The 115,343-nt window shown below is 70.6% G+C and carries 83 protein-coding genes and 1 pseudogene (2 of these 84 running past the window's edge); 47 read left to right on the forward strand and 37 right to left on the reverse strand.

Annotation, left to right across the window (positions count from 1 at the left end; translation table 11 throughout):
- The 3 genes in view from AB0B64_RS39285 to AB0B64_RS39295 are tightly spaced (at most 41 nt apart) and all read left to right on the forward strand, a layout consistent with a single transcriptional unit that may run on beyond the window.
- Window positions 1-1,604 carry the 3' end of a serine/threonine-protein kinase gene (locus AB0B64_RS39285; protein WP_358184213.1) on the forward strand. 2,014 nt of this gene lie to the left of the window's left edge, so only the last 1,604 of its 3,618 coding nucleotides appear in the window; its start codon lies beyond the left edge, outside the window; its stop codon occupies window positions 1,602-1,604.
- 2 nt (window positions 1,605-1,606) lie between these two features.
- Window positions 1,607-2,599, forward strand: a complete 993-nt coding sequence (locus AB0B64_RS39290) for a hypothetical protein (RefSeq protein ID WP_358184216.1) — start codon at window positions 1,607-1,609, stop codon at window positions 2,597-2,599.
- Between the two features lie 41 nt (window positions 2,600-2,640).
- Window positions 2,641-3,432, forward strand: a complete 792-nt coding sequence (locus AB0B64_RS39295; RefSeq protein ID WP_358184219.1) for an alpha/beta hydrolase — start codon at window positions 2,641-2,643, stop codon at window positions 3,430-3,432.
- Window positions 3,433-3,491: 59 nt separating this feature from the next.
- Here AB0B64_RS39295 and AB0B64_RS39300 read toward each other — a convergent pair whose 3' ends face one another.
- The 6 genes from AB0B64_RS39300 to AB0B64_RS39325 all read right to left on the reverse strand — a co-directional run bounded on the left by AB0B64_RS39300 (window position 3,492) and on the right by AB0B64_RS39325 (window position 11,853).
- Window positions 3,492-5,798, reverse strand: a complete 2,307-nt coding sequence (locus tag AB0B64_RS39300; RefSeq protein WP_358184222.1) for a family 43 glycosylhydrolase — start codon at window positions 5,796-5,798, stop codon at window positions 3,492-3,494.
- Between the two features lie 63 nt (window positions 5,799-5,861).
- On the reverse strand, window positions 5,862-7,595 hold the full coding sequence (locus tag AB0B64_RS39305) for a beta-galactosidase family protein (RefSeq protein WP_358184225.1): 1,734 nt from the start codon (window positions 7,593-7,595) through the stop codon (window positions 5,862-5,864).
- An 8-nt stretch (window positions 7,596-7,603) separates the two neighbouring features.
- Window positions 7,604-8,470: a carbohydrate ABC transporter permease gene (locus AB0B64_RS39310; RefSeq protein ID WP_357954188.1), complete on the reverse strand. Its 867-nt coding sequence runs from the start codon at window positions 8,468-8,470 to the stop codon at window positions 7,604-7,606.
- Window positions 8,467-9,348 (reverse strand): sugar ABC transporter permease, encoded by an 882-nt coding sequence (locus AB0B64_RS39315; RefSeq protein ID WP_357954187.1) that lies wholly within the window; start codon window positions 9,346-9,348, stop codon window positions 8,467-8,469. The genes AB0B64_RS39310 and AB0B64_RS39315 overlap by 4 nt, the downstream gene beginning before the upstream one ends.
- Window positions 9,345-10,598: an extracellular solute-binding protein gene (locus tag AB0B64_RS39320; protein ID WP_358184228.1), complete on the reverse strand. Its 1,254-nt coding sequence runs from the start codon at window positions 10,596-10,598 to the stop codon at window positions 9,345-9,347. Before AB0B64_RS39320 ends, AB0B64_RS39315 begins: the two co-directional genes overlap by 4 nt.
- Window positions 10,591-11,853 carry a Gfo/Idh/MocA family oxidoreductase gene (locus tag AB0B64_RS39325; RefSeq protein WP_358184231.1) on the reverse strand — a complete coding sequence of 421 codons (1,263 nt, stop codon included), beginning with the start codon at window positions 11,851-11,853 and terminating at the stop codon, window positions 10,591-10,593. Before AB0B64_RS39325 ends, AB0B64_RS39320 begins: the two co-directional genes overlap by 8 nt.
- A 77-nt stretch (window positions 11,854-11,930) precedes the next feature.
- Here AB0B64_RS39325 and AB0B64_RS39330 point away from each other — a divergent pair, with 77 nt between their 5' ends.
- A complete protein-coding gene (locus AB0B64_RS39330) occupies window positions 11,931-13,082 on the forward strand; it encodes an ROK family transcriptional regulator (RefSeq protein ID WP_357954180.1) in 1,152 nt (383 codons plus the stop codon).
- Window positions 13,083-13,176: 94 nt separating this feature from the next.
- On the opposite strand, the gene AB0B64_RS39335 is transcribed toward AB0B64_RS39330, so the two are convergent.
- Entirely contained in the window at window positions 13,177-16,164 is a 2,988-nt protein-coding gene (locus AB0B64_RS39335; RefSeq protein ID WP_358184233.1) for a glycoside hydrolase domain-containing protein, read from the reverse strand.
- 155 nt (window positions 16,165-16,319) lie between these two features.
- Between AB0B64_RS39335 and AB0B64_RS39340 the strand changes: the two genes are divergently transcribed.
- From AB0B64_RS39340 to clpB, 7 genes are all read left to right on the forward strand, one after another.
- Complete coding sequence (locus AB0B64_RS39340) at window positions 16,320-19,028, forward strand: AAA family ATPase (RefSeq protein ID WP_358184236.1); 2,709 nt, start codon at window positions 16,320-16,322, stop codon at window positions 19,026-19,028.
- Window positions 19,029-19,170: 142 nt separating this feature from the next.
- Window positions 19,171-19,647 carry a general stress protein gene (locus tag AB0B64_RS39345; RefSeq protein WP_357954175.1) on the forward strand — a complete coding sequence of 159 codons (477 nt, stop codon included), beginning with the start codon at window positions 19,171-19,173 and terminating at the stop codon, window positions 19,645-19,647.
- Between the two features lie 43 nt (window positions 19,648-19,690).
- Window positions 19,691-21,574: a molecular chaperone DnaK gene (dnaK, locus tag AB0B64_RS39350; protein WP_358184241.1), complete on the forward strand. Its 1,884-nt coding sequence runs from the start codon at window positions 19,691-19,693 to the stop codon at window positions 21,572-21,574.
- 1 nt (window position 21,575) lies between these two features.
- Entirely contained in the window at window positions 21,576-22,244 is a 669-nt protein-coding gene (gene grpE / locus AB0B64_RS39355; RefSeq protein WP_358184244.1) for a nucleotide exchange factor GrpE, read from the forward strand.
- A complete protein-coding gene (locus AB0B64_RS39360) occupies window positions 22,244-23,167 on the forward strand; it encodes a DnaJ C-terminal domain-containing protein (RefSeq protein WP_358184247.1) in 924 nt (307 codons plus the stop codon). Before grpE ends, AB0B64_RS39360 begins: the two co-directional genes overlap by 1 nt.
- A complete protein-coding gene (locus AB0B64_RS39365; RefSeq protein ID WP_357954169.1) occupies window positions 23,164-23,457 on the forward strand; it encodes a chaperone modulator CbpM in 294 nt (97 codons plus the stop codon). Before AB0B64_RS39360 ends, AB0B64_RS39365 begins: the two co-directional genes overlap by 4 nt.
- A gap of 9 nt (window positions 23,458-23,466) precedes the next feature.
- On the forward strand, window positions 23,467-26,085 hold the full coding sequence (clpB, locus tag AB0B64_RS39370; RefSeq protein WP_358184251.1) for an ATP-dependent chaperone ClpB: 2,619 nt from the start codon (window positions 23,467-23,469) through the stop codon (window positions 26,083-26,085).
- Here the strand turns inward: clpB and ppk2 are convergent.
- Together ppk2 and AB0B64_RS39380 are read right to left on the reverse strand one after the other, a co-directional pair.
- Complete coding sequence (gene ppk2 / locus AB0B64_RS39375) at window positions 26,074-26,976, reverse strand: polyphosphate kinase 2 (RefSeq protein ID WP_357954165.1); 903 nt, start codon at window positions 26,974-26,976, stop codon at window positions 26,074-26,076. The genes clpB and ppk2 overlap by 12 nt on opposite strands.
- A gap of 120 nt (window positions 26,977-27,096) precedes the next feature.
- A complete protein-coding gene (locus AB0B64_RS39380) occupies window positions 27,097-28,059 on the reverse strand; it encodes an acyl-CoA desaturase (RefSeq protein WP_357954164.1) in 963 nt (320 codons plus the stop codon).
- A 216-nt stretch (window positions 28,060-28,275) separates the two neighbouring features.
- Between AB0B64_RS39380 and AB0B64_RS39385 the strand changes: the two genes are divergently transcribed.
- From AB0B64_RS39385 to AB0B64_RS39400, 4 genes are all read left to right on the forward strand, one after another.
- Entirely contained in the window at window positions 28,276-29,583 is a 1,308-nt protein-coding gene (locus AB0B64_RS39385) for a cytochrome P450 (RefSeq protein WP_358184254.1), read from the forward strand.
- Between the two features lie 2 nt (window positions 29,584-29,585).
- Window positions 29,586-31,208 carry a peroxidase family protein gene (locus AB0B64_RS39390; RefSeq protein ID WP_358184258.1) on the forward strand — a complete coding sequence of 541 codons (1,623 nt, stop codon included), beginning with the start codon at window positions 29,586-29,588 and terminating at the stop codon, window positions 31,206-31,208.
- On the forward strand, window positions 31,205-33,346 hold the full coding sequence (locus AB0B64_RS39395) for a hypothetical protein (protein WP_357954158.1): 2,142 nt from the start codon (window positions 31,205-31,207) through the stop codon (window positions 33,344-33,346). Before AB0B64_RS39390 ends, AB0B64_RS39395 begins: the two co-directional genes overlap by 4 nt.
- A gap of 109 nt (window positions 33,347-33,455) precedes the next feature.
- Complete coding sequence (locus tag AB0B64_RS39400) at window positions 33,456-33,695, forward strand: hypothetical protein (protein ID WP_357954156.1); 240 nt, start codon at window positions 33,456-33,458, stop codon at window positions 33,693-33,695.
- A gap of 104 nt (window positions 33,696-33,799) precedes the next feature.
- Here the strand turns inward: AB0B64_RS39400 and AB0B64_RS39405 are convergent, their stop codons facing one another.
- Window positions 33,800-34,720, reverse strand: a complete 921-nt coding sequence (locus AB0B64_RS39405; protein ID WP_358184261.1) for a LysR family transcriptional regulator — start codon at window positions 34,718-34,720, stop codon at window positions 33,800-33,802.
- 74 nt (window positions 34,721-34,794) lie between these two features.
- Here AB0B64_RS39405 and AB0B64_RS39410 point away from each other — a divergent pair, with 74 nt between their 5' ends.
- Together AB0B64_RS39410 and AB0B64_RS39415 are read left to right on the forward strand one after the other, a co-directional pair.
- Window positions 34,795-36,372, forward strand: a complete 1,578-nt coding sequence (locus AB0B64_RS39410) for an APC family permease (RefSeq protein ID WP_358184264.1) — start codon at window positions 34,795-34,797, stop codon at window positions 36,370-36,372.
- A gap of 5 nt (window positions 36,373-36,377) precedes the next feature.
- Window positions 36,378-37,514 (forward strand): aminotransferase class I/II-fold pyridoxal phosphate-dependent enzyme, encoded by a 1,137-nt coding sequence (locus AB0B64_RS39415; RefSeq protein ID WP_358184435.1) that lies wholly within the window; start codon window positions 36,378-36,380, stop codon window positions 37,512-37,514.
- 149 nt (window positions 37,515-37,663) lie between these two features.
- Here AB0B64_RS39415 and AB0B64_RS39420 read toward each other — a convergent pair whose 3' ends face one another.
- Complete coding sequence (locus AB0B64_RS39420) at window positions 37,664-39,187, reverse strand: flavin monoamine oxidase family protein (RefSeq protein ID WP_358184267.1); 1,524 nt, start codon at window positions 39,185-39,187, stop codon at window positions 37,664-37,666.
- A gap of 182 nt (window positions 39,188-39,369) precedes the next feature.
- Here AB0B64_RS39420 and AB0B64_RS39425 point away from each other — a divergent pair, with 182 nt between their 5' ends.
- Both AB0B64_RS39425 and AB0B64_RS39430 read left to right on the forward strand, forming a co-directional pair.
- Window positions 39,370-40,143, forward strand: a complete 774-nt coding sequence (locus AB0B64_RS39425; RefSeq protein WP_357954148.1) for a hypothetical protein — start codon at window positions 39,370-39,372, stop codon at window positions 40,141-40,143.
- A gap of 9 nt (window positions 40,144-40,152) precedes the next feature.
- Window positions 40,153-40,362: a hypothetical protein gene (locus AB0B64_RS39430; protein WP_357954146.1), complete on the forward strand. Its 210-nt coding sequence runs from the start codon at window positions 40,153-40,155 to the stop codon at window positions 40,360-40,362.
- Window positions 40,363-40,390: 28 nt separating this feature from the next.
- Here the strand turns inward: AB0B64_RS39430 and AB0B64_RS39435 are convergent, their stop codons facing one another.
- From AB0B64_RS39435 to AB0B64_RS39455, 5 genes are all read right to left on the reverse strand, one after another.
- Window positions 40,391-40,996: a Chromate resistance protein ChrB gene (locus AB0B64_RS39435; protein WP_357954144.1), complete on the reverse strand. Its 606-nt coding sequence runs from the start codon at window positions 40,994-40,996 to the stop codon at window positions 40,391-40,393.
- A 75-nt stretch (window positions 40,997-41,071) separates the two neighbouring features.
- Entirely contained in the window at window positions 41,072-42,064 is a 993-nt protein-coding gene (locus AB0B64_RS39440) for an NlpC/P60 family protein (protein ID WP_357954142.1), read from the reverse strand.
- Window positions 42,065-42,349: 285 nt separating this feature from the next.
- On the reverse strand, window positions 42,350-42,763 hold the full coding sequence (locus tag AB0B64_RS39445; protein WP_357954140.1) for a peptidase inhibitor family I36 protein: 414 nt from the start codon (window positions 42,761-42,763) through the stop codon (window positions 42,350-42,352).
- A 96-nt stretch (window positions 42,764-42,859) separates the two neighbouring features.
- Window positions 42,860-43,744, reverse strand: a complete 885-nt coding sequence (locus AB0B64_RS39450) for a hypothetical protein (protein ID WP_358184271.1) — start codon at window positions 43,742-43,744, stop codon at window positions 42,860-42,862.
- Between the two features lie 831 nt (window positions 43,745-44,575).
- Entirely contained in the window at window positions 44,576-46,216 is a 1,641-nt protein-coding gene (locus AB0B64_RS39455) for a protein kinase (protein WP_358184274.1), read from the reverse strand.
- Between the two features lie 183 nt (window positions 46,217-46,399).
- On the opposite strand from AB0B64_RS39455, the gene AB0B64_RS39460 reads away from it, so the two are divergent.
- The 5 genes from AB0B64_RS39460 (at window position 46,400) to AB0B64_RS39480 (ending at window position 52,178) form a co-directional block, all read left to right on the forward strand.
- On the forward strand, window positions 46,400-48,175 hold the full coding sequence (locus tag AB0B64_RS39460; RefSeq protein WP_358184277.1) for a PA14 domain-containing protein: 1,776 nt from the start codon (window positions 46,400-46,402) through the stop codon (window positions 48,173-48,175).
- Window positions 48,176-48,509: 334 nt separating this feature from the next.
- Complete coding sequence (locus tag AB0B64_RS39465) at window positions 48,510-50,186, forward strand: AMP-binding protein (RefSeq protein ID WP_358184280.1); 1,677 nt, start codon at window positions 48,510-48,512, stop codon at window positions 50,184-50,186.
- The gene (locus AB0B64_RS39470; RefSeq protein WP_358184283.1) at window positions 50,183-50,851 is read left to right on the forward strand and encodes a nitroreductase family protein; all 669 of its coding nucleotides are present in this window, start codon (window positions 50,183-50,185) and stop codon (window positions 50,849-50,851) included. Before AB0B64_RS39465 ends, AB0B64_RS39470 begins: the two co-directional genes overlap by 4 nt.
- A gap of 86 nt (window positions 50,852-50,937) precedes the next feature.
- Entirely contained in the window at window positions 50,938-51,420 is a 483-nt protein-coding gene (locus tag AB0B64_RS39475; protein WP_358184286.1) for a MarR family transcriptional regulator, read from the forward strand.
- A 104-nt stretch (window positions 51,421-51,524) separates the two neighbouring features.
- The gene (locus AB0B64_RS39480; protein ID WP_357954127.1) at window positions 51,525-52,178 is read left to right on the forward strand and encodes a DUF4142 domain-containing protein; all 654 of its coding nucleotides are present in this window, start codon (window positions 51,525-51,527) and stop codon (window positions 52,176-52,178) included.
- A 95-nt stretch (window positions 52,179-52,273) separates the two neighbouring features.
- On the opposite strand, the gene AB0B64_RS39485 is transcribed toward AB0B64_RS39480, so the two are convergent.
- Window positions 52,274-52,810: an NUDIX hydrolase family protein gene (locus AB0B64_RS39485; RefSeq protein ID WP_225296815.1), complete on the reverse strand. Its 537-nt coding sequence runs from the start codon at window positions 52,808-52,810 to the stop codon at window positions 52,274-52,276.
- Window positions 52,811-52,920: 110 nt separating this feature from the next.
- Here AB0B64_RS39485 and AB0B64_RS39490 point away from each other — a divergent pair, with 110 nt between their 5' ends.
- The gene (locus AB0B64_RS39490; protein WP_357954125.1) at window positions 52,921-53,790 is read left to right on the forward strand and encodes a phenylalanine 4-monooxygenase; all 870 of its coding nucleotides are present in this window, start codon (window positions 52,921-52,923) and stop codon (window positions 53,788-53,790) included.
- Window positions 53,791-53,805: 15 nt separating this feature from the next.
- On the opposite strand, the gene AB0B64_RS39495 is transcribed toward AB0B64_RS39490, so the two are convergent.
- The gene (locus tag AB0B64_RS39495; protein WP_357954124.1) at window positions 53,806-54,387 is read right to left on the reverse strand and encodes a TetR/AcrR family transcriptional regulator; all 582 of its coding nucleotides are present in this window, start codon (window positions 54,385-54,387) and stop codon (window positions 53,806-53,808) included.
- A 95-nt stretch (window positions 54,388-54,482) separates the two neighbouring features.
- On the opposite strand from AB0B64_RS39495, the gene AB0B64_RS39500 reads away from it, so the two are divergent.
- Window positions 54,483-55,847, forward strand: a complete 1,365-nt coding sequence (locus AB0B64_RS39500) for an MDR family MFS transporter (RefSeq protein WP_358184289.1) — start codon at window positions 54,483-54,485, stop codon at window positions 55,845-55,847.
- A 6-nt stretch (window positions 55,848-55,853) separates the two neighbouring features.
- On the opposite strand, the gene AB0B64_RS39505 is transcribed toward AB0B64_RS39500, so the two are convergent.
- The 4 genes from AB0B64_RS39505 to AB0B64_RS39520 form a co-directional block, all read right to left on the reverse strand.
- On the reverse strand, window positions 55,854-57,146 hold the full coding sequence (locus tag AB0B64_RS39505; protein WP_358184292.1) for a M1 family metallopeptidase: 1,293 nt from the start codon (window positions 57,144-57,146) through the stop codon (window positions 55,854-55,856).
- Window positions 57,113-61,075, reverse strand: coding sequence for a Pls/PosA family non-ribosomal peptide synthetase (locus tag AB0B64_RS39510; protein ID WP_358184295.1), 3,963 nt, complete (start codon window positions 61,073-61,075; stop codon window positions 57,113-57,115). The genes AB0B64_RS39505 and AB0B64_RS39510 overlap by 34 nt, the downstream gene beginning before the upstream one ends.
- A 219-nt stretch (window positions 61,076-61,294) precedes the next feature.
- Entirely contained in the window at window positions 61,295-62,455 is a 1,161-nt protein-coding gene (locus tag AB0B64_RS39515) for a cation:proton antiporter (RefSeq protein WP_357954116.1), read from the reverse strand.
- A gap of 8 nt (window positions 62,456-62,463) precedes the next feature.
- Entirely contained in the window at window positions 62,464-62,946 is a 483-nt protein-coding gene (locus AB0B64_RS39520; RefSeq protein WP_357954113.1) for a cation:proton antiporter regulatory subunit, read from the reverse strand.
- A gap of 159 nt (window positions 62,947-63,105) precedes the next feature.
- On the opposite strand from AB0B64_RS39520, the gene AB0B64_RS39525 reads away from it, so the two are divergent.
- Window positions 63,106-64,092: an aminoglycoside phosphotransferase family protein gene (locus tag AB0B64_RS39525; protein ID WP_357954111.1), complete on the forward strand. Its 987-nt coding sequence runs from the start codon at window positions 63,106-63,108 to the stop codon at window positions 64,090-64,092.
- A gap of 4 nt (window positions 64,093-64,096) precedes the next feature.
- On the opposite strand, the gene clpX is transcribed toward AB0B64_RS39525, so the two are convergent.
- Together clpX and AB0B64_RS39535 are read right to left on the reverse strand one after the other, a co-directional pair.
- Complete coding sequence (gene clpX / locus AB0B64_RS39530) at window positions 64,097-65,314, reverse strand: ATP-dependent Clp protease ATP-binding subunit ClpX (protein ID WP_357954110.1); 1,218 nt, start codon at window positions 65,312-65,314, stop codon at window positions 64,097-64,099.
- 19 nt (window positions 65,315-65,333) lie between these two features.
- Window positions 65,334-66,512, reverse strand: coding sequence for a cytochrome P450 (locus AB0B64_RS39535; protein WP_358184297.1), 1,179 nt, complete (start codon window positions 66,510-66,512; stop codon window positions 65,334-65,336).
- Between the two features lie 243 nt (window positions 66,513-66,755).
- Here AB0B64_RS39535 and AB0B64_RS39540 point away from each other — a divergent pair, with 243 nt between their 5' ends.
- The 3 genes from AB0B64_RS39540 (at window position 66,756) to AB0B64_RS39550 (ending at window position 73,916) form a co-directional block, all read left to right on the forward strand.
- On the forward strand, window positions 66,756-68,744 hold the full coding sequence (locus AB0B64_RS39540) for a translation factor GTPase family protein (RefSeq protein WP_358184438.1): 1,989 nt from the start codon (window positions 66,756-66,758) through the stop codon (window positions 68,742-68,744).
- Between the two features lie 247 nt (window positions 68,745-68,991).
- Window positions 68,992-70,872, forward strand: coding sequence for a potassium transporter TrkA (locus AB0B64_RS39545; RefSeq protein ID WP_358184300.1), 1,881 nt, complete (start codon window positions 68,992-68,994; stop codon window positions 70,870-70,872).
- 134 nt (window positions 70,873-71,006) lie between these two features.
- A complete protein-coding gene (locus AB0B64_RS39550) occupies window positions 71,007-73,916 on the forward strand; it encodes a CBM35 domain-containing protein (RefSeq protein ID WP_358184303.1) in 2,910 nt (969 codons plus the stop codon).
- On the opposite strand, the gene AB0B64_RS39555 is transcribed toward AB0B64_RS39550, so the two are convergent.
- From AB0B64_RS39555 to AB0B64_RS39580, 6 genes are all read right to left on the reverse strand, one after another.
- Window positions 73,905-74,336, reverse strand: coding sequence for a DUF1622 domain-containing protein (locus AB0B64_RS39555; protein ID WP_357954100.1), 432 nt, complete (start codon window positions 74,334-74,336; stop codon window positions 73,905-73,907). The genes AB0B64_RS39550 and AB0B64_RS39555 overlap by 12 nt on opposite strands.
- A gap of 64 nt (window positions 74,337-74,400) precedes the next feature.
- The gene (locus tag AB0B64_RS39560; RefSeq protein WP_358184306.1) at window positions 74,401-75,204 is read right to left on the reverse strand and encodes a phosphatidate cytidylyltransferase; all 804 of its coding nucleotides are present in this window, start codon (window positions 75,202-75,204) and stop codon (window positions 74,401-74,403) included.
- Window positions 75,201-76,976 carry a histidinol-phosphate aminotransferase family protein gene (locus AB0B64_RS39565; protein ID WP_358184309.1) on the reverse strand — a complete coding sequence of 592 codons (1,776 nt, stop codon included), beginning with the start codon at window positions 76,974-76,976 and terminating at the stop codon, window positions 75,201-75,203. The genes AB0B64_RS39560 and AB0B64_RS39565 overlap by 4 nt, the downstream gene beginning before the upstream one ends.
- Window positions 76,977-76,997: 21 nt before the next feature.
- A complete protein-coding gene (locus tag AB0B64_RS39570) occupies window positions 76,998-77,675 on the reverse strand; it encodes a FadR/GntR family transcriptional regulator (RefSeq protein WP_358184312.1) in 678 nt (225 codons plus the stop codon).
- A gap of 7 nt (window positions 77,676-77,682) precedes the next feature.
- Window positions 77,683-78,819, reverse strand: a complete 1,137-nt coding sequence (locus tag AB0B64_RS39575; RefSeq protein ID WP_357954092.1) for a mandelate racemase/muconate lactonizing enzyme family protein — start codon at window positions 78,817-78,819, stop codon at window positions 77,683-77,685.
- Window positions 78,820-78,866: 47 nt separating this feature from the next.
- A complete protein-coding gene (locus tag AB0B64_RS39580; protein ID WP_357954090.1) occupies window positions 78,867-79,685 on the reverse strand; it encodes an IclR family transcriptional regulator in 819 nt (272 codons plus the stop codon).
- A gap of 95 nt (window positions 79,686-79,780) precedes the next feature.
- Between AB0B64_RS39580 and AB0B64_RS39585 the strand changes: the two genes are divergently transcribed.
- The 6 genes from AB0B64_RS39585 to AB0B64_RS39610 are packed head-to-tail and all read left to right on the forward strand — an operon-like array spanning window position 79,781 to window position 85,438.
- Window positions 79,781-80,719 (forward strand): 5-dehydro-4-deoxyglucarate dehydratase, encoded by a 939-nt coding sequence (locus AB0B64_RS39585; RefSeq protein ID WP_357954088.1) that lies wholly within the window; start codon window positions 79,781-79,783, stop codon window positions 80,717-80,719.
- Window positions 80,720-80,734: 15 nt separating this feature from the next.
- Complete coding sequence (locus AB0B64_RS39590) at window positions 80,735-82,027, forward strand: glucarate dehydratase family protein (protein ID WP_358184316.1); 1,293 nt, start codon at window positions 80,735-80,737, stop codon at window positions 82,025-82,027.
- Window positions 82,028-82,049: 22 nt separating this feature from the next.
- Complete coding sequence (locus tag AB0B64_RS39595) at window positions 82,050-83,039, forward strand: tripartite tricarboxylate transporter substrate binding protein (RefSeq protein WP_358184319.1); 990 nt, start codon at window positions 82,050-82,052, stop codon at window positions 83,037-83,039.
- Window positions 83,036-83,545, forward strand: coding sequence for a tripartite tricarboxylate transporter TctB family protein (locus AB0B64_RS39600; RefSeq protein WP_357954083.1), 510 nt, complete (start codon window positions 83,036-83,038; stop codon window positions 83,543-83,545). Before AB0B64_RS39595 ends, AB0B64_RS39600 begins: the two co-directional genes overlap by 4 nt.
- Before the next feature lie 16 nt (window positions 83,546-83,561).
- Complete coding sequence (locus tag AB0B64_RS39605; RefSeq protein ID WP_357954081.1) at window positions 83,562-85,061, forward strand: tripartite tricarboxylate transporter permease; 1,500 nt, start codon at window positions 83,562-83,564, stop codon at window positions 85,059-85,061.
- Entirely contained in the window at window positions 85,058-85,438 is a 381-nt protein-coding gene (locus AB0B64_RS39610) for a universal stress protein (protein ID WP_357954079.1), read from the forward strand. Before AB0B64_RS39605 ends, AB0B64_RS39610 begins: the two co-directional genes overlap by 4 nt.
- A 129-nt stretch (window positions 85,439-85,567) precedes the next feature.
- Here the strand turns inward: AB0B64_RS39610 and AB0B64_RS39615 are convergent, their stop codons facing one another.
- Both AB0B64_RS39615 and AB0B64_RS39620 read right to left on the reverse strand, forming a co-directional pair.
- Window positions 85,568-86,881, reverse strand: coding sequence for a hypothetical protein (locus AB0B64_RS39615; RefSeq protein ID WP_357954077.1), 1,314 nt, complete (start codon window positions 86,879-86,881; stop codon window positions 85,568-85,570).
- Between the two features lie 192 nt (window positions 86,882-87,073).
- Window positions 87,074-87,397 carry a hypothetical protein gene (locus AB0B64_RS39620; protein ID WP_357954075.1) on the reverse strand — a complete coding sequence of 108 codons (324 nt, stop codon included), beginning with the start codon at window positions 87,395-87,397 and terminating at the stop codon, window positions 87,074-87,076.
- A 329-nt stretch (window positions 87,398-87,726) separates the two neighbouring features.
- On the opposite strand from AB0B64_RS39620, the gene AB0B64_RS39625 reads away from it, so the two are divergent.
- The 6 genes from AB0B64_RS39625 to AB0B64_RS39650 all read left to right on the forward strand — a co-directional run bounded on the left by AB0B64_RS39625 (window position 87,727) and on the right by AB0B64_RS39650 (window position 103,996).
- Complete coding sequence (locus AB0B64_RS39625) at window positions 87,727-88,593, forward strand: DUF4132 domain-containing protein (protein WP_358184323.1); 867 nt, start codon at window positions 87,727-87,729, stop codon at window positions 88,591-88,593.
- A 17-nt stretch (window positions 88,594-88,610) separates the two neighbouring features.
- Window positions 88,611-93,590 carry a DNA-binding protein gene (locus tag AB0B64_RS39630; protein WP_358184326.1) on the forward strand — a complete coding sequence of 1,660 codons (4,980 nt, stop codon included), beginning with the start codon at window positions 88,611-88,613 and terminating at the stop codon, window positions 93,588-93,590.
- A 38-nt stretch (window positions 93,591-93,628) separates the two neighbouring features.
- Window positions 93,629-94,765 (forward strand): AAA family ATPase, encoded by a 1,137-nt coding sequence (locus AB0B64_RS39635; protein WP_358184328.1) that lies wholly within the window; start codon window positions 93,629-93,631, stop codon window positions 94,763-94,765.
- Complete coding sequence (locus AB0B64_RS39640) at window positions 94,762-98,976, forward strand: DUF5682 family protein (protein ID WP_358184331.1); 4,215 nt, start codon at window positions 94,762-94,764, stop codon at window positions 98,974-98,976. The genes AB0B64_RS39635 and AB0B64_RS39640 overlap by 4 nt, the downstream gene beginning before the upstream one ends.
- Window positions 98,973-101,225 carry an SWIM zinc finger family protein gene (locus AB0B64_RS39645; protein WP_358184334.1) on the forward strand — a complete coding sequence of 751 codons (2,253 nt, stop codon included), beginning with the start codon at window positions 98,973-98,975 and terminating at the stop codon, window positions 101,223-101,225. The genes AB0B64_RS39640 and AB0B64_RS39645 overlap by 4 nt, the downstream gene beginning before the upstream one ends.
- 551 nt (window positions 101,226-101,776) lie before the next feature.
- Window positions 101,777-103,996 (forward strand): NADP-dependent isocitrate dehydrogenase, encoded by a 2,220-nt coding sequence (locus AB0B64_RS39650; RefSeq protein WP_357954063.1) that lies wholly within the window; start codon window positions 101,777-101,779, stop codon window positions 103,994-103,996.
- Between the two features lie 155 nt (window positions 103,997-104,151).
- On the opposite strand, the gene AB0B64_RS39655 is transcribed toward AB0B64_RS39650, so the two are convergent.
- Together AB0B64_RS39655 and AB0B64_RS39660 are read right to left on the reverse strand one after the other, a co-directional pair.
- Window positions 104,152-104,667, reverse strand: coding sequence for a pyridoxamine 5'-phosphate oxidase family protein (locus tag AB0B64_RS39655; protein ID WP_357954061.1), 516 nt, complete (start codon window positions 104,665-104,667; stop codon window positions 104,152-104,154).
- 7 nt (window positions 104,668-104,674) lie between these two features.
- The gene (locus tag AB0B64_RS39660; RefSeq protein WP_358184337.1) at window positions 104,675-106,129 is read right to left on the reverse strand and encodes an MFS transporter; all 1,455 of its coding nucleotides are present in this window, start codon (window positions 106,127-106,129) and stop codon (window positions 104,675-104,677) included.
- Window positions 106,130-106,229: 100 nt separating this feature from the next.
- Here AB0B64_RS39660 and AB0B64_RS39665 point away from each other — a divergent pair, with 100 nt between their 5' ends.
- The gene (locus AB0B64_RS39665; protein ID WP_357954057.1) at window positions 106,230-106,724 is read left to right on the forward strand and encodes a helix-turn-helix domain-containing protein; all 495 of its coding nucleotides are present in this window, start codon (window positions 106,230-106,232) and stop codon (window positions 106,722-106,724) included.
- Between the two features lie 254 nt (window positions 106,725-106,978).
- On the opposite strand, the pseudogene AB0B64_RS39670 reads toward AB0B64_RS39665, so the two are convergent.
- Both AB0B64_RS39670 and AB0B64_RS39675 read right to left on the reverse strand, forming a co-directional pair.
- Window positions 106,979-107,143, reverse strand: a pseudogene (locus AB0B64_RS39670) (ATP-binding cassette domain-containing protein); the annotation flags it as partial.
- Window positions 107,144-107,166: 23 nt separating this feature from the next.
- Entirely contained in the window at window positions 107,167-107,673 is a 507-nt protein-coding gene (locus tag AB0B64_RS39675) for a GNAT family N-acetyltransferase (RefSeq protein WP_357954055.1), read from the reverse strand.
- Between the two features lie 185 nt (window positions 107,674-107,858).
- Between AB0B64_RS39675 and AB0B64_RS39680 the strand changes: the two genes are divergently transcribed.
- From AB0B64_RS39680 to AB0B64_RS39695, 4 genes are all read left to right on the forward strand, one after another.
- A complete protein-coding gene (locus AB0B64_RS39680; RefSeq protein ID WP_357954053.1) occupies window positions 107,859-109,127 on the forward strand; it encodes a TetR family transcriptional regulator in 1,269 nt (422 codons plus the stop codon).
- Window positions 109,128-109,288: 161 nt separating this feature from the next.
- Window positions 109,289-111,109, forward strand: a complete 1,821-nt coding sequence (locus AB0B64_RS39685; RefSeq protein ID WP_358184341.1) for an NAD(P)/FAD-dependent oxidoreductase — start codon at window positions 109,289-109,291, stop codon at window positions 111,107-111,109.
- Complete coding sequence (locus AB0B64_RS39690) at window positions 111,106-112,725, forward strand: hypothetical protein (RefSeq protein WP_358184344.1); 1,620 nt, start codon at window positions 111,106-111,108, stop codon at window positions 112,723-112,725. Before AB0B64_RS39685 ends, AB0B64_RS39690 begins: the two co-directional genes overlap by 4 nt.
- On the forward strand, window positions 112,722-114,215 hold the full coding sequence (locus AB0B64_RS39695; RefSeq protein WP_357954044.1) for an MDR family MFS transporter: 1,494 nt from the start codon (window positions 112,722-112,724) through the stop codon (window positions 114,213-114,215). The genes AB0B64_RS39690 and AB0B64_RS39695 overlap by 4 nt, the downstream gene beginning before the upstream one ends.
- A 32-nt stretch (window positions 114,216-114,247) precedes the next feature.
- On the opposite strand, the gene AB0B64_RS39700 is transcribed toward AB0B64_RS39695, so the two are convergent.
- Window positions 114,248-115,343: the 3' portion of a serine/threonine-protein kinase gene (locus tag AB0B64_RS39700; protein ID WP_358184347.1), read on the reverse strand. The gene runs 2,468 nt beyond the window's last position; only the last 1,096 of its 3,564 coding nucleotides appear in the window; the start codon falls outside the window, past its right edge — the gene reads right to left on this strand; its stop codon occupies window positions 114,248-114,250.

The following is a 115,343-nucleotide window of genomic DNA, read 5'->3' on the forward strand; positions in this document are numbered from 1 at the left end:
CGGCCGAGGGCAGGGGCGAGGTCCGGGACGCCCGCACCGGCAAGCTGGTCATGGGCACGCGGGACGAGCGGGTCGACCGGATCACCCTGTCCGACGACGGCCGCTACGCCGCCGTCACCTTCACCGACTCCCGCTACGAGCTGTGGGAGCTGGGCTCGCGACGCCGGATCGGGGGAACGGGCGGCGCGGTCGCCTTCGGGCCCGGCACGGCCGCGATCGCCACAGGCGGTGAGATCCGGCTGTGGGACCTGGCCACCAGGCGGTTCCGTCCGGACTCGCTCGTCGACGGCATCACGGCCGCCTGGCTGTCCTTCAGCGCGGACGGGCGGCTGCTCATCTCGTACGACCGCACGGCCATCGCCGTCTGGGACGTCGCGACCGGCGAGCCGACCCTTCACTACCCGCTGACCGACACCTCCGGCATGCCCTCGGCCCGGCTCGACGCCGGGCACACGCGGCTCAGCTACCTGCTGGGCAGGGGCGCGGTGGCGGTGCTCGACCTCACCGCGGGCGTCCATGTGGCGGGCGCGGCGGGCGCGGCGGCGTTCGACCCCGCCGGACGGATCGCCGCGCTGCAGACACCCGGCGGCCTGGTGCTGTGGGACGTCGCCGCCGGCCGGTCACTGGGCACACTCGGCCATCGCCATCCCACCGCTGACCACGCCAAGAACACCGACGCCGCTCCCGACCATGCCGAGAACACCGACGCCCACGCCGCTGACCACGGCGAGGACGCTGACGCCGCCGCTGACCACGCCGACGACGCGGACGGCGCGTACGCCCTGGCGTTCAGTCCCGACGGCCGGACGCTGGCGGCCGGATCGGCCGGGACGACCACGGTGACCTTGTGGGACGTGGCCGGCCGGACCGAGATCGCGCGGCTGCCGGCGGGCGGCCGCCAGTACATCGACGGCCTGGCCTTCAGCCCCGGCGGACGTACCTTGGTCGTGTCCCCCGCCGAGGGCCGGGCCGAGCTGTGGGACGTCAGCGGTCACCGGCGGCTCGCGGACCTGCCGAGGGCGGGGTTCGACGCGATGGCCTTCCGGCCCGACGGCAAGACCCTGGCGATCGGCGGCAGCGACGCCGCCCTCATCGACCTCACCGCCGGGAACGTCCTGCGCGACCGGCCGTTCGGCGGCAGCGTCGACGGGGCGAGGTCGCTGGCCTATGCCCCGGACGGCGCGACGATCGCGGTCGGCTTCCGCCAGCTCGGCGTCGACCTGTGGGACGGGCTCGGCCGCCGTCAGCTGGGGCGGCTGGCGCCGGGGCGCGGCGAGTTCGACACGGTCATGGCGATCGCCTTCCAGCCGGGCGGCGCCATCCTGGCCACCGGCGGGAGCAGCGGCCGCGTCCAGCTGTGGGACGTGGCGGCCCGTACCTCTCTGGGCGATCCGTTCAAGGCGCACGCCGGCGGGGTGCTGGCCCTGGGATTCTCCGCCGACGGCCGGCAACTGCGCAGCATCGCGGCGGACGGCACCATCCACGCCATCCCCGTCGACCCCGCCCTGGCCGTGGCCCGGATCTGCGCCCGCGCGGGCGCCGACCTGAGCCCGGCCGAGTGGGCCAGGTTCATACCTGAGATCCCCTTCAGAGAGGTGTGCTGACCATGGCGACCCTGAGAACCACCCCGCGGACGATCCTGTGGAAGCTGCTGCGCGACGACGGGATCATCGAGTCGATCGACATCACACCGGCCCCGGTGATCTCCGGAGCGCCGCTGGCCGTCGAGGTCGCGACCGCCGGGGTACGCCGCCTCGACGGCCTCCTGTACGGCCCCGGCGGGGAGCGGGAGCGGCTCGCGTTCGACCACGTCGAGACCGGCGAGTTCGGCGACCTGTGGCGGGCGGAGGCCGTGGTGAAGACCGTGGGGGTCTGGCGGGCGCGGGTCGGCGCGCGCGGTTACGCCGTGGAGGACACCTTCACGGTGGCGACCGACGACCAGGCGGGCGCGGTGACGCGGATCGACGCGTTCAGCCTGGCGCCCGATCCGGTGCCCGAGGGCGACGAGCTGACCTTCACCGGGGTCCTGCGAGCAGACGACGCGAGACTCGGCGGCCGGCCGATCCTGCTGGAGTTCCGCGCCGACCAGGAGTTCGCGTGGACCGAGATCACCCGTACGGAGACGGGGGAGGACGGCGAGTTCAGGGCGGTCGTCATCGCCCAGAACTCCGGCTTCTGGCGGGCGGAGTTCCCCGGCACCGGCACGCCCGACTCCGGGAGGCCCGGCACGGGGAGGGGTCTTTCCGCCGACGCCGAGGCGCTGCGCGGCTCGCGCAGCGCCCAGCAGCACTCGGAGGTGGAGAAGAAGGGCCTCTACCAGGTATCTCACACGGTCAGCGGCCAGTCGGTCCCGAAGAACACGACCGTCCGGCACACCGGCACCGTGCAGAAGCGCGACAGCGTCAACGACCCCTGGAGCACGCTCAACAACGAGACGGCCGAGCTGTTCTTCAAGGGATCCGGCACCAACCGCAAGAGCGTCACCAAGGGCAAGGGCAGATACCTGATCAAGGCCAAGGCGGTGAGCAGCGGTGCGTGGGGGGTGAAGATCTCCAGCTCCGCGAACGAGTTCGCGGAGATCAGGGTGACCGTCAACTGAGCCCGCCCCAACCCCTGAGCGGCCTTGCGTACAGTTGATGGGTGACGTCGCTGACGCGGGCCGCGGTTGTGATCGTCGCGGTGGCGGTCCTGCTGCTCGGGCTGCTGTGGCTATTCCAGCGGCGGCTCATCTACCTGCCCGACCGGTCGCTGGTGCCGCCGGCGGGCGAGGTCATCCCGGGGGCGCGGGACGTCTCGTTCGTCACGGGTGATGGGCTGAGGCTGTCCGCCTGGTACGTTCCCGGGGTGCGGGACGTGACCGTGCTGGTCGTGGGCGGGAACGCGGGCAACAGGTGGCATCGGGCACCGCTGGCCAGGGCGCTGGCGGCGCACGGGCTACCGGTGCTGCTGATGGACTACCGAGGCTACGGTGGCAATCCGGGTAGCCCGAGCGAGGAGGGGCTGTACCTCGACGCGCTCGCGGCGCGCCGGTTTCTCGGGGACACGCGGGTGATCTACTTCGGGGAGAGCCTGGGGGCGGCGGTGGCGACGCGGTTGGCATGGGAGCACCCGCCGGTGGGGCTGGTGTTGCGCTCGCCGTTCACCGATCTGGCCGCGGCGGGGCAGGTCAACTATCCGTTCCTGCCGGTACGGCTGTTGCTGCGCGACCGGTTCCCGGTGGCGGAGCGGATCGGAGACGTGCGGACGCCGACCGTGGTCGTGTACGGGACCCGCGACACGATCGTCCCGGCGTGGCTGAGCAGGGAGGTCGTCAAGGCGGCCGGAGGACAGGTCACGACCGTCGAGGTGATGGGGGCAGGACACAACGATCCGGCCATGCTGAACGGGCACGAGCTGATCCGGGCCGTGGTGGAGCTGGCCGAGCGGGCCTAGGCAGGCAGGACCCGGTGCGGCCACATCGGCTGCACCGGATCAGCACCGGCTGAGCGGGATCAGTCGCGATAAGTCCTGACGTAGTCGAACCGGGCCACGGCACCTGACTTGTTCATCGAGACCAGCCCGATCTTGAGCCGCTCCTTGGCCGGCAGCGTCCACACGCCGTTGTAGACCCAGTGCTCGCCGTCCCTGCTGGTCGCCGCGCGCACCTCGGTCTCGCCGCGCGCGCTGTCGGCGTGGTGGGACAGCCGCAGCCACATCGTGTCAGCGGTCGGGCCGCCGAACATCGGGCCGTTGAAGACCGCGGTCGGCGGGGTGGTCGTCGGCCGCTCCCCTTCCTTGGCGAACTCGCTGAGCTGGACCACCGCCCCGTTGCCCCGCTGCAGCGGGACCACCGAGTGCACCATCTTGAAGTACCGGTCGTCATTCTCGTACAGCAGGATCCCGGCCTGCTGACCCGCTTGCGCAGGCGCGAAGTCGATCTTCGTCTCCACTGTGTAGTCGCCCTCCGGCGCTTCCCGCAGCAGCACTGACGCGGTGTTGGTGCCTTGGTACAGCTCGGCGTTCTGGGTCGGCCACGACAGCGCGCCGCCGGTCATGGTGACGCCGGCCGCCGGGCCGCGTACCCACTGCCAAGGCGAGCCGGGGACGGTGTCGCCGTCGAACTCGTCGCTGTAGGCGGGCAGCAACGGACCCGGCCGGGGGTCGGGCACCCGCTCGGTGACGGGGGTGTACAGCTTCGCGGCACCGACGTTGTCGGCATCGGCGCCGCTGCCGCGCGCGACCGCGCCGACCGAGCCGTGACGGGCCGCGGCCCTCGGCAGGCGGCGGGTCTGCTCGGCGACCGGGTCACCGAGCTGGTCGGCGCTCACCTTGACCCTCAGTTCGGGGCCGCGCAGCTCGGCCACCACGGTGTGCCAGGTGCCGAAGTCGAACCCGGCCGGCAGCGCCGTCACCGACCTGCCGCGGCTCCTGCCGCCGATCACCACGTCGGTGACCAGCGCGCGGCTGTCCCGGTCCAGCCAGGCCACGACGTTGTTCTCGCGGTTGGCATAGGCGAGGGTGAGGCCGACGGCGCCGGCGGTGAGCCGCAGATCCGCCTGCGCCCGCACGTCGGCCGTGGGGGCCTTCTTCGTGGAGACCAGGTACCCGGTGGCGCTTCCGGCGTGGCTCGCGTACCCCCGCGCGTCCTGATCGGTCCGCACCGACCAGCCACCCTCGGCCCGCCAGCCGGTCAGGGAGCCGTCGTTGAACGTGCCGCCGGCGGCGAAGGAGGTCACCGGCGCGGGCTGGGCGCCTTCGGACGGTCCGGCTCCGGCGCGTACCACCGGCCAGCCGTCGATCCAGTCCAGCCGGTCGATCAGCAGCGGGCGCTTGCTCAGGCCCGCGAGCCGCCCGCCGCCGATCGGCGGGAAATCGGGGTCGGCCGTCGAGATGCCGTGGTAGACAAGCCAGTCCTGGCCGGACAGGTCGGTCTGGAAGCCGCTGTGTCCCGGGCCGGCCCAGCGGTTGCCGTTGGCGCCGACCACGATGGCGCCCTTGCTGGTCAGGTCCATCAGGTTGACACCCTCGTCGTCCACGAACGGGCCCGACGGAGTGGTGGCCCGGCCGACCTTGACCTGGTACCCGCTGTAGGCGCCCTGGCAGCAGCCGGCGTCGGAGTAGAAGAGGTAGTAGAAGGCGTCATGCCGGACGACGTACGCGCCTTCCATCCGGCGCCCCCTGGCCACCTGGGTCGCCGGACCTTCGATGCGGGTGGCGTCGGCGTTCATCTTCGCGACGCAGATGATGTCGTAGCTTCCCCAGTACATGTACGGGGTGCCGTCGATGTCGGTGAACTGCGCCTGGTCGATGTTGCCCGTGGGGCAGGCGGTCGAGGACGGCAGCACGTCACCCGCGTCGGTCCACGGCCCGGTCGGGGTCGGTGCCGTCGCCAGTCCGAGATCACCCCCGTTGGGGGACACCGAATAGTAGAGGTAGTACTTGCCGTTGATGTACCTGACGTCCGGCGCCCACAGCCGCGCCGCGTTGTGCCAGGCGGGCTGGGTCTCCGGGGTGAAGACCTGCCCGGCGTACTCCCAGCGCACCATGTCCTTGGAACGCAGGATCGGCAAGATCCGCTCGCCGTCCTCGCCCTTGCTGTTGAACACCGGGTTCTGGGTGCCGTAGGCGTACCAGAACCCGTCCTTGCCGTGGATCATCGTCGGGTCGGGGAAGGTGTCGACCACGCCCGCCGACACCGGGTTGGCGTACGTGCTCGGCGCCTGCGCCGCCGCCGGCGGGCCGATGACCAGCCCGGACAGCAGGACGGTGAGGCCGAGGGCCCGGCTGAGCCGCGACAAACGATCATGGGGTTGGGGCATGCCGCAGAGTCTGTCGACGCCGTATTTTTCCGTCAATAAACCGGAAAAATAGGCTAGACGCGTCTAAGAGCCGTCGTACGAGGGCCGGGCGCGGATCTGCAGCAGGGTGCCCACTTGGTCCAATTCCAGGTGGATGATCTCGTTGGTGCCCGTTTCGAGCAGAGGTGCCGGGACGTACAGGGTCTGCTGGGGTCCGTGTTTCCAGTAGCGGCCCAGCAGGACGCCGTTGATCCAGACGTATCCCTTGCCCCAGCCGGGCAGTGCCAGGAACGCGTCCCCTGGCTCGGCCACCTCGAGTGTGGTGCGGAAGAACGAGAGCGGCTCGCTCGTCGTTCCCGGCTGGAACCTCAGCCGCGATATGTCCTCCAGGGGGATCGGCCGCGCGGTGAATCCGTGCACGTACTGGTGGTGGTGCAGGACACCGCCGAGGATGCCCTTGCGCTCGCCGAGCAGCGGACCGTAGTTGGTCCGTCCCATCGACTCCACGAGGATCTCCAGGGCGGCATGCCCGTCCGCGAGCAGCGCGGGGGGATCGGTGTCCCGCTCGACGATGCCCGCGAGGCGGCCGTCGACGAAGACGTGCGCGCGGTCGCGTACGTCGCGCAGGGTGAGCGGGTACGGTCCGCGCGGTCCGGGAACGGTCGCCTGGTAAAGGACCAAGCCGTGGTCCAGCTCCAGGTCCTCGAACGCCGGCGGCATCGGCGCGGTGGTCTCCGGCCGCGCGATGGCGTCCAGTGCCTCGCGCAGCCGTACCGAATGGGCGGGGCGTAGCGTGGCGGGCGGCAGCGTGGCGGGCACGGGTGGCACGTCGGGGAGCTCGTCGCTGTAGCGGGAGAGCACGTCCCGCAGCCGCCAGTACTTCTCGGTGGGCGCGCCGCGCTCGTCGATGGGCGCGTCGTAGTCGTAGGAGGTCACCGTGGGCCGCCATGGGCCGGCGCTGTCGTCCCCGGTGCGGTTGGCGCCCGCCCACGTTCCGAAAGTGGTCCCACCGTGCGCCATGTACAGGTTCACCGACGCCCCCGCGGCCAGGATCCGCTCCAGGATGTCCGCGGCGTCCCGCGGGTCGCGGGTGACGTGTTCGTGCCCCCAGTGGTCGAACCAGCCGCACCAGAACTCCATGCAGAACAGCGGGTCGCCCGGCCGGTGGGCGCGCAGTGCGGCGAAGGCCTGCTCGGGCTCGGAGCCGAAGTTCACCGTGGCCAGCACGCCGTCGATCGTGCCACCGGTCAGGTAGTGGTCGGCCGGCCCGTCGGAGGTGCACAGGGGCACTTCGATGCCGCGGCTGATCAGGCCGTCCGCCAGGTGGCGCAGGTAGGCGTGGTCGCTGCCGTAGGAGCCGTACTCGTTCTCCACCTGGACCATGATCACGTTGCCGCCGCGGGTGACCTGACGCTCGGCCACCTGCGGGATCAGCCGGTCGAAGTAGCGGTCGACGTGAGCCAGGTAGCCGGGGTCGCCGGCGCGGATGGTGCCGGTCAGCCAGCTGGGCAGCCCGCCGTTGTCCCATTCGGCGCAGATGTACGGTCCGGGGCGCACGATCGCCAGGAGACCTTCGGCCGCCGCCGCGTCGAGGAACGCGCCCAGCTCGTCCAGGCGGCGGAAGTCTCCCGGCCGCGGCTCGTGCAGGTTCCACGGTACGTAGGTCTCGACCGTGTTGAGGCCCATCGCGCGCACCATGGCCAGCCGGTGCCGCCATTGCTCGGGGTGCACGCGGAAGTAGTGCACCGCGCCCGACAGCACCCTGAACTCCGCGCCGTCCAGCCGGAATGAGCCGCCATCGACGGAGAAGGCACGCATCTCGCCGATCACCTGCTGATTCCGGCGGTCATGCCGTCGACGATGCGGCGGCCCAGCCAGAGGTAGAGCACGATCATGGGGTAGACCAGGATCACGATGCCCGCGAACATGCCGCCCCAGTCGGAGCTGTACTGCATGCTGCTGTACAGACCGAGGAGCGCGGCGGGCAGGTTGCGTTCCTCGGGGAGAGGAGCGATCAGCAGGGCCAGCAGGGTCTCGTTCCACAGGCCCATGACGTTGAGCACGAACACGGTCGTCAAGCCCGGCTTGGCCACGGGCATGATGACCTGAACGAACGCGCGGAGCGGGCCGGCGCCGTCGATCTCGGCCGCCTCCTCGATCTCGTGCGGCAGCGAGCGCATGTACCCGGTGAGCACGAACACCGCGAAGGGCACCGACAGCGCCACCTGGAAGACCAACAAGGTGATGCGGTTGTCCCACCAGCCGGTGACCCAGTCCTCCATGAAGGTGTAGACCGACAGCTTGATCACCACGATCGGCACCAGGATCGTCTGGATCGGGATGCTCAGCCCTATCGCGAAGTAGTTGATCGCGGGGCCGGCGACGCGCCGGCTTGAGCGTGCCAGCACATAGGCGGCGGGGGCGGACACCGCCACGATCAGCACGGACCCGAGAAGGGTCAGCACCACGCTGTTCATGGCCGCGGCGGAGAATTCCGCCGCCTGCCACGCCGAGCTGAAGTTGTCCCAGCGCAGGCTCTTCGGCAGGCCGAACGGATGCAGCCACACCTCGCCCGAGTCCTTCAGCGACTGGATGCCCACCCACCCGATCAGGGCGAGGTTGAAGGCCACCCAGACCCACAACGCGATCGCCGTGGCCCGGGGCAGCAGGATGTCCCCGATCAGACGTCTCATGACAGCTCCACTCGATCACGTCTGGTGATGCGCCGGGTCAGCACGATCAGTACGGCCGTCACGAGGAGCGTCATCACGCCCATGGCGGCCGCGCTTCCCAGCTCCGGCAGGCCGGCGCCCTTCACCACGATGTACTGCTGCACCGCGATCGTGCGGGCGGGGATCGGCGGCGCGGCGGCGGTTCCCGCGGTGGTGAAGGCCAGCACGATGTCGAAGATCTTCAGGCTGCCGACCACCCAGAGTACGGCGGCCACGGCGAGGACGTCCCAGGTCAACGGCAGCGTGATGTGCCGGAACTGCTCCCATTTGGTGGCCCCGATGAGCTGGGCGTCCTCGTACACATGCGTCGGGATGGCGTCGGCCGCCGACATCATCAGCGCGACGTAGAAGCCGGTGCTCGACCAGACCAGCCCGCCCACGACGCAGCGGAACACCATGTCGGGGCCGAGCCAGGGCCGCGGGTCCAGGCCGATCCACTCCAGCACGGTGTTGACCGCGCCCTCGGGGTTGAGCAGGAAGCCCACCGCCGCGCCGATCGCGATGATCGAGATGACCATCGGCAGGAAGACGACGGCCCGGATGAAGGCCCGCCCCTTGAGCTGCCTGAGCACGACCATGGCGAGGAACGTGGAGCCGAAGATCAGGACGCCGCCGACGGCCGCCATCACGAAGGTGTTGGTGAAGGCCGTGACGAAGACGTCGTTGTGCAGCAGCGCCACGTAGTTGTCCAGCCCGCGCCAGGTCATCTCCGAGCCGGGCCCCGACCATTTGGTGAAGCCGACCCAGATCCCGAACAGCGAGGGCGCGACGAACAGCAAGGTGTAGATCAGGAGCGCGGGCAGCAGAAAGGGCCAGAAGGCCCGTTCATAGGTTTTCATCCAGTCGCCAGGTGCTCGGCTGTGCTCTTCTTGCCCTCGCGGACGAACGTGGTCGCGTCGATCTTGCCGGAGAGGAGCTTGTCGCTCAGCGGCAGGAACATGTCGCCCCACCAGGTCTTGTCGGCGCCCGCGTAGTCGTAGCTCAGGTGCGTCTCCTTGGCCTCCAGCACGGCCTTCTGCACGTTGGCCATGTGCGCGGGCGCGGGCACGTCGCCGCGCGAGGAGATGTTCAGCGCCACGGTCGAGAACTGCTCCATGTACTTCTTCTGCAGCGCGAAGGCCAGGAACTTCTTGGCCGTGGCGACGTTCTTGCCCTTGGCGTTCACGCCCCAGCCGAGGGTGCCCACCTCGATGGACTTCTTGCCGCCGGTGGGGACCTGGAACGAGGCGACCTTGAAGCCGGGAGCCAGCTGGGGCTGGACCTCGCTGGCCAGCCAGGTGCCGTTGAGGTTCAGGTCGTACGTGCCCGCCGCCCAGGCGTTCTGCGCGGCGGGGAACTTGGTCGCCATGAAGTCCCGCTGGAAGTAGCCGCCCTTGGCGAGCTGTTCGACCTTCTTCGCAGCGTCGAGCACCTGAGGCTTGTCCCAGTTGGCCGGGTCCTTGGCCAGCTCGGCGAGGCTCCCGGCGCCGTTGGCGCCCACCAGCAGGCTGTAGAACCAGAAGACGTTGTAGAAGGCGATGGTGCCGTCCTGGCCGATCGGGGTGCGGCCGGCCTTCTTGGACTCGTCGAGGAAGGCGATGAACTCCTCCCAGGTCTGCGGGTTCAGCCCGGGGTGCTTGGCCGCGTCGTACCAGATGGCGGTGGAGATGATCGTGTGCGGGATGTAGGCCAGGCCGTTCTTGCCGGAGGAGGCCCGCCGTACCGGCTCGGGGAGCACGTCCTTGACCGTCTTGCCCTCGCCGGGGACCTGCGCGTTCTCCACGTCGTCCATGGGACCGATGATCTGCTGGGCGGTCAGCGTGTCGATATCGCCGGTGGTGGTGTCGAACAGGTCGGGGCCTTGGCCGGAGGCCATCTCGGCGTTGAGGTTCTCGTTGCCGGTGCGGCCGACGAACTTCACGTCGACCTTGGTGCCCGTCTCCTTGGCGAAGTCGTCGAAGATCGTCTTGATGATCTTCGACTGGGGTTCCGCCGCACCCCAGGACGAGCGGTACGACAGCGACTGCTGGGCGGGTTCGCCGCTGTTCTTCTTGCCACAGGCGGCCAGGCCGAGGGCGCCGATCAGGAGGACGGCCGTCAATTTACGCATGGTGGGGGGCCTTTTCTATCGAAACGACGGTACGGGTGTGCCGGGCCTGTTCCGCGGCCCAGACCACCCGGTGGGTGGCGAGGCTGGCTTGCGCGTTGGTCGAGACCAAGGCCGGGTCGTTGTCGCGGACGGCGGCGAAGAACGCCTTCAGCAGCGCCCCGTCACCCCCTCCGTGACCGGAGGCGGCCGAGGCGTCCGCTCCGGCGAGGGCGTCGATCACCGACACCTCATTGGTGAGGAAGTCGTGCACGCGCAGCGTCTCGCCGTCGCACTCGATCGAGCCGCGCGTGCCGAAGATCCTGGTCTTCCTGTGCTCGAGCGCGCCGAACGCGGTCACGGTGCAGGTGGCACTCGTGCCGTCGGCGAACTCCATGATCACCACCTGGCTGTCGACCACGTCGTTGTCGCAGGCGTAGACGCATCTGCCGTACGGGCCCTCGCGCAGGGCCGTGAGCACGCCCTCCTCGGTGAAGTCCCTGGTGATCGCGCCGAGCGGCCAGATGTGCCGGTTCGGATCGGCGAGGGAGTCCATGTAGAGCCGCTTGGCCGAGTAGGGGCAGGTGGATTCGACGGAGCAGTCCAGGCATCGGTCGGCGGCCTTCGCGGGCTGGTTCTCCTTGGTGAAGTGGGCCAGCTTGCCGAAGGAGGAGACCCGCTCGGGCACTTCGCCCTTGATGTGCACGAGCCAGTCAAGATCATGGCAGGCTTTGGCGAGGAGCATCGGGGCCGACTCGGCCTCGTTCCGCCAATTCCCGCGCACGAAGGAGTGTGCCTGGTGCCACCAGCCGACCTGCTCCAGGTGCTGGATGTTCATGATCTGGCCGATCCTGCCCGCGTCCAGGAGTTCCTTGAGCCTGGTGGTGTAGGGCGCGTAGCGCAGCACATGGCAGACCGCCAGGATCACGCCGTTGCGGTCGGCGGCCGCGGCGATGGCCGCGGCGTCCTCCTCCGTCGGCGCCATCGGCTTCTCCAGCAGGATGTGGTAGCCCAGATCGGCCGCGCGTACGGCGGGCTCAAGGTGCAGGCGGTCCTGCGTGGCCACGATCACCGCGTCGGCCAGCCGCTCTCCGGCCAGCAGGTCCCGCCAGTCGGCGAAGGCGCGCTCGGCCGCAATGCCGTGCTCGGCCGCGAACTCCGCCCGCCTGGCCGGGTCGGGCTCGGCGACGGCCACGACCTCGGCCCACCCGGCTTCGCGCGCCAGCCTCGCGTAACCTGCGCCGCGCAGGCCCGCTCCAATCACGGCAAGAGTGACCATTCACATCCCCTATAGTGAGACTTACTAATGAAGGATGTTTTTATTTCTGCCGCATAGCATCTGTCAAGGGGGCAAGCATGACGATCCGCGGCGGCGACACCTCGCGGCTTCGCCGGATCAATCTCGTGACGACGCTCCGCACGGTCCGGGCGCGGGGGCCGCTCGGGCTGACCGACCTCGCCAAGGAGGCCGCGCTGTCCAGGCCGACCGTGGAGGGCCTGGTCGAGGAGCTGCTGGCGGCGGGCTGGCTCAGGGAACTGCCGCCGGAGAGCGGTCAGATGGGGCGGCCGGCCAGGTTGTTCGCCTTCCACGCGACGGGCGGTCACGTGCTCGGGATCGACATCGGCTCCTACACGCTCCGGGCCAGCGTCGCCGATCTGGACGGCACGGTCGTGGCCGCGCACGACGAGCGGACCACCGCCGCCGCCGGTCGCGCCGAGCGCCTGGCCGGCCTCAGGAGGGCGATCGCGGGCGCCTTGGAGGCCGCCGGGCTGACCGCCGACAGCATCGCCGCCGTCTGCGCGGGCACCACCGGCGTGGTGACCCCCGAGGGCGTGGTGAAACTGTCGGTCGGCCTGCCCGAGTGGACCGGCCTCGATCTGGCGGGTGAGCTGCGGGCGAGCTTCGACTGCCCCGTACTGGTGGAGAACGACTGCAACCTGGCCGCGCTCGCCGAGCGTTGGCGCGGCCAGGCCCGCGACATCGACGACCTGGTGTTCGTGCTGTCCGGCGTGCGCACCGGTGCGGGCATCCTGGTGGACGGCAAGCTGCTCAAAGGAGCCAGGGGTGGCGCGGGCGAGATCGGCGCGCTGCCGCTGATCGGCTGGCACCGCGCGCCCGTCCATCTGACCGGTTTTCAGGGTCTGCCGCCCGGCACAGCGCCACAGGACGCCGCCGCCCAGGTCTTCGCCGTGGCCAGGTCCGGCGACCCGGCCGCGCGGTGGGCGGTCGATCAGTACGCGCGCGACCTGGCCGAAGGTATCGCCGCGTTGGTGCTGACCGTGGATCCCGAACTGGTGGTGATCGGCGGCGGCGTCTCGCGCTCGGGCAACGTGCTGCTTGAGCCGGTGCGCCGGCACCTGGACCCGTTCTGCCTCGAACCTCCCGTGGTGGTGATCTCCGACCTGGGGGAGCAGGCCGTGGTCCTGGGGGCGGTACGGCGCGCGCTCGATCACGTCGACGCCCGCCTCTACGACTTCGACGCTCCCCTGCCCAAGCCATCCGCTTGACGATCATCGCTCTCGCGGTGCCACAGATGGCGCCCGTCGCCTGACCAAGGCGACGGGCGCGAACCTGCTTGCTCACCGGCGTGCTGGATGGCGGCTATCTGGGCTGACCGCTCGTCGCCGAACGGATGACCGGCAGGTTGTAGAGCTCCAGCTCATAGACGGCGTACATGCTCCAGCGGGTGTAGTTCGCATCGTTGATCTTCAGGCGTAGCTTCCTGACGCCTTGCAGGTCGGGAAGATCGGCGGCCGAGTACTCCATGACTCCGTCGTCATCGTCGTGCGTCCACCGGAACGCGGCGCCCCGCACAGCGGTCGTCCAGTCGGTGCCGTTGGCCGAGACCTCGACGTCCACATCGGTCAGGCCCTGCGGAATGCCACCACGGGTCGCGACCACGAGCGTGTTGAACGCCTTCGGCTCCTTCCAGTCCAGCACGATCTCGTGCGGGAACGGATTCGCGTCGGTGTAGCCCTGCTTGGCGGCGAACATCGTGCCGTATTCGCCGTCGACCATCTTCTGCGGGCCGTATTGCACGCCGCCGTCGCCATCACGGGCGGCCGAAGCGGATACCGCCGAATAGCTTCGGGCGATGTTGGCGTCCGCCGTGTTCACCGCGCCCTTCACGAGCGTGAGCGCATAGGTTTTCGCGGTCTTGCCATCGCTTGCCAGCGTGCGGATCTCGACCTTGTTCTTGCCGTTCGCCACGTTGACGTCGACGCTCGCGCCGTTGGCGACCGGGCTGCCGTCGACGGTGATCGTGCCGCCGGCGTCGGTCAGCGTCGGGGTCAGGCCGACTGTGCTCTTGCCCTCGTTGACGAGCAGCGTGTAGTCACCGCGATATCCCTCGAAGGAGAATTCCGAGACGTTGGTGAGCTTGAGATCCTTCAATGTCGCGTCGAAGTGCCGCTGCCCAGGCGCGAGTCGCACGCGGAATCCGTCGAGCCGCACCTCTTTGTTCTCCAGGTTGGTGAGCTGGATCTGGTGCTTGCCCGGTCTCAACCCGGTCTTCTGATACGCGGTGAAGCGGTCGTACTGGACCGCCTCGTAGAGATCGAGCACCGTGGCCGGCCCACCGTCGACCGACACGGACACCTTTCCGGTCGTCGTGTTCTTCTCGAAGAACGCGTCGATACCGGTGCCCTCGAACTCGTAGGTCACCTTGTCGCCGGCGTTCTTGCCGATGTGCACGCTGCCGAGGTACGCGGACTGCCGCTGCCGGGGCGCCCAGCCGGCGGAGTAGCCGATGCCGCTGTCGGTGTTGTCGACCAGGAAGGTGTTCGGGACGTCCTGGCCCTCATAGGGGCTGGTCGGCTGGGGAATGGCGCCCACAGGCTCGCCCGCGGCCGCCCGCACGAGGTAGCCGTGCAGAGCGTCGAGATAGGCCGGGTCGAGCGTGTAGCGCCGCGGGTCCTCCGGGCTGATCGCGCTGTCGACGATCCGCTGGGCCAAGGCCGGGTCGCGCTTCTTCAGGATGTAGAGCAGCTCGTAGTCCTCAAGACCGTCGCGTTGCGCCTCGAGGCGCACGCTGCTCTTCACCGTCAAGTTGGCCTTGTCGGGATAGACGATGTAGGAGTCGCCTTTCCAGGGACCCACGTACCACGCGTTCCACGCCCAGTGCAGATGACCCTGCACGCCCTCACGCTCGAGGTCCCAGAACAGCATGCGGCCGGTCATCGTCGGCTGCGTCCAGAAGCGGTTGAGCCACGGGGGAGTGTTGACCTCGCACGTGTAGACCCACAGGTCCTGACCCGCGGCCTGTTGTGCCTTGTAGCCGGCCTTCTTGCGCTCGAACGCCGGTGTCAGCGGAACCCAGGTGTCGACATAGGGCTTGGTCTTGTCGTCGAGCAGGATGCCATCGGGATCGGCGTCCATGGTGCGGAAGTCGGCGCCGATATCGGCGTTGATCTGCTTGATCTTGCGCGCGACATAGGTCCAGAGGTTGCGCTGGGCGGCGGTGATGGGCTCGTCCTGAATGTGCTGGTACCACGTCAGGCCGTTCGTCCAGCCCTTGCTTTTGAGGTGCTGGTGCAGCGCGGTCAGATAGTTGGTCAGGAACGCGTCGGTGACCGGCAGGCTGTCCGGCAGCTTGGTGTTCCAGCTGTCGTTGGGCTTCTCGTTGTCCGGCATCTTGTTCAGCGCGTGAATGAGATGCTGGTTGGCGAAGCTGGTGATCCCGTGCCGTTTGAACGTCGCGACGTAGCGGTCGAAGTTCGTCCAGTCGATGTCGCGCGGAATCCCCTGAAGGAATTCCGACAGCTCCGTGCCGGTGGACTGCAGGAACAGGTCGGTGCGGAGCCAGACCATGTTGGTGCGATATTCGGCGAGCTTGCGGGCGAACTCGTCCATGAGGCGGAACCACGCGTCGCTGTAGGTCTCGACGCCGTAGTAGTACTTGCCGACGTCATAGGCCTGGCCGGCCGCACCGTTCCAGCTGAAGCCGTCCCAGGTGAAACCGTTCGTCATCGTCCATTGGTAGTTGGTGAACGGTGACTTGTCGATCGTGGGGACCTCGACGGCGTGCACGCTGAAGGTGATCGGGACCGGGTAGTCGCCCCGGGTCGTCTCGACCGTCGCCGTTCCTCGATAGGTGCCGGGTGCCGTGCCGCGTGGCACGAACCCGGTGACGAAGACCGGCTGAGTCTGGCCGGCCTCGACCCAGGTCTCCTGGTCGTTGGAGAGCGGATCCGGCATGGCCGACTCGGGATAGAGCAGGTTGCCCTCACGGTCGGGGAAGAACGGGTTCGCCGCGACCTTGCTGTCGTCCTTGTAGGCGACGAAGTGGTAGCTCAGGTTGGCTCCCGCGATCGGCCGCCGGCCGCCCGCGGTCAGGTTGCCGAATCGGACGCGCTTGATGCGCAGCCGTTCTTTCGCGCGTACGGCGATCTGCGCGCTCTCGTACTCACCGCGGGCGGCTACGAGGCTGATGGCGGTGTTCGGGCTCTGCGGAACCGTCGTCGTGCGATAGACGGTCTTCTGCGGACTCTCGACCCAGAGCTGTGCGGCGTTCGTGCCGGCGATGGCGGCGGGCGCGAACGGTGCGAGCAGGAAGGTCGCGCAGAGTAAGGGAAGTGCTCGGCGTAGCATGAGCACTTATCATGGGTTCTTGTGTAAGTCTGGGTCAAGAGGGTGTGCCGCCTGGGATTCCCGCGCCGGGCGGAACGTCGCCCGCGGGGAGATGCGAAAAATCTCCCCCCACATGAGGTTCGGCGTCCTCCGTCCGGATAGCCAGGAATTGGGGGATGCGAATGTGGGAACGCGATCGGGAATGGCACGGTGTCGAGAGCCTGCTGCGCACGATAGAGGGTGGCGCGGCCGGGACGCTGCTGGTGGACGGCGAACCGGGGGCAGGCCGGACCCGCCTGCTCACCGAAGCCGCCCGCGCCGCGGGCGAGCGCCACATCAGCGTGCTCCAGGGCGGCCCGGGGGAGCTGGGCGAGCTGATCCCTTGCGGAATGCTGTACCAGGCTCTCGACCTGCGCTTCGAGCCGGCCGGCGGTGATCCCGGCGACTCGCGGGCGCGTACCCTCGAACGCCTGCGATCCGGCCTCGAGGAACGGGCCACGGGACCGGTGCTGGTCGTGCTCGACGACCTGCACTGGGCGGACCCGATGACGCTGATGGTGCTGCGCGCCCTGCACCACGTGCTCGCGTCCCGGCCCATCGGCTGGCTGCTGAGCCGATCCACCGCGGTGGAACAGGGCCAGGCCGCCTTCCTGTTCGACCTCCTGGAGCGAGAAGGAGCCGCCAGGCTCGAGCTCACGCCGCTCTCGCCGGAGGCGGTCGTCGGGCTGATGACGGAGACGCTCGGGGCGCCACCCGAGCCGGCCCTGCTGGCACTGGCGGGCGGCGCCGGCGGCAACCCGCTACTGATCAGCGAGCTGCTCGCCGGGCTCCGGGACGAAGGGCGGCTGGGAGCCGGAGCCGTCCTGCCGCATGGGTACGTTCCCCACCGGCTGCGGATGGTCGTCCGCCACTGGATCGATGCCCTCAGCACGGGTGCCAGGAATCTGGTGGAGACCGTCGCCGTGCTGGGCCGGTCCTTCTCGCCGGAACAGGCCGTGTCACTGCTGGGCACCACACCGGCCGCCCTGCTTCCGCTGGTCGAGGAGTGCATGGCGGCAGGCATCCTGGCCGCCACCCCACAGGGCCTCACCTTCCGGCACGAACTGGTCAGGTTCGTGGTCGCCACGCGGGTCCCGCAACCGGTACGGCACGCGCTGCTGGACCAACTCGGCGTCCGCACCCACGCCGAACCGGCGAGCCGGCCACCGGATGTCTACGCCGGACCTTCGAGCCGGTCACTGGGAGTCTCCGGCCCCGACCTCGACCCCAGCCATGGCCCCGGCCCTGGCCGCGGCTCCGGCCACCTGGCCGCGCTCATCGACACGGCGATCGCCGGGGGGCGGCTGCAGGAGGCCGAGCGGCTGGTCGACGAGGGCCTGGCGGATCGCGACCCGGCGGACGACGCGGCCGAGCTGCGCTGCCTCCTGTCGGACATCATGTATCTGACCGGCCGGATCGAGGAAGCCCTGCGGCTGGCCGAGACGATGCTGGCCGTGCCCGATCTACCCGGCCATGTGCGCGATCGGGCGGTCCTGGTCCGGCTGTACGCCCTGACGCGCCTGCGGGATTCGGGCACGTCCGCCCGGGAGTACGCGTACGAGGTCCTGGAAGGCGGCGCCCGGCACGGTCCGGTGGCCACGGTCGCGGCCTTGGTCGCGCTCGCGGTCACCGAGTGGGAGGAGGGCCGGCTCTCCGAGGCGCTGGCGTTCGCCGAGGATGCCCGGCGGCTGGCCGTCACGGACGAGCGGCCGGCCGGGACGGACGAGTCGCCCGTGCATCGCTACGAGCCCCTGCTCGTCTCCGCCGCGCTGCTCATGGACGTCCACCGGCTCGACCAGGCCCGCGCCATCCTCCGGGAGGCCCGTGCGGACATGTCCGCCGATGGCCACCTGACCTGGACCGCGGACGCCTCCGCTCTGGAGGCCCGGGCCGAGCTCGCCGCGGGCCGTTTCGCCGACGCCGTCACCGAGGCGGAGAGAGCCCTGGACCTGGCCACCACCTTGGGCACCCCGCTGCCCGCCACGGTGGCCAACGCCGTCCTCGCCACCGTCGCGCTGCGGCGCGGCGACCTGCGCGCGGCGTCGCGGTACGTCGCGGACGGAACAGGCGGCCCACTCGACGGCCATCCACGGCACACTCTGCTGACGGCACAGGTCGCCGAGGTACGCGACGGACCGCTGAGCGCGATGACACTGCTCACGGACCTTCCCGCATCACTCGGGTGGCTGCGTTCGATGCTCGCCGTGGAACCCACGGCGGGTGCGTGGATGGTCCGCGTCGCCCTCGCCGCCGATGACCGTCCGGCGGCCGAGGCGGTCGTGGCCACTGTGGAGGCGCTCAGCAAGGGCAATCCGGAGTTCGCCGCGCTGGTCGCCTCGGCCGCGCACGCCCGCGGCCTGCTCGACGGCGACTGCGACGCCCTCGCCCAGGCCGCCGAGCGGACGGACGACGCGTGGGCGCGGGCCTCGGCCGCGGAGGACCTCGGCATGGCGCTCGTCACGGCCGGGCGGCACGAGGAAGCGGCCGGCAACCTGGATCGCGCCCTCGCGATCTACCAGGACCTCGGCTCCGTCAGGGATTCGGCGCGCGTCCGCAAACGGCTGCGCGGCATGGGCGTCCGTCACCGCCACTGGAGCTACGCCGAGCGGCCGGTCTCCGGCTGGGACAGCCTCACCGAGACCGAGCGGAACATCTCGCTGCTCGTCGCCGACGGATGGACCAACCGGCGGATCGCCGAGCAGACCTTCATCAGCGTGCACACGGTGGCCTTCCACCTGCGGCACGTCTACCGCAAGCTGCACATCAACTCCCGCATCGAGCTCGTACGCCTCATGGTGTCGCAGGGAAGGATCGAGACCGGCCCGTCCGGCGTGGCAGGAGCCTGAGCGAAACCCGCCCGGATGACCGCACAGACAGTGATGACTACCCATCTGGGGGATGTGGCGGACGGATGCCCGGAGAAGCCTCGAAAGCGTACGCACTCGCGAGCGTACGCAGAGATATCCCGCCTGAACGCGAGGAGGAGCCGTGTCTCTAGCATCCCCGGGCCCGATCACCGCGAACCGGGTCCCGGTCGCCAGTTATCCGACGTACGCCGAGGCCGAGAAGGCCGTGGACTTCCTGTCCGACCACGGGTTCCCCGTACAGGGAACGCTCATCGTAGGCGTGGGACTGCGCTCGATCGAGCGGGTGGTCTCGCGCATGACGTACCTGCGCGCCGCCGGATTGGGCGCCGCGTCCGGAGCCTGGTTCGGTGTGCTCATCGGCCTGTTCCTGGGGATCTTCTTCGCGCCCAGGCCCTCGGCCATGGTCGGCCTGCTGCTGTGGGGCCTGTTGTGGGGGCTGATCGCCGGAGCGATCTACGGCCTGATCTCGCACTCGGTGCACGGCGGCCGCCGGGACTTCGTCTCGGAGAGCGGGCTGGTAGCCGACAAGTACGACGTCCTCGTCGAATCCGAACACGTGGCCAGGGCTCAGGAACTGCTCGGCAAGACAAGCGGCTAGCAAAAGAGCGGAAAGCAAGAAAAGCGGCTAGGGGGAGCTCGCCATGGCGAAAGCAGTCGGCATCGATCTCGGTACGACCAACTCGGTGATCGCCGCCACGGAGGACGGTCAGCCCACGGTCATTCCCAACGCGGAGGGGTCCCGGACGACACCGTCGGTGGTGGCGTTCACCGACCAGGGCGAGCGGCTGGTCGGCCAGCTGGCCCGCCGGCAGGCCATACTCAACCCTAAAGGGACGATCTACTCCGCCAAGCGGTTCATCGGCCGCCGCTTCAACGAGGTCGAGAGCGAGATCCACGCGGTCTCCTTCGACGTGGTGGAGGGGTCGGACGGATCGGTACGCTTCCAGGTCGGCGACAAGCAGTACGCGCCGGAGGAGGTCTCGGCCCTCGTGCTGAGGAAGCTGGCCGCCGACGCGGCGAAGTACCTCGGCGAGAAGGTGACCGAGGCCGTCATCACCGTCCCGGCCTACTTCAACGACGCCCAGCGCCAGGCGACCAAGGACGCGGGCCGCATCGCCGGGCTGGAAGTCCTGCGGATCATCAACGAGCCGACCGCCGCCGCGCTGGCCTACGGGCTGGACAAGAAGTCCAACGAGACCGTGCTGGTCTTCGACCTGGGCGGCGGCACCTTCGACGTCAGCATCCTGGACATCGGTGAGGGGGTCGTCGAGGTACGTTCGACCTCCGGCGACGGGCACCTCGGCGGCGACGACTTCGACCGGCGGATCGTCGACCACCTGGCCGACGAGTTCCAGAAGGACCAGGGTATCGACCTGCGCCGCGACCCGCAGGCCCTGCAGCGGCTGTTCGAAGCGGCGGAGAAGGCCAAGGTCGAGCTGTCGGCGGTGACCCAGACCACGATCAGCCTGCCGTTCATCACGGCGGACGCCGCGGGGCCGAAGCACCTCAACACCACGCTCATGCGCTCCACGTTCGAGCAGATCACCGCCGACCTGGTAGAGCGCTGCGTCCATCCCGTGGAGCAGGCGATGGAGGACGCCAAGCTCAGGCCGTCGGACATCGACGAGGTGATCCTCGTCGGCGGATCGACCCGCATGCCCGCCGTGCAGAACCTCGTACGCAGGCTCACCGGCGGCAAGGACCCCAACATGACGGTGAACCCGGACGAAGTCGTGGCCATCGGCGCGGCGATCCAGGCCGGCATCCTCAAGGGCGAGGTCGAGGACGTCGTCCTGCTCGACGTCACGCCCCTCTCGCTGGGCGTCGAGACGCTCGGCGGCGTCATGACCAAGGTCATCGAACGCAACACCACGATCCCGGCCCGCCGGACCGAGACCTTCAGCACCGCCGACGACAACCAGAACGCCGTCGACATCGTGATCCTGCAAGGGGAGCGGGAACGCGCGGCCGACAACCGGGTGCTCGGGCGCTTCCGGCTGGAGAACATCCGCCCCGCGCCGCGCGGAGAGCCGCAGATCGAGGTCACCTTCGACATCGACGCCAACGGCATCCTCAACGTCACCGCCCGCGACAAGGACACCGGTGCCGAGCAGAAGATCACCATCAGCGAGAGCTCCAACCTGGACAAGCAGGACATCGAGCGGATGGTCGCCGAAGCCGAGCAGCACCGCACCGAGGACGCCCGGCTCCGGGAGGCGATCGACGCCCGCAACGAGCTGGACACGGTCGCCTACCAGGTGGAACGCCGCCTGCAGGAGCTCGGCGACGGGGTCCCCGTCCACGAGAAGGCGCGTGCGGAGCAACTCGTCCAGGACGCCCGGCAGGCGGTCAAGGAAGAGGCGCCGCTCGACCGGCTGCGCGGCCTCAGCGGCGAACTCCAGCAGGTCTACCACGGGCTCGCGGTCAGTGGGCAGGCCGTACCGCCCCAGGGCAGGACGGAGGCCGCTTCCGGCCGCGACGAGGACGTGATCGACGCCGAGTTCACCACATCCGACACGGAGTGACATGAACGGCCACGAAGACCGGACGGACCGGACGGACCAGGCCGAAGCACCGGCTCGGCAGGCACCGGGCGCGCCCGCGAAGGCGAGCGCGCCCAGGCCCACGCCCGCGAAGGCGGACGCGCCCAGGCCCACGCCCGCCGACGTGCCTGCGAAGGCGCCCGTGGAGACCTCCGCCGACGCCTCTACGGAGACCGACGCCTCCGCAGAGACTGACGCCTCCGCGGAGACTGACGCGAAGCTCGCCGAACTGGAGGACCGCTGGCTGCGTTCGGTCGCCGAACTGGACAACGTACGCAAACGCATCGCCCGCGACGCCGAACGGCTGCGGGCCGAGGAGCGGGACCGGGTGGCGGCCGAGTGGCTGCCCATCCTGGACAACCTGGAGCTCGCGCTGGGCCACGCGGCCGGTCAGAAAGGCGAGGCGCGCGCCATCGTCGAGGGGGTGCGGGCCGTACGGGACCAGGCCCTGGCGGTGCTGTCCCGCCTCGGGTACGCCCGCCACGACGAGAGCGACGTGCCCTTCGACCCGGTCCACCACGAGGCGGTGGCCACCGTAGAACGGGACGACGTCGCGCCCGGCACCGTCGTCCAGGTGGTGCGACCCGGCTATGGCGACGGCCAGCGGCAGCTGCGGCCCGCGGTGGTGGTCGTGTCGAAGAAGGCGGAGTGATGGTCGTCCGGCGGGACTTCTACGAAGTGCTGGGCGTCGACCGGAAGGCCGACCAGGACGAGATCCAGCGGGCCTACCGCAAGCTCGTACGCGCCAACCATCCCGACGTCAACAAGGATCCCGGGGCGGAGGACCGGTTCAAGGAGATCTCGGAGGCGTACTCCGTACTGTCCGATCCCCAGACGCGCCGCAGGTACGACGCGTTCGGTCCTGATTTCCGCCAGGTGCCGCCCGACGTGGACCCCGAGCAGTACGCCCGCGCCCGCGCCGGCGGCGGCCGTCAGTGGCGTCCGGCGGGGGGAGAGGGCTTCGAGGGCGGTATCGACATCGAGGACCTGCTCGGCGGCATGTTCGGCGGCCGAGGCGGGCGAGGCGCGCGCGGCTGGGGGCCGGTGCCCGGTGCCGACCAGGAGGCCGAGCTGACGCTCACGGTCGAGGAGGCGTACAAGGGCGGGCGCCGCACCATCACGCTGCCCGGCGGCCGGCGGCTGGACGTCACGATCCCCCCGGGCGTCACGAACGGCCGGCGCGTCAGGCTCGCCGGTGAGGGCGGCCACGGAAGCGGCGACGCGCCGCGGGGCGATCTCTACCTCATCGTCCGGATCGCCGACCATCCCCGTTACCGCGTCGAGGGACGCGACATCCACGCCGTTCTGCCGCTGGCGCCCTGGGAGGCCGCGCTGGGCGCCACGGTGGCCATCGACACGCCGGGCGGCGAGGCGAAGCTGAAGGTGCCGCCGGGCACCTCGTCGGGCCGCCGCCTTCGGCTGCGCGGGCGCGGCATGCCCGACCCGCGCGGTGGCGCCGGCGACTTCTTCGCCGAGGTGCGCGTCATGGTGCCGCCCCGGCTCACCGAGGAGGAGCGGCGGCTGTTCGAGCAGCTCGCCGCCGTCTCGGCCTTCGACCCGAGGGGGCGTTCATGACCTACGCACTCGTACGGCCGGCGCGCCTGGACCTGAACTCCTACGCGCGCGCCACCGGCCTGCACCCGGAGGCCGTCCGCCGGCTCGTGGCGCTCGGCCTGCTCGAACCGGTCAGGGACGCCAGGGGGGAGCTGTGCTTCCCGCCCGCCCAGGTGGCCGTGGCCGCCCGGATCCAGCGGCTGCACCACGGCCTGTCGATCAACTACGCCGCCATCGGCCTGGTGATCGACCTGCTCGACCGGATCGAGGAGCTGGAAGCAAACCTGCGGCGCTTGTCGGAACGACACTAGGGGGCTGGAGTGGACCCGAACCGGATGACGCAGAAATCGCAGGAAGCCCTGCACGACGCACAGACCAAGGCCATACGCCACGGGCACACCGAGGTCGACGCCGAGCACCTCCTGCTGGCCTTGCTCGAACAACCGGAAGGGCTGGCGCCCCGGCTGCTGGCGGCGGCGGGGGCGAACACGGACAGCCTGATCACCGACCTGGAGGCGGAGCTTTCGCGCCGGCCCAAGGTCAGCGGGCCGGGGACGACACCCGGCCAGGTCTTCGTCACCCAGCGGCTGTCCCGGCTGCTCGACAGCGCGGAGCGGGAGGCGAAGCGGCTCAAGGACGAGTACGTCTCCGTCGAGCACCTGCTGCTGGCCATGATCGAGGAGGGGACCTCGGGCGCCTCCGGAAGGGCGCTGCACGGCCAGGGACTGACCCGCGACCGCTTCCTGGAGTCGCTCACCGCCGTCCGGGGCAACCAGCGGGTCACCTCCGCGATGCCAGAAGTGGCCTACGAGGCACTGGAGAAGTACGGGCGCGACCTGGTCGCCGAGGCCCGCGCGGACAAACTCGACCCGGTCATCGGCCGCGACTCGGAGATCCGCCGGGTGATCCAGATCCTCTCCCGCAAGACCAAGAACAACCCCGTCCTGATCGGTGACCCCGGTGTCGGCAAGACGGCCATCGTCGAAGGGCTCGCCCAGCGGATCGTGCGCGGTGACGTCCCCGAGGGGCTGCGCGACAAAACCGTCTTCAGCCTGGACATGGGCTCGCTGGTGGCCGGCGCCAAGTACCGCGGGGAGTTCGAGGAACGCCTCAAGGCCGTGCTGAACGAGGTGAAGGCGGCCGAGGGCCGGATCCTGCTGTTCGTCGACGAGCTCCACACGGTGGTGGGAGCCGGGGCGACCGAGGGCGCCATGGACGCCGGCAACATGCTCAAGCCGATGCTCGCGCGCGGCGAGCTGCACATGATCGGCGCGACCACGGTCGAGGAGTACCGCCGGCACATCGAGAAGGACGCGGCCCTGGAGCGGCGCTTCCAGCCGGTGCTGGTCGAGGAGCCCTCCGTCGAGGACGCCATCTCGATCCTGCGCGGACTGCGCGAGCGGCTGGAGGTCTTCCACGGCGTGAAGATCCAGGACAGCGCGCTCGTCGCCGCGGTGACGCTGAGCCACCGCTACATCGCCGACCGGTTCCTGCCGGACAAGGCGATCGACCTGGTCGACGAGGCGTGCGCGATGCTCCGTACCGAGATCGACTCCATGCCCGCCGAGCTCGACGAGCTCACCAGGCGGGTGATGCGGCTGGAGATCGAGGATGCCGCGCTGGCCAAGGAGGACGACGCGGCGAGCCGGACCCGCCTCGCCGATCTGCGCAAGGAGCTGGCCGACCTGCGCGCAGAAGCCGACGCGATGCGGGCGCAGTGGGAGGCCGAGCGCTCGGCCCTGCGCAAGGTCCAGGCCCTGCGGCAGGAGATCGAGGCCGTACGCCGGGAGGCGGAGCTGGCCGAACGCGACTATGACCTCAACCGCGCCGCCGAGCTGCGCCACGGCAAGCTTCCCGAGCTGGAACGGCGGCTGCGTGGCGAGGAGGAGCGGCTGGACACCCGGCAGCACGGGCACCGGCTGCTGCGCGAGGTCGTGACCGAGGAGGAGATCGCCTCCATCGTCTCGCGCTGGACCGGCATCCCGGTGAGCCGGCTGAAGGAGGCGGAGCGCGAGAAGCTGCTGCGCCTGGACGAGATCCTGCACGAGCGCGTCATCGGCCAGGAGGAGGCCGTGCGGCTGGTGGCCGACGCCGTCATCCGTGCCCGCGCTGGCATCAAGGACCCCAGACGTCCCATCGGATCCTTCCTCTTCCTCGGGCCGACCGGGGTCGGCAAGACCGAGCTGGCCAAATCGCTCGCGGCGGCGTTGTTCGACACCGAGGACAACATGATCCGCATCGACATGAGCGAGTACCAGGAGCGCCACACGGTCAGCCGTCTCGTCGGCGCCCCTCCGGGCTACATCGGGTACGAGGAGGGCGGCCAGCTGACGGAGGCGGTGCGGCGCAAGCCGTACTCGGTGGTGCTGTTCGACGAGATCGAGAAGGCCCACGCGGACGTGTTCAACACGCTGCTGCAGGTCCTCGACGACGGGCGGCTGACCGACGCGCAGGGCCGTACGGTCGACTTCCGCAACACCGTGGTCATCATGACCTCCAACATCGGCTCCCAGTACCTGCTCGACGGCGTCACCTCCTACGGCGAGATCAAGCCCGAGGCGCGCGAGCGGGTGATGGGGGACCTGCGCCGCCACTTCCGGCCCGAGTTCCTCAACAGGGTCGACGACATCGTGCTGTTCAAGCCGCTGACCGAGAACGAGATCGAGCAGATCGTCGACCTGATGTTCGACGACATCAGGCAGCGGCTGGCGGACCGGCGGCTCACCCTGGAGGTGACGGAGGCGGCGCGGCGGCTGATCGCCAACCAGGGGTACGACCCGGTCTACGGTGCCCGGCCGCTACGGCGCTTCATCGCCCGCGAGGTCGAGACCAGGATCGGCCGCGCGCTGCTCAGCGGCGACATCCCCGAGGGCTCGACCGTCACGGTCGACGTCGACAAGGGCGAGCTGACCGTCACCTTCCACGGATCAGGGGGGTGACCCCGCGGTGTGGTCCTCGTCGTAGATGTCGGACGCCGACCTGACGATGAGCGGGTCCGGAGTGCCGACCACCTCGTGATCCTTGTTGTCGTAGTCGAAGCGGCTCAGCACGTGGCGCATCGCCTCCAGGCGCCCCCGCTTCTTGTCGTTGCTCTTGATGACCGTCCACGGCGCCTCGCGGATATCGGTGTTGAGGAACATCTCCTCCTTGGCACTGGTGTAGTCGTCCCACCGGTCCAGCGAGGCCAGGTCCATCGGCGACAGCTTCCACTGCCGTACCGGATCGACCTGCCGGATGATGAACCGGGTGCGCTGCTCCGAGCGCGTCACCGAGAACCAGAGCTTGACCAGGTGAATGCCGTCGCGCACCAGCGCCCGCTCGAACTGCGGCACCTGCACCATGAACTCCCGGCACTCGGCCTCGGTACAGAACCCCATCACCCGTTCGACCCCGGCGCGGTTGTACCAGGAGCGGTCGAACAGCACGATCTCCCCGGCCGCGGGCAGATGGGCGATGTAGCGCTGCAAGTACCACTGGGTACGCTCGCGCTCGGACGGCTTCTCCAGCGCCACCACGGTGGCCCCGCGCGGGTTGAGATGCTCCATGAACCGCTTGATCGTGCCGCCCTTGCCCGCCGCGTCACGCCCCTCGAACAGGATCACCAGGCGCTGCCCGTTGGCCTTGACCCAGTACTGCAGCTTCAGCAGCTCGATCTGCAACAGCCGCTTGTCGTGGTCGTACTTCTCCCGCGGCAGCCGCTCGGGGTAGGGATAGTGCTCACGCCAGGTGTCGACCCGGCTGCCATCCGGCCGCAGCAGCACCGGATCGTCGTCGTCGCTGTCGTCCACCAGCAGCCCGGGGGTGGAGTCCAGCAGAGAAACCCGCTCCATAACAACCGACTTGCCCAAAAAACGGCGGGTAAAGCGGTATGTGCGAGGCGGACAGTTGAACGCTTGATGTCCGTCCGAGGTCGCCCATTCGACCGCCCGGGGGCGGCGCCGTCAGGGGCGTTAATCGCGCTGACCGACGCGGCGGGCGCTAAGGCGGCCGGGGTCCGGCCAGTGCACGCCGTGGGCCCAGCCCGCCAGCTCGAACCACCGGATCAGCCGGGCGCTGGGGTCGAGCTGCCCGCTGAGCACCCCGTGCCGCGCGCAGGTCGGCTCCACGTGGTGCCAGTTGTGCCAGCCCTCGCCGAGCGTCAGCAACGCCACCCACCGTACGTTCGACGAGCGGTCCCGGGTACGGAACGGGCGGTCACCGAAGGTGTGCGCGATGGAGTTCACCGACCACGTGACATGGTGCACCACGGCGTAGCGGACCAGCCCGCCCCAGAACAACGCCGTCCACGCCCCCGCCCACGACATCGACCACAGCCCGCCCACCGCGGCCGGCAGCGCGAACGACAACGCCGCCACGGCCGGATAGGCGGCGTCGAACCGCCGCACGTCCGGGTCGGCCAGCAGGTCGGGCACCCAGTGCCGGCGGCTGGAGCGGTCGCGTGCGGTGTAGAACCAGCCGATGTGGGCGTGCGCCATGCCGCGCAGCAGGGCCAGGCCGCTGTCGCCGTAACGCCACGGCGAGTGCGGGTCGCCCTCGCGGTCGGCGTACTTGTGGTGCCGGCGGTGCTCGGCCGTCCACAGGGTGACCGGGCCCTCGACCGCCATGCCGCCGGCCAGCATGAGCGCGACGCGCAGCGGCCGGTTGCACCTGAAGGCGCGGTGGGTGAAGAGCCGGTGGTAGCCGATGGCGATTCCGAAGATGCTGACCAGGTACATGACCACCGCGATCACCACGTCACGCGGGCCGACGCCCCATCCCCAGGCGGCGGGCACGGCCAGGACGGGAAGCAGCACGGGCAGCACCACCAGGACGATCAGATAGACGGTCCGGCGGCCCGTGGTGGCCGTCACCGTCTCCGCCTGGCCCGAGCCCGTTGTGCCCGAATCCGGCTGCGGGATGGATGACGAGCTCACGCTACCTCCCATGATCGGCGAGGACGGTTGGGCTCCTCATTCAACGGCCGTGTCCCCAGCGCACGGCAATGACCTGGAAGTGACGACTCCATCACTCAGAGGAATCAAAACACTCCATACGGTAGTCACCAAGAAATGGGTATCGCATGCCTAGTTGCGGCTACAGACCGTAATGATCTTTGTTCGCTCCGGCGTCGGACAGAAGGGCCATACGGCATGGGTGCTGTCGATCAGACAACCACGGGCGGCCATCTGGAGAGATACGACGAGGCGCTGGCGCGTGATCCGATCTCCGCGTTCGGCCTGGTCCGGGAGTGGTTGCGCAGCGACTGGCGGGCCCTGTTCGCCGAGCTGCGCGAGCGACGCCCCATCTTCGTCACGCCCGCCTTCACGGTCGTGACCCGCTTCGCCGACGTCACCGAGGTGCTCTCCCGCGAGACCGTTTTCTCCGTACGCGCCTTCGGCCCCCGTCTCGACGCCGCCCTGGGCGGCCCCTTCATGCTGGGCCGCGACGCCACCCCGATGAACTGGCGGGACAAAGGGCTGATGCAGGTCATGCTCGACCCGCGCGACGTGGCCGGGGTGCGCGAGCTGGCCGGGCGCCTGGCCGACGAACGGCTCGACATCGCCTGGCCGTCCGGTGGCGTCGAAGCGGTCCACGGGCTGTTCCGCCCCGTCGCCCTGGGCGTGTCCGCGACCTACTTCGGCTTCCCCGGCCCCGACGCGCAGACCCTGTCGCGGTGGACGCGGGCCATCGTCACCGACGGCTTCGCCAACTTCCTGGGCGATCCGAAGATCCAGGCCGCGTCGGTCCGCGCGGGTTCGGAGATGATCGCCTACCTGCGCGAGCGGCTCACCGAACGCCGGGCCGCGCTGCGGGCCGGACGGCGCCTGCCCGACGACGTCTTCACCCGGCTCGCCGCCACCGCCCTGCCCGCCGAGATCGGCGTGGACGACGAACGCATCCTGATCAACATGGCCGGCCTGCCGCTGGGGTTCGTGGAGAGCGCGCCCGGAGCCATGGTCGAGGCGGTCGAGCAGCTTCTGCTGCGCCCGGAGGTGCTGGCCCAGGCCATCGAGGCCGCCGGTGACCCCGACCCCGCCCGGTTCGACCGTCATGTCTGGGAGGCGCTGCGGTTCAACCCGTTCTTCAAGCTGCTGCCCCGGCTGTGCGAGCGCGACTACGTCCTGGCCGCCGGCACCCCCCGCGCCACGATGATCCCCGCGGGCACGCTCGTACTCGCCGCGCCGGCCTCGGCCATGTTCGACGCGGACGTGGTGGCCGAGCCCGAGGAGTTCCGCCTCGACCGGCCGGGGCACCATCAGCTGTTCTTCGGTTTCGGTCAGCACGCCTGCCTGGGCGTGCATCCGGCCAGGGTCGTCATCTGCGAGGCCGTACGCCGCCTGCTGCTGCGTCCCGGTGTGCGCCTGCTCCCACCGCCGGAGGGGCGGGTCGTCCGCGCCGGCGGGATCTTCCCCGACCGGTTCGTCCTCGGGCTCGGCGCCGAAGGCCAGGAACAATGACGATGGCGAAGCGCGGGACCACGGCCGAGAGCGGGACGACGCCGAAGGGCAGGGCGACGGCGCGGAGCATCGCCACCGACGGGGCCGTCAACCGGCTCAGGTTCCTGGCGCTGACCAACGGCCGGCCGTTCTGGGATCTCGTCCAGTCCATCCGGCCCGTACGGCGTCGCCTCAACGCCCTGCTGATCGACCAGGCGGTCCGCGAGATGCCGCCCCGGCCGGAGCCGCTGAGCACGATGGCCGACTACACCTCATGGGCCTCGCTGACCGACCGTACCTACAGCGGCAGGCACCTGCCCCCGCTCGCCGTGCCCGAGAGTGCCCGGCCCACCCCCGAGAAGGCCGCCGACCTGTTCACCCGTGGCGAGAGCATGATCCCGTGCCCGCGCTCCACGGTGCTGTTCGCCTACTTCGCCCAGTGGTTCACCGACGGCTTCCTGCGCGGTGACGTCCACATCCCGCGCGACCCCCGCAAGAACAGCTCCAACCACCACATCGACCTCAACCAGGTCTACGGCCTGCACGAGACGGCGACCGCGGCGCTCCGTACCTTCCATGGCGGGCTGCTCAAGAGCCAGTTCATCAACGGCGGGGAGTTCCCGCCCTACCTGTGCGAGAACGGCAAGGTCAAACCGGAGTTCGCCGCCCTGAGCGTCATCCGCTTCGCCGAGCTCACCGACCAGCAGCGCGACACCCTGTTCGCGACCGGGAGCGACCGGGGCAACATCCAGCTCGGCTTCACCATGCTGACGGTGCTGTTCCTGCGCGAGCACAACAGGGTGGCCCGCCTGCTCGGCCAGCTCTGCCCGCGCTGGGACGACGAGCGCCTGTTCCAGACGGCGCGCAACATCCTCATCGTGCTGCTGATCAAGCTGGTCGTCGAGGAGTACATCAACCACATCACGCCCTACCACTTCCGCTTCACCCTGGACTCGCGGCTGTCGGCGATGCTGGCCCACGTGCCCTGGCACCGCGAGAACTGGGCCTCGGTGGAGTTCAACCTCGTCTACCGCTGGCACAGCCTGATCCCCTCCCAGCTGTCGGTGGGCGGCCACGACCTGCCGATGGCGCGGACGCTGCTCGGCGGCGCGCTGATCCCTGAGCACGGCCTCGGCCGGCTCTTCGAGGACGCCTCCCGCCAGCGCGCCGGCCGCGTCGGCCTGTTCAACACCGACCCCCTCCTGAGGGAGGTGGACGTGGCCAGCATCGCCGACTCGCGCACGCTCGGCCTGGCCCCCTACAACAGCTACCGCGAACACTGCAGGTTCCCCCGGGTGCGCGGTTTCGACCAGGTCTCCGGCGACGAGCGGGTCAGCGGCGCGTTGCGGGAGCTCTACCGAAGCGTCGACGACCTCGACCTGTACGTCGGCCTGTTCGCCGAGGAGCCCGGCAGCCCGGACGCCATCCTGCCGCCGCTGCTCACGAAGATCATCGCCATCGACGCCTTCTCCCAGGCGCTGACCAATCCGCTGCTGGCCCCGAGGGTGTCCAACGCGGCGACCTTCTCCCCGCACGGCATGCGGATCATCGCGAGCACGCGGACGCTGTCGGACGTACTGCACCGCAACGTCCCGGAGGATCCGGGCCCCCGCTTCGTCAGCATGACGCGACGGACGGCCCGATGAGCGGCGGCGGCGGCGACCCGGCCGCCGGGCCGCTGCGTGCCGCGGCCCGTGAGCTGGTCGACATCGGGGTCACGATCCGGGAGGCGGCCGGCCACGCCACGGCCGCGCTCACCGACGGCGCCCTGCTCCGCGCCCTGCCGCAGGCCCCCTCGGCGGGCTACCTGGCCCACCGCGCGCTGCTGCGGGCCATCACCAATGGCGCGGGTCTGGGCTACGCGCTCACCGGCGGCCCGCTGGGCACCCTGGCGGCCAAGCTCGGCGGCATGGCGGGCGCGGAGAGCCTGGCCGTACGCGTGCTGGCCACCTCACTGCGGCTGCGGATCGCCGCCGTCGCCCTCGACCACCCCGAGCTGAGCGCCGACCCCATGCTCGGCCGGCTCATCGAGGCCGCCGCCGCCGACCGCGACCTGGAGGCCGTCCGCGCGCTGCGCGCCCTGCTCAAGGACCGCGGCGCCGTACGCGCGCTCAGCGCCCTCGCCCCGGTCTTCGGCGAGGTCCTCGCCCTGCGGGCGCTGCTCGACGAGAACCCGCTCAACGACGACACCGCCTGGCTGATCGCGACGGGTAAGGGCTACGCCACCGCCGACCCGATCACCGGCATGAGCAACAGGATGGTCGCCGTCCTCGACACGGGGGAGGGGGCGGCGCGCCGGGTCGAGCTGTCCGCGGCCGAATCCGCGCGGCTGAGCCCGCAGGGCTCGCTGCTCGGGTTCCTGCGCAACATCAGCGTGGTCGGTACGACGGGACGGGTGCTCATCCAGAGCGTGGCGGGCCTCGACGGAGTGGTGCGTCACGTCGTCCAGGCGCCCGGTATGCGGGCGGGACGGCTCGACGGCGAATCGCCCCAGGACCTGCTCGGCGCCTTCAGCAGTGCCGTGCTGGACAGCAGCCCCTACAGCCGCGCGCTGGCCAAGGCCATCGACGACTACGGTCTGCCCCAGGGCGCCGAGCTGGCTCTGATCGGCCACAGCGCGGGCGGCGCGGCCATCATGAACCTGGCCCAGGACGCGGAGTTCTGCGCCCGCTACACCGTCACGCACGCCGTCGCGGTCGGCGCGCCCGTCGACTTCAAGCGGCCCGCCGACCCGCGCACCTGGGTCGCCAGCGTCACCAACCAGCACGACATCGTCCCCACCCTCGACGGGCAGGGCGCGGGCACCTGCTTCGACCCGCATCCCGACTGGTACGTCGTGGACTACTTCGACGCCACCCACCTGTTCCCGCTCTGCCACAGCATCGAGCACTACATCGCCAACATCGCCGACGACCTGCCCGAGGCCCGTCGCCGGATCGACGGGCGGCTCGGGCCGTTCCGGGGGCAGGTCGTCCGCTCGCAGGCGTACCGGCTGTCCGACCGCGCCCCCCGCCCCGCCGGGTCGCCCTTCCTCACGGTGCCCACGTACGCCATGGACGGGGTCGAGCTGCCGATCAGGTGCCACAACGGCAGCGGCCTCACGGCCTACTTCGCCGCGGACCCGGCCGGGGCGGCGGCACTGCTGGAGGGGACCGGGTTCGGGCCCGCCGTACGGGTCGGCGGGCGAGCCTTGGTCGCCGTGCACGCCTCCTGGGACCGGCGTACGAGCGCGGGCGGCTACCGCGAGCTCCACCTCGGGATCGTCGTACCCGGTCCGTGGCGGTCGAGGTCGCCGCGCGTCTGGCTCGATCTGCCGCGCGGGGCCGACCGGCGGCGCTCGGGCAGCTTCCTGGCCGGCTCCGTGATCGACGCCGCCGCCCTCGGCGCCGTGGCGCCACGGCTGTGGGGCGGCGAGCCGTACCTGGTGCCGCTGGAGTTCGAGCTCACCACCGGTTACGCGCGCATCGCCGTCGGCGGCTCCGACGACCGGCTGCTCACGCTGAGCGGGGTCCTCGGCCCCTGGCTGCCGGTAAGCGACCGCGACCTGGTCGGCTACGCGCGGGGGGCGGAGGGCGGCGCGCTGCGCGCCTGCGTACGGACCCGCGGCCTGGGCCGCCTGCATCCGGTGCCACGGCTCCGGCTGACCGTGGCGCCGGGGTCGGCGCACCCGCTGGCCCGCCGGCTTCGCGAGCTGGGCCTCGACGGCGCCCGCCCGCTGCTGTGCCTGTCGGCCACCGCCCGCCAGACACTCCGCGACGCCGCCGTCCCACTGCCCACTCCCTGAGCGGCCGACGCGCTTGAGCGGCTGTCCCCCTGCGCTACCGACCCCCTGAGCTGCCAGTTCCCTGCGCTACCGACGCCCCTGAGCTGCCGACCCCCCGACCGGAGGACCGATGACAGCCGATCCCGCGGCGATCGCCGCCCACGCCGCACTCCTGCAGGCCGACATCCGCGCGCTGACCGACTGCGCCGTACGCCTGCGCGAGATCGAGGCCAGGCTGGCGACCGGCGGGGCGCCGCCATGGCTGCGTGAGGCGATCAACGCCCACCTCGCCGCCTGCGCGGCGGCCGCCGCCGACCTGACCACGGCGGCGGCGCACCTACGCCAATACGCCGAGCGGGCGCGCCGCTGACGCGCCCGCCGCTAGGAGCGGGCGGAGCTTCTTTTTCGGCGTGCTGTGGCAGGCCGCCGACGTGCAGGCGGGACGGTCGGGCCAAGGGGGCGAACCACTGCCGGTCATCCCTCGTCGAAGGCGGTGCGGAGGGCGGGCAGGTTGTCCAGCAGGGTGCGCACGCCGAGCCGGTCGGCGGTGGCCGAGGCGTAGACGAACTGCACGTCGACCCGCCAGCTGCCGAACCGTAGCGGCAGGAGCACAGTGTCGCCGTCCCGGATCGATCGTGCTGCGACGAAAGCGGGGACTATGGCGACGAAGCCGGCGTCGACCGCCAGCCGGATCGCGGTCGACGGCAGGCCGGTGGTGTGGATCGGGGCGTTGAGCCCTCGGTCCGGATGTTCGAGGGAAGCGGCGAGTTCCTGGGCGTCGCGACCCCAGCGATAGACGATGACGCCGGTTCGGCTGAGGTCTTCGATCTTGAGGCGTCTGCGATCGGCGAGAGGATGGTGCCGAGGGCACACCGCCACCAGCGCGGATCGGTTGATCGGCTCGGACCGCAACCCGCGCAACGGCACCTTGGGCATCACGAATCCGGCGTGGACGCTACCGTCGACCAGGCGGCCGACGACCTCACCGCTGTGTGCGACCCGGCAGTGCACGGCAATCGGTTCGCCTGCGACCGCCCGCAGCACGGCGGGGAAGACGACGTCGCCGAGGCTCGCGGGCGCGGCGAGTACGAGCCGTTGGGTCTCGTGCTTCGCCACGCCGATGGCTGCCTCGTCGAGAAGGTCGAGACATCGCTGTGCGTAGTCGTTCAACCGCTCGCCGGCCGGGGTGGTGACGCTGCCCCGCGGGCCCCGCACGAACAACGCGGTGCCGAGCTTGCGCTCCAGGGCGGCTATCCTGACGCTGACCGACGGCATCGACAGCCGTAGTTCGCTCGCCGCGGCGCCGAGGCTTCCCGTGCGGGCCACCGTGGTGAACACGACCAGATCCATTGTCTCGATCTTGTGACCGGGCCCGCCGAAGCCGGTGACAGTCATAGGCACAGCCTAACCCTGGCCCCAGGCATTTCTGGTCTACCCTAACGATTCACACATAATCGATAGTTCAGGGCATGAATCAGACACCATCGGGCGTTTCGCCGGGCGAAGATCTGCGCCTGCGGCGCGGGCTCGGCACCATATCCCTTTCCCTGATCACTTTCTCCAGCGTCATCGGGTCGGGCTGGCTGCTCGCGCCGTACACCGCGGCAAAAGCGGCCGGGCCGGCAGCCTTTTTGTCCTGGACGATCGCCTCGGTCGCTACCGCTCTGGTATCACTCGCCTTCATCGACCTCGCCTTCCGCCATCCGATGTCCGGCGGCAACGTCCGTTGGCCACAACTGGCGTCAGGCCCGTTGGTCGGCAACGTGGTCGGCTGGGCGGTGTTTCTCCAGGCGGTCAGCGCCGGGCCGAGCGAGTCGACGGCGGTGGTGCAATACGCGGCCAAGTGGCTGCCGTGGGTGATGTCCGGCGAGTCGTTGAGCTGGGCGGGACGGCTGATCGCCGCCGGGCTGCTCGTGTTCTTCTGCACGCTCAACCTGTTCGGGATCAAACTGCTCGCCAAGGTGAACAACGTGGTCGCCACCATCAAGGTGGTGATCCCGGTACTTACCGTGATCCTTCTGCTGGCCAGTGGCTTCGACACGACCAACGTGGCGGCCGGCGGCGGGATCGCACCCTACGGCGTCTCGGCGGCACTCACCGCGGTGGTGGGCGGCGGGCTGGTGTACTCGTTCACCGGAATCAACGCCGCGGCCGTGATGTCCGGCGAGGCGAAGGACCCGCGCCGCACTGTGCCGAGGGCCACGCTGATCGTGCTGGCCGGGACGATCGTGCTGTACATGGGCCTGCAAGCCGTGATGATCTTCTCGTTGCCCAACGGGCTGCTCGGCAGCGGCTGGCACGGGATCAACCTCAATTCGCCGCTCGCCTCGCTCGCCACCCTGCTCGGCCTGTCCTGGTTCGCCACCGTGCTGCTCGCCGACGCGATCTTCTCCCCCTCCGGCAGCCTGCTGATCGGCATCGGCGTCAAGGGCCGCTACACCTACGGCGCCGCGCAGAACGGCCTGCTGCCCGCCGCACTGACAAAAGTGGACTCCCGGTTCGGCATTCCCCGGCGCGCGCTGCTGCTCAACGTCGGCGTCGGCTCGGTCATCGTGCTCACCTTCGGGAACTGGAAATCCATCGCCAGCTCGCTGAGCTTCTACTACGGACTCTCGTACGCGGCCGTCTCCGTCGCGGTCACCGTACTCGCGGCGACGACTCCGCTGGAGAAGGGCTGGCTCCGAAGGTGGGCGATTCCGGTCGGCTTCGCGTCCTTCGTGCTTTCCGGCCTCATTCTCTACTGGTCGACCTGGGAAAAGATCCGGGTCGCCGTGCCGTTGCTGCTGATCGGCTTCCTGATCTACCTCGTCCGAACAACCAGGGTGCGAGCGGCGGGCGGCTGGCTGGTGGGCTTCCTGCTCATGCTCGCGGTGCTGTCCGCGCTCGGCTCGTTCGAAGGTGCCGGCGTCGTCGCCGCGCCGTACGACTCCATTCTCGTCGGTGTGCTCAGCGCGGGAATCTGGTCGCTCGCGCACCGATCCGGCCTGCGCCACCAGCGATCACTGGCGGCGGCCGCAACCCCACAAGACGTCAGGAGCATGGCTTGATCGAGATGGCGATCGACCTCGACTGGGACCTCGAGCGATCCCGCGCCCGGCGGAACAAGCGGTGGTCTCAGTACGACCGGGACATCATCGATCTCACCGTCGCCGAGATGGACCTGCCGGTCGCCGGACCCGTCCTCGCCGCCGTTCAGGACGACGTGCGACGGCAAGCGTTCGGCTATCCGATCGCCGACGAACTCAGCGAGGTTCCCCAGGCGGCCAGCGAATGGCTCACCGAGGTGCACGGCCTCACGGTCGGCCCGGACCGAGTGCGGCTGCTGCCGGAGCTGATGCGCGGCGTGACCATGTCGATCAAGCATCTGACCAGGGCGGGTTCGCCGGTGGTCGTGCCGACCCCCACCTACGGCCGGTTCTTCGACGCCATCCGGGTCGCCGGTCGCGAGGCCGTCGAAGTTCCGATGCGGATCGGAGAACGAGGCTACGAACTCGACCTCGACGGCATCGACCGGGCACTGCGCGCCAGCGCGGGCAGCGTCCTGCTCTGCCATCCCAGCAACCCGACGGGCCGCGTGTTCGATCGCGACCAGTTGCAGGGCTTGGCCGAACTCGCCGCGCGGCACGGGGCGCGAGTGATCAGCGACGAGATCCACGCGCCGCTGCGCTATCACCTCGATTTCATCCCGTACGGCTCGCTCGACGACAACGCGATCACTCTGATCAGCGCGACCAAGGCGTGGAACTTCCCCGGCCTGCGGTGCGGGCTGATCGTTTTCAGCAATCCAGACGACGCGCGGCTCTGGCAGAGCCTGCCGCGGGCGGCGGTCGGTGGCATGAGCCCGCTCGGCATGACAGCCACCGTCGCCGCGCTCCGCGACGGCGGGCCGTGGCTGCGCGAGGCCGTCCGGTTTCTGGACGGCAACAGGAAGCTGGTCACCAACATGCTCATCGACCTGGACATCGGATACATCGAGCCGGACGCGGGTTACCTCGCCTGGCTCGACCTGCGCCGGTTCGGGCTCGCTGACCCGGCGGCCCACCTGCTGGAGCGGACCAACGTCGCCACCACCGCGGGCGTCGATCACGGAGCCTCAGGGCTCGGCTTCATCCGGCTCAACTTCGCGACCCCGCCTGACGTACTCACGGATGCCCTTGATCAAGTCATCGGCTGTCTGCTCGGCCGCTAGGTAGGACGACGCGCTCGTCGGGGCACGGCGGACCGTCTCGACGCTGCCGGCGGCGCGTAGTGACTCCAGCAGTTCGCTTAAGCCGGGCTGGCCGCCCCGTCGTGGATCGCGGAAGCGCGTGGCGCTTCCGCGATTTGCACCGGCTGTGCTCAGCCCGCCTCGTGTACGGCTCGTGCCGCGCTGAGCCCCGACTCCAGGGCGCCCTCGATCCATGCGTGCCACAGTGAGCAGTGCTCACCGGCGAAGTGCACACGGCCCTCCGGCGCCATGATCGCGTCATGCAGACTGCTCTGCTGGTGCGGCTCGAACAGGGCGAAGGCGCCCGCCGCGTAGGGGTCGTTGTACCAGGCGTGCGTGACGCCGAACTCGAAGTGGTCGTAGATGTGGGGATGGATCTTGGCGACGTCCTCGAGGGCCTGGTCGACCCGCTTCTGCGCGGACATCGCGCCCCAGCGCAGCGCGTCCTGGCCCCAGGTGTAGCTGGCCAGCAGGATCGAGCGTTCGTCGGGGACGGGATGCGAGGGATAGCAGATGCGCCGGATCGGCAGGTCGGTGACCGTGGTGCCGCCGATGATGCCGTCGGTCTGCTCCCAGAACGGCCGCCGCACCTGGAAGAGGATCTTGGTGGAGGCGTTGTAGTTGAGTTCGCGGATGGCGCGCTGCTTGCGGCGGGAGAACGCGGGCCGGGTCTCGACGTCGCGCAGCACCGAGAACGGGATCGTGCAGATGGCGTAGTCGCCGGTGAGCGTCGTCCGGCCCGATCCGGTCTTGAGGTGCAGGGTGACCGAGTGGTCGTCCTGCTCGATGGCGGAGACCTCGTGACCGAACCGGATGTGGTTCCTGAGCTCGTGGTAGAAGGCGGTCGGCAACCGGTCGGCGCCGCCCTCGATCTCCTGCATGTCCTCGAACGCCCGCCCGATGATCTCGCGGAACTGCTCGATGACCGCCGCGTTGAGGTTGGCCTCCCGGAAGCTCATGACGCCGTAGAGCTCGATGGCCCCCTCGGAGAACCCACGCTCGCGAAGGAAGCTGCGGATGGAGTAGCGGTCATACTCGGCGCAGATGCGGTCGAGCGCGTTCTCGCCCTCCTGCGCGTAGAGGTCGTGGATCTCCTGGGTGGCGGTGCGCCACAGGTCCTCGTAGGTGCGGCCGTGCTCGTGCTCGGCCAGGCCGAAGTCGATGATGTCGGGATTGTCGTTGAGCTCCTTGATCGTGGTCCTGACGCCCTGGATGTAGGCCAGGGCACGGGGGTTGCCCATGACGAACGGCCGCAGGGTCAGCCCGAACCTCTCGCAGTAGGCGAGGGTGAGGTCGTGCACGCGCGGGATCCGCATCGCGCCCGCCTCGGCGTACAGGCCGGGCGCGAATCCGCGCAGCGTGAGCACGCGCCCGCCGACCCGCTGCTGGGCCTCCAGGACGATGGGCTCGTGCCCCTGCCGCATCAGCTCGTAGGCGGCGACCAGACCGGCCATTCCACCACCGATGATCAGTACGCGTTTGTTCGGCCGGCCGCCGGCGGCCAGTCCGTGCTCGGCCGCCGCGACCAGGTCCGCGGGCACTCTGAGGTCCTGACTCGGTCGTGGTGCTCCGGCGGCCATCAGCTCCGCGGGCATGGCCGTACCGAGCGCTGTCGACGGGTTCTCTTCCAGGGCGTCACACTCCTTCGTCGTCACCTAAAGCACATCTATGATCGCTTTAAGTGACGATGATCGCCAGGGGTGAGTTCGTACGGCAGCGGGCGGCCGGTCCACACTTCGTAGACATGGCGCTGGATATATGGACAAACTAACAGTGGTTATATTTCACGGCGGACGGTAGTTCGTCGTGGAGGGAAGTGGCGGAAGGCGGTGGGTCGATGAACGCGGCCGCATGGGGCTTGGGCGCGGCGGTGCTGCTGGCCTCGATCGTGGAGATGGTGGAGGCCCTGACGATCGTGATGGCGATGGGCGTGACGCGGAGCTGGCGCTCCACGCTCGCGGGTGTGGCCGCGGCCCTCGTCGCGCTGGCCGCCTTCACCGCCCTCGCCGGGTACGCGCTCACGATCTGGTTGCCGGCGGCGGCACTCCAGCTCGCCATCGGCGGCCTCCTGCTGATCTTCGGCCTGCAGTGGCTGCGCAAGGCGATCCTGCGCTCGTCCGGGCGCAAGGCCATGCACGACGAGGACCAGATCTTCGCCGAGGAGGTGGCGGCGGCCGAGAGCGCGGGCGCGGTCAGGGCCAGGGGCCTCGACTGGTTCTCGTTCATGATCAGTTTCAAGGGGGTCTTCCTCGAGGGCGTCGAGGTGGTCTTCATCGTGATCACCTTCGGCCTGAGCGCGGGCAATATGCCGGTGGCGATCGGCGCCGCCGGCATCGGCGTGCTCCTCGTCCTCGCCGTGGGCATCGCCATCAGGGGACCGCTGTCGAAGGTGCCGGAGAACACCATGAAGTACGGCGTCGGCCTGTTGCTCGCGGCCTTCGGCACCTTCTGGTCGGTCGAAGGGCTGGGCATCTTCACCGGCAGCCGCCAGAGCCTGGAGTGGCCGGGCGCCGACCTGGCGATCCCGGTGCTCATCGCCGCGTGGTTCGGGCTGTCGCGGCTGATGATCCACGCTCTCCGGCGACCCGCCGTCCCGAGCACGTCTGTCTAGGAGCGGACCATGGGTTTCATCCGAGGATTCGGGCAGTTCTGGTACGACCTGATCATCGGCGACGACTGGAAGATCGCCGTGGCCGTCGTCACCACGCTGGCGCTCGGGACGGTGGTCCTGCTGGCGTTCGCGGTGCCGGAGCCGGTGCTGACACCGGTGCTCGGCCTGTGCCTCATGGCCGCTTTCGTCATCGCCCTGCGGATCGACACGCGCGACTAGACGTGCGCGTGACCAGAAGTGCGCGCGGCTAGAAGATGGCGCTGTCCTCGGCCTCGTAGACCGAGGTGGCGAACTCCTCCAGCGTCTTCGCGCAGTCCTCCAGCGCCTGGATCACCTCTGCGGCCCGCGAGGCGCCCAGGACGTCACGCGCCTTGACCTTCTCGTACCAGCCCTTGAGCTTGGTGAGGTCTTCCTCGTTCTCCTCCAGTTCGCCATAGGTGAAGTGCCGCGCGGTCACCTCTTTGGCCACGCCCGCGTGGAAGTCGACGCACTTGTCGAGGATCTCCTCGTATTCGTCGTCGCGGGCGGCGTTGTAGAGGGCGACCAGTTCGGTCTCCCCGATGATCGAGGAGGTGCTGACCAGGAACGCCTGGCCCGACATCGACTCGACGATCTCGTTGCGCAGCGCCCGCAGCATCCGCTCGCTCTGCGGCGTCCGCGGTGCGGCGGCCGCGGAGTTCTGCAGGTAGATGGCGCCGAGGTTGCGCAGCCGTCGCCAGACCGCCGCGCGCAACCGGGTCGGCTCACTGGGCACCCGGTAGATCAGCATGAGCCAGGTGACCGGCTTCGCCGGCTTGGCGGCCTCCTGGCCCTCGGGAGTGTGGCCGGTCTTCGGCCTTTCGGTGCCCGGCACGACCCGCCTCCTCCGCACAGCTCGACGAGTCGATCGTAGCCGCCCCCACGGCACCCGTGACCGGCCGCGTCATGGTCAGGGGCGGATGGCGCCGAGGAGGCGGGCACGCCAGTAGTCGTCGAGGTCGACCACCTTGACGACGTCCCCGGTCTGCGGCGCGTGGACCATCTTGCCGTTGCCCGCGTACATCCCCATGTGGCCCAGTCCTCTGCTGAAGAGCAGGTCGCCGGGCCGCAGCTTGTCGAGTGACACGCGACGGCTCGCGCCCCAGCTCCACTGGGTGTACGTCGTGCGGGGGATCCCGACCCCCGCGGCCCGCCAGGCGGCCTGGGTGAGGCCGGAGCAGTCGTAGGAGCCGGGACCCGTGGCGCCGTACCGGTACGGCTTGCCGACCTGGGCGAAGGCGAACTGGAGCGCGGCGAGGGCGTTGCCGGAGGCCGGCCCGGTGTACTTGAGGCCGGTGCTGTTGGGGTTGCCCGACCGGAAGGCGCCCAGCTTCCGCAGAATCTTGGTCTGCTCGGCGATGAGCTTCTCGACCTCCGTCTTCTGTCCGCGCACCTTGTCGCGCGCCGCGTCGGTCTCGGCCAGGACGGTCTTGGCGTCATTGCGCCGATCACGCAGGTCCTTGGTGGTCGCCTCGAAAGCGCGGAGTTTCGCCGCCCTGTCCTGCGCCATCTGGTCGAGGGCGGCCATGCCGCCCAGGGTCGCCTCGGGGGTGCCCTCGACGACGAAGCGTTGCCAGCCCGCGAACTCGCCGAACTGATAGTTGCTCACCGCCACCGCGGCGAGGTCCCTGCGCAGGGCGTCGGCCTGTACGCCCTTGCGGCCGACTTCGGCGTTGAGGGCGTCGTACTTCTTCTTGGCCTTCTGGTAGCTCTCGGTGGCCTGGTTGTACTCCTCGACCACCTTGTCGGCCTGCTCGTTCAGCTTGACCAGCTTGGCCCTCGCCTTGGCCTTGGCCTGCGGGGTGGGCGCCGGCTCGGCGACGGCGCTCCCCGGGGCGGCGGCGGCCCATGCGAGCGACGCCAGCGCCGCGGCCATAGCCATCCGCCCAAGCCTTGTCGGCACGGCCACTACGATGCCTCCTCGTAACAGTCCACCGTTGGCCGGAACCGTACAGAAGTGATGGCCTGTTCGGCGCAGGGACGGCCTGCGTGGTTCCGTACTAGCGGCGATAGGGGTTTGGTGCGCCGACCCATGAGGAGATACGCGCGCGGACCCCGGGACGTTCAGTAGGCAACCGAGCGGACATGAATGCGCCCCGGCATCGCGGGTGCGATGCCGGGGCGCTAGGTGCTGCTATCAGCTTCGTGTTGCTGTCAGCCTCGTGCCGCTGTCAGCTTCGTGCTGCCGTCAGGAGTGGGACTTGACCCGGAAGGTGTCCTCGATGCCGCAGGACGGGCCGTTCTGTCCGCCGATGCGGACGGAGTCGAAGAAGTCGCGGTAGGTGGAGAAGAAGTTGCCCTTGCCGCCCGGAGACGTCACCGCCGAGCAGCCGCCGTAGTTGGCTTCGGAGTAGAGGTGGATGTAGGAGCTCGTCCGGTTCCAGTCGGACTTGCCCCGGTCGGCCATGTTCAAGGCGGCCAGATCCGGCGTGTCGCTCTGGATCTCGATGATGTCGCCCGTGCCGTCGAGGCCGGAGAACATGCAGTAGTTGCCGGCATGGCACCGGTCGTAGCCCGTGGCGGCCTGGGCGGGAATGGTCGGCAGGATGGCCAGCGCGGCGGCTGCGATCGGTAGCGCGAGCATCTGAAGCTTCTTGCCCATTGCCCCTCTTCACGTGAAACTTTCCTTCGATGACGGGTCGAACATACATGATGCGATCTTCCCGGCGGAAGGGTTGCGATTCACAGAAGGGCCGTGTCACACGGGCATGCGCGACCCCGGCGTCACGGGCCGGGGTGCCTCCGGGGCCGCGAGGTCGGCCAGCCGCCCGGCCAGCAGCGCGGCCAGGATCACCGCTCCGGTGACGAGCATGAACACCCAGAACGGCGTGCCCCAGAGCGCCAGCTGCCCCTGGACCAGCGACAGGAAGAGCACCGCGAGCACGGTGCCCGCCACGCCGCCCCGCTTGCCGTGCACGCTGATCCCGCCCAGCAGGACCGCGGCCAGGGCCGTGAGGGTGGTGGTCCAGCTCGAAATGGGGCTCGCCGCGTGGAGGCGGGTCAGCAGCGCCACTCCGCCCAGGGCGGCGAGCAGGCTCGACCCGCCCAGTCCGACGAGGGCGCCGAGCCACACCGACTTCAGGCGCAGGGCGCTCCAGGCCAGCGCGCCGCCCAAGGACACGATGACGAACAGCACGAACCACAGATAGCCCGGAAAATCACCGCCGAGCTGGAAGCTAACGGTCTGGCCGTCCGCTATGGCGGCGACCATCGCCTCGCAGGCCACGGCCGCGCCGAGAGTCACGGCCCACGCCGGAGCCGAGAGCGCGGCGACGAACAGGCCCAGCACGAGCCCGCCGACCGTGGCGAGCACGATCGCGATGATCGCCGCGGCCCAGCCCAGTCCCTGCGTCGCCAGCGACGCGGTGACCATGCCGGTGAGAGCGGAGATCGACCCGACGGCCACGTTGGGGGTCCCGGCGCGGAACGAGAGTGCCAGCCCCGTCGCCACCAGCCCCAAGGGCCCGGCCTGCGCCAGCACGTTGACCAGATGCACGCTCGGCGCGCTCAGCAGCGCCACCACGATCATCCCGATCGTGGCGAGTCCGAGCAGACCTTCCCAGACGAGAACGACAACTCGCATAGGGGCGATCATCCTCGCGTGTATGACCGCAATTCAAGAGCATTCGGACGGGTTGCGGGAGGGCAGCCCCGTCGGGCAGGGGCCGTCACGGGCGGCGCCACAACTCGACGCTCCGGCCGGCGACCGCGAGTGTCGATCCGTCGGGGCTGAATGCCACCGAGTAGACGGCGCTCCTGTTTCCCGTCCTCGGCTCTCCTCTCCTCCGCGTGCGTACCGAGACCGCGCTCGACCGCGTCGATCGCCTCGTCCAGCTCGGCCCCGATGTCCTCGCCAATGAGTACGTGCTCCGCTTCGAGAAACTGATCGGCATGATCCGGCCGCCCGTTCCCAGGCGGGGACACATGCACCTCCGGGCCAGGTCGGGAAGCATCCGACATTTTTCTACTGTCCGATATGGGCACATTGATATGAAATGCCGAGGAATGAACCCAGTGATGGCCCCAGGTGGAATGGGCATCGCCTTGGTATAGGCGAGCGCGGCGGATTTACCCTCGCCCGCCGCCGAAAGTCGGGCGCGGAATTTCGCCGGAGGGCAAACGGCTCGGTGGCCCCCTACATCCTCTTCGACAGGATTCACCGCTGAACTGGATGTGAGGGTTGAACGTGAAAGGGCTTCAGATTCGCCGGACGCTCGTCACCTGGCTCGAAGACCGCGCAGCCGCGGTGACCGCCACTCTCCTGTCGTTCTCGATCGGAGTCCCGCCGGCACTGTGGGGGGTGGACGCCGTCATCGCCTGGACGCATCGGTTCGGACCGGGCGTGGGTGTGGTGGCGGCCATGGTCACCGCGGCCGGGGCCGGCGCCCGGTGGTTGAAGAGACGGGGAGCGCGATCAGCCGGAGAAGTGCAGGATGACGTATTCGTACTCGCCCGGCGACGCTCGTTTGAAGGTCCCGTCTCCGTTCAGGTCGATGAAGACGGTCAGATACAGATCCTTCTGCTGGGCGGCCAGGAGCGTCGAGGCGCCGTCCTTGAAGACCGTGGAGAACAGGACCGAGTCCTGGGAGGCGGAGCTGTGCCCGACCCGGTCGCCGATCAGGTAATTGTGGCCGCGGTTGTTCAGGTACAGCGTCCCCGACCCGTGCTCGTAGTCGGCGATGCCGGTCCCCGGCCTGAAGCAGGGATGGTCGGCCACCTTGCCGCCGTCGTCCACGGAGAAGACCGAGTCGTCCGTCCACGCGCAGACCTGCGCCGCCGTGTCCTTGGGGAGAGCGGGGAAGCGCAGTTCGAACGGCCGGCGCTTCATGGTGACGGTGGTGACGGGCCGGTCGAGGTCGCTGATGGCCATCGGGCTGGCCACGTTGTCCTGCCAGAATTCCAGCCCCAGGCGCGGTGAGCGGGCCACCTGCGCCGCGGGGCTGGGTGTGGGCGTGGCCGTGGCACCAGTCGTCGCAGTCGGGGACGTCGCCGAAGCCGATGGGCTGGTGGGGGTCTGCGGCGTCCAGTCCCGGGTGATGGCGACGGCCGCGGTCACCGTGAGGGCGATCACGAGGGCCCCCGCGAGCACCGCGCCGGCGATCACGCCGCCACGCGCACGGCCCGGCTGTGTCGGGGCGGGTGTGGCGGGCTGCGGCGTGACCGGCCAAGGACTCTGCCGGGGCGCCGGTGGTGTCACCTTGGACGGTGATGTGTCGTGCGAAGCGGGAAACGGTGTCCCGTACGAAGGGGGACCCGGCTGCTTGTTCATGAGTCCCAGCAGCACCTGCCGGGCGGTGGGCCGCCACGAGGGGTCCTTGTGCAGGCAGGCGGCGACGAAGCCGCGTAAGGTCCCGGTCAGCAGGCCCAGATCGGGTTCCGCGTTCAGGATGCGGTTGATCACGGCGGGCAGCGGTTCGTGCCCGAACGGCGGCCGCCCGTTGGCCGCGAACGCGATGGTGCACCCCCACGCGAACATGTCCAGGGGCGGACCGGCGGGGTGGCCGGACAGTTGCTCGGGCGACATGTACGCCGGTGTGCCCACGACCCCGCTGACCGTGGCGGCGGTGGCGTCGATCGGGCGCGCGATCCCGAAGTCGATGACCCGGGGACCGTCGGCGGCCAGGAGCACGTTCGCGGGCTTGAAGTCGCGGTGCACCACCCCCGCCGCGTGGATGGCGCCCAGCGCCGTGGCGGTCGCGATGGCCAGCCGGTCCAGGTCCGCGCCGCCCAGCAGCCCGTTGTCGCGCACCGCGTCCTGCAGCGAAGGGCCCTCGATGTACTCGCTGATGACGTATGGAGGGTCGGCGTCGGGGTCGGCCCCCAGGACGCGGGCCGTGCAGAACGGCGCCACCCGCTGCAAGGCAGCCAGTTCCCGATGGAAATGCCGCCGGGCGTCGGGGTCGTGGCCGAAGGGGGCGTGCAGGAGCTTGACGGCCGCCTGCTGCCCGCTGGGGGACGTGCCCAGGAACACCGTGCCCTGCCCGCCCTGGCCGAGCCGTCCCCGCAGGACGTATCCGGCGACTTCCCGGGGGTCGTTCGAGCGGAGAGGTCGCATCAGGCCCTCTCGTGCGTCTGCATAGAGCCGATTGTGCCGGATCACGGTGTTGTGTGCCCATGCCCCCTCGGCGCCACGAGATCAGAGAAGTGCCGCGCGCCACATGCACTCGAGAAGTCACTTCCGCGTAATCCGCATATGTCATGATCCACGGGATCTTGTGGACCTTGTGACAGGAGAAGGATGATCGCACTGGCACGTCGTACGCTGCACGCCGTTCTCGCGGGCGGCCTGGCCGCCGCGGCGGTCTGGACGGCGGGCGCACCGGCGGAGGCGGCAGTGGCCGCCACCGTCTCGGTGGACTTCACCCAACCGATCCGGACGATCGCCCCCACCGACTTCGGCATCGGGATCACCGGGTACGGCGAAGGCTCGTACATCACCAACGACACCAAGCACCGCGACCGGCTGCGCGCTCTCGGGGTCGGCCGGATGCGGATCGAGCTGCACTACCAGGAGCCCGGCAACCATGACAGCCCGATCGTCTGCGGCGGCTACAAATGCGCCACGGAGGTCTCGGGGGACGCCTGGATCACCGCCATCCACGACCTCGGCGCCGAGCCGGTCGTCATCCTCCAGGTGGACGGGCGGCAGAGCGCGGAGGTGAACCGCGGCGACGCGGTGGCCCTCTACAAGCACTTCGCGGCGACCGGTAAGCCGGTCCAGCGGTTCATCCTCGGCAACGAGCTCAACTGCACGTGCACTCCCGACAAGCCGGAGATGACGGCGGCGGAGTACAGCAGACGCTTCAACCTGATCACCGACGCCCTGCGGGCCGAGAACCCCGCGGTCAAGGTGGGCGGCCCGGCTACGGCCTGGGACGACCGCCCCTACATCAAGACGTTCCTCGAAGGCTCCGGCAGCCGCGTCGACTTCGTCGACTACCACGACTACGGCTCCGGCGACGATCAGATCACCGACGAGCAGCTCCTCGGCAGCGTGATCCGCACGTACGAGACCGACATCAAGGAGGTGAGCGCGCTCGCGGAGTCCATACTGGGCCGGAAAATCGACATTCAGATCGGCGAGTTCAACTCCGACCACAAGGACGACGACGGCCACCGTACGCTCACCCACTTCAACACGGTGTGGGGCGCGGCGGCGCTCGGGCAGATCCTGCACGCGGGCGCCAGCGCCTACCAGTACGGCGACAAGAACGGGCAGCTCGGCCTGACCAGCGAGAAGGGTGAGGGCAACATCCCGCGCAACGAGCCCCTGCCCATCTACCACGGCATCGGCATGTACACCGGTGAGGGGCTGTTCCGGCCCTTCGGCAAGACCATCGTCCAGGCGAGCGCGAACAACGACAAGCTGCACGTCTTCGCCTCGGACCAGAGCAAGAACGTGGTCCTGGTCAACGTCGGGGCCGACCCGATCGACGCCGCTCTCGCACTGACCGGGCTGACGACGGGGACGGCCGCGATCTGGCAGAGCACATCGGACGCCTGGACCCCGCACCGGACCGGAACCGCCACGATCACCGGAGGCAAGGCCACGGTGACGCTCCCGGCGGGCTCGGCGACGACGCTGGTGATCGACCAGCAGGGGCTGTCGGCGACGTACTTCGACAACGCCGACCTCACCGGCGCCACAGTCACCAGGATCGACCCGACCGTGAACTTCGACTGGGGCTCGGCCGCGCCGGCCCCCGCCATCGGCGCCGACACCTTCAGCGTGCGCTGGACGGGGAAGGTCGTGGCCGACAAGGCGGAGACCTACACCTTCATCACCACCAGCGACGACGGGGTCCGGCTGTGGGTGGACGGCAAGCCGCTCATCGACAACTGGACCGACCACTCCAAACGCGACGACACCGGCCAGATCGCCCTGACGGCGGGCGCGCACGACATCAAGATGGAGTTCTACGACAGCGGCTACGACGCCATCGCCGAACTGCGATGGGAGAGCCCCACCCTGCCCCGCCAGATCATCCCGACGGAGAAACTGCTCGCCGGATAGGCAGCCCCGCGCCCACCCCGGCCCAGGGGTGGGCCCGAACCGGCTGGTGCCGGACCATCTTCTTCCTCCCCGAGGGGCGTCCCTCCCGAGGAATGTCTGCCACGACGGCCGGTCCCCTTGCTCGCCCCCATTGGGGGTGTCCGTCCCTGGCGGCGCCTGCCACGACGGGCGGTCTCCTTTCTCGCCCCCGAGGGGGTATCCCTCCCAAGGACCTCAGCCACCGCGGACCGTCACAGAGACCGAGACGGTCGTGTGACGAACCATCCGGAAGTCACCGCACTTGACGCCCCGATCCGGGGGTAGGGCTTTCTTGCCCCGGAGGAGAGGTGCCCGGATGATCACCAGCTTGACCCGGCTCTGCGGCCTCGGTGTCGAGGCCGCAGAGACGTTCGCCCGCAACGGCCTGCTCCGCCCCGTGCCGCCCGCGAACCTGGCGCGCATGATCGAGGCGTTCCGGCACTTCCACGTCACCCCGGCCACGGGCGTGGCCATGGCCGCCGCGCGCTGGCCGGACCGCCCCGCCATCCACGACGAGGACGGCTCACTGACGTGCGCCGAGCTGGACGCGCGGGTGGCGGCGCTGGCTTCCGCCCTGTACGGCCGGTTCGGCGTACAGCCGGGTCAGACCGTGGCGATCATGTGGCTCAACCACCGCGGCTTCGTCGAGGCGCTGGCGGCCGTCTCGCGGCTGGGCGCGGACCTGTTGCTGCTCAACACCGGCCTGGCCGGCCCGCGTCTCCGTGAGGTGCTGGAACGCGAGGACGTACGCACCCTGATCGCCGCGCCGGAGCTGCCGGCGGTGGACTTCGCCGGGACCCGCGTCAGCGACCTGGACGAGCTGATCGCGACCGCCGGCGGACCCGAGCCCCCGGCGCCGCGCCGGCCGGGACGGCTGGTGCTGCTCACGTCCGGGACGACCGGCGTGCCCAAGGGCGCGCCGCGCCGGCTGTCGCTGACCGCGCTGGCCGAGCCGTTCACCTCGATGCTGGCCACCGTGCCGCTGCGGAGCGGCGAGCCGATCCTCATCGCGCCGCCGCTGTTCCACGGTCTCGGCCTGCTCTGGTACGGCGTGGCGCTGGTGCTCGGCTGCCCGGTCGTGCTGACGCGGCGCTTCGATCCCGAGACGGTCCAGCGCGTCCTCAGACGCCATCGGGCCACGGCGATGGTGGCCGTGCCCGTCATGCTGAAACGGCTGCTCGCCCGCGGAGGCGTCCCGTCGCTGCCGGATCTGCGCGTGGTGGTCTCCGGCGGGTCGGCGCTGCCGCCGGACCTGGCCACCGCGTTCATGGACGCCTACGGTGACGTGCTCTACAACCTCTACGGCTCCACCGAGGTCGGCTGGGTCACGCTGGCCACCCCCGCCGACCTGCGTGCCGCCCCGGACACCATCGGGCGCCCCGTGCGCGGGACCACGGTCCTGATCGCCGGCCCGGACGGCCGCGAGCTGCCCCCGTACGAGGTGGGCCGTGTGCTCGTGGGCGGCGGCCTCACCTTCAGCGGCTACTCGGGCGGCGGAGGTCGCGGTGACGGCGGGGTCGATGCGGGCGATGCGGGCGGGGCCAACAAGGCCAACAAGGCCAACAAGGCCGACAGGGCCGATGGGGGCAACGGGCCCGCTGGGGAAGTCGGTGGCTTGCTGAGCACGGGCGACCTCGGGCATCGGCAGGGGCGGGGGCTGCTGTTCATCGACGGTCGCGAGGACGACATGATCGTCTCGGGTGGCGAGAACGTGTTCCCGCAGGAGGTGGAGAACCTCCTGGGCCGTCAGCCGGGCGTCGCCGACGTGGCCGTCCTGGGCGTACCGGACGAGGAGTACGGTCAGCGCCTGGCCGCCTACGTGGTCCGGGCGCCGGGCGCGAAGCTGTCGGCCGACGAGCTCAAGCAGGCGGTCAAGTACGAGCTGGCCGGGTTCAAGGTGCCGCGCGACATCGAGTTCGTGACCACCCTGCCCCGCAATCAGACGGGGAAGGTGGACCGCCGGAAACTGGCCGGTGGCACGATGAGCTCATGACGATCCCATCGCTCGGTCTCGACGAACTGCTCACCACCACACGAAGCGTGCGAAAGCGTCTCGACCTCGACCGCTCCGTCCCCATCGAACTGGTGCGGGAGTGCCTGGAGATCGCGCTGCAGGCGCCCAGCGGCGGCAACCGCCAGGGCTGGCACTGGATCGTGGTCACCGATCCCGAGCTGCGCGGGCGCATCGGGGACTACTACCTGCGCTCGGCGCAGGTGTACTTCTCCTCCGCGAGCGTGACCGCGAGCATGGCCCAGGACGATCCGGTCCGCGCCGAGGTGCAGCAGCGCGTCGCGGCGAGCGCCGTCCACCTCGCCGAGCACATGGGGGAGGTGCCGGTGCTGGTGATCCCGTGCATCCAGGCGTCCCGGCTCCCCGAGGGGAACCAGGCCGGTCTGTGGGGGTCGCTGCTGCCGGCGGCCTGGAGCTACATGCTCGCGGCGCGGTCGCGCGGGCTGGGGACAGCGTGGACCACCCTGCACCTGGCTTATGAGCGGGAGGTGGCCGAGCTGCTCGGCCTCCCCGACGACATCCGGCAGGGCGCGCTCATCCCCACCGCCTACTACACCGGGGACGGCTTCAAGCCCGCCTCGCGCCTGCCGCTCGACGACGTACTCCACCTGGATCGCTGGAGCGGGCCGGGCACCCGGACCGGCTGACGCGAACCGATCTGACGCCCTCAGAAAGGGCGTGTACAACAGTGCCTATGTCAGAGGAGCCATTGCGAGAGGGGCCATTGCCAGAGGTGAATGCGGAGAGCCGGGAGGACCTGTCCGCCGTCGTCGCGGCGGTTCTCACCGGCTCGCGCCTGCTCGTCGCCATCGCCGTCCGCTCGCTCGGCGCGGTCGGGGACAAGGTCACGCTGCCGCAGTTCCGCATGCTCGTGGTGCTGGCCGGGCGCGGGGCGACCAAGCTCGTCGCCATGGCCGACCTGCTCAACGTCAACCCCTCCACGGCCATGCGGATGGCCGACCGCCTCGTCGCCGCCCGGTTGATCGTGCGCGAGGCCAACCCGCGCGACCGCAGGGAGAGCCTGATGCGCCTGACCGCCGAGGGACTGCAGATCGTGGACCAGGTCACCGCCCGGCGCGGTACGGAGATCGCCGCGATCGTCTCGCGGATGCCGGCCGAGCAGCGCCGGGCGCTGGTCGCGGCGATGACGGCCTTCAACGAGGCGGGTGGTGAGCCGCCGGAGAGCGTCCTGCATCCGCTCGGCTGGGACGTCTGAGAGAAAATCTTTGCTCAGGGCAAAAATTGCATCCTGCTATGAACGGCACCGCCCGCGCCTGCGTACCTCCTTCTGAACAGTCCAGACCCAAAGGGGGTGACGGCGTGCGACCGCGACACCGCCGTCCCGTTCTCGTCATCAGTGGCGTCGCCATGCTCCTGGCTCTCAGCGCGTGCGCCGGTCTGCCCGGCGCCCAGATTCCCAGCGCGACGGTCGTGCCGACCGGTGGGAGCGCGCCGCCCGCTGCGGCCGCGACGGTGAAGGACGACAGTACGTGGGCGACCAAGTGGGGCCCGTTGTCGGCGGCCGACCGGGAGCTGATCACCAAGGTCCGGCTCGCCACCCTGTGGGAGATGACCATGGCGCAGGAGGCCCAGACGCGGGCCAGCACCGCGCGGGTCCGGCAGATCAGCAAGGAGATCGCCGCCCAGCACAGTGTTCTCGACGAGCAGGTCCTCGCTCTCGCGGCCAAGCTCAAGGTGCAGCTGCCGATCAAGCCGACCGACCTGCAAAAGGAATGGATGGATGACATCTCCAGCCGGTCCGGCAAGGAGTACGACTCGACGTTCGTGAAGTGGCTTCGCCTCGCGCACGGCCAGATCTTCGGCCTGATCGGCGCCGTGCGCGGCAGCACGCAGAACACCCTGGTCCGGCCCTTCTCCGAGAAGGCCAACGCGGCGGTGCTGAACCATCAGCGGCTGCTGGAGAGCACCGGCCTGGTCAGCCCCGACGCCTTCCCGTCCCCGCCGGCCGCCTGATCCCCCGGTCAGGGCAGGCGCCCGACCTGGGTGGGCGCCTGCCCCGGCCGGGTCACGCAGGTAGCCGACCTGGGCGAGCGCCTGCCCCGACCGGGTTACGGCAGGCGGCCGACCTGGGCGAGCGCCTGCTTCAGCAGCACCCCCTGGCCGCCCGTCATCTCCTGCTGGACCAGCGGGGACGCGGCCTCCTCCGGCGTGAACCAGACGAAGTCCAGCGCGTCCTGGCGGGGCCGGCAGTCACCGGCGACCGGGACGATGTAGGCGAGCGACACCGCGTGCTGGCGCGGGTCGTGGTAGGGCGTGACACCCGGCGTCGGGAAGTATTCGGCGATCGTGAACGGCTGCGGCGACGCCGGGACCTGGGGCAGCGCCGTATGGCCGAGGTCCTTCTCGAGATGCCGCAGGAGCGCGTCGCGGACCCGCTCGTGGTGCAGCACGCGTCCCGAGACCAGCGCCCGGCTGACCGTCCCGTCCGAGGCGATGCGCAGCAGCAGGCCGACGCGGGTCACCACGCCGGTTTCGTCGACTCGCACGGGCACGGCGTCGATATAGAGGATCGGCATCCGCCCCCGAACCGACTCCAGTTCCTCCGGAGCGAGCCAGCCGGGCACAGTTTCGGTCTTTTCGGTCATCTGCCGATCGTACGTCCCAGCGTCCCATGATCCACGCGGACCCGCCAAGCTTCGGTAAAGCCTATGGCCACAGGCGTCAGGCGCGCGACCGTCCGGTAATGAATCTGTCCATGAGCGATGTGTGGCGCCGGACCCCGATCAGCGCCGACGGCGCGATCGGCGCCGCCGCCGAGCACCCCGGGCGGTGTGACTCGCGCTACCTCGCCCGGCGCCACGCGTTCGCCGAGCTGGCCCGCGGCCACCGGGTGGGGGACCCGTCGCCGCCGGTGGACTACACCGAGAGCGAGCACGCCACCTGGCGCCGGGTCCATCGGGCGCTCGACGGCGCGCACCGCGCCCACGCGTGCCGGGCCGCGCTGGAGGCGCGGGAGGAGATCCGGGTCCCCGCCGACCGCATCCCGCCGCACGCGGTGGTCGGCGCCCGGCTGCGGCGGCTGACGGGGTTCGACTTCACGCTGGCCGGGGGAGTGGTGGAGAACAAGCGCTTCCTCGGGTCGATGGCCCGGGGCTACTTCCACGCCGTGCAGTTCGTCCGCCACCCGGCGGTGCCGTTGTACTCGCCGGAGCCGGACATCATCCACGACGTGTTCGGCCATGGCATCCACCTGGCCGCGCCGGAGTTCGCCGCGATCTACCGGCTGATCGGCAACGCCGCGACGCGGGTGGAGACGGAGAAAGCCCTGCAGATCATCAGTGATCTGTACTGGTTCACCCTGGAATATGGGGTTCTGGAGGAGGGCGGGAGTCCGAAGGCGTACGGGGCAGCGCTGCTGTCGTCGTACGGCGAGATCGAGCGGATCGGCCGCAGCCGGATCCGCGACCTGAAGCCGCTCGAGGTGCTGGCCACCCCCTACGAGATCTCCGGATACCAGCCCGTGCTGTTCCGCGCCCGCTCCCTGCCGCACGTCGCCGACACCCTCGCGGCCTTCCTCGACACCTTCGACGACGACACGGCGGCGCGACTGCGGCCACAAGGCTAGAGACCCGCCGGACGCCTAACGGCGCCGGCGCGCTGTGGCGTGGACCAGCGGCAGGAACACCTCGTCCACGATCTCGACGAGCGTGCCGTCGGAGACGGGGTGCCGGGCGAACATGATCTCGTGGCGCAGCAGGTTGGTCGCCACCGAGACGACGCGGGGGCTCAGCTGGGCGGAGGCGATCTCACCGCGCTGGGCGGCCCGTTCGAGCACGCCGGTCATCACCTCGCTCATGATGGCGAACGGGCCCGGGTCGAGGTCGGGGGCGTCGGCCAGGAGGCCGTGGATGACGTCCTGGCCGATGTCGCGCTGCCGCTCGACCATCCGGCGCAGCACGGCGAGGACGTCGCCGCGCAGTTCGCCGGTGTCGGGCGGCTGGTCGGCGATGGATCCGGTGCTGTGGCGCATGGCGGCGACGACGAGCTCGGCCCGGTTGCGCCAGCGGCGGTAGAGGACCTGCTTGCCGGTGCGGGCCCGGGCGGCCACGCCTTCCATGGTCAGCCGGGCGTAGCCGACCTCGGCCAGCTCCGCCCAGGCGGCCTCGAGGATCGTCTCCTCCAGCGCCGCGCCACGACGGCGCTGGTTGGTCTGCTGCGGCACTAAAACCTCCGTTAGAGACGTTGCGTCTCCTGTCATGCCGAGCTTATCGTACGGATTGGAGACGATGCGTCTCTAATCGACCGGGGAGACGGAACATGACCACCACCTCCGAACGGCTGGACCCCGCGGTGCTGAAGCTCGCCGGGATCCTCGTTCTCGGCGCGCTGGCGCCCCTGCTGGACAGCACCATCGTGAACGTCGCCCTGCACACCCTGGGCCGCGACCTGGACGCGCCGGTGTCGGCCGTCCAGTGGGTGAGCACCGGCTACCTGCTCGCGCTGGCGATGGCGATCCCGATCACCGGCTGGGCCGTGGACCGCTTCGGCGCCAAGCGGATGTGGCTGGCCTCGCAGCTGTTGTTCCTGGCGGGTTCCGTGCTGTGCGGCCTGGCCTGGAACCTCGGCTCGCTCATCGCCTTCCGCGTGGCGCAGGGCGTCGGCGGCGGGCTGATGCTGCCGATCCTGCAGACCGTGCTCATGCGGGCGGCGGACGGCAGGCGGCTCGGCCGGCTGATGGCCGTCGTCAGCCTGCCCGCCCTCGTCGGCCCGATCCTCGGCCCGGTCGCCGGCGGCCTGATCGCGGGTCACCTGAGCTGGCGCTGGATCTTCTACGTCAACGTCCCCATCAGCCTGCTCGCGGTGCTGTTGGCCTGGCCCGGCCTGCCCGCCGACTCTCCGCGTGACGGCCACCGCCTCGATGTGACCGGCCTGCTCCTGCTCTCGCCCGCGCTGGCAGCCCTCGTGTACGGGCTGACGCGGGTGGGCGCCGAAGGCGGGTTCGGCCACGCGGCGGTGCTCGGCCCGCTGGCGGCCGGGGCACTGCTGCTGACCGGCTTCGCCTACCGCGCGACGCGCACCGAGGACCCGCTCATCGACCTGCGGCTGTTCCGCACGCGGGCGTTCGCCGTGTCCTCGGCGCTGCTTTTCCTGTCGGGGCTGGCGATGTTCGGATCGATGCTGCTGCTCCCGCTGTACTACCAGCAGGACCGCGGCGCGAGCGTGGTGGCCGCAGGGCTGTTATTGGCGCCGCAGGGGCTGGGCAGCCTCCTCGCCAGAGGGCTGGGCGGCGTCACCGACCGCGTCGGCCCCCGGCCGGTCGTCCTCGCGGGCATCGCCATGACGGCGCTGGGTACCCTCCCCTTCGCCCTCGCCGACCGGCACACCGGCGGCCTGATCCTGGGCGTCGCGCTGGTCGTCCGGGGTGCCGGGCTGAGCGCGGCCAACATGGCCATCATGGTCGGCGCCTTCCGCGGCCTGGACCGGGCGCGGATTCCGCACGCCAGCAGCACCACCCGGATCATGCAGCAGCTCGGCGGCTCGTTCGGCACCGCCGTGCTCGCCGTCATCCTGCAACGCCAGCTCGCCGACCATCCGGGGACCGCGTTCGGCCACACGTTCGCCTGGGCGTTGGCGTTCACCGCCCTCGCCGTCGTACCGGCTCTCTGGTATCAGCGCACGTGACCGGCGTCACGGCAGCTGTTTGTCGTACAGCCACGACGACAACAGCGGCCCGACAGGCAGGGCGGTGTGCCGCCGCATGTGGGCGATGAAGGCGTCGGTGGAGACGTTGCCGTGCCGGTGAGCGGTGGTCCAGTCCCGCAGGTGCCAGAAGAACGCCTGGTCGCCCAGCGTCCGCCGCAGCGCGTGCAGGGTGAGGGCCCCGCGCTTGTAGACGCGGTCGTCGAACATCACCGCCGGCCCCGGGTCGGCCAGCACGAAGTCCTGGGGGAGCACCTCCAGGCGGCGGCGCCAGCGGGCGGCCAGCTCGTCGGCCGTCTGCCCGCCGGACGCCTCCGACCACAGCCACTCGGCGTAGGTGGCGAAGCCCTCCTGCAGCCAGATGTCGTTCCAGGCGGCCACGGTCAGGCTGTTGCCGAACCACTGGTGCGCCAGTTCGTGCGCGACCAGCCGCTCGTGCCCGCGCCGGCCGTCGACGTGGTTGCGCCCGAAGATCGCCATGCCCTGGGCCTCGACCGGGATGTCGAGGTCGTCGTCGGCCACCACGACGGTGCAGGTGGCGAAGGGGTACGGGCCGAACCGGTCGGTGAACAGCGCCATCATCTGGTCCTGGCGGCCGAAGTCGTGGCGGGCGCGCGTCCCGAGCCGGGAGGGGTGGGCCAGGCGCGTGCGGCCCACGTCCGTGAACTGGTAGCGCCCGACCTGCACGCTGGCCAGGTAGCTCGCCATGGGCTCGGCCTGCTCGTACACCCAGGTCGTGGTGCCCGCCGACCGCGACTTGCCGGCGAGCACGCCGTTGGCGACCACCTGGTACGGCGAGGCGGTGGTGACCGTGATCCGGTAGGACGCCTTGTCGTCGGGCCGGTCGTTGCACGGGAACCACGAGGGCGCGCCGATCGGCTGACCGGCCACCAGCGCGCCGTCGCTCAGCTCCTCCCAGCCCAGGCCGCCCCACGGGCTCCGCACCGGCCGGGGACTGCCGGTGTAGCGGACCTCCACCGTGGCGGTGTCCCCGGCGAGCAGTGTCGACGGCAGGCTGACGCGCAGCTTGCCGTCGCGATGTGTGTAGCGGGCGCTGAGGCCGCCGACGGTGACGCCGACCACGCGGAACTGGCCGAAGTCCAGGTCCAGGCCGTCGAGCGGCTCGTGTGCGAGCACCGACAGCCGGGCCGTGCCGTCCAGCCAGTTGGTCGACACGCGGTACTTCAGCGCCAGTTCGTAGTGCGCGACCCCGTACCTGAGGTCGCCGTGCGAGGGGAAGTACGACGTCATCGCCAGGCCGCGATGGGATTGCCGAACCATCGGGAGCCGTCGGGAACGCCCTCGCCACGCATGACCAGCGAGGCGGGGCCGATCGTGGCGTCGGCGCCGACCCGCGCGGCGGGCAGGATCACGCCGTGCGGGCCGAGTGTCGCGCCGCCGTCCAGCGTGACGGTGTCCATGCTCATGACCCGGTCGTGGAACAGGTGCGTCTGCAGCACGCAGCCCCGGTTGACGCTGGCGCCGTCGCCGACGCTCACCAGGTCCGCCTCGGGCAGCCAGTAGGTGTGAAGGGTGACCCCATGCCCGATGCTTGCCCCGAGTGAGCGCAGCCACACGTTCAGGGGCGCTGTTCCCAGCCACGGTTCGGCGAACCAGGGCGCCGCCAGCACCTCCACGAAGTTGTCCGCCAGCTCGTTGCGCCAGACGAACGAGCTCCACAGCGGCCGGTTGCCCGCCGCGATCCTGCCCACCAGCGCCCATTTCGCGGCGGTCGCCACGGCCGCCGCGACCACTCCGGCCGTGAGGAACAGCACGCCGCCGAGCAGCGCGGCCACCACGAAGCCGTACGACGCCGCGAGCCACTCCACGGCCCCGGCGGTCAGCACGGCCAGCGCCACCGTGCCCATCGCGGGCACCACACGGCAGATCTCGACCAGCGCGCGGGCCACCTTCAGCCGCGCGGGCGGGTCGTAGGTGCGGCTCCGGTCGCCTTCCTCGGTGGTCCGGCGCAGCTCGACGGGCGGCATGCCCAGGTACGACGAGCCGGACTTGGCCTTCTTCGGCGTCGCCGACAGCACGCCCACCAGGCCGTCCTTGGGCACCTTGCGGCCCGGCGCGGTCATCCCCGAGTTGCCGAGGAAGGCCCGCTTGCCGATGCGCGCCGTCGCGATGTGCATCCAGCCGCCGTCGAGCTCGTACGGGGCCACCATCGTGTCGTCGGCCAGGAAGGCGCCGTCGCCGACGGAGGTCATGGTGGGCAGCGCGAGCACGGTCGACAGCTCCACGCCCCGGCCCACCTTCATGCCGAGCGCGCGCAGCCAGGCCGGCGTCAGCACGCTCGCGTACAGCGGGAACAGCCAGACCCGGGCCGCGGACATCAGCCGGCCCGTCGCCCACGCCTGCCACGCCTGGCGGCTGTGCACCGGATGGTGGCCGGGGCGCAGCCGGATGCCGAGCAGCCGCACGCTCACCAGCGTGACCAGGGCGAACACCGCCATTCCGACGACCGTCGCGAGCGGCACGCCGATCAGCGCGCCGGTGAGCGCCTCGCCGAGGGTGCGCGCGTCCCCGGCGTAGCGGGCCAGGACCGTCAGGCCGGACCCGATGGCGACCGCGGGGAACAGGCTGAGCACGACGGCCGACAGGCCGTACACCAGCACCCAGCGCCGGGACCGGACGGCCCGGTCGGAAGGCCGGGACCGGCGCGACTTGCCCTGCCGGGAGGCCGGGGCCCCGGCCCAGCGCTGCCCGGCCGGTACGGTGCCCGCGACCGCCGAGCCCGGGGCGATCTGGGCGTTCTTTCCGATCTTGGTGCCGGGCAGCAGCGTCGACCGGGAGCCGATCGTGGCGCCCGCGCCGATCCGGATCTCCCCGACGCGCACGACGTCGCCGTCGTACCAGTAGCCGCTGAGATCGACCTCCGGCTCGACCGAGGCGCCGCCGCCCAGCCGGAGCAGCCCGGTCACCGGGGGAGCGGAGTGCAGGTCGGCGTCGGGGCCCACCTTGGCGCCGAGCATCCGGGCGTACAGGCCCATCCAGGGCGCGCTGGCCAGGTCGGGGACGCCGAGCCTGGCGGCCAGCTGTTCGGCGAACCACAGCCGCAGGTGCACGCCGCCGCCGCGCGGATGGCGGCCGGGCCGTACGCGGCGCAGCAGCAGCCGGGCCGAGCCCGCGGCCAGGCCCATCCGTCCCGGCGGGGTGACGAAGACCAGCCAGCCCAGCGCCACCCACCACCACGACAGGGCAGGTGCCCAAGGCGGCGCGAGCAGGTTGCCGAGCGTCGCCAGCAGCACGATCCAGCGCATGGCGCCCGCCGTGAGCAGCGGCACCATCAGCGCGGCCTGCGCCACCGAGGCCCGCACGGGCATCGGGGTCACCGCCCGGCGGGCCGACTTGGCCGGGCCGCGCGTGGCCAGCAGCTCCGCCAGCCCGGCCAGCGTCGGGTGCGCGTAGACGTCGCCCACGGCCACGTCCGGGTAGTCGGCCCGCAGGACCGACACGAGCCGGGCCGCGGCCAGGCTCGTACCGCCGTCGGTGAAGAAGTCGGCCTCCGGCCCGTCCGGCGCGACGCCGAGGATGTCGCTCCACCGCTCGGCCAGCCAGGTCTCGACCGGGCTCAGCTCGCCGGGTGCGGCGGCCGAGGTGCTCGGCTCGGTCAGCGGCCAGGGCAGCGCGTCACGGTCGATCTTGCCCGAGGTACGGGTCGGAAGCGCCTCGACCATCGCCAGCCGGGGGACCAGCGCGGCGGGCAGTGATTCCGCCAGCAGCTCGCGGGCCTCCGCGAGGTCGAATCCGTCGCCCGCGACCAGGTAGCCGACGAGCAACTGGTGGCCGCCACCGGTGGTCCGCACCGCGGCGGCCGCGCCCGTGACGCCCGGCAGCGCCTGCAGCGCGGCGTCCACCTCACCCAGCTCGATCCGCCGGCCGCCCAGCTTCACCTGGTCGTCGGCCCGGCCGAGGAAGTAGAGCCCTTCCGGCTCGGCGCGTACGAGGTCGCCGCTGCGGTAGGCGCGTTCCCAGCCGAGTGACGGCAGCGGCGTGTACTTCTCGGCGTCCTTGGCCGCGTCCAGGTAGCGGGCCAGGCCCACACCGCCGATGATCAGCTCTCCGGTCTCGCCCATGGCCACCGGGTCGCCCGACTCGCCGACCACGGCCAGATCCCAGCCGTCGAGGGGCAGCCCGATGCGTACGGGCTCCGCGCCGGTGAGCCGCGCCGCGCACGCGACGACCGTCGCCTCGGTGGGGCCGTAGGTGTTCCAGACCTCTCGTTCCGGTACGGCCAGCCGCTCCACCAGCTCGGGCGGGCACGCCTCGCCACCGAAGATGAGTAGCCGGATGCCGTCGAGCGACTCGACCGGCCAGAGCGCGGCCAGGGTAGGCACCGTCGAGACGGCCGTGATGCCCTGCGCGGCCAGCCAGGGTCCCAGGTCCATGCCGGTACGCACCAGCGACCGGGGGGCGGGCACCAGGCAGGCGCCGTGCCGCCAGGCCAGCCACATCTCCTCGCAGGAGGCGTCGAAGGCGACCGACAGGCCCGCGAGCACCCGGTCGCCGGGGCCCAGCGGGCGCTCCTGGAGGAACAGGCCGGCCTCGGCGTCGACGAACGCGGCGGCGGAGCGGTGCGTCACGGCGACGCCCTTGGGCTTGCCGGTGGAGCCGGAGGTGAAGATGATCCAGGCGTCGTCGTCCGGCTCGGGCGGTCGTGGAGCGTGATCGTCGCGGGGGGCCGGCGACTCGGGCGACATGGTCCGTACGACCAGTCTGCCGGTCAGCTCGTCCGCCGGGTCGTCCGCCGGCTCGTCGCTCGCCCTGCCGGTCACGATCGCGGAGACGGCGGCCTCGGTGAAGACCAGCTCGGCGCGCTCCTCGGGGTCGTCGGCGTCGACGGGCACGTACGCGGCGCCGGCCGCGAGCACGGCGAGGATCGTGACGTACAGCTCGACGGTGCCGGACGGCACGCGCACGCCCACCCGGTCGCCGCGGCGGACGCCGGACGCCGTGAGCTCGTCCGCCACCCGCGCCACCTCGGCGCGGAGCCGCCGGTAGTCGAATCGGGTGGTGCCGTCGTCGAGCGCGGGTTCGTCCGGGTGGAGGCGCGCGGTCTCGTCGAGGATGTCGAGCAGGGTACGGGGCGCCGAGGCCAGCGGGCCCGCTGGATAAACGGCCCGTGAAGCGATTCTTAACGGCTCGAAACGGTCAATGTCTTCGATATGATCGAGGTGTAGGAGATCGGCTGCGTATGGGCGCAAATACTGCTCCTCAAGTCAGGCGGAGCCGACCCTGCCGCATCCTGCTGCCCCTGAAGGGGCTCCGAAGGGCACACGCTGCGTCCGCCGCCTTTGTGGCTTTTGCGCCACCGGGATACCAACAGTCGCACATCGGCCGTATATTCCGATCCAGCGGTGCCTGCGGGGGCGCGCGGGTAGGAGTCTACTTTGTAAAGGCGGCGGGCGCGCTTGGTCCCGAGCTCACGCACGCTTGGCGATGGCGGTGATCCACGGCTGGACCAGCCGCGCCGCCAGCGGCCCGAACGCGGCCAGGATCAGCACATATGCCGCGGCCAGTGGCCCGAGATCGGGGTGGGCACCGGCGCCCACCGCCAGCCCGGCGATCACGATGTTGAACTCACCGCGGGGGATCAGCGAGATCCCCGCTCTGGCCCGTCCGGCCTTGCCGATGCCGGCCCGGCGAGCGGCGTAGAAGCCGGTCAGCAACTTGGTGACCATGCTGACCACGGCCAGCAACACGGCCAGCCCGGCCACCGGGCCGATCTTCGTCGGGTCCGTCTGCAGGCCGAAGAAGACGAAGAAGACGGCCGCGAACAGGTCACGCAGCGGGGCCAGCAGCGCCTGGGCGTCCTCCGCCAGCTCCCCGGACAGCGCGATGCCGACCAGGAACGCGCCGACCGCGGCCGACACCTGGAGCTGCTGGGCCACACCGGCCACCAGCAACGCCAGCCCGACCACCTTCAGCAGCAGCACCTCGGAGTTGGGGCTGCGCACGAACGCCTCGATGAAGCGGCCGTAGCGCAGCGCGACCAGCAGCACCACGCTGACCGTGCCCAGCGCGATGGCCACCGTGACCGCGCCGCCCACCAGGCTCAACCCGGCCAGCAGGGCGGTCAGGACGGGCAGGTAGACGGCCATCGTCAGGTCCTCGAAGACCAGGAGCGACAGCACCACCGGTGTCTCCCGGTTGCCGATCCAGCCCAGGTCCGACAGCACTTTCGCGGTGATGCCGGAGGACGTGGCGTAGGTGACCCCGGCCATCGCCACCGCCGCCACCGGGCCCCAGCCCAGAAGTAAGGCGCAGATCGCGCCCGGTGCCGCGTTCAGCACCAGATCCACGAGCCCGGCTCGGGCGTTGCCCTTCAAGCTGGTCACCAGCTCGTCGGCGTTGTACTCCAGGCCGAGGGTGAGCAGCAGCAGGATGACGCCGAGCTCGGCGCCGACAGAGATGAACTCCTCGCTGGTGGCCAGCGGCAGAATGCCGCCGGTGCCGAAGGCGAGTCCAGCGATCAGATAGAGGGGGATCGGGGAGATGCCGACGCGCAGGGCCAGCGCTCCCAGGATGCCAAGCCCCAGCAGAACCGCGCCGAACTCCAGGAACAGAATCGCCGTGTGATGCACTCGCGGCCCTACCCGTTGATGAAGATGTCGGCCACCGCGGCGGTGCTGTCAGCGCTGCCCACCACGACGACGATGTCGCCCGCCGCCAGGACGAAGTCCGGGCCCGGGCTGACCAGGACCTGGCCGGCGCGTACCGCGGCCACGATGGAGGCGCCCGTACGGGTGCGCACCCGCGCGTCTCCCATCGGCCGGCCCGCGTACGGCGAGTCCTCAGCGATCGGCAGCTTCTCGCTGACCAGTCCCTCGACCTCGCGGTGCAGGTCGTTGAGCCGCTGGATCACCCGCGGCGCACCCAGCAGCTCGGCCAGCGCGTCGGCTTCCTCGTCGTTCAGCTTGACGGTCTCGCACGCGCGATCGGGGTCGGCGGGATCGTAGATCACCAGATCCCGGCGGCCGGTGCGGTGTGAGACGATGCCGATCCGCCGCCCGGACCGCGTGGTGAACTCGTGCCGCAGCCCGATTCCTGGCAACGCCGTCTGTTCGATCTCCACCGCTACCCCATCCGGTCAAGATTTCGATTACTTGGCCAAACCGTATCAATTCCGCGTGTTGACAGCGGGGGGTCGTCTGGGGGAGAGGCAGGCGGGACGGCGTCAACGCCGTGTTATCGTCCCACACCTGAAAGTCGCCGCTAGACCATCGGGGGAGCCATGGAACGCAGGTTCGCCGCGCGTGAGCAGCTGACGGGTGTGGCGCGGGCGGCCCTGGGGGCCGAGCGCCGGCTGGCCGACGTGACGCGCCTTCGAGGGGGCACGAAGAAGGGCGTGTACCGGCTCCTCCTCGACGACGGTTTCACCGCCATCGCCTATATCTGGGACGCGGCCGAGAACTACTGGCCCGGTCTTCAGGTCGACGATCCCGCGGACCCGTTCTCGCCCGCTTCCGGTCTGGAGTTGTTCGAGGCCGCTCATCGGCGGCTGGACGGCGCCGGGGTGCGGGTGCCGCGGGTCTATCTGGCCGACCGGAGCAGGGAGCTCTATCCGGCCGACATCGCGGTGGTCGAGGACGTGCCGGGCGGGACATTGGAGACGCTGCTCCAGCGTGATCCGCGGGCGGCGGCTCCGGTCCTCGCGCGGCTGGCCGAAGCGCTCGAGGAGATGCGGGGTCAGGTGGCGCCGGGCTTCGGCAAGGTGGCCTGGGTCGACCGTGGCGGGGTCTCGGCGGGCCGGTCGTGCGAGCAGCTGGTCTTCGACCGGGCGCTCGTCGACCTCGAGGACGGGGCAGCTCGGGACGGGCGGCTCGCGGCGGCTCATGATCGGCTGGCGGGCGTGATCCGGGAGCTGGCGGCGGGCGTTCGGCCGCGCTCGGCGCACGCGCTGGTCCATGGGGAGCTGGGACCGGACCACGTGCTGGTGGACGACGCGGGGCGGCCGATGCTGATCGACATCGAGGGGCTGATGTACTTCGACGTCGAGTGGGAGCACGCGTTCCTGCGCCTGCGCTTCCACGAGCATTACGAGTCGCTGCGCTGGGAGGGGCTGGATGAGCGGCGGCTGTCGTTCTACACGCTGGCGATGCGGCTGTCGCTGGTGGCCGGGCCGTTGCGGTTGATCGAGGGTGATTTTCCGGGGCGTGAGTTCATGCGGGGGATCGCCGAGCACAATCTGCAGCAGGCGCTGGCGTTCGTCGGCGGGTGAGCTGTCAGGCCGACTTGCCGTGGCGTTCCGGGCGGCGGCGGGGGTGGTCGTGGGGCACCAGGGTGGGATTGACATTGTCGAGTACGGTGTCGCGGTCGATGACGATCCGGGCCACGTCGTCGCGGCTCGGCATTTCGTACATGAGATTGAGCAGTGTCTCTTCGAGGATGGCGCGGACGGCCCTGGCGCCGGTGCGGCGCAGGAGCGCCTGGTCGGCGATGGCGGCGAGGGCTTCGGCGGTGAATTCGAGGTCGATGCCGTCGAGGGCGAAGAGCCGCTGATACTGCCTGATGACCGCGTTGCGGGGTTCGGTGAGGATCCGGATGAGGTCCGCGCGGTCGAGCGGGTCCAGGGTGGAGATCACCGGTAGCCGGCCGACGAGTTCGGGGATGAGACCGAAGCTCAGCAGGTCGGCGGGGGTGACGTGAGGTCGCGGGCCGGTTCTCCGGGTGGGGGCGTATCCGGCGCTGCCGTGGCCGGTGCGTTGGCCGATGAGGTCGTCGAAGCCGGTGAAGGCGCCACCCGCGATGAACAGCACATGGGTGGTGTCGATGTGGATGACTTCCTGGTGGGGGTGTTTGCGGCCGCCTTGGGGCGCGACGCCGACGGTGGTGCCTTCCAGGATCTTGAGCAGTGCCTGCTGGACGCCTTCGCCCGAGACGTCGCGGGTGATGGAGGGGTTGTCGCTCTTACGGGTGATCTTGTCGATCTCGTCGATGTAGACGATGCCTGTCTCGGCCTTTGCGATGTCGTTTCCGGCGGCCTGAAGGAGCTTGAGGAGGATGGTCTCGACGTCTTCGCCGACGTAGCCGGCTTCGGTCAGCGCGGTGGCGTCGGCGATGGCGAAGGGCACGTCGAGCATTCTGGCGAGGGTCTGGGCGAGGTGGGTCTTGCCGCTGCCGGTGGGCCCGATGAGCAGGATGTTGGATTTGCCGAGTTCGAGGTCCTCGGTGTGCCGGACGCGTTTGTAGTGGTTGTAGACGGCGACGGCGAGTGTTCTTTTGGCGGCGTCCTGGCCGATGACGTAGTGGTCGAGGCGGTCGTGCATGTCCCGTGGTGTGGGCAGGTCAGGGGGCGGGGTGCGCTCGTCGGCCTTGATGAGTTCGGTGCAGAGTCCGACGCATTCGTCACAGATGCAGATGCCGGCGGGGCCGGCGATGAGCTTGCGGACCTGCCGCTGGGTCTTGCCGCAGAAGGTGCATGTCGGCTGGTCGCGGACCATTGAGGTGTCTCCTCGATGATCAGAGGGTCACGGTGAGGGCGGCCAGGCGCCAGGTGCCGGGGTCGGGGGCGCGCGGCGCGGGCTCGGCGAGCGCGAGGCCGGGGTGGCGGCGCAGCAGGGTGGTGAGGGCGACTTCGGTCTGTACGCGGGCGAGGGCGGCGCCGACACAGAAGTGCGGGCCGTGGGCGAAGCCGAGATGCCCGGGTTGTCCGGCGGGCCGGGTGAGGTCGAGGCGGTCCGGGTCGGTGTAGGCGCGGGGGTCGCGGTGGGCGGCGGCGATGGAGGCGGTGACGGCGTCTCCCTTGGCTATGGGGGTGCCGCACAGTTCGGCGTCTTCGCGGGCGTAGCGGGGGATCGTCAGCAGGGTGGGGCCGCACCAGCGGATGAGCTCTTCGACGGCGCCGGGCATGAGGCCGGGGTCGGCGCGGAGCGCGGCCAGTTGCTCGGGGTGGGTGAGCAGGGTCTCGACGGCGTTGGCGATGAGGTTGGTGGGGGTTTGGCCGGCCATGACCAGATGCCAGATGAGGGTGACGAGCTCGGTGTCGCTGAGCCGGTCGCCGTCTTCCGCCTGGGCCTCGATGAGATCGGAGATCAGGTCGTCGGCGGGCTCGGCCCTGCGGCGGGCGACGGCCGCCTTGGCGCCGTCGATGATCGCGGGTATGGCGGCGGCGAAGGCGGGGCCCGCGCTGGTGACGACCGTGGCGCCGTACTCGCGCCAGCGGAGGCGGTCGGGCACGGGGATGCCGACGAGCTCGCAGATCACGTCCATGGGCAGCGGCCGGGCGAAATGGGCCATCAGGTCGACGGGGCCGTGACCGGGCAGGTCGTCGAGGAGGGCCTCGACGATCGGCGCGACGCGCGGGGCGAAGTCGGCGGCGCGGCGGGCGGTGAAGGCGGGGGCGGCCAGCCTGCGTAGCCGCAGGTGCTCGGCGCCGTTCATCTCCGACATGGTGCGCATGTACGGCCGGCAGTCCTCGGGGACGTCGGGCCGCATGAAGCTGTCGCTTCTGATCTCGAATCGGGGGTCGCCGAGCATCGTCTTGATGTCGGCGTGGCGGGTCACGACCCACATGGGGCCGAAGCCGGGGGCGCCCACACGGGCGATGGGGGAGATCTCGCGAGCGCGGCCGTAGGCGGTGAAGGGGTCGCGGTGCACGTCGGGGTCGGTGAGGTCGATGTGCGGTACGTCGCTGGTCATGTGTCCTCCACGCCGAATTTCGGATGATCTCATCATACGGATGGTGAAGGTATCTTGATGATGGCTGTTCGGCAAACTCCAGCAGGTCGCGCAAAATCGGTTGCCCGGCCCGGCGGCCGTCTGTTGTACTCCCTCCCGGCAACCAGTCCACCGACCTAAGGAGCACACCGATGAGGCCGGCGTTCGTGTCCCCCGCTACGGCAACAGCCACCTATCTAGAGGACAGAACGCTTGAAACGCACGTTGAACTTGGGGATCTTGGCGCATGTAGACGCCGGTAAGACCAGCCTGACCGAGCGGCTGCTCTACGCCGCCGGTGTCATCGACGAGATCGGCAGCGTCGATGACGGCAGCACCCAGACCGACTCGCTGGCCCTGGAACGACAGCGCGGCATCACGATCAAGTCCGCCGTCGTCTCCTTCGTTATCGGCGACGTCACGGTCAACCTGATCGACACGCCCGGCCACCCCGACTTCATCGCCGAGGTCGAACGCGTGCTGAGCGTGCTCGACGGCGCCGTGCTGGTCATCTCCGCCGTCGAGGGTGTGCAGGCCCAGACCCGCGTGCTGATGCGCACGCTGCGGCGGCTGCGGATTCCCACCCTGCTGTTCGTCAACAAGATCGACCGCCGTGGCGCCCAGGACGACGGGCTGCTGCGGGCCATCGCCGAGAAGCTGACGCCCGCGATCGTGGCGATGGGCTCGGTGCGCGATCCGGGCACTTCAGACGCGGCCTTCCTTCCGTACGGGCCCGGCGACGCCGCCTTCACCGCGCGGCTGACCGAGCTGCTGGCCGACCACGACGACGCCTTCCTGGCCGCCTACGTCCATGACGAGACGGCCGTCTCCTATCGGCGGCTGCGGCGCGAACTCGCGGCGCAGACCGGGCAGGCGCTGGCGCACCCGGTGTTCTTCGGCTCGGCGATCACCGGCGCGGGCGTGGACGCGCTGAGCGCCGGCATCGCGGAACTGCTGCCCGCCGCCCAGGGCGAGCCCGGCGACCCCGTCTCGGGCACGGTCTTCAAGGTCGAACGCGGCCCAGCGGGGGAGAAGATCGCTTATGCCCGGATGTTCGGCGGAACGGTACGCGTACGGGACCGGCTGCGGTTCCACGACGGTCAGGGCGAGCCCCGCGACGATCAGAAGGTCACCGCGCTGAGCGTGTTCGAGCGCGGCGCCGACGTCCAGCGCCCCTCGGTCGCGGCGGGCCAGATCGGCAAGCTGTGGGGCCTGGCCGACATCCAGCTCGGCGACACGATCGGCGAACCGCGCAAGGACGCCGGCCACCACTTCGCCCCGCCCACCCTGGAGACGGTCGTCGTCCCCGCGCGCCCCGCCGCGCTGGGTGCCCTGCGCGTGGCCCTCGCCCAGCTCGCCGAGCAGGATCCGCTCATCGACCTGCGCCAGGACGACATCCGGCAGGAGATCTACGTCTCGCTCTACGGCGAGGTGCAAAAGGAGGTCATCCAGGCGACCCTGGCCGCCGACTTCGGCCTCGAGGTCGGCTTCCGCGAGACGACCACGATCTGCGTCGAACGGCCGATCGGCGCGGGCGCGGCGGTCGAGTTCAACGGCAAGGCGCCCAACCCGTTCCTGGCCACGGTCGGGCTGCGCGTCGAGCCCGCCCCGGTGGGCGCCGGCGTGCGCTACCGGCTGGCGGTCTCGCCCGGGGCGCTGCCCCTGGCCTTCCACAAGGCGGTCGAGGACACCGTACGGGAGAGCCTGAACCAGGGCCTGTACGGATGGCAGGTCACCGACTGCACGGTCACCATGACGCATTCCGGCTATTCGCCCCGCCAAAGTCACTCCCACGCCATCTTCGACAAGAGCATGTCGAGCACCGGCGCGGACTTCCGCCACCTGACGCCACTGGTGCTGATGAACGCGCTACGACAGGCGGGCACCAGGGTGCACGAGCCGATGCACCGCTTCACCCTGGAGGTCCCGGCCGACACGATCGGCGGCGTGCTGCCGGAGCTGGCCCGGCTGCGGGCCGTCCCCCGCACACCGGCCATGCGAGGCGCGTCCTGCCTGGTCGAGGGGGACATCCCGGCGGCCCGCGTACACGAGTTGCAGCAGCAGTTGCCGGGGCTGACCCGCGGCGAAGGCGTGCTGGAGTCGGCCTTCGACCGCTACGAGCCCGTCTCCGGCGCGCCGCCGGCCCGGCCGCGCACGGACCACAACCCGCTGGATCGCAAGGAGTACCTGCTCCACGTCATGCGGCGGGTCTGATCAGCGGTCAGGGATGCTTTCGGCGGATCAGTGGGGGCAAAGGGGTAGATGTCGCTATTGTTGGGCCCGCGCGCCTCAGAGTCACCTCCGGCGCCTCTGGTAACCACGGTCACCGAGGCAGAGCCCGAGAGACAGGCGAACGGGACAGCCACGGGGAAGGCGCGCTGCACGGCGTCCCGTCCGCCGAACGGGGATAGGGACCGGGTCGCTTGTCCCATGCGGCGATCCATGAAGGACGGGATTGGTCATGGCCACGCGGCGCGAGCGTCTTCGCTATTGGTTCGACAACACGATGTCGAAGGGCACTCCGGCCCTGATCGGCTGGCTCGCGCTGGTGACCGTGGTCATGGTCGTGGGTTTCGGCGTGCTCGTCATGCTGCTCGCCCAGGACGACGTGCCGCACAAGTCCTGGGGCGAGGCGCTGTGGGGCATGCTCATGCGGGCGATGGACGCCGGCACCGTGGCGGGCGACAACGAGGGCAGCCCGCTCTTCACCGTCCTGGGGTTCACGATCACGATCGGCGGCCTGCTCATCGTCAGCAGCCTCGTCGGTGTGCTCACCACCGGTCTGGACAACAAGCTGACGGAGCTGCGCAAGGGCCGCTCCAGGATCGTGGAGTCCGGGCACACGACGCTGATCGGCTGGTCGGACCAGATCTTCACGATCATCCCCGAGCTGGTGGAGGCCAACGAGAGCGAGTCGAAGTCCTGCGTGGCGATCCTGGGGGACCGCGACAAGCTGGAGATGGAGGAGGAGTTGCGCTCGCGGCTGGGCAGCACCGGCAAGACCCGGGTCGTCGTCCGCTCCGGCAGCCCGACCGAGCCGACCGACCTCGACCTGATGAGCCTCGACACGGCGCGGGCGGCCATCGTGCTGTCCCCGGCCGGTGACGATCCCGACGCGCACGTCGTCAAGACGCTGCTGGCGCTGACGAACCGCAACTGGCGACGGCGCCGTCCGCCGATCATCGCCTCCGTCACGGACACGACCAACCTGGTGGCCGCCGAGCTGGCCGGGGGCGGCCACGCGCAGGTGGTCGACACCGACGACATCGCCTCCCGGCTCATCGTGCAGTCCTGCCGCCAGTCGGGCCTGTCGGTGGTCTGCACGGACCTGCTGGACTTCGGCGGCGACGAGATCTACCTGCGGCCCGAGCCGAAACTGACCGGCTTCCCCTATGGCGAGGCGCTGTTCGCCTACGAGACCGCCTCGCTCATCGGCATCCGGCACGGCGACGGGTCCGTGGTGCTCAACCCGCCGATGAACACCGAGATCACGCCGGACGACCAGATGATCGTGGTCGCCGAGGACAACTCCGCCATCCGGCTCGTCCGCAGCTTCCCGCCGATCGTCGAGGGCGCGATCACCCGCCCGGTCCGCCAGCAGACGCCCCCGGAGCGGACGCTGATGCTGGGCTGGAACAACCGCGCCCCGAAGATCGTGCAGGAGCTGGACCACTACGTCTCGCCCGGATCGACCCTGCACGTGGCGGCCACCGCCGTCGAGGAGAGCGACAGCCTGGACCGGGCGAAGGTGGCCCTGCGCAACCTGGCGGTGAACGTCAAGGAGTGCGACACCACCGACCGGGTCACCCTGGAAGCGCTGGACGTGGGCACCTTCGACCACATCATCGTGCTGGCCGACAGCAACCTGGAGCCGCAGCACGCCGACTCGCGCACGCTGGTGACGCTGCTGCACCTGCGCGACATGGCCTCGAAGTCCGGGCAGCGGTACGCGATCGTCAGCGAGATGAACGACGACCGCAACCGCCGGCTGGCCCAGGTCACCAAGGCCGACGACTTCGTCGTCAGCGACAAGCTGATCAGCCTGCTGATGACCCAGCTGTCGGAGAACCCGCACCTGGGGCAGGTGTTCCGCTTCCTGTTCGACTCCGCCGGGTCGGAGATCTACCTCAAGCCGGCGACGGACTACGTCCAGCCCGGCGTGCCGGTCAGCTTCGCCACCGTGATCTACTCCGCGCGGACGCGCGGTGAGACCGCGATCGGCTACCGCGTGCTGGCCGAGGCCGCCTCGCCACCCGCCTACGGTGTCGTACTAAATCCGGGTAAGTCGGCTGCTGTCACGTTCGGCCCCCGCGACCTGGTGATCGTCCTCGCTGAGGACTGAAGTCATCGGATGAGTTGACCGCCCCGGAGGGCAGTTTTCTTGACTCTGGGCTCTGTCTCGTGTATTCGTCGGATGTCTGAGAGATCAGTCTTGTTGGCGTTACCCCCCGTCAGCCCAACGAGAGAGCGATCGCCATGCAGCGCCGCCGCACCCCCTCCAGAGTCCTGTCCGCCTGCGCCGCCCTTCTTCTCGCCCTGACCGCCTACATCGTCGGCGCTCCCGCCGCCGGCGCGGAGGTCGAGCACCCGCGGCAGCAGTGGCTGCGCGACTCGACCGCGGGACTCTTCCTGCACTGGGGCATGTTCACCGCGCCCCGCCACCTCGACTGCGCCGCCTGGGAGCGGGACGTCACCGGCGGTGGCTGGAGCCCTGACTACTGGGTCGACGAGGCCCGCAAGCTGGGCGCCTCCTACATCGTGCTGGCCACCTTCCACAGCAGGCTCGGCTACGCCCGGCCGTGGCCGTCGAAGATCCCCGGCAGCTGCGCCACCCAGCGCGACCTGCTCGGCGAGCTGGTGAAGGCGGGCCAGGCCAAGGGCGTACGGGTCATCCTCTACATGACCGACGACCCGCAGTGGCACAACGAGCAGGGCGTCGAGACGCTCGACTCGGCCGCCTACTCCGCCTACAAGGGCCGCTCGGTCGACCTGACAACCAGGAACGGATTCGGCCAGTTCAGCTACGACCTGTTCTTCGAGGTCATGGAGAACTATCCGGACCTGGCCGGGTTCTGGATCGACAACGACAACGAGTACTGGGAGCAGAACCAGCTTTATGAGCAGATCAGGCAGAAGCGCCCGTCCTGGTTGCTGAGCAACAACAACGAGGACACCCCGATCATGGACACGGTCAGCAACGAGCAGAAGACCGGCATGACACCGGCCTACGACTACCCGCAGGCCGCCTTCACCCCGATGCCGCGCCTGACCGAGGCCGACTACAAGCTCCCGACCACCGGCGACTGGTGGTACGACGGCGGCAGCCACCCCGTCGACTTCCGCCTCAGCACCGGCCGCTACGTCACCAACGCCGGCTCCTCCATGAAGTCGCTGATGGCCGAGACCCCGATGGTCAACGGCAGGTTCCCGCCGCAGCAGGAGGAGTTCAACAACTTCATGGCCGGGTGGGTGCCGCCGATCCGGTCCTCGCTGCAGGGTACCGAGGGCGGCGGCTACATGTACGGCGGCATGCAGCCGGGCTTCTGGAACGACGGCGCGCACGGCGTCGTCACCGTCGAGCGCGGCGCGAAGGTCCAGTACGTGCACGTGGTCACCAGGCCCAGGACCGATCAGGTGCGGCTGCGCGACAACGGCTACCGCGTGTCCGCGGTGAGCGATCTGCGTACGGGCGAGCGGATGCGGTTCGCCCAGTCCGGCGGCTACCTGACGATCCTCGGCATCACCAAGTGGGACGACTACGACACCGTGTTCAAGGTCGAGACCCGCGGCCAGGAGCACTTCTATCCCCAGAGCGCGCTCAAGGCGACCGCCACGTCCACCCGCGCGGGTCACCCGGCCGGCGCCCTGGTCGACGGCAGCTTCCAGAACTACTGGGACGCCGACGCCAAGCTGCCCGTCTCGCTCACCCTCGACCTCGGCAAGCGGCGCGAGGCCGCCTACCTGGCGGTCAACCAGCGCGAGTGGTCGCCGACGTACGCCCGCGAGACGTTCGGCCGGCCCGAGGACTCGGCCCGGATCAAGGACTACCGGGTCTACGCCGGCGACGACGGCAAGCACTGGGGCAAGCCCGTACGTTCCGCCGCGATGCGCAGCGCGCGCGGCGTGCAGTTCATCGACCTCGGCGGCATCCGCGCCCGCTACCTCAAGCTGGAGGTCCTCAACACCTGGGGCGGCCCGCAGGCGCCGCGCTTCTACCAGGAGCTTCAGATCGACGAGATCAAGGTGGCGTCGGCCTACCCGGTGGGCCTCGGGGCGGCGATGCCGCTGGAGGCGGAGCGGCAGGCCAGGAGCGGCTCGGCCCGGCCGGACCTGTGCCAGGCGTGCTCCGGCCTGGCCAGGGTGGTGGGGCTCGGCGGCGGCCCGCGCAACGCGGTCACCTACCGCGACGTCACGGTGCCGGCGGCCGGGACGTACCGGCTCGAACTCGATCACACCGCCGCCGCGGCCACCTCATTGTCGGTGAGCGTCAACGGCGCGGCGGCGGTGGAGGTGCCGGTGAGCGGCGACAACGCCGACGTTCCCGCCGCCACGGCGCTGGCGGTGCCGCTGAACGCGGGCGCCAACACGATCACGCTGTCCAGTACGGCCCGGCAGGGCCCAGGGCTCGACCGGATCGCCGTCGCGCCGATGCCGCCGGCCTCGGAGGTCCCCAAGACGACGATGACCGTGGACCCGTCCGGCCTGCAGTGGGTCGGTCCCGGGCAGCAGTCGATGAAGGTGTCGACGAAGCTGCGGCTCGACGTCGACGACGCGCTCGACCAGGTCAACCTGGCCCCGGTGGTGCCGGCCGGCTGGACGCTGACGGGCGCCGCCGCGACGGCCGCCACCTTGCGGCTCGGTCAGACGCTGGAGGGCACCTGGACCCTCACCTCGCCGCCCGGCCAGGACGTCACCACGGCCGACATCCCCATCACCGCGTCCTTCCAGGTGCTGGGGCGCGCCAACCAGGTCACCAAGCAGCTGCGAGTGCGGCTGCGTCCGGCCGACCGGGTGTTCGTGCGGGAGGCCGAGGACTCGCGCAACCGGCTCGGCAGCGCGGGCATCACCAACTGCTCGCCCTGCTCGGGTGGGCAGAAGGTGCGCAACCTGGGCGGGGCGGCGGACGCGTACGTGCTGTTCGAGGACGTCACCGTCGACACGGCCCGCCAGTACACGCTGTTCATCGACTTCACGGTCAACGGCGACCGCTCCTACTTCGTCACCGTCAACGACGCCGCGCCGATCGAGGTGAAGGTGAGCGGCGTCGGCAACAACACCCCGTACACGACGTCCGTGCCCGTCACCCTGCGGGCGGGCGCCAACACCATCAAGATTCACAACGACACGGAGGCCGCGCCCGACCTGGACCGGCTGTCACTCGGCTGAGGCCGGTGCCCGCCCCGTACCGCCGGGCTCCCCGGTGGAACGGGGCGGCTGCCAGGGCCAGCGGCCGTCCAGCTCGACCTGGAGCGAGACGCTCAGGAACGTGCGGACCGCGACGATGATGGCCAGCACCCCGAGGCTCTGGAAGGTGGGGGAGACCGCGACGGTCTTGATGATGTCGGCCCCGACCAGGAACTCCAGTCCCAGCAGGATCGAGCGGCCCACGCCCCGCCGGTAGGCCTGGTAGAGACCGGCCACCTGGCGGGACCGGGTCAGGCTCACGCCGTACGTGATGGTGGCGATGACCAGGCCGGCCGAGATCACGGCCACGCCCACGATGTCCAGCACCGTGCCGATGAGCTCGATGACGTCCTTCACCTGCACGCTGTCCCTCTCCCCGGCCCGCCGATACGTCCGGATCATGGTCGCATACGCCACTTGGACGCGCTTGCGTCATCCGGCATGTACCCACCAGCGCGCAGGCCCGTCAGGTGAGCAGCAAGGCGAGCGCGAGCGTCAGCAGCAGGGAGTCCAGCCGGTCCAGCAGCCCGCCCGCGCCCGCCAGCCACGACGCCGAGTCCTTGACGCCGGCCCCGCGCTTGACCATCGACTCCAGCAGATCGCCCAGCGGGGCACCCGCCGCCACGGCGATCGCCAGCGGGACGGTGAACGCCCCCAGCAGCGCCAGCGCGCCCAGCCCGACGGCCGCCCCGGCCAGCGCGCCGCTCCAGCGCTTGGCCGGGGACAGCGGCGACAGGGACGGCCCGCCCAGCGACCGCCCGGCGAACGAGGCCGCGATGTCGCCCACCGACACCGCGACGAACACCGCCAGCACGACCGGCCCGAGCAGCACCACTCCCACCAGCGGAAGCAACCAGACCACCCCGAACACCCCGAGCGACGCCCTCCTGAGCCCGCCCGCCGCGTCGCCCCCGAGCAGCGGCACGAGCACGACGACCAGGACGGCGGCGACCAGCACCCGAGGCAGGTACGGCGGCGCCAGCCACGCCACCGGTGGCAGCGCGCCCGCGACCGCCACGAGCACCACCCGGTCGGGAACGGCCAGCCCCACCAGCCCGCCGTACTCCACGGCGCACACCACCCCGGCCACGGCGGCGAGCACCGCGGCCCCACCCGGCCCGGCGTACAGGGCGGCGACCACGACGGGCACGGCCACCGCCCAAGCGCACCACCGCAGTATGTACTCCCGCCGGCGCGACAGCGCGACGGCGACCCCACCGACGACGAGCGCGACGGCGATGTACGGGATGGCCGTGGCAGGTGTGATCACGGGGTGGTCCGCAGGCGGTCCAGTGCGGTGGCGACGGTGGTGGCGACGCGGTCGTTGGCGTCGGGGTCGCGTACCGTGATCCGTACCGTCCGGCCCTCGAAGGCGGGGGACAGGGGCGACAGGTCGCGCAGGAACACCCCGTCCCGCCGGCACGCCGCCACCAGACCGGCCGCTGTAGGCCCGGACCGGGGCAGCGTCAGCAGGACGAAGTTGGCGGCCGACTCGTGGACCCGCAGGTCGTCGCCGAGACCGGCGAGCCGTTCGGCGAGGCCGGAGCGCAGGATACGGGTCCGGGCCCAGCGTCCGGCGTAGTAGTCAGGGTCGCGCAGGGCGTGCACGGCGGCGATCTGGGCGGGCAGGCTGAGCCCCCAGGGCGGGGCCCAGCGGCGCGACTCGGCCGCCAGCTCCGCCGGTCCGGCGAGGTAGGCCGCTCGCAGTCCGGATAAGGCGTACATCTTGGACAGCGATTTGCACACCACGGTATTGCTCGAGGCAGCGGCGTACCGCTCCAGCGACGGTGACGGCGACGACGGCGGCGACGGTGAATGCCCGGAGTCGGCGTACTCGACGTACGCCTCGTCGATCCAGAACCGCGTCCCGCCCGGCGCGTCCGCGATCACCCGGCGCAGCTCACCGGCATCGGTGTGGACGCCGGTCGGATTGTTGGGGTTGACGATGACCACCAGGTCATAGTGCTCGCGCAGCGTGTCCCGCAGGCGGTCGAGGTCCGGCCGCCAGCGGTCGGCCCGGCGCAGCGGGAACCGGTCGGCGCGGCAGCCGATCACCTGCTCGACGACATGGGCGTACTCCCCGTAGACGGGGTCGGGCAGCAGGACTCGCGAGGAGGTGTCCAGCCAGCCGCGGAACGCGCGGAAGATCAGGTCCGACGAGCCCGCCCCGGTCGCGACGGCGTCCGGGGGCAGGTCGCGGCGTTCGGCGATCTCCTCGACGAGCCCTTCGGGGTAGGCGGGGGGAGAGGTGCGGGCGAGCCAGCCCTGGTCGCCGCCCAGCAGCTCGACCACGGCGGGAGCGGGCGGATACCAGGCGTCGAGCACGTCGGCGGGCACGACGTCGTCGCGCGCCGGCAGGCTGTCGAACCGGCGGCCCAGCACCCCGATCGAGGCGCCGCCGTGCTGGCAGGCGGGCGGTCCGGGCAGGAACGGCATCTCCATGCTCCAGCGCACCCGCGGCTCCAGGGCGCGCAGCAGCGGGCCGTGGTGCCGCCGCGCCCGTTCGGCCAGCTCGCTCACCTGCCCGGACAGCACCTCGAAGGTGACGGCCCCCGCGCGTACCCGGGTACCGGTGCCGGTCAGCCCGGCGGCCAGGTACATCCCGAGGATCTCGGTCCGGCCCAGCGCCGCGACGACGCGGCCGCCGTGCGCGGCCACCCAGCGCAGCGCCGCGTACATGAGCAGCGGCGCCGCCGCCGAGCCCCGCCAGCGCGGGTCCACGGTCAGGATGCGGATCTCGAACAGGTCCTCCCTGCCCAGGACCGGATGCCCGGCGCGGCTGAGGTACTTGTCGATCGAATAGCGGCCCGCCCAGGCCGGCGTGATGCTGACGAACCCCACCGGCCGGTCGCCGTGGGCGGCGACGATGTAGACGTTGCCGTCGTCGAGGGCGTCGCTCAGCCGTTCGGCCTGGTTGGGCGGGTGCTGGCCGAGCTCGTGCGCGTAGACCTCGTGCCGCAGCCGGTAGATCCACTCTCTGTCGGACACGGACCCGGGGCGGATCTCCAGCATGACCATGTCTAGTCCGACGTACGCCGACACCAGCCGGGTTCCTGGTGAAGGCTAGGGGTGGGCGGCCAGCAGGCGGGCGCGGCTGTTGCTCAGGTGGACGCGGGTCGCGGCGCGCGCGCCCTCGCCGTCCTGGCGCTCGATGGCCGCGTAGATGTTCTCGTGCTCGACCACGATCTGCTCGAAATGCCTCTGCCCGGCGGGCGACAGCCGGTCACGCGGCACGATGATCATGGAAGGGCCGAACGACGTGATCAGGTCGGCGAAGTAGCGGTTGCCGGTCGCCAGCGCGATGCGGAGGTGGAACTGGAAGTCGGCGTTCACCGCCGTGCTCGGGTTGTCGGCGCTCGCGGCGAACCGGTCGAGGGCCGCCCGCAGGTCGTCCAGGCGGGGTCCCCCACCCCGGCGGGCGGCGAGGGCGGCGGCCTCGACCTCGAAGGCCATGCGGAAGTCGAGCAGGTCGACCACGTCATCGACGGTCAGCTCGCCGCTCTGGCCGAACTCGAACCTGGCCGAGCCCGGCCGCGCCAGGACGAAGCTGCCGCGGCCGTGCTGGGTCTCGACGAGCCCGGCGGCCTGCAGCCGCGAGATGGCCTCGCGCACGACCGTCCTGCTCACGCCGTACGTCTCCACCAGGCTGCTCTCGGTCGGCAGCTTGTCGCCGGGGTGGATGACGCCTTCCTGGATGCGCGCCGTCAGGTCGTCGACGAGGGTCTGGGTCAGGCTCGCCATCGCGGGGTCAGTCCTTTCTGGTGCCGAACTCGCACTGGTCCGCGGTCCACTTGGCGGCCTGCTCGCTCGGGGTCAGCCCGAGGCCGGGGCGGTCGGGCACGATCATCCTGCCATCGCGGATCTCCAGGCGCTCCTCGAACAGCGGCTCCAGCCACTCGAAGTGCTCGACCCAGGGCTCCAGCCCGTAGGCGGCGGCCAGATGCAGGTGGATCTCCATCGCGAAGTGCGGGGCCAGCTGCAGGCGGTTGTGCTCGGCCAGCGCCGCCAGGCGCAGGAACGGCGTGATGCCGCCGATGCGCGGCGCGTCGGGCTGGATGACGTCGGCGGATCCGAGGCGGATGAGCTCGGCGTGCTCGGCGACGCTGGTGAGCATCTCACCGGTCGCGATCGGCGTGTCGAGCGAGGCGGCGAGCGCCGCGTGGCCGGCGCTGTCGTAGGCGTCCAGCGGCTCCTCGATCCAGACCAGCCCGAACTCCTCCATGGCCCGGCCCATGCGCTGGGCGGCCGGCCGGTCCCACTGCTGGTTGGCGTCCACCATGAGGGGTACGCCGTCGCCCAGATGCTCGCGCACCGCGCCGACCCTGGCCAGGTCGATCCGGGAGTCGGGGTGGCCGACCTTGAGCTTGATGCCGCCGATGCCGCGTTCGAGCGCCGCGCTCGCGTTCTCGATGACCTGCTCGATCGGGGTGTGCAGGAAGCCGCCGGAGGTGTTGTAGCAGCGTACGGAGTCGCGGTGGGCGCCCAGCAGTTTGGCCAGGGGGAGTCCGGCGCGCTTGGCCTTCAGGTCCCACAGCGCGACGTCGAGGGCCGCGATGGCCTGCGTGGACAGCCCGCTGCGCCCGACCGACGCCCCCGCCCAGACCAGCTTCTCCCACAGGCGGGCGATGTCGCTGGGGTCCTCGCCGAGCAGGTCCGAGGCGATCTCCCTGGCGTGCGCGTACTGGCCGGGGCCGCCGGCGCGCTTGGAGTAGCCGAAGCCGAAGCCCCGATGCCCGCTCTCGGCGCCGATCTCGGCGAACAGGAAGGCGATCTCGGTCATCGGCCGCTGCCGCCCGGTGAGCACTTTGGCGTCACTGATGGGGGTGGCGAGCGGCAGATAGACCGAGGAGAGCCGGATCCAGGAGATGCGGTCGGAGGTAGTCATGGCGGTCATCGTACAACTCGCCATGTCGTCATACAACTGCTGGTCGTCTAGAACTCGGCGGTCCCGGACAGGTCCATGGGGGCCATGCGCTCGATGGCCAGCCTGGTGCGCTCCATCGCGTCGGTGATCTCCTTCGTCCGTTCCTCGGTGAGGTTGGCGATGGGCACCGAGCAGCTGATGGCGTCGGTCGGCGGGCTGGTGTAGCGCAGCGCGAAGCCGAAGCACATGACGCCGGCGTAGTTCTCCTCGTCGTCGATGGCGTAGCCGCGCCGGCGCGTCAGCTCCAGATCCCGGGTCAGGGCGTCGCGGTCCACCAGCGTCTTGGGCGTCAGGGGAGTGAGCTGCGCGGGGATCGGCACCTCCAGGCCGGTGCCGAGCCGCTCGGCCAGCAGTGACTTGCCCATCGCCGTGCTGAAGGCGGGCAGCCGGCGCCCGACCCGGCTGAAGGGGCGCAGATACTGGCTCGACTCCTTGGTGGCCAGGTAGACGATGTCGCCCCGGTCCAGGCGGCCGAAGTGGATGGTCTCGTCGAGCAGCGCGCTGAGGTCGTTGATGTGCGGCTGGACGATGCGCAGGTAGGGATCGGTGTCGAGATAGGTGGTGCCCGCCAGCAGGGCGCGGATGCCGATGCTGTAGAGCGTCCCGCTCGCGTCGGTGCGCACCCAGCCGCGCTCGACCAGTGTGCGGATCAGCGCGTAGATGCTGCTGCGCGGCGCGCCGAGCGCGTCGCTGAGCTCGCGCAGCCGGGCCGGCCGGTTCTGTCGCGAGGCGAGGAGCTCAAGGAGTTCGACCGTGCGGGCGGCGGACTTCACGCCCCGCACGCCGCTCTGCGCCGTGCCCTCGGCCTCGTCTAGGGGGAGTGTCATCGCACCTCATCTGTCGGGGGACGGCCTGTTGACACATTACCAATTTTGGAGCGAGACTGCTCGCCACGTAACAGGCATCTACATATGGAGACAGGATGACCGATACGTATACAAGTGATGATGTACGCGCCAGGCTTCGGCGGGGTATGGAGACCGGCGTTCTGTCGTTCCCGCTGACGCCCTTCGACGCCGACGGGGCCCTGGACATCGACGCCTTCCGCGCCTACCTCCGCGACCAGATCGCGGCCGGTCCCGGCGCGGTGTTCCCGTGCTGCGGGACGGGGGAGTTCTTCTCCCTGGCCGAGGACGAGTACGAGAGGGTCGTCACGGCCGCGGTCGAGGAGGCGGCCGGAGCGCTGCCGGTCGTCGTGGGGGCCGGCTACGGCTGGGCCCAGGCCGCCCGGTTCGCCGCCATCGCCGAGCGGGCCGGGGCCGACGCGTTGCTGCTGATGCCGCCCTATCTGGTGGAGGCGCCCCAGGAGGGCTTGGTCGAGCACGTACGGCGGGTCGCCGCCAGTACCTCGCTGCCCGTGATCGTCTACCAGCGCGCCCAGATGAAGGTGGCGGTGGGCAGCATCGCCGGGCTGGCCGCGATACCGAACGTGATCGGCCTCAAGGACGGTCACTGCGACCTCGACCAGTTGCAGCGGCTCAAGCTGGCCGCGCCGCCGGAGTGGCTGTTCTTCAACGGCGCCGCGACGGCCGAGATGCAGGCCCGCGCCTACCGGAGCATCGGCGTGCCCGCCTACTCCTCCGCCGTGCACGCCTTCGCCCCCGAGATCGCCAAGAACTTCTTCCAGGCCTTCCACGCCGACGACCATGAGCGGGTCGAGCTGCTGCTGAGCCGCTTCTACGTCCCCCTGGTCGAGCTGCGCGACAAGGGCATCGGTTACGGAGTGTCGCTGGTCAAGGCCGCGGCTAAGCTGCGGGGAGTGCCCGTGGGCTCCGTACGCGCCCCGCTCGCCGACCCCCCGCCCGAGCACCTGGAACAGCTCCGCGCCCTGCTGGACACTGGCCTCGACCTCGTCCGGTAAGGAAGGAATCCCCATATGTCGCAACTCATCCCTCGGATCGTCAAGGCGACCGTCACGCCGATCCTGATCAGCGACCCGCCGCTGCTCAACGTCCTCGGCGTGCACCAGCCGTACACCCCGCGCACCATCGTCGAGCTCGAGACCGACAGCGGCGCCACCGGGGTCGGCGAGACCTACGGCGACACCGAATACCTGGAGGTGGCGCGCAACCTCGCCAAGGCCGTCATCGGCCGGCCGCTCACCGCGCTGAACGGGCTGCACGAGCTGGCCTACGACTCGGCGGGGCTGACGCCCGGCACGATCAACGAGTTCGACCCGGCCGGGCTGCGCGGCAGCCGTACCAACGAGAAGATCGTCCGCAGCGTGGTCTCGGCGTTCGAGGTCGCCAGCCTGGACACGCTCGGCAAGACGCTCGGCCTGCCCGTGCACGCGCTGCTCGGCGGCAAGGTGCGCGACCGGGTCGACTACAGCGGCTACCTGTTCTACCGCTGGGCCGAGCACCCGATGGAGGACGCGCCGCGCGACGACTGGGGTGCCGCCCTCGACCCCGAAGGCGTCGTACGCCAGGCGCGGCGCTTCACCGACACCTACGGATTCCGCTCCTTCAAGCTCAAGGGCGGCGTGTTCCCACCCGAAGAGGAGATCGCGGCCATCAAGGCGCTGGCCGAAGCCTTCCCCGACCACCCGCTGCGCCTGGACCCCAACGGCGGCTGGTCGCTGGAGTCGAGCGTGCGCGTCGCCGAGGAGCTCGACGGCCTGCTGGAGTACCTGGAGGACCCGACCACCGGCATCGACGGCATGGCGCAGGTACGCGCCAGGACCGGCGCGCTGCTGGCCACCAACATGTGCGTCACCACGTTCGGCGAGATCCCCGAGGCGTTCGCCAAGGACGCCGTCCAGGTGGTGCTGTCCGACCACCACTACTGGGGCGGCCTGCACGCCACGCGCGAGCTCGCGGCGCTGTGCCGCACCTACGGGGTCGCGCTGTCGATGCACTCCAACACCCACCTCGGCATCAGCCTCGCCGCGATGACCCACGTCGCCAGCGTCATTCCGGACCTGGAGTACGCCTGCGACAGCCACCGGCCCTGGCAGACCGAGGACGTCATCACCCAGCCGCACCGCTTCGTCGGCGGCGCCCTCGAGGTGTCCGACGCCCCTGGCCTCGGGGTCGAACTCGACCGCGACGCCCTGGCCACCCTGCACGAACGCTGGAGCGAGCTCAGCGGTTTCCGCGACAGGGACGATGTGGCCGCCATGCGCGTGGCCGACCCCACGTGGGTCCAGCCCCCGCTTCCACGCTGGTGAAAGAGAGAACACTCTGATGAGAATGTCATCCACGATCGGCCTGCGCATCGGTGGCGCCCTGCTGGCAGTGGTCGCCATGTCCGCCTGCTCGGTCAAGGGCGGCGGTGCCGGCGATGGCGCCGCCTACCCCAGCAAGGCCGTGGAGTTCACCGTCCCGACGGAGCCGGGCGGCAGCACCGACCTGGTCACCCGCGCCCTGGCCAAGAGCATCGAGAAGCCGCTCGGCAAGCCCGCCGTGGTGGTCAACAAGCCGGGCGCCAACGGCAAGATCGCCGGTAAGGACGTCTTCAGCAGCAAGCCCGACGGCTACCGGGTGGCCGTGATGCCGCAGTCGTTGTTCGCCATCGGGCCGCTCATGGTCCAGGACCCCGACGCCATCAAGCTCGAGGACATGACCTTCGTCAAGGGACTGGCCGTCGAGGACTACGCCCTGGTCGTGCCGGCCACCTCGCCGTACAAGTCGCTCAAGGACCTGCTCGCGGCCGACGGCATCAAGTACGGCACCACCGGCGCGGGGACGGGCAGCCAGCTGTCGCAGGCCCTGCTGTTCGGGGTGGCGAAGGTGAAGGCGACGCCGGTGCCGTTCGACGGCGGCGCCCCCACGATCACCGCGGTCCTGGGCGGCAAGGTCGACGCGGCGTCCGTGCAGATCGCCGAGGCCGCCAAGCACGTCCAGTCCGGCAAGCTCCGGGCGCTGGCCGTGTTCGGCACCAAGCGCGTCGAGGCGCTGCCCGACACGCCGACGGCCACCGAGTCCGGCTATGACGTCGTGGTGGACCAGCGCAGGTTCGTGGCCGCGCCCGCCGGGCTGCCGGCCGACGTACGCGACAAGCTGGCCGACGCCATCGACAAGGCCATCGCCACGCCCGAGTACGGCGAGCTGCTGAAGTCCAACTACATCGGCCGCTGGGAGGTCGGCGGCGATGAGGTCAAGACGCAGCTCACCAAGGCCCAGGGCGAGTTCGCCGCGCTGACGAAGAAGCTCGGGATCGACCTCACGGGCCAGCAATGACCAGCGTCGTACCCGAGGAAGGCGTGCCGGAGGAGGACGGGCTTCCCACCCCGCCGACTCCGGCCTACGCCCGCCGGCAGAACATCGTCGCGGCGCTCATCCCGCTCGCCATCGGCGTGATCACCGGGATCATGTCGTGGAGCCTGGGGGTCGGCACGCTGTCCAACCCGGGCCCCGGGCTGTGGCCGCTGGCCGTCAGCGTCGCCATGGTCGTGACCGCGGCGGTGCTCGTGCTGCGGTCCGGGCCGACCGGCGAGGAGGAGACCTTCACCCGCGAGGCCCTGATCGTCGTCGTCGCGGCGGTGTCCCTCGTGGGCTACGCGCTGCTGTTCGAGCGGATCGGCTTCGAGATCCCCACGGTGGCGCTGCTCGTCCTGTGGCTGAAGGGACTCGGACGAGAGGGCTGGCGGATGACCGTGATCATCTCGCTCGGCTCGACCGCCGTCCTTTACCTGCTGTTCGTCACCGGGCTGGGCGTGTCACTTCCGCACATCCTGCCCTTCTGAACCAGATCGGCTGACCATGGATTTCTTCTCCCCGGTGATCGCCGGGTTCGGGGTCGTCTTCCAACCGGAGAACCTGTTCTACTGCCTGCTCGGCGTCACGCTGGGCATGCTCGTGGGCGTCCTGCCCGGCCTCGGGCCCGCCGCCACGATCGCGATCCTGCTGCCGGTCACGTACAACATCGAGCCGACGGCCGCGATCATCATGCTCGCGGGCATCTTCTACGGCGCCCAGTACGGCGGCACGATCACCTCGGTGCTGCTGCGGCTGCCGGGCGAGGCGTCCAGCGTGGTGACCGCGATCGACGGCCACGAGATGGCCAGACAGGGGCGGGCCGGCTCCGCGCTCGGCATCGCGGCGATCGGCTCCTTCATCGGCGGCACGGTCGCGATCATCGCGCTCACCTTCGTCGCGCCGCTGGTGGCCGGGTTCGCGCTGGACTTCGGCCCCGCCGAGTACACGGCGCTGGCGCTGCTGGGCATCCTGCTGGTCTCGACGCTCGGCACCGGCTCCACGACCAAGAGCATCCTGATGGCCACCGTCGGCCTGCTTCTGGCGACCATCGGCCAGGACCCGCTGGCCGGCACCTCGCGCCTGACGTTCGGCAGCGACCAGCTGCTCGACGGCATCGACTTCGTGATCGTCGCGATGGGCCTGTTCGGCGTCGGCGAGATCCTCTACAGCCTGGAGTCGCTGCGCGGCAAGAGCGCCCCCGCTCCCAGCGTCGGCTCGGTCTATCCCTCGCGCAAGGACCTCGGCGAGTCCAAGGGAGCCATCACCCGCGGCTCGCTGGTGGGCTTCATCCTCGGCATCCTGCCGGGCGGCGGGGCGACCATGTCGTCGATGGTGGCGTACGCGGTGGAGAAGAAGACCGCCAAGCACCCCGAACGGTTCGGCAAGGGCGCCATCCAGGGCGTCGCCGGACCCGAGACCGCCAACAACGCCGCCGCCACGTCCTCCTTCATCCCGCTGCTCACCCTGGGTATCCCGGCGAACGCGACCATGGCCATCATGTTCGGCGCGCTGCTGCTCCAGGGCATCACGCCGGGGCCGCTGCTGGTGCAGGAGAAGCCGGACCTGTTCTGGGGCGTCGTCAACTCGATGTACGTCGGCAACATCCTGCTGCTGGCCATGAGCCTGCCGCTGATCGGGATCTTCGTCAAGATCCTGCGCATCCGAGCGGCGATCCTGGCGCCGCTGACCATCCTGATCACCATGATCGGCGTCTACACCGTCCGCCTGAACGTCTTCGACATGTTCCTGATGGTCGGCCTCGGGATCGTGGGCTATCTGATGAAGAAGGTCGGCTTCGAGCCGGGGCCGTTGGTGCTGGCCTTCGTTCTCGGCAGCCTGCTGGAGTCGTCCTTCCGGCGCTCGATGCGCCTGTTCGACGGCCAGCTGACCGGCTTCTTCGGCCAGCCGATCGCCGCGACGCTGCTGGTGGCGATCCTGCTCATCATCGTCGTCCCGCCCCTGAGCCGGGCTCTCCGTAAGCAACGCAGAAAGGCCACAGCATGACGGTCATCGTGGGATATGTGCCCAACCCGCTGGGCCGGGTCGCGCTCGAGCACGCGATCGCGGAGGCCGCGCTCCGAGGGGCGCCGCTGAAGATCCTCAACGTCTCGCGGCCCGGCGCCTACGTCGACGCCTCGACCGCGGACGCGGCGGAGATCAAGCGCCTGGTCCCGGAGGAGGTGTCGTACGACTTCGAGCAGGTGGCCGAGGACGACGTCGCCGAGGCCGTGCTCGCGGCGGCGCAGGCGGCCTCGGCGAGCCTGATCGTCATCGGGCTGCGCAGGCGCTCACCGGTCGGCAAACTGATCATGGGAAGCAGCGCCCAGCGGATCCTGCTCGAAGCGAGCTGTCCGGTGCTCGCGGTCAAGGAGCCGGGTTGACCGGCATCCATCCCGGGCCGGTGATGTGGCCGGGATGGATGACGGTGGCCGGGAAGCCGTCACGGTGGGCGCGGTCGAGCAGGTGCGCCTCGATGGCGGCCTTCTGACGGCCGTAATGCGCGATCGGCCTCAGTACTCGTAGGCCCCGGCTTCGATGGTGCCGTTCCCGCCCACCGGGGCTCCGTCCAGGTCGATGGGGTTGAACTTCTTGACGCCCAGACCGATCGCCGGGCTCCCGCTCAGCAGCCGCAGGGGCCTGCTCGGGTCGGTGTCGAACTTCGGGTCCTTGCGCACGTTGGCGGTGCCGGCCGTCATCTGGTATTGGCCGCCGTAGAAGACGTTGTGGTCGTTGGCGGTGAAGGTGGAGTCGGCGTAGGCGCTCTTCTTCCCGGCCACGACGATGTTCTGCGAGAGCTTGAAGTGCGCGTTCGTGCAGCTCGCGTAGCAGACGACGCCCTCGGCGTCGGAGTTGGGCAGGTTCATCGAGTTGTTGCGGAACACGGTGCTGAAGACCGGGCCGTTCGTCTCGATCTCGCCGTTGTCCTTGACCGGGCCGCGGGTGACGATGCCGGAGCGGGTCCTGTCTCCGTAGATGCCGTTGTACTCGAAGACGTTGCCGGAGGTCCCGTCGGGGTCGTTCGTCGATCCGTCGTCGTTGCGGCTGGTGCCCAGCTCGGTGAAGGTGTCGTTGTCGAGCGCGAGGTTGTGGTGGACGTAGTTGCGGGAGCCCATGAAGATCTCCACCGCCGCGCCGTCGAACTCGTAGTCGTAGCTGAAGGCCACCGATCCGGTGATGGTGTTCCAGCCGATGTTGGAGTCGTCGCCCTGCACCAGCATCGCGAACGCGCCGGAGTCGTCGTTGTCGTTCTCCTCCTGCGGCGTGAGCTTGCTCATGAAGTTGTTGTTGACGAACTCGTTGCTGGTCACCGCGGTGTACCGGGCGCTCGTCTCGATGTAGACGCCCGCCGCCGCGCCGGTGATGTAGTTCTGCTCGATGACGTTGTTGCTGCCGCCTACCTTGATCCCCGCCCACGAGCAACGGCCCTGGTCCGAGTCCACGCCGACCTGCAGGTTGTAGACCTCGATGTGGCTGCCTCCGAGGTACAGGCAGGCCTCGATGTCGTCCTTGAGCACCGGACGGGCGCCCGTGCCGTAGGCGTCGACGACGATCGGGTTGTCCGCGTCGCCCGACTCGGTGATTTCCAGCTGCCCGGACCACGTGCTGCCGCGGCTGAGCATGAGCTTTTCGCCTGGCTCCAGCTTCGCCGCGGACGCCTTGGCCAGCGTCTTCCACGCCGTTTCCGGGGAGTCGCCGGCGGCCGAGTCGTTGCCGTTGACGCTGTCGAGGTAGTAGGTGTCGATGTCATCCGCGGAGGCGGGGGCCGCGACGGCCCCCGCGAACGCTAACGCGAGGGCCGCCACACCCGCCGCGTACGACGTCAAGTTTCGGGTCGATAAATTCCAGGCGCGCAACTGAGTTCTCAGCCTCCTGATCGCGGTGACGAAGAAGCCGGATGAAGATCATCTGGCTTGCGGGGTCACTGTAACCGCGATGCCTGGATAATTTCGACACCCAAAATGACCATTTTGTATCCGGAACATGTAAGGAAGCCGAATACCCTCCCCAAAGGGGCGTTAGACGATCACCCTGCACACCAGGGCGTCGGACGTGCCCCGCCTGGCGCTCATGACGACCTCCGTGGTGAGGAACTTGCACGCCAGGTAGGGGTCGCCGGATCCGGCGTACTGCGGCGGGCCGCCGGTGCCGCTCGCGTAGCACCTGAGGCCGCCCGCCTCGTAGAAGCCGATCCACGAGGCCGAGCTGACCTTCGCGTGGCAGTAGTCGCCGATCGACGTCGGCCCGAAGGTGACGTCCACTTCGGCCGCCTGGGCGGGCAGGGCGAGGGTGATCAGGGTGGCGGCGGCGACCGAGGTCAGGGTGAGGACGCGACGAAGCACGGCGACTCCAGATTCGGGGGGTTGGACGCTTCATCCGGAGTATCTATTAGGAAAGTTTCCTATGCAATATGTCCGCGCATGGGAAAGTCCCGGTATTCAGCAGAAAACCTGTACCGTACCAGCCATCTCTGACGGATCACCGCATTTCGCAGGCGACAAAACAGCCCGCGAACGGCTCGCCACCCCACCCCCGTGCGCGCCGTCGGAGCCTCTGGAGGACCGCGAACGGGTTTGTCGGTCGGGGTCGCTAACGTTCGGCGCAGTTGCACAGCAGGGGCTGGAAAACCCCTGCTCATTCGACGTTCGTGCACGGTGAAAGGCGGGGACCGTTGGGTTGGCTGGCAGCGGGCGACGGGTATGAGGTCGCCCTCATAGAGGGCCGGGTGGCGGCGCGAGCCACCTCCGGCCGGGCGGCGGGACGGCAGCTGAAGTCGCTGCCGAAGGCATTGCGCGATCACCCCGAGGTGGACCGGCTGCGCCGCTTCGCCGAGTGGCTCGACCGGCACGCCACCGCGTGCGTGGCGCAGGTGGACCTCTGGATGGTCTCCTCCCTGCCGGTGCCGACCGGGCTGCTGGCCCGCGTGTGGCCGGACGAGGCGTGGCAGTCGGCCCTGCGGGACCTGGCCGTGGTCGGTGACGACCCCGACGAGGTCGGCTTCCTGCGGGACGCCACCGACACCGGAGAGCTGCGGGTGGTCAACCTCGACGGCGAGACCGTACGCCTGTCGCCGCGGACCGTGACCCTGCCGCATCCCGTGCTGCTGCCCGACCTGGACGACCTGCGGGAGTTCGCCGCGGAGCTGGGCGTGGTCCAGAAGGTCGAGCAGATCCACCGGGCCACCTGGCGCAAGCCTGCCGATCTCAAGGCGACGGAGACGGCCGTGTCGGAGTTCTCCGGCGGCACCTACGACTCCAGGTTCGGCCTGGCCGCGCGGGCGACCGCGCTCGGCTACCGGGTCTCCGGCGGCTACGCCACCTGCCGGGTCCGCGACGGCGGCAGCCTGTCGGAGGCGACCGTCTGGATCGGCGAGCCCTACTGGGACGGCGAGATGACGACGGGCGACCTGAGCTGGCAGGACCTCGACGGCAGGACACTGCCGCTGCGCGAGGTCGGGCCGGTGGCCTGGTCGGAGGGGATGCGGATGGCCGCGGCGCTCTACGCCGGGCGGCGGGTCGAAGAGGGGAAGGACGCGTGACCATGTCTCAGGCAACCATGTCTCAGGCAACAGAACCGCAGACGGCGTCTCAGGCGGCGGAGCTGCTGAAGGCCGGTGCCGTGCTGCCGCTCGGCACCGAGGGGGGCGGCGAGCGGGCGGTGCCGATGACCGCCCGTACCTACCGCCATCCCGGGCTGGACGACCGGGTGGTCGTGCGGCTGGTCGCCGGGGAGCTCGGCTCGGCCGAGGACCTGGCCGCGAGCTTCCTGGGCCTGGCGCCCGACGGGGAGCCCGCCGAGGTCGGCCTGGGCCTGCGGCGCTCGCTCGGCTTCCCCGAATGGGTGCTCGTGCACCACCCCGAAGACGGGCATCACGCGCTCGCCGTCGTGCCGGAGCTGGAGCGCGCGGCCCGGCAGGCGAAGTCCAAGCCGAAGGCCGCGCTCGACGCCTACCAGCAGCTGGCCGCTCAGCTGGCCGCCTCCGTGCCCCACTTCCTGCCCACGTTCTACGAGCAGAGCGGCCGGGTGTTCCTGGGCGTCGAGAACGCCGTCTACGCCGCGCAGATGTTCGCCAGCGCGCGCCGGGCCGAGGCGCAGCACGGGCTCGCCGTGGACGAGGACCGGCTCGACGAGGTGTTCCTGGAGTTCGCGCTGGCGGGGGCGCTGCCGGTCAAGGTGCTGTCCGGCTACGCGAAGGAGCTGGCCACCCGGGTGACCGCCGACGAGGCGCTGCGCCGCTTCACGCGGCTGTGCGTACGGCGCACCGCGGGCGGGCTGCCGCCGTCGGCGCAGATGACGACGGACCTGCGCCGCCTGGCCAAGGCCGCCGGAGTCGACGTGGACGCGGGGGAGCAGGCCTACCTGGCCGAGCTGCTCGCCCTGCCGGCCGCCCATCGGGCCGCGACGGGCTGGTGGAAGGCGCACCGTACGGGGATCGCGGCACTGGCGTCGCGCGAGCCCGAGGTGCGGGTGACGCTGCTGAACATCATGCCGCAGGCCCGGGACAACGAGCTGGCGGGCCTGTGGCTGGAGATCCTCGAGGCGTCCGGCGCCACCGCCGGGCTGGTCTCCGGCGAGGTGCCGGAGCGGCCCGGCGACGGCACCGCCGGCTGGCTCGAACGCTTCCTGAAGGCGCGCAACTACGGCTGGCGGGTGCCGTTCCGCCTGCCCGCCCTCTACACGCTGGTGGAGCGGGCGGCCGACCAACTGCGCGCCGAACTGACCGCGCAGCGGCGGACACTGACGGTCACTTACGACGTCGACCTGCTCGACCTGCTGCTGGCCCTCGACATTCCGGTACGCGATCCCGATGACGGCGACTCGCTGCGGCTGGAGCCCTGGGCGAAGGGGGAGGGGCAGCGCGACCTGGTCGCCCTGGCCGCCGACGCCCGGTTCCGGCCCTCCTTCGAGCGCGCGGCCGACGGCTTCAGCGACGACGAGGACGGCCGGCGGGCCGTCCGCCTGCTGGCCACCTCCCCCGGCGGCCGGCCGATGCTGGCCGAATGGACCCGCAAGGTGGCCCTGCGCTCCACGGCCGCCGGGCTGCCGGACCTGCCCGACGCCCTGCGGCGGCTGGCCTGGCTGCCGGGCGAGGCGCTGGTCCTGGCCGAGGACGACGTACGCCGGGCGGCGGCGGCGCAGATCGCGCCGGTGCTCGCCCGCACCCTGCGGGCCGGGCTGTTCGACGAGCTGGGCTGGCCGGCCTGGGAGGAGGCGGCCGCGTCGCTCGTACCGAAGAAGGACGTCGACGACATCGTCGTCGCCGACGCCTGGCCGTACCTGCTCACGGCGGGCGCCGCGCAGGCCCGGGTGCTCGGTCCCGAGGGCACCGTGCTCACCCACGACCTGCGCATCCCGTCCGGAGACACCTGGAGCGACATCGGCCTGCACTATGTGGACGGCGAGCTGCTCGTCTACTGGCAGTCCCGCGACCTCGACTATCGGCTGCGCGGCTACTGGCACACCACCCCTGACCGCCTCCACCCGATGGAGGGCGCCACCAACACCCGCGGGACGCGCATGGACTGGTACCGCGGCGACGACGCGGTCACCCTGCCCCTGCCCGGCGGCGGACGGACCACCGGTCAGGGGGTGCTGCACCGTGGCGACACGGCACTCCCCGAGGAGTCGTCGGTGATCACCGACGGCACCTCCTACTGGGTGTGGACCTGGGACGGCTCCGATCACGGCACCAGAGACTGGTACGAGTACGACCCGGCCGGCGGACAGGTGGGCAGGAAGGGCATGCCCGCCTTCCTCGCCGACGCGCTCCGCGACGCCCCGGCCGGCAGCGAGTTCCACGCGGGATGGGTGCTTCCCGCGCCCTCGGACGAGGCCACCCCCGTGGGCACTCCCGTGGGCGGGCTGTTCGGCTGGCGCGTGGTGCGCCTGCCCGACGGGTCGATGCGCGGTGAGGACATCTCCGGCCGTACGTTCACCCTGGCGCCCGACGCCGGGACGCCGGCGCGCGTCCTGATGTTCCCCGGGGACGACCGGCCGCGGACCATCGTCAAGGGGGGCTACCGGCTCAACCTGGTCGATCCGGACGGCGTGGTCACGGCCGTGGCCCGCACGGACGACGCCCCCGGCCACTTCGCCATGGGCAGCCTCATCCTGCCGCCGGTGCGCTACTGGTGCTACCTGCGCCCGAGGGATCCGGAGGGTTCCGCGGCCCTGCGCGCCCTCGACCTGGAGACCGCGGCGGCCCTGCTGGCGGTCGCTGGGGAGGAAGACCTGGAGGCGCGGATCCGTACCCTGCTTCCGCAGGTCAGCCATGACGCGCTCGTGGCCGGCATCGCGGGGGTCGTCCGCTTCGCCGGGACCCAGCAGACCTCGCTGCACACCGTCGCGGCCAGGCTCGCCGAGGCGCTCGCCGGCGGACACCAGGAGCAGGCGCCCGCCGGTCCCGCGGACTCCCTGCTCGACCAGGCGCTCCGGGGGCTCGGCGACTTCGTCGAATACTCCTGGCGCCTGCGGGCCGACGGCGCCTTCCAGCAGATCCAGACGATCGGGCGGCGGCTGGCGTCGGCGTCGGCTCCGTCTGAGCCGGCTCCGTCTGAGTCGGGAGCCTTGGCGTCTGGAGTGTCGGCGTCCGGAGGCTCGGCGTCGGGGCGTTTGGAGCCGGGCCCCGCACTGGCGGCCTCGTCCTCGTCGAGGTTGGGCCGCACTCACCTCGACCTGCCGGCCCTGCCGGACTCGGGTCTGCGATGGGATCTGGTGCTCGACGACACCGCCGCCCTGGCCTTCCGCGTCGCGACGGTGACGGTCGAGGAGGAACACCGCGCCACGCTGCACGAGCTGCTCCGCGTACTGAGCGAGCTCGGACTGCCCACCACGGCCGATCCGTCCCGCTGGCGACGGATGGACCTGCACCTCGACAAGCGCCATCTGATCAAGCCTGACGGCAACTGGCGCGAGGGCAACTGGCTCGGGACCCTGCCGCTGGAGGATGGCGCGTTCCTCGCCTTCGTGAGCTCGGGATCCCCGGACGACTCCGGCTGCGTGTGGACGGTGCTGTTCCACGACCCGGCCGGGCGGTTCGACGTCCCCCACCCCTATACGGCCCGGTCCTCGGTCCCGGTCGGGGTGGCGCGGGAGGCGGGCTGGCTGGAGGCGTTCTTCACCGAGCTGGCCGCGCGGGGACCGGCGCCCTGGCGGCCCGAGGCGGCCGAGGAGTTCGCCCGGCTCACCGGCGTCTCCGAGACGATGGCCCGGCTCATCGTGGCGGGTCTGCCGTCCGTGGACACGCACGAGCGCAACTTCCTCACCAAGGAAATCCGTACCACGATCGGCGTGAAACTAGCCGATGCCACCGTGGCAAGGGACGAGCTGCGCAAGACGGACGCCGGCATCCGGCGGGCGGTCGTCGCGGCGCTCCTGCCCAGCGACCCGGCCCGGCTCTGGAGCGACGGCCCGGACGTGGCCGCCGGGGCGGCGCTGTGGAACGACAAGGTCGGGTCGCAGGCGGCGATTCCCGAATGGCTGCTCGGGGAGGCGGCTCGCGCGGTGCGAACCGGCTGGGACACGAGCCGGGCACTGCGGGCCCTGCTCGACCCGGCCGCCTCGCCGGAGCTGAGCCACGACCTGGCCTGGACCGTACGCGGTGACCGGGTCGCACCCGTCGACGACAACGCCACCGGGTTCACCACGAGCTCGCTGGTCGCGGCCGTCACCACCGCGCGGTGGCTGGCGTACCGGCTGCCCGCCGGAGATCCGATCCGGGCCGCGCTGCCGGCGGCGCTGGCCGCGGTCCGCGACCGGCTGGCCAACCCGGACCTGATGCTCGACCTGGGCCGCTACGTCGACCTGCCCGCGTTCAGGAAGGCAGCGGGAGCCCCGACCGAGACCGGCCAGGGCTACGAGAGATACGGCGCCGTCGTCATGGCCACCCATGACGACAGACCCGCTCCCGGCATCCGCGTGGCGTTGCTGGACGCGGCGGGTGAGGATCCGTACCTGCGCGCCCTGCTCGGCACCGAGGAGCCGTTCCCCGTCGAGATCGCGTTCCGGACCGCCCGCGACCCGCGGTTCGCGGCACTGCTCGCCGACCCCGGCGACCCGGTGCAGGGGGAGCGGGACGCGGACGGGACGTGGTGGCCGCAGGATCCCACCCGGTCCGTGCCCGATCTGGTCATCGAGGTGGCGAAGGAGTACGGGCTCGGCGAGGACGCCGCGGCCCACTACCTGATGCTGCTGGCCCTGCCCGACCCCACCGACCGCAACATCGCCCGGTGGACGGGCTGGAAGCCCGCCCGCCTCAAGGCGGCCCGCGCCGAGCTGGCCGCGACCGACCTCGTCGTCGAGGCGAGCCGCAGCCGGGCGGCGCGCACGCTGTTCCTGCCCGGCGGGTGGGCGGAGCAGTCGGCGCCGCTCCTTCCGCTGGAGCAGTGGAAGCTGGCCATGTTCGACCTGACCACCTTTGACGGCATCCCGATCGAGCCCGTCGCCGACCTCTACGCCAAGGCGTGGCAGCGGGTGCGCGACGGCGATGTTCCGCGCTTCGAGGAGCTCAAGGTCAAGCGCGGACGGCGACGCTGAGCCCGCACCCTCCCCGACTCTCTTAAGGACTTCACCTCATGACTTTGACCGAAGACCGGGCTCCGGCCCGGCAGGTGCTCGCGGCCGAAGAGCGATACGCCGACGAACTCGCCTTCCTCGCCTCCTACGACGACGGCCCCCGCCCGCCCGGCTGGGCGCTAACCCCACGCGCGGTGGTGACCTTCATCTGCGGCAGCGGCGAGGAGACCCTGCAAGGGCCCACGTCCCGCATGAAGGTGGCCACCAAGTTCGTCGGCGAACGCGCCCTCGTCGAACGCTGCGTGGTGACCCTCGCCGGCGAACGCGGCCTGCTACTGGTCGGCGAGCCCGGCACCGCCAAGTCGATGCTGTCGGAGCTACTGGCCGCCGCCGTCTGCGGCACCAGCGCGCTCACCGTGCAGGGCACCGCGGGCACCACCGAGGACGCCTTCCGCTACGGCTGGAACTACGCCCTTCTCCTCGCCCAAGGCCCCAGCCCCGCCGCGCTGGTCGACTCCCCGGTGCTCACGGCCATGCGCTCCGGCCGCGTCGCCCGGGTGGAGGAGATCACCCGCTGCCTGCCCGAGGTACAGGACGCCCTGGTGTCGATCCTGTCCGACCGGCGGGTCAGCGTACCCGAACTCGCCGGCACCGAGGACGCCCAGGTGGCGGCCTCGCCCGGGTTCACCGTGATCGCCACGGCCAACCTGCGCGACCGCGGCGTCTCGGAGATGTCGGCCGCCCTGAAGCGCCGGTTCAACTTCGAGACCGTCGACCCCATCTCCGACGCCGAGGCGGAGACCACCCTGGTACGCCGCCAGGCCACCGCCGTGGTCCAGCGCGCGGGCGCCGCCTTCGGCGTGGACGACGCCGTGCTCGACGCGCTGGTCACAGTCTTCCGCGACCTGCGCTCCGGGCGCTCGGCCGAGGGCTGGGACGTGGAGCGCCCCGGCACGGTCATGTCCACCGCCGAGGCCGTACAGGTCGCGGCCTCGCTGGGGGTCGCGGCGGCGTACCTGCCCAGGGGGGACGTCCTCGACCTGGTGCCGGGGCACCTGCTGGGCGTCGTACGCAAGGACGATCCCGCTGATCACGGGCGGCTCCTCGGTTATTGGGACGGGCCGGTGCGACGACGGGCCGAGGACGGCTCCGCGATGTGGCGCCGCCTCTGGGACCTGCGGGAGAACCTCCGTTGACCACCCAGGACATCGATCCGCCCGCCAAGTCCGTGGGCGCCGTCCAGGCGGGCCAGACCGTGGAGTCTGTCCGGTCCGCCCAGACCGCCGACTCCGTGCGATCCGCCCAGACCGTGCGATCCGTACAGGCTACGCAGTCCGTTCAGGGAGCCGACGACGACTGGGGTGATGATCCCAGGCGAGTGGTCGACGCACTGGCTGCCTCCGCCCGGCCGTACCTGCTGGGGGTGCGGCACCACAGCCCCGCGCTGGCGGTGGTCCTGCCCGCGCTGCTGGACGCCGCCGACGCCGAAGTGGTCTGCGTCGAACTGCCCGCGGACTTCCAGCCGTGGCTGACGTACCTGGCCGACCCCGGAACCGTCGCACCGGTCGCCCTCGCGGGGGCACGTGGCGACGGGGGGTTGGGTTTCTACCCGTTCGCCGACTTCTCGCCGGAGTTGGCGGCCATTCGATGGGCTTGGAAGCGCGGCGCCGAGGTGCTCTGCTGCGACCTCCCGCTGTCCGACCCCGGCTGGCACGCCACCGATCAGGCCCCACTGCCGGGCCTGTCCGAGGGCTCCGGCACGTCGCAGGAGACGCCGGTGGGTACGGCCAAGGAACCCGGCACGTCGTCGGATATGGCGGATCAGTCCGGCATGGCGTCGGATTCAGCGGAGGAGTCCGGCACACAGCCGGGGGCGTCGGCGGGTGGGGCGGGCTCACGAGGTATGTCCTTCGCCGAGGCACTGGCCGCAGCAGGGACCGGCCGCGATGGGGACGACATGTGGGACCGGGCCGTGGAGGTCCTCGCCCCCGGCTGCGAACCCGAAGCGGTCCGCCGCGCCGCCCTCGGCGTCGGCTGGGCATTGCGCCGGGACGCGGCGGCGGCAGGCGGCGTCCCGGCCATGGACCTGGCCCGCGAGGCGCACATGCGCCGCGTCATCGCGGGAGCCGCGACCGGCGGCCGGCGAGTCGTCGCCGTGGTCGGCGCCTTCCACGCACCCGCGCTGACCTGGCCCGACACGGATAGTGACACCGGCCCGTCCGCAGGTCACGGTAGTGCCGGCTCGTCTTCGGGCAGCGGTATCGCTCCTTCGCCTTCGAGCGGCGGCACCACTGGCTCGGCTGCAGGCGGCGGTACCGCTGGCTCGCCTGCTGGCGGTGGTCCTGGCTCGTCCATGGGCGGTGGAACCGCTGCTTCGTCGGCGGGCGGCGGGACAACTCCTTCGTCCGCGGGCGGTGGCATCATCAGCCCGTCCGCGGGCGACGGTTCGTCGTCGGTCACTTCGCTGGTGCCGTACGCCTTCGACCTGCTGGACTCGCGGTCCGGCTACCCGGCGGGGATCCGTGACCCGCGCTGGCAGCAGGCGGTGTTCGTGGCGGGTGGCGATCCCGAGCGGGTCAGGGACGGCGCCGCCCGCGCCATCACCGACCTGTGCCGGGAGCTGCGGGCCGCCGGGCACACCGCGGGCACCGGGGAGGCCGTCGAGACGCTGCGGCTCGCCTGCGACCTGGCCCGGCTGCGCGGCCTGCCCGCCCCAGGCCGGGGCGAGCTGCTGGAGGCGGTGACGACCGTGCTCGGCCAGGGCGAGCCCCTGGGGAGGGGACGGGCTCTGGCCAAGGCGCTCGACATCGTGTTCGTCGGCACCGAACGCGGCCGGACCGCGCCTGGCACACCACGTTCGGGGCTCGGCCCAGCGGTCGAGGCGGATCTCGCCGCGCTCAGGCTCCCGTGCCCGGACGACCCCGAACGCCGTGAGCTACGCCTCGACCCGCTCCGCTCCGACCTGGACGCGCGCCGGGAGGTTCTCCTGCGGCGCCTGCTGGTCTGCGGCGTCGGATACGGGGAGCCGATCGAGGTGGTGGGTACGGGCGATTCAACCGCGCTCACCACCAGATGGCGGATGGCCTGGACCCCGGCGGTACCGGCCCTGCTCGATCTGGCGGGTGTACGCGGCGTGACCCTCGCCCAGGCAGCGGCCGGCACGTTGCGGGAGACGTTCCGCCGCGAATCCGCGGAAGGGGGACCCACCTGCGCCCTGATCCTCGACGGGCTCCGTGCCGCGGCCGGCTGTGACCTGCCCGACCTGGTCGCGGACCGCCTCGCCGACGCGGCCGTCGCGCTGCCCGCCACCGCCACGCTCACCGAACTGCTCGATGCCCTCGATCTGCTGGAGGCGCTGCGCCGGCAGCACCTCCCCGGCACCACGCCGGAAGACCGTCAGCACGCCACCGAACTGGTCGGCAGCCTGCTGGAGGCCGCGGTCCGCGCCCTGCCCGGCCTGGCGGGCAGCGACCAGCCGGAGGACGCGGTCGCGCTGGTCGCCCTCGCCTCGCGGGTCGGCGAAGAGCGCCTCGGGCTGCGGATGGACGACGCCTTGGCGGTGCTGGCGCGTACCGCGTCCCCGCTCATGCAGGGCGCGGCCCTGGCCGCCCGGGTGCTGCTCGACCTTGACAGCGCCGACGCGCTCGGCGACCGGGCCGCCGGCTGGGTCGACACCGCCACCGGGCCGGACGGGCGCCTGCGTTTGAGCCGCCTGCTGACCGGCGTACTCACGGCGGCGGGGCCGCTGCTCCAGTCGGCGCCGGCGGCGCTCGACCCGCTGATGGACCGTGTGGACGGTTTGTCGGACAAGCAGTTCCTCGACCGGCTGCCGGCGTTGCGCGGTGGGTTCGACACACTCAGCCCGGCGGGCCGTACGCGGTTGCTGGGGGCGGTGTCGGAGCGGCTCGGCGACCGGCTCGACCTGGCACTGGACGCGCCGCCCGCACTCCTCGCCCTCTGGACCGCCGCCGACTCCGCCGGCCTGGCCGCCCTGAACGCACTCCGACTCCCCATGCCCGCCGTGGCGGGCGCGGCATCCGACCAGACGGACGTGCGGACCGTACCGGCTGGGCGGGAGGCGAAGGCGGCTCACCGTGAGGAGGCCAAGGCGGCTCACCGTGAGGAGGCGGAGACAGCTCACCCTGAGGAGGCGGACGCGGTCTTTTCCGAGCCGCAGTCGTCGCTGGGGGGCGAGGTGGATGCGGTCCTTTCCGAGTCCCCGTCGTCGCTGGACGGCGCGGCTCTCTCCGAACCCCCGCTCCCGGTCGACGAGGACGGGCGGGCTGAGCGGAGGCTGCTGCCGGCTGACCGGTGGCGGTTGCTGCTCGGGCGGGAGTCCGAGCGGCTCCCGGCCGACGCTCGCGCGTACGCGCGCGCCCTGGACGAGCTGTACGGCGCGGGGCGCGGCGAAGGCGCCAACGACTTCGGGCCGGGCGGCGACTCCGGCGGCAGGGAGCACCCGTTCCCCACCGCCCGTGAGTGGGGTGAGGAGCTGGAAGCCCTCTTCGGTACCGAGGTACGGGAGGAGGTGCTGGCCAAGGCAGCCGATGCCGGGCGCATCGACGTGCTCAGCGAGCTCGACCCCGCCTCGGTACGGCCGTCCGTCGAACTGCTGACCTCCGTACTCTCGCTGGCGGGCGGCCTGCCGGAGCAACAGGTGGCCAAGCTGCGGCCACTCGTACGCCGCCTGGTGGAAGAACTCACCAAGGAGCTCGCGACGCGGATGCGGCCCGCCATGACCGGGCTGGCGACCCCGCGTCCGACTCGCCGTCCGGGTGGGCGGCTCGACCTGCCGCGTACCCTGCGAGCCAACTTGTCGCACACGCGCCGCCTCGACGACGGCCGGATCGTGGTCGTCCCGGAACGGCCGGTGTTCAGCACCCGCTCCCGCCAGGAGGCCGACTGGCGGCTGATCCTGGTGGTCGACGTGTCCGGGTCGATGGAGGCGTCGGTGGTGTGGTCCGCGCTGACGGCCGCGGTGCTGGCGGGCGTGCCCACGCTGTCCACCCACTTCCTGTCGTTCTCCACACAGGTGATCGACCTGACGGACCGGGTGGCCGATCCGCTGTCCCTGCTGCTCGAAGTGCGGGTCGGCGGGGGTACGCACATCGCCGCGGGACTCGCCCGGGCCAGGTCGCTGGTCACGGTGCCGAGCCGTACGCTCGTCGTGGTCGTCAGCGACTTCGAGGAGGGCTACCCGATCGGGGGCCTGCTCGGCGAGGTGCGGGCGCTGGCCGGGTCCGGTGTCCACCTGCTGGGGTGCGCGGCCTTGGACGACAGTGGCGTACCCCGTTATTCGATTCCCGTCGCCCAGCAGCTCGTGGCGGCCGGCATGCCCGTCGCCGCCCTCAGCCCGCTCGCCCTCGCCCGATGGGTCGGCGACCGCCTCAGGGGAGAGAACCGATGAATGCCCCAACTTCGCTACCGCCGGTGGCGCCGCAGGTGGTCGCCGCCGCGGTCGAGAGCCTCACGTCCCGGCTGCGCAAGAAGCTGGACGCGGCGATCGAGCAGTACGCCGCCGTGCCCGTCGTCGCCGACGCCGAGGGCATCCGGATCAGCTGTGGCGAGGACGCCGTGGTCACGCTCTCGCCGGGACCGTCCGGCGCGATCGCCGACGACGGCCAGGCGCGGTGCAGCTGCCTCCTGGCCCCCCGGTGTCTGCATCGCGCGGCCGTACTGAGTGCCTGCCCGGTGGCGGACCCGGAGCTAACGGAGGCGGACACCTCCGACGGCTCCCCCGCAGGTGCCGACCCGCTCGGCACCGACATGGTCGCGGGGTCCGCGCCCGTCAGGACACCCACGGACTCGGCCGCAGAGCCCGCGCACGCGGCGATTGCCGGACCAAGTGCCGCGCAGGCGAGCACCACAGCGCCAGGCGCGACCCAGGCCGCAGGCCCGAACACCACTCAGGGCACAGGTCCGAACGCCACTCAGGCCGCAGGTCCGAACGCGGCTCAGGCATCGGGGACGGATGCCGCTCAAGCCGCAGGGAGGAACCCCGCTCAGGGCACTTTGGGAGCAGGCGTCGCTCAGGGGGCTGCGGGACCAGGCGCCGGGCAAGTGCCGGCAACCGCGCCGGGTTCCGCGCAGGTGGCGGCCGCGTCAAGTCTGTGGGCCGCCGCCGCGGCCATCCTGTCGGCCGGAGTGCCGGCGGCCGGTGCGGTGCCGCAGGCCGAGCTGCTCAGGGCCGCGCACTCGGCCAGGCTGGCCGGGTTGCCCAAGGCCGAGGCCGCCGCTCTGCGGGTCGTACGCGGGCTGCGGGCGGCCCGGGCCCGACACGAGGGCCACCGCCTCGCCGACCTGGTGTCCGCGCTGCGCGAGCTCCTGCTCATCGCGGGCCGGCTGGCGGGGGCCGACCCCGACCCCGTGCTGGTCGGCAGCGTGCGCCGAAGCTATCAGCCGGGCGGGAGCCTGCGGGTGTACGGCGTCTTCCGGGAGCCGGTGATCAGTGCCACCGGCTATGGCGGGGTGGTCACCCACCTCGTCACGGAGGATGGCCGATGGTTCTCGGTCGCAGACGTCAAACCGGGCGGTCCGGCCCGCGCCCGCGGGGCCGCCACCGCGCCCGTCTCGATCGGCCCCGCCATGCTGAACCACGCCCAGTTGGTACGGGCGGGACTGCTGATCACCGGAGCCACGATCTCGCCGGACGGGCGTCTGGGGGCGGGCGGCGGCGTACGGGCTACCCCGGTGAAGGGGCTGCCGTGGACGGAGGGGCCGCTGGCGGCCCTGTTCGCCCGCCCGCTGGCGGAGGCGGCCGGCCCCCGGCTATCCGGGCACGCCTGGAGCGAGTCAGACACGGAGGACAAGGCTCGCGAACCAGTCGGATGCGACCTGGTGATCATCGGTGCGGCGGGCGACCATGTACTCGCCCGCGAACTACTACCGGTGAGTGACCACCTGGGCTCCCGCGAATTGCTATCCGAAAGCGACCACGCGGACGTCCCAAGACCCGAAGGAGACCACCTGGGCGCCTCCGGGGTGATACCCGACGGCGTACCATCGGCCGATCCCCCGAGCCCGGTACGCGCGCACGGCCCGCTGATCCGGCTCGTCCCGGCCACCAGCCACCCCGACCTGGCCCATGTCGCCAACCTCCAGCGGCTCGCGTCCCGCCCCGGTCTGCTGGTGCGAGTGGTGGGCAGGGTGGATCCCGACCGGGCGGCCACCCTGCGCCCGCTCGCGGTGGGCCCGGTGCCGGGCGCCGAGGCGACGCTCCGCCTCCCGGCCGAATGGCACGACCGGGCCGACCTCGGGTACGACCGCCTGCAGGGCTCCCATCTCCCGCCGCAGGAGGCGTGCCTGCCGGGGCAGCCGGGCGCCGGGACCGAGGTGGACCCGGTGGCGAGCGCACCGCTCTGGCGGGTTCGGCGGCTGGTCGAGCTGGGCGTCTCCGGCGGGCGACGCGCGGTGGCCGAGTCGGCGCGCAACGGTGACTCCCACGCCCCGCTGCACCGGGCCGGGTTCCGTTCCGCCGCCGACCTGGCCACCAAGCTCACCGCAGAGGCCGACCGCAGGTCGCGCGACGTGTTCGGCCGGTTGGCGGACTCCGGCCCCGACCGGTACGCGTGGGCGTGGCTGGCCGCGGCCACCCACCTCGTCGCCACGGAACGGGCCATGATCCAGGCCTCCTGGCAGACGGATCACGCCAGGTGATCGGGTGCGTCGCAGTTTCGGTCATGAGCCGCCGATCTGCTACGCCGCGCCGACGTGCGGACGCCAGCCTCGGGTTCGTCGCTCTGGTCGGCTCTTGCGCGGCGGTGGCGTCTCAGCGCAGGGTGAGGGTCAGGTCCGGTTCCAGGCGGGCCCCCGGCCAGCAGCACCAGGCCAGGACGCTAGGGTAGGGGCAGCAGGCATCGCTGAGGGCAACGCCGCCGCCCTGCCCATGGGCTCGAGGGGGACCGGGAACCGGTCCTCCTACGAAGAGGCGTTCGCCGTCAACGTGCGTGCGCCGTACTTCCCCCGCGGCGGCTCGGGCCCCCACCATGCTCGCCGAGGGTAAAGGCAGCATCATCAGCTCGCTTGCCGCCAAGATCGCCATGCTGGGAATGTCGATATACGGAGCAACCAAGTCCGCGCTGGAAGGACCCACCAGGCGCTGAGCTGCGGCTGCGGCCTGTGCCTGTAGGCAGTGATCAGCACCCTGCCTACGCCCGATAGATATGTAGTTGATGAAATGTTCGCAAATGTGGGAGTAGAGCAATCCGGTGACTGATCCGACCATCATTTACACGCACACTGACGAGGCCCCAGCCCTGGCGACGTACTCCTTCCTGCCAGTGGTCCGGGCGTACGCCTCGCAGGCGGGTGTCGCTGTGGAGTCCCGTGACATCTCGCTGGCCGGGCGCATCCTCGCGGTCTTCCCCGAATACCTCAACGAAGACCAGCGGATCAACGACGACCTCGCGGAGCTGGGCGAGCTGGCCAAGACCCCCTTGGCCAACATCGTCAAGCTGCCCAACATCTCGGCCTCCGTCCCGCAGCTGAAGGCGGCCGTCGCCGAGCTGCAGGCCAAGGGCTACGCGCTGCCGGACTACCCGGACGAGCCGAAGACCGACGAGGAGCGGGAGATCCGCGCCCGTTACGACAAGGTCAAGGGCTCCGCTGTGAACCCCGTGCTGCGCGAGGGCAACTCCGACCGCCGCGCTCTCGCCTCGGTCAAGAACTACGCCAAGACCCACCCCCACCGGATGGGCGCCTGGACCGCCGAGTCCAAGACCAACGTGGCGACCATGGGCGTGGACGACTTCCGCTCCACCGAGAAGTCCGCGGTGATCTCCGAGGCCGGTTCGCTGCGCATCGAGCTGAAGGGGGACGACGGCTCCACCATCGTGCTGCGCGAGTCCGTGCCGGTCCTCGAGGGCGAGGTGGTCGACGCCTCGGTGATGCGCGTCGCCGCCCTGCGCGAGTTCCTCACCGCGCAGGTCGCCCGTGCCAAGGAGGAGGGCGTCCTGTTCTCCGTGCACCTGAAGACCACGATGATGAAGGTCTCCGACCCGATCATCTTCGGTCACGTGGTGCGCGCCTTCTTCCCGAAGACGTTCGCGAAGTACGGCGGGACGTTCGCCGCGGCCGGTCTGACCCCGAACGACGGTCTGGGCGGCATCTACAAGGGCCTGGAGAACCTGCCCGAGGGCGCCGAGATCAAGGCATCCTTCGACGCCGAGCTCGCCGAGGGCCCGAAACTGGCCATGGTCGACTCCGACAAGGGCATCACCAACCTGCACGTGCCGTCCGATGTCATCGTCGACGCCTCCATGCCGGCCATGATCCGCACCTCCGGCCACATGTGGGGTCCGGACGGCCAGGAGCACGACACGCTCGCGGTGCTCCCGGACTCCAGCTACTCCGGCGTCTACCAGGCCGTGATCGACGACTGCCGCGCCAACGGCGCCTACGACCCCTCCACGATGGGCTCCGTCCCGAACGTCGGCCTGATGGCACAGAAGGCCGAGGAGTACGGCAGCCACGACAAGACCTTCGAGATTCCCACCACGGGTACCGTCCGCCTCGTCGACCAGGCCGGCAACGTCGTGATCGAGCAGACGGTCTCCGCCGGGGACGTCTTCCGCGCCTGCCAGACCAAGGACGCCCCGATCAAGGATTGGGTGCAGCTCGCCGTCACCCGCGCCCGCGCCACCGGCGACCCGGCCGTGTTCTGGCTGGACGAGGACCGCGCCCACGACGCCGTGCTCATCGAGAAGGTCAAGCGGTATCTGACGGAGCACGACACCGAAGGCCTGGACATCCGCATCCTGTCCCCGGTCGAGGCGACCAAGCTGTCCGTGGAGCGCATCCGCCGCGGCGAGAACACCATCTCCGTCACCGGCAACGTCCTGCGCGACTACCTGACGGACCTGTTCCCGATTCTGGAGCTGGGCACCAGCGCCAAGATGCTGTCGAGCGTCCCGCTGATGGCGGGCGGCGGCCTGTTCGAGACGGGCGCCGGGGGTTCCGCCCCGAAGCACGTCCAGCAGCTGGTCAAGGAGAACTACCTGCGCTGGGACTCGCTCGGCGAGTTCTTCGCGCTGGTGCCGGCCTTCGAGCAGTACGCGAAGACGACCGGCAACCAGCGTGCCCAGGTCCTCGCCGACGCCCTCGACCGCGCCACGGCGACCTTCCTCAACGAGGACAAGTCCCCGACCCGTCGCCTCGGCGGTACCGACAACCGTGGCAGCCACTTCTACCTGTCCCTGTACTGGGCACAGGAGCTGGCCGGCCAGACCGCCGACGCCGACCTCGCCAAGGCGTTCGCCCCGCTCGCCGAGACGCTCGCCGCCAACGAGCAGAAGATCGCCGACGAGCTGATCTCCGTCCAGGGCAAGCCGGCCGACATCGGCGGCTACTACCAGCCCGATCCGGCGAAGGCCGCCGCGGTCATGCGCCCGTCGGAGACCTTCAACAAGGCGCTCTCGACCCTCGCCTGACAGTCGCGCAGATGGTCTCTGGCCGAAGCTCGGGGGATCTGGCCGGCGCTGCCGTCCGGTAGAACCCGGTAGGCCAGAGATCATCCGCAAGGCGGGTTCCGGTAGACGAAAGGACAAGGGCCCGCCGCTCAGCGGGCCGTCCGGCAGCTCCGGATCTACGGCGGCGGTTCAACGAGGTGATGGGGCGCTTTCGCGGTCGCAGCCAGCCAGATCTTGCCCTGCAGGTCGGCGCCGCGGATGACCTGGACGCGCCACGGGGTCAGCCGCAGGATGTGCAGCTGAGGGTCGGCGGGGCTGGTCCAGAAGTTGCCCAGCTCGTACCCGGCGCCGGGCGGGCTGCCCTTGCGGTAGAGGTTCCAGGCCCGGCGGGTGAGCGTCAGATCGTCGACCCACTCGGCCACGGTGTCGAGGCTCACAGCGTTCTGCCGGGGACTCCAGTACGAGAACGTGGTGTGCGGGTTGCCGGCCAGGTGCGCCGCCTTTACCGGGGTCCGGTAGGTGGCCAGCCAGCCGATCGGGCGGCCGTCGACGACCTCCCAGATCGGTATCAGGACGCGCGCCCGGGGGCGTCCTTTGGCGTCCACGGTGGTCATGGTGGCGTACACGATGTCGCCGATGTAAGCGGCGAACTGATCCTCGATCTCGCTGAACGAGGTCACCTTGATGGTCATGAGGTCCTCACACCGAGGTCGGGGCGGACACAGGGGTGTTCTGCGGCGCTTCGGGACCGGCGGTGCGGCGGGCGATCCCGAAGGCGGTGACCAGGGCACCGGCGACCGCGGCCGCGACCGGGACGACGAGGGCGTACCGGAGGGAGTCGAGCATCGCTTCGGGTGTGGTGGCGTCACCGAGCGCCGCCACGCTCACCGCGGTCACCGCCGACAGCCCGAGCGCGGTGCCGAACTGGAAGGAGGTGTAGAGCAGGCCGCCGGCCAGGCCGTGCTCGTGCTCCTCGATCCCGTCGGTGGCGGCCATGGTCAGCGGGCCGTACGCCAGGGAGAAGGCCAGGCCGAGCAGGAGCATGGTCGGCAGCATGGCGGCGTAGGTCCAGTCCATTCCGATCGGCAGGAAGAGCGCGTACCCCAGGGCGGCGACCACCAGCCCACCGAACAGCACGCGGGCGTTGCCGAACCGGTTCACCAGCCGCGGAGTGAGCGTCGGCGCGAGGATCGTGTCCATGCCGATCACCAGCATGGCCAGACCGGTCTGCAGACTGCTCCAGCCGCGTACCTCCTGCAGGTAGAGGGTGGCCGCGAACTGAAATCCGGCGAAGGAGGCGAGGAACAGCAGCGCTCCCACGTTGGCCCGGACGAGCGCGCGGGAGCGCAGGATGCCCAGCCGTACCAGGGGGTTGGCCGTCCGCCGTTCGATCAGCACGAAGATCGCCAGCAGGGCGAGGCCCGCGCCGAACACGCCGAGCGTGCCCACCAGGCCGTTGCCGGGGTGCTCCAGGCGGACCACGCCGTACACCAGCAGCAGCATCGCGCCGGTGATGCTGAACGCGCCGGCCAGGTCGAAGCCGCCCGACGGGCGTTCGTGCACCGCGCTCTCCTTGAGCAGGACAACCGCCGCGACGAGGATCACCGCCGCCATGAGCACCGGCGCGAAGAACACCCATCGCCATCCGATCGAGGTCAGCAGGCCGCCGACGACCAGGCCGAGCGAGAAGCCGCCCGCGGCCGTGCCGGCGTAGACCCCGAGCGCCTTGGTACGTTGCGGCCCCTCGGGGAAGTTGCCGGTGATCAGCGAAAGCCCGGCGGGCGCCATGAACGCGGCCGCGACCCCGGTCACGAAGCGGGCGACCAGCAACATCCACCCTTCGGTCGCGAAGCCTCCCAGGCCGGAGAAGACCAGGAAGACCGTCAGCCAGAGCAGGAACATCCGCCGGCGGCCCAGCAGGTCGGCCGCCCTGCCGCCCAGCAGCATGAATCCCCCGTAGCCGAGCACGTAGGCGCTGACGACTCCGCTGAGCATGCCGGTGGACAGGCCGAGATCGGTCCGGATCGACGGCAGTGCCACGTTCAGCATCGCCACGTCGATTCCTTCCAGGAAGACGGCTCCGGCGAGCACGAAGAGCACTCCCCAGGCGCGGGCGTCCATGCGGTTGTTCGATGCGGGCATCGATATGGACATGGTCCACTCCTCTCGAAAAGCACAGGACCGGCCACGGTTCCTCAACCGCTTGCCGGTTCCTTCTGGTAACCGGCCAAATCGTCGTGCATCATGGGATGTCATGGAAGACGGCACTCTCAAGTCCCTCGGTTACTGCGGGGATACCGACGGCGATTACGACGTCCTTCAGTGGGACACGCGGGAGGACTGCGAGGTCCGGCAGATTCTCGACCGCGTGGCGGACAAGTGGTCGCTGCTGGTCATCGCCCTCCTCGACCGGCGCAGCCTGCGTTTCACCGAGCTACGCCGCATGATCGACGGGGTCAGCCAGCGCATGCTCACGCGGACGCTGCGGCATCTGGAGCGCGACGGGCTGGTCAGCAGGACCGTGCACCCGACCGTCCCGCCACGTGTCGACTACGAGCTCACCTCGCTGGGCGTGACCCTGCACTCCACCATCCGCGCGCTGGTCACCTGGACGGAGACGCACCAGAACGAGATCGCCGCCGCCCGCACCGCCTACGACGCCCGCGTGCGGGCCGAGGAGCAGGCCGCCGAAGCGGCAGCCGCCGAACGGGCCGAGATCGCCCACAACGCCCTGGCGGCCATCCACTGACGCCGACGGTTCGGCACCACGCCCAGACGCCGGCCGTGCCGCGGCTCGGTCGCCGCGTGGAGCTCGAGCGGGTCTCTGCCCCGGTGGGTCCGATCGATCGAATCGCCTCGTACAGCCCGCCCACCACGACGTCCACGGACGCCGTCGCGTCGATCACCAGCGTGACCCGGTCGCCGAGGCCCAGTCCGAGCATGGCGGCCTGGTTGCGCGCGACGAGTACGCCACGGCGCAGGTCGGCCGAGCCCGCGCGCGGACGAGGCGGAATCCAGCGCTCCGGTGGGTTCGTCGGCGAACACGACGTCCGGCTTCGTGACGAGCGCGCGGGCGCAGGCCACCCGCTGCTGCTGACCGCCGGACAGTTGGCTCGGCCGGTGGCCCAGCCGGTCGCGCAGGCCCACGGCGTCGATGATCGCCTCCAGCGCCGCCCGGCCCGGCCTCCTCCTCAAGAAGGGGACTGCTCCGGTGGCCGCAGGTGGAGCCGCATGGCGGGGTCGCGCGAAAGGGCGAAGCCCAGGGACCGGTAGAGCGGTTCGCCCTCGGAGGAGGCGCGCAGGTCGATCGTCCTGATGCCACGGTCGCGATACCAGTCGAGCAGCGCGGCCATGCACCTGCGCGAGTAGCCGCGTCGCCGGTGGGCCGGGTCGGTCACGACGTTGAAGACGTACCCGACCTCGCCGCTGGGGTTGCCCGGCCCCGGGAGCCGGCACTCGACGGTGCCGACCGCGCACGCGGCCAGCAGGCCCGCCCGGCCCACCAGGTCCGGTCGGTCCACGACGAAGGCGACCAGTGTGGGATCCGGCTCGGCCAGCCGCTCGCGGAGCATCACCTCCGCGGTCGCCTTCCAGCCTCCGTCGGCCGACCGGTGCCCCGCCAGCTGAGTCATCAACACTCCGCGCAAGCGGACCAGCTCCGCGGCGTCGGCCGCGGTCGCCCTGCGTGCCTCGTTCATCGGCCAGAGCCTAGCCGCGTGGACGTGGAACAGGCGATCTTCACCCGTTGACGGCCGGGTGGCACACGGGCGAGCCGTCCGCCCGCCGTCTTGGCGGCTGACCTGCTCGTCGGGCCCGAACTCCAGAGAGTTGCTTGCACTTAGTGCAGATGCACCCTTCCATGCCGAGGCCCTACTGTCTAGGAGTGAGCCCCACGTCCCCTGGCGCCCGGACCACAGGTGGCGCGGACAAGACCGAACGCCGGCGCCGGCTGCGTCAGGCCGCCCTGACGTTGTTCGAGCAGCGCGGATTCGCCGCCGTGTCGATCGACGACATCGCGGCGGCCGCCGGTGTGTCCCGGCGCACCTTCTTCAACCACTTCGACACCAAGGCGGGCGCCCTGTTCGACCCGGCCCCCGGCGAAGCGGCCCAGCTCGCGGATCTGTTCGTACGGGAGGCCGGCGCCGACCCGTGGGTCGCCCTGACCAGGGCTCTGAAGGCATTTCTGACTGCGGAGTTCCGGACGGTGTCCGCGCGGCGGCGCATCCTGGCCGGTCAGCCCGAGCTGAACCGCTTCCTCCTGGGGGCCGACGCTCATCTCGAGGAGTCCATCCTCGACTGGCTCGGCAGCCGCGGCATCACCGGCCTGAGTGCCAGGACGATGAGCAGCATGGCGCTCGCCTGCGTCCGGGAAAGCGTCATGGCGTGGGACTCTGAGGGCGGCCCGGCACGGCTGTTCGAGATCCTCGACCAGATGTTCGCGCTGGCCGCTGCCGGTACAGCGGCCATCTGCGCGGCGCCGGCCGCACGCACGGACACCGCCATCGGCAAAACCACACCGAAGGCGGGTCAGACCCGGAGCCGGATCCTGCTGGCCGCCGAACGTCTGTTCGCCGAGCACGGGGTGTTCGCGGTCTCCAACCGCCAGATCAGCGAGGCCGCAGGGCAGAGCAACAACGCCGCGGTCGGCTACCACTTCGGCACCAAGGCCGACCTGCTGCGCGCGATCGTCGAGCACCACACCACGCTGATGGAGCGGATCCGCGAACGATTGCTGCGGACCAGGGGTGACAGTACGGATCTGCGCGACTGGGTCGCCTGCGTCGTGCTGCCGTTCACCGAGCATCTGAGCAGCCTGGAAACCCCGACCTGGTATGCCAGGCTCGCCGCTCAGATCATGACCGAACCGCAGCTACGCGAGCTGGCGGCCGCGGGACTGCAGGACGCGCCCAACTTCTACACGGTCGTCGGCGGCCTGCACAGCTGTCTTCCGGCGCTTTCCCCCGAGCTGCGCCGCCGACGTGACGACATGGCACGCACGCTGCTCGTGCACATCTGCGCCCATCGCGAGCGCACGCTGCCGCCCGACGTGGACGCGGCCAGGGAGGCATGGTCGGCCACGGCCGCCGAGCTGATCGATGCCATCGAAGGGCTGTACCTGGCCCCGCAGTCGAGCGTTAAGGCAGTCGTTTGACTTAATTTTCCGCATTCGGTTAGCTTCTCTCCGACGGGGCGATCATTCGCCGCTGCAAACGTGTCGCCGCCTCGTCCGATCGGCTCCGCGCCGGACGATGTCCCGTGCCATCTCCCCGGGCGCGGCAATGACTCAGCGGCTCCCGCATCGGAAGGGCATGCATGGACCTCTCTTCGCCGCCTGCGCGTTTCACAGTCGCGGAACTGGGCTTCGACCCGGACGTGCTGCGCGCCAGGTACCGCCACGAACGCGATCGCCGGCTGCGGCCCGACGGCAACGCCCAGTACCAGGGCGCCCGCGGCAAGTTCGGCTACTACGCCGCCGACCCGTACACCGAACGCGCCGAGCGGGAACCGGTCCGCGACCGAGTCGAGGCGCTGGTGGTGGGTGGCGGCTTCGGCGGGCTGCTCACCGGGGCCAAGCTCCGTGAGGCCGGCGTGGACGACATCCGGATGCTCGACGAGGCCGGCGACTTCGGTGGCACCTGGTACTGGAACCGCTACCCGGGCATCCACTGCGACATCGAATCATCGATCTACCTGCCGCTGCTCGAAGAGGCCGGCTACCTGCCCACCATGCGATACGCGCCCGGCGAGGAGATCCGCCGGCACGCCGTCGCGATCGCCGAACTCTACGACCTGTACCGCGACACGCTGTTCCACACCCGTGTCACGCAGCTGCGCTGGGACGACGCCGCGGCCGAATGGCAGGTGCGCACCGACCGTGGCGACGACTTCCGGGCCCGCTATGTCGTGATGTCCGCCGGCACCCTGGTACAGCCGAAGCTGCCCGGCATCCCCGGCATCGAGACGTTCCGCGGGCACACCTTCCACACCAGCCGCTGGGATTACGGCTATACCGGCGGCGACCAGAACGGCGGCCTGCACAAGCTCGCCGTCAAGCGCGTCGCGGTGGTGGGCACCGGCGCCACCGGGATCCAGGTCATCCCGCACCTGGGGCGCGACTCGCAGCACCTGTACGTCTTCCAGCGCACCCCCTCGTCGGTCGACGTGCGCGACAACCGCCCCACCGACCCGGCCTGGGCCGCTTCGCTCAAACCCGGCTGGCAGCAGGAACGGATGAGGAACTTCCTCACCGTCGTCACCGGCGGGCTCGCCGAACAGGACCTGATCGATGACGGCTGGACCAGCACCGCACGGCTGCAACGTCACCTGATGGCCGGCACCGTCGACACCGACCTGTCACCCGAGCGACGCGAGTACCTCGACGAGATCGCCGACTTCCAGAAGATGAACCAGATCCGCGCCCGCGTCGACGAGATCGTCGGCGACCCGGCCACCGCGGAACTGCTCAAGCCCTGGTACCGCTACATGTGCAAGCGGCCCACCTTCAGCGACCACTACCTGCAGACGTTCAACCGCCCCAATGTCACTCTGGTCGACACCGCCGACCACGGCGGCATCACCGGGATGACGGAGTCGGCGGTCGTGGTCGGCGAGCAGGAGTACGAGGTCGACTGCGTCATCTTCGCCACCGGCTTCGAGGTCGGCCTTTCGGGCATCCTCACCGGCTCCCTGCCGGTGTACGGCCGGGGCGGCGCGGCCCTGCTCGACACCTGGCGGCGGCAGGGCCCTCGTACGCTGCACGGCTTCTACAGCCACGGCTTCCCGAACCTGTTCCACCTGGGCTCACTGCAGAACTCCGCCGCGGTCAACTTCGTGCACATCCTGCAGGAGCAGGCCACCCACATCGGTGCCGTGGTCGCCGAGGCCCGCCGGCGTGGCATCGCGTCGGTCGAGCCGACCAGGGACGCCGAGGACGCATGGGTCACCACCATCCGGGAGCTGGCACCGGACAACAGGGCGTTCCAGGCCGAATGCACGCCGGGCTACTACAACAACGAAGGCAAACCACGCTCGGCCAGCCAGACGTACGGGCCCGGCCCCGTCGCCTTCCACGACCTGCTGCGCCGCTGGCGCGCCGAGGGCGGCATGGACGAGGTACTGGCGGGCAACCGATGAACCGCCGGAAAGTCGAGCAGCTGATCCAGGCGCGCCCGCTGTGGGGATCGAACGGCATGGCCTTCGGACCCGACGGACGCCTGTACGTGGCCCAGTTCCTCGCCGGGCAGATCAGCGCCGTCGACCTGGCCACCGGCGACGTCGAGGTGGTCGTGCCATCGGACGGGCCACTGCACGCCCCCGACGACCTCGCCTTCGACACCGACGGCGCGATGTACGTGACCGACCTGGTCCCGGGCCGGGTGTGGCGACGTGACCCGGCCGGAGGCTTCATGCTGGTCACCGACGAGATCACCGCACCCAACGGCATCGCCTGCGTCGGCACTCGGGTGTTCGCCAACGAGATGATCCCGGGTGGACGCCTGCTGGAGCTGTCCCCGGCAGGCGACGAACCCACGGTGCTCACGACCGGCCTGGCCATGGGCAACGCCATGCAACTCGGCCCGGACGGGCAGCTCTACTACCCCCACATGCTCACCGGTGAGGTGTTCCGCATCCCGCTCGACGGCGGCGATCCGGAACTGGTGGCCGCGGATGTCCCGGATCCGGTCGCCGTGCGCTTCGATCGCGGTGGCGCCCTGCTGGTCCTCTCCCGTGGCGCGAGCGGGATCGTCACGCGCGTCGACCTGGCCGGCACAGGCGACCGGTCCGCCATCGTCAGCGAACTCAACGCCCTGGACAACGCCGCCTTCGACGCCGACAACCGGATGTTCGTCTCCAGCTACGCCCACGGCGGCGTCGCCGAGCTCATGGCAGACGGACGTACCCGCCAGATCGTGCCCCGCGGACTCGGGGGCCCCTTCGGGGTGACCATCGATCTCGGTGGCGGCATCCACGTGGCCGACCACTACCGCCTCACCCAGCCCGCCGACCAACAGGGCGAAGCCGACCAACAGGGCGAAGCCGACCAACAGGGCGAAGCCGATCAATCTGGCGAAGACGTCACCACCACCCAGCTGCTGAACTTCGTGCACGGCGTCGCCGCCGACGGTGACCTGCTCCACACCACCTCCCAGTATGGGCACGTACGCACCTACGACCGGCGCTCCGGCACGGTGCGCACCAGGGCCAGCGGCCTGAACCGTCCGCTGGGCATCGCCGTGCGCACCGACGGCACCCTGGTGGTCGCCGAATCCGGCGCCGGCCGCGTCGTCGCGATCGACCACGACGACCAGGTCAGTGTGCTGGTCGAGGGCCTCGGCCGCCCGGTCGACGTAGCCGTCGACGCCGACCAGCGCTGCTACATCAGCGACGAGCGGCTCGCCGCGGTGTACCACGTCGAGGACGGCGTACCCCGGCTGCTCGCCGACGGGCTCGGCACCCCGCAAGGCATCACCGTCTACAACGGCACCGTGTACGTCGTCGAGACCACCCACCGCCGGCTGCTCGCCATCGACCTCGCCACCGGCGACGTCGAGATCGAAGCCGACTCTCTTCCGGTCGCGTCCGCGGCCGGCCTGACCCGCCCCGAACCCGACTTGTTCATCCCGCCCGGCCTACCCGGAATACCGCGGCCGTTCGCCGGAATCGCGGCCGCGGGGGACGGCTCCCTGATCATCGCCGCGAACGGCGACGGCAGCGTTCTGCGCGTGAACCCCGAAGAGAGCGCACCATGAGCTCCAGCCCCGACAGGACCCACCGGCAGATCCTCGAAGCGCTCAGCGGGCTGCTCCTCGCCCTGTTCGTCTCGACACTGGCCAGCACCGTGGTCTCCACCGCGCTGCCGCGCATGCTCGGTGTACTGCGTGGTTCCCCCACCCAGTACACCTGGGTGGTGACCGCCACGCTGCTGGCCGCCACCGTCGCCACCCCGATCTTCGGTAAGCTCGCCGACCTGTTCTCCAAGCGGGCACTGATCCAGATCGCCGTCCTGATCTTCATCGCCGGCTCGATCGCCGCCGGCCTCTCCCAGAACGCCGGGCAACTGATCGCCGCCCGCGCCCTGCAGGGCGTCGGCGTCGGCGCGGTGCAGACCCTGGTCAACATCGCGATCGGCGCGCTGGTGTCGCCCCGGGAACGTGGCCGCTACGCCGGATACCTGTCCAGTGTCACGTCGATCTCCACCATCGGCGGCCCGCTGCTGGGCGGCTTCATCGTCGACACCTCGTGGCTGGGCTGGCGCTGGTGCTTCTTCGTCGGCATTCCTGTCGCGATCGTCGCGCTGATCATCCTGCAGCTGACCCTGCGACTGCCGATCTACCGCCGCGACAACGTGAAGATCGACTACTGGGGCGCCACGCTCATCACCGCGGGCGTCAGCCTCCTGCTGATCTGGGTCTCCTTCGTCGACGACGCCTTCGCCTGGGCCTCCTGGCAGACCGCCGCCATGGTCGGTGGCTCGATACTGCTGCTCGGCGTCGCGCTCTGGGTCGAATCCCGGGTCTCCGAGCCCATCGTGCCGCTGCGTGTCATCCGGCAACGCGCCACCGCCCTCGCGATCCTCGGCAGCCTCGCCGCCGGCACCGCCATGTACGGCGCGACCGTCTTCCTCACCCAGTACTTCCAGATCAGCCGCGGCCACACCCCCACCGAGGCCGGCCTGCTCACCATCCCGATGATGGCCGGCATCCTGATCGCCTCGATCGTCGGCGGCCGGCTGGTCACCCGTACCGGAAAGCTCAAGCCGTTCCTCATCACCGGAACCATCGCTCTTACCGCCGGATTCGTGATCCTCGGCCTGCTCGACCAGCACACGCCGATGCCGCTCATCGGTTTCGCGATGGTGCTCGTCGGCGCCGGCGTCGGCCTGACCCTGCAGAACTTCGTCCTCGTCGTGCAGAACGCCGTCGCGCTGACCGACATCGGCGCCGCCAGCGCTACTGTCGTGTTCTTCCGCTCCCTCGGCGGCACGGTCGGCGTCGCCGTGCTCGGCGCGGTCCTGGCCCGCCAGGTCGGCGCCGGCACGGCCGACGGCGTGCCACCGGCCACCGCCTACGGCGACGCCACCGGACACGTCTTCCTCATCTCGGCCGCCGTCGCCGTCGTGGGTGTGGTCGCCGCGCTGCTGCTCAAGCCGATCACCCTGCGTACGAACGCGGACGCGCTTAAGCCGCAGGCTGAGACCACGTCCGCGAGCGGCACGGAGGCCGTGAAAAGCCAGAAATGATCAATACGATGGGCGGGTCTGGAGCCTCCCGGCTAGCGAGGAACGGCTGTGCCATCGTTCCCCGCGCCCTTGGACGTCAGCAGCGGGCAGATGTCGCGATAGGGCGCACCTGTCAGATACTGGTCCCACTCTTGGGGGCTTAGCGTGCGACCCGCCCGCCCGCACACGAGCGCGGCGACGCGGTCCCCGGCGACCGGTATCTGGGCGATGGTCCCCGATTGGTTGCCCGAGACATACAGCACGCCGTCGTCGGCGCTGAACGCCAGCCGGTCGAAGATGTCGATGGGGAACGAGCCGAGCCGCTGCCGTGAGGCGACGTCCCAGATCTGGGCGGTGTACACGTCATCGAAGGTCTCACCGATGGACCTGCTGATCGCTGCCAGCAGGGTGCCGTCATGGCTGAACAGCACGGATTCGACCTCGGCATGGCTCGCCACGCGCATGGCGGGCGACAGTTCGGCGCCCTTCGCGCTGTCCCACAGCTCGATCGTGCCTGTGCCGAGGGCCAGGAGCGGCGCCGTGGGGCTGACCGCGATGCTGTAGCCCGCCCGGTTGAACCCGGTGCCGACGGGCTTGCCGGTGTCCAGGTCGAGCACCCTGCCGGTGGTGGTCACCATGGCCGTACCGTCGCGGGTCGGGGCGACGATCTCCGTGCCGGTGTCGAGCTTGTGCCGGGTGAGTACCCGGCCGCTGTCGGCGGCCAGGACGATCAGCTCGTTTCCGGCGTCCGGCCGGCTCACCTCCGCGAGCGACAGCACCAGCTTGCCGCCATCGGGAGTGAACGCCGTCGAACCGACGTACCGCTCCTTGGGAACGGGATAGTGCCAGAGTCGCCTGCCCGTGGCCACGTCCCAGACGGAGACTCCCGAGCCCTCGCCGGCGGCGGTCAGCCTCTTGCCCGCCGGATCGAACAGCGCACCGGTGGTGCCCTCGCTGCCGGGCAACGGCACGCCCAGGCGGCGCATGTCCCAGACGCGTGTGGGTGCGTTGTCCTTCTCGGCGGCGATCAATCGGCCGTCCTGGCTGAATCCGCCGACCTCGTACCCGCTCGGCAGCCTGCCGCGAGAGACGCGGGAGCCGATGCCGAGGGTGATGATCGAGTTTTCGAGCAGGTATCGGATGGTCTTG

The sequence above is a fragment of the Nonomuraea sp. NPDC049129 genome, assembly GCF_040648495.1.
Lineage (GTDB): Bacteria > Actinomycetota > Actinomycetes > Streptosporangiales > Streptosporangiaceae > Nonomuraea.

What these genes read in the sequence shown, in the direction of transcription:
- AB0B64_RS39555 (WP_357954100.1), bottom strand. Translation starts at nt 74,336, where the DNA reads ATGATCCGGACGTATCGGCGGGCCGGGGAGAGGGACAGCGTGCAGGTG.
- AB0B64_RS39490 (WP_357954125.1), top strand. Translation starts at nt 52,921, where the DNA reads ATGAGCGATGTGTGGCGCCGGACCCCGATCAGCGCCGACGGCGCGATC.
- AB0B64_RS39585 (WP_357954088.1), top strand. Translation starts at nt 79,781, where the DNA reads ATGACCGATACGTATACAAGTGATGATGTACGCGCCAGGCTTCGGCGG.
- AB0B64_RS39550 (WP_358184303.1), top strand. Translation starts at nt 71,007, where the DNA reads ATGCAGCGCCGCCGCACCCCCTCCAGAGTCCTGTCCGCCTGCGCCGCC.
- AB0B64_RS39505 (WP_358184292.1), bottom strand. Translation starts at nt 57,146, where the DNA reads ATGGTTCGGCAATCCCATCGCGGCCTGGCGATGACGTCGTACTTCCCC.
- AB0B64_RS39545 (WP_358184300.1), top strand. Translation starts at nt 68,992, where the DNA reads ATGGCCACGCGGCGCGAGCGTCTTCGCTATTGGTTCGACAACACGATG.
- AB0B64_RS39535 (WP_358184297.1), bottom strand. Translation starts at nt 66,512, where the DNA reads ATGACCAGCGACGTACCGCACATCGACCTCACCGACCCCGACGTGCAC.
- AB0B64_RS39415 (WP_358184435.1), top strand. Translation starts at nt 36,378, where the DNA reads ATGGCGATCGACCTCGACTGGGACCTCGAGCGATCCCGCGCCCGGCGG.
- AB0B64_RS39405 (WP_358184261.1), bottom strand. Translation starts at nt 34,720, where the DNA reads ATGACTGTCACCGGCTTCGGCGGGCCCGGTCACAAGATCGAGACAATG.
- AB0B64_RS39675 (WP_357954055.1), bottom strand. Translation starts at nt 107,673, where the DNA reads ATGAACGAGGCACGCAGGGCGACCGCGGCCGACGCCGCGGAGCTGGTC.
- AB0B64_RS39580 (WP_357954090.1), bottom strand. Translation starts at nt 79,685, where the DNA reads ATGACACTCCCCCTAGACGAGGCCGAGGGCACGGCGCAGAGCGGCGTG.
- AB0B64_RS39400 (WP_357954156.1), top strand. Translation starts at nt 33,456, where the DNA reads ATGACAGCCGATCCCGCGGCGATCGCCGCCCACGCCGCACTCCTGCAG.
- AB0B64_RS39325 (WP_358184231.1), bottom strand. Translation starts at nt 11,853, where the DNA reads ATGGTCACTCTTGCCGTGATTGGAGCGGGCCTGCGCGGCGCAGGTTAC.
- AB0B64_RS39590 (WP_358184316.1), top strand. Translation starts at nt 80,735, where the DNA reads ATGTCGCAACTCATCCCTCGGATCGTCAAGGCGACCGTCACGCCGATC.
- clpX (WP_357954110.1), bottom strand. Translation starts at nt 65,314, where the DNA reads ATGGTCCGCGACCAGCCGACATGCACCTTCTGCGGCAAGACCCAGCGG.
- AB0B64_RS39290 (WP_358184216.1), top strand. Translation starts at nt 1,607, where the DNA reads ATGGCGACCCTGAGAACCACCCCGCGGACGATCCTGTGGAAGCTGCTG.
- AB0B64_RS39660 (WP_358184337.1), bottom strand. Translation starts at nt 106,129, where the DNA reads ATGTCCATATCGATGCCCGCATCGAACAACCGCATGGACGCCCGCGCC.
- AB0B64_RS39310 (WP_357954188.1), bottom strand. Translation starts at nt 8,470, where the DNA reads ATGAGACGTCTGATCGGGGACATCCTGCTGCCCCGGGCCACGGCGATC.
- AB0B64_RS39305 (WP_358184225.1), bottom strand. Translation starts at nt 7,595, where the DNA reads ATGCGTGCCTTCTCCGTCGATGGCGGCTCATTCCGGCTGGACGGCGCG.
- AB0B64_RS39300 (WP_358184222.1), bottom strand. Translation starts at nt 5,798, where the DNA reads ATGCCCCAACCCCATGATCGTTTGTCGCGGCTCAGCCGGGCCCTCGGC.
- AB0B64_RS39360 (WP_358184247.1), top strand. Translation starts at nt 22,244, where the DNA reads ATGGTCGTCCGGCGGGACTTCTACGAAGTGCTGGGCGTCGACCGGAAG.
- AB0B64_RS39500 (WP_358184289.1), top strand. Translation starts at nt 54,483, where the DNA reads ATGACCACCACCTCCGAACGGCTGGACCCCGCGGTGCTGAAGCTCGCC.
- AB0B64_RS39630 (WP_358184326.1), top strand. Translation starts at nt 88,611, where the DNA reads ATGTCTCAGGCAACAGAACCGCAGACGGCGTCTCAGGCGGCGGAGCTG.
- AB0B64_RS39385 (WP_358184254.1), top strand. Translation starts at nt 28,276, where the DNA reads ATGGGTGCTGTCGATCAGACAACCACGGGCGGCCATCTGGAGAGATAC.
- AB0B64_RS39395 (WP_357954158.1), top strand. Translation starts at nt 31,205, where the DNA reads ATGAGCGGCGGCGGCGGCGACCCGGCCGCCGGGCCGCTGCGTGCCGCG.
- AB0B64_RS39410 (WP_358184264.1), top strand. Translation starts at nt 34,795, where the DNA reads ATGAATCAGACACCATCGGGCGTTTCGCCGGGCGAAGATCTGCGCCTG.
- AB0B64_RS39455 (WP_358184274.1), bottom strand. Translation starts at nt 46,216, where the DNA reads ATGCGACCTCTCCGCTCGAACGACCCCCGGGAAGTCGCCGGATACGTC.
- AB0B64_RS39635 (WP_358184328.1), top strand. Translation starts at nt 93,629, where the DNA reads ATGACTTTGACCGAAGACCGGGCTCCGGCCCGGCAGGTGCTCGCGGCC.
- AB0B64_RS39425 (WP_357954148.1), top strand. Translation starts at nt 39,370, where the DNA reads ATGAACGCGGCCGCATGGGGCTTGGGCGCGGCGGTGCTGCTGGCCTCG.
- AB0B64_RS39695 (WP_357954044.1), top strand. Translation starts at nt 112,722, where the DNA reads ATGAGCTCCAGCCCCGACAGGACCCACCGGCAGATCCTCGAAGCGCTC.
- grpE (WP_358184244.1), top strand. Translation starts at nt 21,576, where the DNA reads ATGAACGGCCACGAAGACCGGACGGACCGGACGGACCAGGCCGAAGCA.
- AB0B64_RS39335 (WP_358184233.1), bottom strand. Translation starts at nt 16,164, where the DNA reads ATGCTACGCCGAGCACTTCCCTTACTCTGCGCGACCTTCCTGCTCGCA.
- AB0B64_RS39450 (WP_358184271.1), bottom strand. Translation starts at nt 43,744, where the DNA reads ATGCGAGTTGTCGTTCTCGTCTGGGAAGGTCTGCTCGGACTCGCCACG.
- AB0B64_RS39525 (WP_357954111.1), top strand. Translation starts at nt 63,106, where the DNA reads ATGGAACGCAGGTTCGCCGCGCGTGAGCAGCTGACGGGTGTGGCGCGG.
- AB0B64_RS39465 (WP_358184280.1), top strand. Translation starts at nt 48,510, where the DNA reads ATGATCACCAGCTTGACCCGGCTCTGCGGCCTCGGTGTCGAGGCCGCA.
- AB0B64_RS39430 (WP_357954146.1), top strand. Translation starts at nt 40,153, where the DNA reads ATGGGTTTCATCCGAGGATTCGGGCAGTTCTGGTACGACCTGATCATC.
- AB0B64_RS39665 (WP_357954057.1), top strand. Translation starts at nt 106,230, where the DNA reads ATGGAAGACGGCACTCTCAAGTCCCTCGGTTACTGCGGGGATACCGAC.
- AB0B64_RS39445 (WP_357954140.1), bottom strand. Translation starts at nt 42,763, where the DNA reads ATGGGCAAGAAGCTTCAGATGCTCGCGCTACCGATCGCAGCCGCCGCG.
- AB0B64_RS39390 (WP_358184258.1), top strand. Translation starts at nt 29,586, where the DNA reads ATGGCGAAGCGCGGGACCACGGCCGAGAGCGGGACGACGCCGAAGGGC.
- ppk2 (WP_357954165.1), bottom strand. Translation starts at nt 26,976, where the DNA reads ATGGAGCGGGTTTCTCTGCTGGACTCCACCCCCGGGCTGCTGGTGGAC.
- AB0B64_RS39655 (WP_357954061.1), bottom strand. Translation starts at nt 104,667, where the DNA reads ATGACCATCAAGGTGACCTCGTTCAGCGAGATCGAGGATCAGTTCGCC.
- AB0B64_RS39610 (WP_357954079.1), top strand. Translation starts at nt 85,058, where the DNA reads ATGACGGTCATCGTGGGATATGTGCCCAACCCGCTGGGCCGGGTCGCG.
- AB0B64_RS39570 (WP_358184312.1), bottom strand. Translation starts at nt 77,675, where the DNA reads ATGGCGAGCCTGACCCAGACCCTCGTCGACGACCTGACGGCGCGCATC.
- AB0B64_RS39470 (WP_358184283.1), top strand. Translation starts at nt 50,183, where the DNA reads ATGACGATCCCATCGCTCGGTCTCGACGAACTGCTCACCACCACACGA.
- AB0B64_RS39315 (WP_357954187.1), bottom strand. Translation starts at nt 9,348, where the DNA reads ATGAAAACCTATGAACGGGCCTTCTGGCCCTTTCTGCTGCCCGCGCTC.
- AB0B64_RS39340 (WP_358184236.1), top strand. Translation starts at nt 16,320, where the DNA reads ATGCGAATGTGGGAACGCGATCGGGAATGGCACGGTGTCGAGAGCCTG.
- dnaK (WP_358184241.1), top strand. Translation starts at nt 19,691, where the DNA reads ATGGCGAAAGCAGTCGGCATCGATCTCGGTACGACCAACTCGGTGATC.
- AB0B64_RS39595 (WP_358184319.1), top strand. Translation starts at nt 82,050, where the DNA reads ATGTCATCCACGATCGGCCTGCGCATCGGTGGCGCCCTGCTGGCAGTG.
- AB0B64_RS39690 (WP_358184344.1), top strand. Translation starts at nt 111,106, where the DNA reads ATGAACCGCCGGAAAGTCGAGCAGCTGATCCAGGCGCGCCCGCTGTGG.
- AB0B64_RS39485 (WP_225296815.1), bottom strand. Translation starts at nt 52,810, where the DNA reads ATGACCGAAAAGACCGAAACTGTGCCCGGCTGGCTCGCTCCGGAGGAA.
- AB0B64_RS39460 (WP_358184277.1), top strand. Translation starts at nt 46,400, where the DNA reads ATGATCGCACTGGCACGTCGTACGCTGCACGCCGTTCTCGCGGGCGGC.
- AB0B64_RS39685 (WP_358184341.1), top strand. Translation starts at nt 109,289, where the DNA reads ATGGACCTCTCTTCGCCGCCTGCGCGTTTCACAGTCGCGGAACTGGGC.
- AB0B64_RS39330 (WP_357954180.1), top strand. Translation starts at nt 11,931, where the DNA reads ATGACGATCCGCGGCGGCGACACCTCGCGGCTTCGCCGGATCAATCTC.
- AB0B64_RS39600 (WP_357954083.1), top strand. Translation starts at nt 83,036, where the DNA reads ATGACCAGCGTCGTACCCGAGGAAGGCGTGCCGGAGGAGGACGGGCTT.
- AB0B64_RS39575 (WP_357954092.1), bottom strand. Translation starts at nt 78,819, where the DNA reads ATGACTACCTCCGACCGCATCTCCTGGATCCGGCTCTCCTCGGTCTAT.
- AB0B64_RS39365 (WP_357954169.1), top strand. Translation starts at nt 23,164, where the DNA reads ATGACCTACGCACTCGTACGGCCGGCGCGCCTGGACCTGAACTCCTAC.
- AB0B64_RS39605 (WP_357954081.1), top strand. Translation starts at nt 83,562, where the DNA reads ATGGATTTCTTCTCCCCGGTGATCGCCGGGTTCGGGGTCGTCTTCCAA.
- AB0B64_RS39320 (WP_358184228.1), bottom strand. Translation starts at nt 10,598, where the DNA reads ATGCGTAAATTGACGGCCGTCCTCCTGATCGGCGCCCTCGGCCTGGCC.
- AB0B64_RS39645 (WP_358184334.1), top strand. Translation starts at nt 98,973, where the DNA reads ATGAATGCCCCAACTTCGCTACCGCCGGTGGCGCCGCAGGTGGTCGCC.